This is a genomic window from Burkholderia sp. BCC0044, assembly GCF_902832955.1.
Taxonomy (GTDB): Bacteria; Pseudomonadota; Gammaproteobacteria; order Burkholderiales; family Burkholderiaceae; genus Burkholderia.
Map to the genome: position 1 here is coordinate 1535714 of NZ_CADFDO010000001.1, position 113686 is coordinate 1649399.

The 113686-nt window shown below is 66.2% G+C and carries 106 protein-coding genes, 1 tRNA gene and 1 riboswitch (2 of these 108 cut by a window edge); of the genes, 41 read left to right on the top strand and 66 right to left on the bottom strand.

Annotated elements, in window-relative coordinates; translation table 11 throughout:
- The 3 genes in view from HWX14_RS06940 to HWX14_RS06950 are tightly spaced (at most 27 nt apart) and all read left to right on the top strand, a layout consistent with a single transcriptional unit that may run on beyond the window.
- Positions 1-879: the 3' portion of a glycosyltransferase family 4 protein gene (locus tag HWX14_RS06940; RefSeq protein WP_175882069.1), read on the top strand. It extends 258 nt beyond the left edge of the window; 879 of the gene's 1137 nt are visible here — the last part of the coding sequence; its start codon lies beyond the left edge, outside the window; it ends in the stop codon at positions 877-879.
- Between the two features lie 15 nt (positions 880-894).
- The gene (gene galE / locus HWX14_RS06945; protein WP_006476712.1) at positions 895-1917 is read left to right on the top strand and encodes a UDP-glucose 4-epimerase GalE; all 1023 of its coding nucleotides are present in this window, start codon (positions 895-897) and stop codon (positions 1915-1917) included.
- Between the two features lie 27 nt (positions 1918-1944).
- Positions 1945-3051, top strand: a complete 1107-nt coding sequence (locus HWX14_RS06950) for a glycosyltransferase (protein ID WP_175882070.1) — start codon at positions 1945-1947, stop codon at positions 3049-3051.
- A gap of 82 nt (positions 3052-3133) precedes the next feature.
- On the opposite strand, the gene HWX14_RS06955 is transcribed toward HWX14_RS06950, so the two are convergent.
- The 4 genes from HWX14_RS06955 to HWX14_RS06970 are packed head-to-tail and all read right to left on the bottom strand — an operon-like array spanning position 3134 to position 7843.
- Positions 3134-5017: a nucleoside-diphosphate sugar epimerase/dehydratase gene (locus tag HWX14_RS06955; protein WP_175882071.1), complete on the bottom strand. Its 1884-nt coding sequence runs from the start codon at positions 5015-5017 to the stop codon at positions 3134-3136.
- Positions 5018-5029: 12 nt separating this feature from the next.
- Positions 5030-6046, bottom strand: a complete 1017-nt coding sequence (locus HWX14_RS06960; protein ID WP_175882072.1) for a glycosyltransferase family 4 protein — start codon at positions 6044-6046, stop codon at positions 5030-5032.
- A 7-nt stretch (positions 6047-6053) separates the two neighbouring features.
- Complete coding sequence (locus HWX14_RS06965; protein WP_175882073.1) at positions 6054-7019, bottom strand: SDR family oxidoreductase; 966 nt, start codon at positions 7017-7019, stop codon at positions 6054-6056.
- Complete coding sequence (locus HWX14_RS06970) at positions 7016-7843, bottom strand: glycosyltransferase family 2 protein (RefSeq protein WP_175882074.1); 828 nt, start codon at positions 7841-7843, stop codon at positions 7016-7018. The genes HWX14_RS06965 and HWX14_RS06970 overlap by 4 nt, the downstream gene beginning before the upstream one ends.
- A gap of 256 nt (positions 7844-8099) precedes the next feature.
- On the opposite strand from HWX14_RS06970, the gene HWX14_RS06975 reads away from it, so the two are divergent.
- Positions 8100-8915 (top strand): sulfotransferase, encoded by an 816-nt coding sequence (locus HWX14_RS06975; protein WP_175882075.1) that lies wholly within the window; start codon positions 8100-8102, stop codon positions 8913-8915.
- A gap of 94 nt (positions 8916-9009) precedes the next feature.
- Here HWX14_RS06975 and HWX14_RS06980 read toward each other — a convergent pair whose 3' ends face one another.
- The 5 genes from HWX14_RS06980 to HWX14_RS07000 all read right to left on the bottom strand — a co-directional run bounded on the left by HWX14_RS06980 (position 9010) and on the right by HWX14_RS07000 (position 16773).
- On the bottom strand, positions 9010-9987 hold the full coding sequence (locus HWX14_RS06980; RefSeq protein WP_175882076.1) for a glycosyltransferase: 978 nt from the start codon (positions 9985-9987) through the stop codon (positions 9010-9012).
- 48 nt (positions 9988-10035) lie between these two features.
- Entirely contained in the window at positions 10036-10614 is a 579-nt protein-coding gene (locus HWX14_RS06985) for an acyltransferase (protein ID WP_175882077.1), read from the bottom strand.
- A gap of 14 nt (positions 10615-10628) precedes the next feature.
- Positions 10629-11867 carry a glycosyltransferase family 4 protein gene (locus HWX14_RS06990; protein WP_175882078.1) on the bottom strand — a complete coding sequence of 413 codons (1239 nt, stop codon included), beginning with the start codon at positions 11865-11867 and terminating at the stop codon, positions 10629-10631.
- Between the two features lie 26 nt (positions 11868-11893).
- Positions 11894-15286 carry a methyltransferase domain-containing protein gene (locus tag HWX14_RS06995; protein WP_175882079.1) on the bottom strand — a complete coding sequence of 1131 codons (3393 nt, stop codon included), beginning with the start codon at positions 15284-15286 and terminating at the stop codon, positions 11894-11896.
- A gap of 116 nt (positions 15287-15402) precedes the next feature.
- Positions 15403-16773: an ABC transporter ATP-binding protein gene (locus tag HWX14_RS07000; RefSeq protein WP_175882080.1), complete on the bottom strand. Its 1371-nt coding sequence runs from the start codon at positions 16771-16773 to the stop codon at positions 15403-15405.
- Between the two features lie 497 nt (positions 16774-17270).
- Between HWX14_RS07000 and HWX14_RS07005 the strand changes: the two genes are divergently transcribed.
- The 3 genes from HWX14_RS07005 to HWX14_RS07015 all read left to right on the top strand — a co-directional run bounded on the left by HWX14_RS07005 (position 17271) and on the right by HWX14_RS07015 (position 21704).
- Positions 17271-18095 carry an ABC transporter permease gene (locus tag HWX14_RS07005; RefSeq protein ID WP_175882358.1) on the top strand — a complete coding sequence of 275 codons (825 nt, stop codon included), beginning with the start codon at positions 17271-17273 and terminating at the stop codon, positions 18093-18095.
- The gene (locus HWX14_RS07010; protein WP_175882081.1) at positions 18085-19485 is read left to right on the top strand and encodes an ABC transporter ATP-binding protein; all 1401 of its coding nucleotides are present in this window, start codon (positions 18085-18087) and stop codon (positions 19483-19485) included. Before HWX14_RS07005 ends, HWX14_RS07010 begins: the two co-directional genes overlap by 11 nt.
- 302 nt (positions 19486-19787) lie before the next feature.
- Complete coding sequence (locus HWX14_RS07015; protein WP_244130180.1) at positions 19788-21704, top strand: glycosyltransferase family 2 protein; 1917 nt, start codon at positions 19788-19790, stop codon at positions 21702-21704.
- Between the two features lie 178 nt (positions 21705-21882).
- Here HWX14_RS07015 and HWX14_RS07020 read toward each other — a convergent pair whose 3' ends face one another.
- From HWX14_RS07020 to rfbB, 7 genes are all read right to left on the bottom strand, one after another.
- Positions 21883-22698 carry a class I SAM-dependent methyltransferase gene (locus tag HWX14_RS07020; protein ID WP_175882083.1) on the bottom strand — a complete coding sequence of 272 codons (816 nt, stop codon included), beginning with the start codon at positions 22696-22698 and terminating at the stop codon, positions 21883-21885.
- 175 nt (positions 22699-22873) lie between these two features.
- Positions 22874-23785, bottom strand: coding sequence for a glycosyltransferase family 2 protein (locus HWX14_RS07025; RefSeq protein ID WP_175882084.1), 912 nt, complete (start codon positions 23783-23785; stop codon positions 22874-22876).
- Between the two features lie 153 nt (positions 23786-23938).
- Positions 23939-25357, bottom strand: a complete 1419-nt coding sequence (locus tag HWX14_RS07030) for a mannose-1-phosphate guanylyltransferase/mannose-6-phosphate isomerase (protein WP_175882359.1) — start codon at positions 25355-25357, stop codon at positions 23939-23941.
- Positions 25358-25488: 131 nt separating this feature from the next.
- Positions 25489-26403 carry a dTDP-4-dehydrorhamnose reductase gene (gene rfbD / locus HWX14_RS07035; protein ID WP_175882085.1) on the bottom strand — a complete coding sequence of 305 codons (915 nt, stop codon included), beginning with the start codon at positions 26401-26403 and terminating at the stop codon, positions 25489-25491.
- Positions 26396-26947: a dTDP-4-dehydrorhamnose 3,5-epimerase gene (gene rfbC, locus HWX14_RS07040; protein WP_011544743.1), complete on the bottom strand. Its 552-nt coding sequence runs from the start codon at positions 26945-26947 to the stop codon at positions 26396-26398. The genes rfbD and rfbC overlap by 8 nt, the downstream gene beginning before the upstream one ends.
- Positions 26932-27825, bottom strand: a complete 894-nt coding sequence (gene rfbA, locus HWX14_RS07045; protein ID WP_175882086.1) for a glucose-1-phosphate thymidylyltransferase RfbA — start codon at positions 27823-27825, stop codon at positions 26932-26934. The genes rfbC and rfbA overlap by 16 nt, the downstream gene beginning before the upstream one ends.
- A gap of 11 nt (positions 27826-27836) precedes the next feature.
- On the bottom strand, positions 27837-28898 hold the full coding sequence (gene rfbB, locus HWX14_RS07050; protein WP_012328028.1) for a dTDP-glucose 4,6-dehydratase: 1062 nt from the start codon (positions 28896-28898) through the stop codon (positions 27837-27839).
- A 344-nt stretch (positions 28899-29242) separates the two neighbouring features.
- On the opposite strand from rfbB, the gene HWX14_RS07055 reads away from it, so the two are divergent.
- Positions 29243-30082, top strand: coding sequence for a symmetrical bis(5'-nucleosyl)-tetraphosphatase (locus HWX14_RS07055; protein ID WP_175882087.1), 840 nt, complete (start codon positions 29243-29245; stop codon positions 30080-30082).
- A 32-nt stretch (positions 30083-30114) separates the two neighbouring features.
- On the opposite strand, the gene HWX14_RS07060 is transcribed toward HWX14_RS07055, so the two are convergent.
- The 8 genes from HWX14_RS07060 to HWX14_RS07095 form a co-directional block, all read right to left on the bottom strand.
- Positions 30115-30972 carry a lysophospholipid acyltransferase family protein gene (locus HWX14_RS07060; protein WP_175882088.1) on the bottom strand — a complete coding sequence of 286 codons (858 nt, stop codon included), beginning with the start codon at positions 30970-30972 and terminating at the stop codon, positions 30115-30117.
- A 19-nt stretch (positions 30973-30991) separates the two neighbouring features.
- Complete coding sequence (locus HWX14_RS07065) at positions 30992-32269, bottom strand: dihydroorotase (RefSeq protein WP_175882089.1); 1278 nt, start codon at positions 32267-32269, stop codon at positions 30992-30994.
- A 61-nt stretch (positions 32270-32330) separates the two neighbouring features.
- On the bottom strand, positions 32331-33362 hold the full coding sequence (locus HWX14_RS07070; RefSeq protein ID WP_006476735.1) for an aspartate carbamoyltransferase catalytic subunit: 1032 nt from the start codon (positions 33360-33362) through the stop codon (positions 32331-32333).
- 73 nt (positions 33363-33435) lie between these two features.
- Positions 33436-33948 (bottom strand): bifunctional pyr operon transcriptional regulator/uracil phosphoribosyltransferase PyrR, encoded by a 513-nt coding sequence (gene pyrR, locus HWX14_RS07075; RefSeq protein WP_175882090.1) that lies wholly within the window; start codon positions 33946-33948, stop codon positions 33436-33438.
- Entirely contained in the window at positions 33935-34384 is a 450-nt protein-coding gene (gene ruvX, locus HWX14_RS07080) for a Holliday junction resolvase RuvX (RefSeq protein WP_006476737.1), read from the bottom strand. Before ruvX ends, pyrR begins: the two co-directional genes overlap by 14 nt.
- A complete protein-coding gene (locus HWX14_RS07085) occupies positions 34381-34959 on the bottom strand; it encodes a YqgE/AlgH family protein (RefSeq protein ID WP_006491354.1) in 579 nt (192 codons plus the stop codon). The genes ruvX and HWX14_RS07085 overlap by 4 nt, the downstream gene beginning before the upstream one ends.
- Before the next feature lie 182 nt (positions 34960-35141).
- On the bottom strand, positions 35142-36443 hold the full coding sequence (locus HWX14_RS07090; RefSeq protein WP_175882091.1) for a hypothetical protein: 1302 nt from the start codon (positions 36441-36443) through the stop codon (positions 35142-35144).
- A gap of 104 nt (positions 36444-36547) precedes the next feature.
- A complete protein-coding gene (locus HWX14_RS07095) occupies positions 36548-36718 on the bottom strand; it encodes a rubredoxin (RefSeq protein ID WP_004186709.1) in 171 nt (56 codons plus the stop codon).
- A 255-nt stretch (positions 36719-36973) separates the two neighbouring features.
- Here HWX14_RS07095 and HWX14_RS07100 point away from each other — a divergent pair, with 255 nt between their 5' ends.
- Complete coding sequence (locus HWX14_RS07100) at positions 36974-37840, top strand: hydroxymethylpyrimidine/phosphomethylpyrimidine kinase (protein WP_175882092.1); 867 nt, start codon at positions 36974-36976, stop codon at positions 37838-37840.
- A gap of 186 nt (positions 37841-38026) precedes the next feature.
- Here the strand turns inward: HWX14_RS07100 and groL are convergent, their stop codons facing one another.
- From groL to HWX14_RS07155, 11 genes are all read right to left on the bottom strand, one after another.
- Positions 38027-39667, bottom strand: a complete 1641-nt coding sequence (gene groL / locus HWX14_RS07105; RefSeq protein WP_027783699.1) for a chaperonin GroEL — start codon at positions 39665-39667, stop codon at positions 38027-38029.
- Positions 39668-39713: 46 nt separating this feature from the next.
- A complete protein-coding gene (locus HWX14_RS07110) occupies positions 39714-40007 on the bottom strand; it encodes a co-chaperone GroES (protein ID WP_011544732.1) in 294 nt (97 codons plus the stop codon).
- A 392-nt stretch (positions 40008-40399) separates the two neighbouring features.
- Positions 40400-40912 (bottom strand): SRPBCC family protein, encoded by a 513-nt coding sequence (locus HWX14_RS07115; RefSeq protein WP_175882093.1) that lies wholly within the window; start codon positions 40910-40912, stop codon positions 40400-40402.
- A gap of 43 nt (positions 40913-40955) precedes the next feature.
- Positions 40956-41588, bottom strand: a complete 633-nt coding sequence (locus tag HWX14_RS07120) for a DUF1571 domain-containing protein (protein WP_175882094.1) — start codon at positions 41586-41588, stop codon at positions 40956-40958.
- On the bottom strand, positions 41585-42004 hold the full coding sequence (locus HWX14_RS07125) for a quinol oxidase (RefSeq protein ID WP_175882095.1): 420 nt from the start codon (positions 42002-42004) through the stop codon (positions 41585-41587). Before HWX14_RS07125 ends, HWX14_RS07120 begins: the two co-directional genes overlap by 4 nt.
- 26 nt (positions 42005-42030) lie before the next feature.
- Positions 42031-42813, bottom strand: coding sequence for an anti-sigma factor (locus HWX14_RS07130; protein WP_175882096.1), 783 nt, complete (start codon positions 42811-42813; stop codon positions 42031-42033).
- Positions 42810-43325 carry a sigma-70 family RNA polymerase sigma factor gene (locus HWX14_RS07135; protein WP_175882097.1) on the bottom strand — a complete coding sequence of 172 codons (516 nt, stop codon included), beginning with the start codon at positions 43323-43325 and terminating at the stop codon, positions 42810-42812. Before HWX14_RS07135 ends, HWX14_RS07130 begins: the two co-directional genes overlap by 4 nt.
- 27 nt (positions 43326-43352) lie before the next feature.
- Positions 43353-43712, bottom strand: a complete 360-nt coding sequence (locus HWX14_RS07140; protein ID WP_175882098.1) for a hypothetical protein — start codon at positions 43710-43712, stop codon at positions 43353-43355.
- 322 nt (positions 43713-44034) lie between these two features.
- Positions 44035-47070 carry a hypothetical protein gene (locus tag HWX14_RS07145; protein ID WP_175882099.1) on the bottom strand — a complete coding sequence of 1012 codons (3036 nt, stop codon included), beginning with the start codon at positions 47068-47070 and terminating at the stop codon, positions 44035-44037.
- A gap of 511 nt (positions 47071-47581) precedes the next feature.
- Positions 47582-48826 (bottom strand): FAD-binding oxidoreductase, encoded by a 1245-nt coding sequence (locus HWX14_RS07150; RefSeq protein WP_175882100.1) that lies wholly within the window; start codon positions 48824-48826, stop codon positions 47582-47584.
- Between the two features lie 67 nt (positions 48827-48893).
- Positions 48894-49673 carry an ABC transporter substrate-binding protein gene (locus HWX14_RS07155; RefSeq protein ID WP_175882101.1) on the bottom strand — a complete coding sequence of 260 codons (780 nt, stop codon included), beginning with the start codon at positions 49671-49673 and terminating at the stop codon, positions 48894-48896.
- A gap of 379 nt (positions 49674-50052) precedes the next feature.
- Between HWX14_RS07155 and HWX14_RS07160 the strand changes: the two genes are divergently transcribed.
- The 5 genes from HWX14_RS07160 (at position 50053) to HWX14_RS07180 (ending at position 55363) form a co-directional block, all read left to right on the top strand.
- Positions 50053-51027 (top strand): ornithine cyclodeaminase family protein, encoded by a 975-nt coding sequence (locus tag HWX14_RS07160; protein WP_175882102.1) that lies wholly within the window; start codon positions 50053-50055, stop codon positions 51025-51027.
- Positions 51024-51818, top strand: a complete 795-nt coding sequence (locus HWX14_RS07165; RefSeq protein ID WP_175882103.1) for a PAS domain-containing protein — start codon at positions 51024-51026, stop codon at positions 51816-51818. Before HWX14_RS07160 ends, HWX14_RS07165 begins: the two co-directional genes overlap by 4 nt.
- Before the next feature lie 117 nt (positions 51819-51935).
- Positions 51936-52667: a DsbA family oxidoreductase gene (locus HWX14_RS07170; protein WP_175882104.1), complete on the top strand. Its 732-nt coding sequence runs from the start codon at positions 51936-51938 to the stop codon at positions 52665-52667.
- A gap of 133 nt (positions 52668-52800) precedes the next feature.
- A complete protein-coding gene (locus HWX14_RS07175) occupies positions 52801-54240 on the top strand; it encodes a DHA2 family efflux MFS transporter permease subunit (protein ID WP_175882105.1) in 1440 nt (479 codons plus the stop codon).
- A 334-nt stretch (positions 54241-54574) separates the two neighbouring features.
- The gene (locus HWX14_RS07180) at positions 54575-55363 is read left to right on the top strand and encodes a sulfite exporter TauE/SafE family protein (protein ID WP_175882106.1); all 789 of its coding nucleotides are present in this window, start codon (positions 54575-54577) and stop codon (positions 55361-55363) included.
- Between the two features lie 298 nt (positions 55364-55661).
- Here the strand turns inward: HWX14_RS07180 and HWX14_RS07185 are convergent, their stop codons facing one another.
- The 3 genes from HWX14_RS07185 to HWX14_RS07195 all read right to left on the bottom strand — a co-directional run bounded on the left by HWX14_RS07185 (position 55662) and on the right by HWX14_RS07195 (position 60724).
- On the bottom strand, positions 55662-57500 hold the full coding sequence (locus HWX14_RS07185; RefSeq protein WP_175882107.1) for a peptidase S1: 1839 nt from the start codon (positions 57498-57500) through the stop codon (positions 55662-55664).
- 615 nt (positions 57501-58115) lie between these two features.
- Positions 58116-60206 carry a D-(-)-3-hydroxybutyrate oligomer hydrolase gene (locus HWX14_RS07190; protein ID WP_175882108.1) on the bottom strand — a complete coding sequence of 697 codons (2091 nt, stop codon included), beginning with the start codon at positions 60204-60206 and terminating at the stop codon, positions 58116-58118.
- Positions 60207-60358: 152 nt separating this feature from the next.
- A complete protein-coding gene (locus HWX14_RS07195) occupies positions 60359-60724 on the bottom strand; it encodes a BON domain-containing protein (RefSeq protein WP_006489437.1) in 366 nt (121 codons plus the stop codon).
- Positions 60725-61156: 432 nt separating this feature from the next.
- Here HWX14_RS07195 and HWX14_RS07200 point away from each other — a divergent pair, with 432 nt between their 5' ends.
- From HWX14_RS07200 to HWX14_RS07210, 3 genes are all read left to right on the top strand, one after another.
- Positions 61157-62599: a TAXI family TRAP transporter solute-binding subunit gene (locus tag HWX14_RS07200; protein WP_175882109.1), complete on the top strand. Its 1443-nt coding sequence runs from the start codon at positions 61157-61159 to the stop codon at positions 62597-62599.
- Between the two features lie 94 nt (positions 62600-62693).
- On the top strand, positions 62694-63332 hold the full coding sequence (locus HWX14_RS07205) for a 2-hydroxychromene-2-carboxylate isomerase (protein WP_175882110.1): 639 nt from the start codon (positions 62694-62696) through the stop codon (positions 63330-63332).
- 80 nt (positions 63333-63412) lie between these two features.
- Positions 63413-64360 (top strand): LysR family transcriptional regulator, encoded by a 948-nt coding sequence (locus HWX14_RS07210; RefSeq protein WP_012328006.1) that lies wholly within the window; start codon positions 63413-63415, stop codon positions 64358-64360.
- Positions 64361-64407: 47 nt separating this feature from the next.
- Here the strand turns inward: HWX14_RS07210 and HWX14_RS07215 are convergent, their stop codons facing one another.
- The 4 genes from HWX14_RS07215 to xdhA form a co-directional block, all read right to left on the bottom strand.
- A complete protein-coding gene (locus tag HWX14_RS07215; RefSeq protein WP_175882111.1) occupies positions 64408-64809 on the bottom strand; it encodes a nuclear transport factor 2 family protein in 402 nt (133 codons plus the stop codon).
- A 113-nt stretch (positions 64810-64922) separates the two neighbouring features.
- The gene (gene xdhC / locus HWX14_RS07220) at positions 64923-65591 is read right to left on the bottom strand and encodes a xanthine dehydrogenase accessory protein XdhC (protein WP_175882112.1); all 669 of its coding nucleotides are present in this window, start codon (positions 65589-65591) and stop codon (positions 64923-64925) included.
- Positions 65592-65675: 84 nt separating this feature from the next.
- Positions 65676-68039 carry a xanthine dehydrogenase molybdopterin binding subunit gene (gene xdhB / locus HWX14_RS07225; RefSeq protein ID WP_175882113.1) on the bottom strand — a complete coding sequence of 788 codons (2364 nt, stop codon included), beginning with the start codon at positions 68037-68039 and terminating at the stop codon, positions 65676-65678.
- A gap of 18 nt (positions 68040-68057) precedes the next feature.
- Complete coding sequence (xdhA, locus tag HWX14_RS07230; protein WP_175882114.1) at positions 68058-69659, bottom strand: xanthine dehydrogenase small subunit; 1602 nt, start codon at positions 69657-69659, stop codon at positions 68058-68060.
- Between the two features lie 333 nt (positions 69660-69992).
- On the opposite strand from xdhA, the gene HWX14_RS07235 reads away from it, so the two are divergent.
- A complete protein-coding gene (locus HWX14_RS07235; protein ID WP_175882115.1) occupies positions 69993-71207 on the top strand; it encodes an MFS transporter in 1215 nt (404 codons plus the stop codon).
- 24 nt (positions 71208-71231) lie between these two features.
- Here HWX14_RS07235 and HWX14_RS07240 read toward each other — a convergent pair whose 3' ends face one another.
- The 3 genes from HWX14_RS07240 to HWX14_RS07250 form a co-directional block, all read right to left on the bottom strand.
- Complete coding sequence (locus HWX14_RS07240; RefSeq protein WP_244130169.1) at positions 71232-71783, bottom strand: RES family NAD+ phosphorylase; 552 nt, start codon at positions 71781-71783, stop codon at positions 71232-71234.
- 51 nt (positions 71784-71834) lie between these two features.
- Positions 71835-72488 (bottom strand): hypothetical protein, encoded by a 654-nt coding sequence (locus tag HWX14_RS07245; protein WP_175882117.1) that lies wholly within the window; start codon positions 72486-72488, stop codon positions 71835-71837.
- A gap of 125 nt (positions 72489-72613) precedes the next feature.
- Entirely contained in the window at positions 72614-73504 is an 891-nt protein-coding gene (locus tag HWX14_RS07250; RefSeq protein ID WP_175882118.1) for an EamA family transporter, read from the bottom strand.
- A 143-nt stretch (positions 73505-73647) separates the two neighbouring features.
- Here HWX14_RS07250 and HWX14_RS07255 point away from each other — a divergent pair, with 143 nt between their 5' ends.
- Positions 73648-74583, top strand: coding sequence for an AraC family transcriptional regulator (locus HWX14_RS07255; RefSeq protein WP_175882119.1), 936 nt, complete (start codon positions 73648-73650; stop codon positions 74581-74583).
- Between the two features lie 27 nt (positions 74584-74610).
- Here HWX14_RS07255 and HWX14_RS07260 read toward each other — a convergent pair whose 3' ends face one another.
- Positions 74611-75822 (bottom strand): alanine--glyoxylate aminotransferase family protein, encoded by a 1212-nt coding sequence (locus HWX14_RS07260; protein WP_006476772.1) that lies wholly within the window; start codon positions 75820-75822, stop codon positions 74611-74613.
- A 763-nt stretch (positions 75823-76585) separates the two neighbouring features.
- Here HWX14_RS07260 and HWX14_RS07265 point away from each other — a divergent pair.
- The 5 genes from HWX14_RS07265 to HWX14_RS07285 all read left to right on the top strand — a co-directional run bounded on the left by HWX14_RS07265 (position 76586) and on the right by HWX14_RS07285 (position 82154).
- Complete coding sequence (locus HWX14_RS07265; protein WP_175882120.1) at positions 76586-77569, top strand: LysR family transcriptional regulator; 984 nt, start codon at positions 76586-76588, stop codon at positions 77567-77569.
- A gap of 30 nt (positions 77570-77599) precedes the next feature.
- A complete protein-coding gene (locus tag HWX14_RS07270; protein WP_175882121.1) occupies positions 77600-78598 on the top strand; it encodes a 2-hydroxyacid dehydrogenase in 999 nt (332 codons plus the stop codon).
- A gap of 171 nt (positions 78599-78769) precedes the next feature.
- The gene (gene bluB / locus HWX14_RS07275) at positions 78770-79507 is read left to right on the top strand and encodes a 5,6-dimethylbenzimidazole synthase (protein WP_175882122.1); all 738 of its coding nucleotides are present in this window, start codon (positions 78770-78772) and stop codon (positions 79505-79507) included.
- 222 nt (positions 79508-79729) lie between these two features.
- Positions 79730-80899, top strand: a complete 1170-nt coding sequence (locus tag HWX14_RS07280; RefSeq protein WP_175882123.1) for an MFS transporter — start codon at positions 79730-79732, stop codon at positions 80897-80899.
- A 94-nt stretch (positions 80900-80993) separates the two neighbouring features.
- Complete coding sequence (locus HWX14_RS07285; RefSeq protein WP_175882124.1) at positions 80994-82154, top strand: MFS transporter; 1161 nt, start codon at positions 80994-80996, stop codon at positions 82152-82154.
- Between the two features lie 166 nt (positions 82155-82320).
- On the opposite strand, the gene fahA is transcribed toward HWX14_RS07285, so the two are convergent.
- Genes fahA through HWX14_RS07310 form a run of 5 tightly spaced genes read right to left on the bottom strand, consistent with a single transcriptional unit; the run spans position 82321 to position 88248 of the window.
- A complete protein-coding gene (gene fahA, locus HWX14_RS07290) occupies positions 82321-83625 on the bottom strand; it encodes a fumarylacetoacetase (protein ID WP_175882125.1) in 1305 nt (434 codons plus the stop codon).
- A complete protein-coding gene (hmgA, locus tag HWX14_RS07295; RefSeq protein ID WP_175882126.1) occupies positions 83622-84956 on the bottom strand; it encodes a homogentisate 1,2-dioxygenase in 1335 nt (444 codons plus the stop codon). Before hmgA ends, fahA begins: the two co-directional genes overlap by 4 nt.
- A gap of 16 nt (positions 84957-84972) precedes the next feature.
- Positions 84973-86331, bottom strand: coding sequence for an MFS transporter (locus HWX14_RS07300; RefSeq protein ID WP_175882127.1), 1359 nt, complete (start codon positions 86329-86331; stop codon positions 84973-84975).
- A complete protein-coding gene (locus HWX14_RS07305; protein ID WP_175882128.1) occupies positions 86328-86558 on the bottom strand; it encodes a DUF2783 domain-containing protein in 231 nt (76 codons plus the stop codon). Before HWX14_RS07305 ends, HWX14_RS07300 begins: the two co-directional genes overlap by 4 nt.
- A 28-nt stretch (positions 86559-86586) precedes the next feature.
- Positions 86587-88248, bottom strand: coding sequence for an FAD-dependent oxidoreductase (locus HWX14_RS07310; RefSeq protein WP_175882129.1), 1662 nt, complete (start codon positions 88246-88248; stop codon positions 86587-86589).
- Between the two features lie 354 nt (positions 88249-88602).
- Between HWX14_RS07310 and HWX14_RS07315 the strand changes: the two genes are divergently transcribed.
- On the top strand, positions 88603-89406 hold the full coding sequence (locus tag HWX14_RS07315) for an EAL domain-containing protein (RefSeq protein WP_124699159.1): 804 nt from the start codon (positions 88603-88605) through the stop codon (positions 89404-89406).
- A gap of 203 nt (positions 89407-89609) precedes the next feature.
- Here HWX14_RS07315 and HWX14_RS07320 read toward each other — a convergent pair whose 3' ends face one another.
- Positions 89610-90020, bottom strand: coding sequence for a GFA family protein (locus HWX14_RS07320; RefSeq protein ID WP_175882130.1), 411 nt, complete (start codon positions 90018-90020; stop codon positions 89610-89612).
- 127 nt (positions 90021-90147) lie between these two features.
- Positions 90148-90939 carry an IclR family transcriptional regulator gene (locus HWX14_RS07325; protein ID WP_175882131.1) on the bottom strand — a complete coding sequence of 264 codons (792 nt, stop codon included), beginning with the start codon at positions 90937-90939 and terminating at the stop codon, positions 90148-90150.
- Between the two features lie 176 nt (positions 90940-91115).
- On the opposite strand from HWX14_RS07325, the gene HWX14_RS07330 reads away from it, so the two are divergent.
- Entirely contained in the window at positions 91116-92303 is a 1188-nt protein-coding gene (locus HWX14_RS07330) for an acyl-CoA dehydrogenase (protein ID WP_050011731.1), read from the top strand.
- A 124-nt stretch (positions 92304-92427) separates the two neighbouring features.
- Here the strand turns inward: HWX14_RS07330 and HWX14_RS07335 are convergent, their stop codons facing one another.
- Complete coding sequence (locus HWX14_RS07335; RefSeq protein ID WP_006476788.1) at positions 92428-93066, bottom strand: peroxiredoxin; 639 nt, start codon at positions 93064-93066, stop codon at positions 92428-92430.
- 317 nt (positions 93067-93383) lie between these two features.
- On the opposite strand from HWX14_RS07335, the gene HWX14_RS07340 reads away from it, so the two are divergent.
- The 3 genes from HWX14_RS07340 (at position 93384) to HWX14_RS07350 (ending at position 94682) form a co-directional block, all read left to right on the top strand.
- Positions 93384-93686 carry a YqjD family protein gene (locus HWX14_RS07340; protein ID WP_006494044.1) on the top strand — a complete coding sequence of 101 codons (303 nt, stop codon included), beginning with the start codon at positions 93384-93386 and terminating at the stop codon, positions 93684-93686.
- Positions 93687-93805: 119 nt separating this feature from the next.
- Positions 93806-94195 carry a phage holin family protein gene (locus HWX14_RS07345; protein WP_175882132.1) on the top strand — a complete coding sequence of 130 codons (390 nt, stop codon included), beginning with the start codon at positions 93806-93808 and terminating at the stop codon, positions 94193-94195.
- A gap of 43 nt (positions 94196-94238) precedes the next feature.
- Positions 94239-94682, top strand: coding sequence for a DUF3318 domain-containing protein (locus HWX14_RS07350; RefSeq protein WP_175882133.1), 444 nt, complete (start codon positions 94239-94241; stop codon positions 94680-94682).
- Between the two features lie 54 nt (positions 94683-94736).
- Here the strand turns inward: HWX14_RS07350 and HWX14_RS07355 are convergent, their stop codons facing one another.
- From HWX14_RS07355 to glyA, 7 genes are all read right to left on the bottom strand, one after another.
- Positions 94737-95183, bottom strand: coding sequence for a type IV pilin protein (locus HWX14_RS07355; RefSeq protein WP_175882134.1), 447 nt, complete (start codon positions 95181-95183; stop codon positions 94737-94739).
- Positions 95180-95707: a hypothetical protein gene (locus tag HWX14_RS07360; protein WP_175882360.1), complete on the bottom strand. Its 528-nt coding sequence runs from the start codon at positions 95705-95707 to the stop codon at positions 95180-95182. The genes HWX14_RS07355 and HWX14_RS07360 overlap by 4 nt, the downstream gene beginning before the upstream one ends.
- Before the next feature lie 143 nt (positions 95708-95850).
- Positions 95851-96684 (bottom strand): PilW family protein, encoded by an 834-nt coding sequence (locus HWX14_RS07365; protein WP_175882135.1) that lies wholly within the window; start codon positions 96682-96684, stop codon positions 95851-95853.
- Positions 96674-97078 carry a hypothetical protein gene (locus HWX14_RS07370; protein WP_175882136.1) on the bottom strand — a complete coding sequence of 135 codons (405 nt, stop codon included), beginning with the start codon at positions 97076-97078 and terminating at the stop codon, positions 96674-96676. Before HWX14_RS07370 ends, HWX14_RS07365 begins: the two co-directional genes overlap by 11 nt.
- A 5-nt stretch (positions 97079-97083) precedes the next feature.
- Entirely contained in the window at positions 97084-97647 is a 564-nt protein-coding gene (locus HWX14_RS07375) for a GspH/FimT family pseudopilin (protein ID WP_175882137.1), read from the bottom strand.
- Positions 97648-97800: 153 nt separating this feature from the next.
- Entirely contained in the window at positions 97801-98280 is a 480-nt protein-coding gene (gene nrdR / locus HWX14_RS07380) for a transcriptional regulator NrdR (RefSeq protein WP_006476792.1), read from the bottom strand.
- A gap of 6 nt (positions 98281-98286) precedes the next feature.
- Positions 98287-99534: a serine hydroxymethyltransferase gene (gene glyA / locus HWX14_RS07385; RefSeq protein ID WP_011544684.1), complete on the bottom strand. Its 1248-nt coding sequence runs from the start codon at positions 99532-99534 to the stop codon at positions 98287-98289.
- A 137-nt stretch (positions 99535-99671) separates the two neighbouring features.
- Positions 99672-99772: riboswitch (ZMP/ZTP riboswitch) on the bottom strand.
- Between the two features lie 180 nt (positions 99773-99952).
- Here glyA and HWX14_RS07390 point away from each other — a divergent pair.
- From HWX14_RS07390 to HWX14_RS07430, 9 genes are all read left to right on the top strand, one after another.
- Entirely contained in the window at positions 99953-100699 is a 747-nt protein-coding gene (locus HWX14_RS07390) for an SDR family NAD(P)-dependent oxidoreductase (RefSeq protein ID WP_175882138.1), read from the top strand.
- Positions 100700-100807: 108 nt separating this feature from the next.
- Positions 100808-101293, top strand: coding sequence for a tol-pal system-associated acyl-CoA thioesterase (gene ybgC, locus HWX14_RS07395; RefSeq protein WP_175882139.1), 486 nt, complete (start codon positions 100808-100810; stop codon positions 101291-101293).
- 144 nt (positions 101294-101437) lie between these two features.
- On the top strand, positions 101438-102115 hold the full coding sequence (gene tolQ, locus HWX14_RS07400) for a protein TolQ (protein WP_006476795.1): 678 nt from the start codon (positions 101438-101440) through the stop codon (positions 102113-102115).
- 10 nt (positions 102116-102125) lie between these two features.
- Positions 102126-102575 (top strand): protein TolR, encoded by a 450-nt coding sequence (gene tolR, locus HWX14_RS07405; protein WP_175882140.1) that lies wholly within the window; start codon positions 102126-102128, stop codon positions 102573-102575.
- Entirely contained in the window at positions 102572-103627 is a 1056-nt protein-coding gene (gene tolA, locus HWX14_RS07410; RefSeq protein ID WP_175882141.1) for a cell envelope integrity protein TolA, read from the top strand. Before tolR ends, tolA begins: the two co-directional genes overlap by 4 nt.
- Before the next feature lie 109 nt (positions 103628-103736).
- A complete protein-coding gene (gene tolB / locus HWX14_RS07415; RefSeq protein WP_175882142.1) occupies positions 103737-105032 on the top strand; it encodes a Tol-Pal system beta propeller repeat protein TolB in 1296 nt (431 codons plus the stop codon).
- A 17-nt stretch (positions 105033-105049) separates the two neighbouring features.
- Positions 105050-105562, top strand: a complete 513-nt coding sequence (gene pal, locus HWX14_RS07420) for a peptidoglycan-associated lipoprotein Pal (RefSeq protein WP_006484980.1) — start codon at positions 105050-105052, stop codon at positions 105560-105562.
- A gap of 19 nt (positions 105563-105581) precedes the next feature.
- A complete protein-coding gene (gene ybgF, locus HWX14_RS07425; protein WP_175882143.1) occupies positions 105582-106331 on the top strand; it encodes a tol-pal system protein YbgF in 750 nt (249 codons plus the stop codon).
- Between the two features lie 110 nt (positions 106332-106441).
- Positions 106442-106518 (top strand) — tRNA-Lys (locus HWX14_RS07430).
- Positions 106519-106868: 350 nt separating this feature from the next.
- Here HWX14_RS07430 and yiaA read toward each other — a convergent pair.
- Together yiaA and HWX14_RS07440 are read right to left on the bottom strand one after the other, a co-directional pair.
- Positions 106869-107312 (bottom strand): inner membrane protein YiaA, encoded by a 444-nt coding sequence (gene yiaA, locus HWX14_RS07435; RefSeq protein WP_175882144.1) that lies wholly within the window; start codon positions 107310-107312, stop codon positions 106869-106871.
- Between the two features lie 103 nt (positions 107313-107415).
- Entirely contained in the window at positions 107416-108363 is a 948-nt protein-coding gene (locus HWX14_RS07440; protein WP_175882145.1) for an AraC family transcriptional regulator, read from the bottom strand.
- A 129-nt stretch (positions 108364-108492) separates the two neighbouring features.
- Between HWX14_RS07440 and HWX14_RS07445 the strand changes: the two genes are divergently transcribed.
- From HWX14_RS07445 to cysC, 3 genes are all read left to right on the top strand, one after another.
- Positions 108493-108822 carry a carboxymuconolactone decarboxylase family protein gene (locus HWX14_RS07445; protein WP_006484989.1) on the top strand — a complete coding sequence of 110 codons (330 nt, stop codon included), beginning with the start codon at positions 108493-108495 and terminating at the stop codon, positions 108820-108822.
- Between the two features lie 201 nt (positions 108823-109023).
- A complete protein-coding gene (locus HWX14_RS07450; RefSeq protein WP_011544669.1) occupies positions 109024-109857 on the top strand; it encodes a class II glutamine amidotransferase in 834 nt (277 codons plus the stop codon).
- Between the two features lie 744 nt (positions 109858-110601).
- The gene (cysC, locus tag HWX14_RS07455) at positions 110602-111165 is read left to right on the top strand and encodes an adenylyl-sulfate kinase (protein WP_175882361.1); all 564 of its coding nucleotides are present in this window, start codon (positions 110602-110604) and stop codon (positions 111163-111165) included.
- A 101-nt stretch (positions 111166-111266) separates the two neighbouring features.
- Here the strand turns inward: cysC and HWX14_RS07460 are convergent, their stop codons facing one another.
- The 3 genes from HWX14_RS07460 to HWX14_RS07470 all read right to left on the bottom strand — a co-directional run.
- A complete protein-coding gene (locus HWX14_RS07460; RefSeq protein ID WP_175882146.1) occupies positions 111267-111947 on the bottom strand; it encodes a GNAT family N-acetyltransferase in 681 nt (226 codons plus the stop codon).
- A complete protein-coding gene (locus HWX14_RS07465) occupies positions 111944-113272 on the bottom strand; it encodes an aminotransferase class I/II-fold pyridoxal phosphate-dependent enzyme (RefSeq protein WP_175882147.1) in 1329 nt (442 codons plus the stop codon). Before HWX14_RS07465 ends, HWX14_RS07460 begins: the two co-directional genes overlap by 4 nt.
- A gap of 64 nt (positions 113273-113336) precedes the next feature.
- Positions 113337-113686 carry the 3' end of a UDP-3-O-acyl N-acetylglycosamine deacetylase gene (locus HWX14_RS07470; RefSeq protein ID WP_175882148.1) on the bottom strand. 568 nt of this gene lie beyond the right edge of the window, so the window shows 350 of its 918 coding nt (coding positions 569-918); the start codon falls outside the window, past its right edge; it ends in the stop codon at positions 113337-113339.

A 113686-nucleotide genomic window follows, 5' to 3' on the forward strand; every position in this document is an offset into this window, starting at 1 on the left:
CGGCCCGATCTCGTGTTCCATTACACGATCAAGCCGAACATCTACGGCTCGGTGGCCGCGTGGCTCGCGCGCGTGCCGTCGATCGCGGTGACGACGGGCCTCGGCTACGTGTTCATCCAGAAGAGCCGCGCGGCGAGCGTCGCGAAGCGCCTGTACCGGTTCGCGTTCCGCTTCCCGCGTGAAGTGTGGTTCCTGAACCGCGACGATCTCGCGACCTTCACCGACGAGCGCTTGCTCGCGCATCCCGACCGCGCGCGGCTGCTGCACGGCGAAGGCGTCGATCTCGAACAGTTCTCGCCGGTGCCGCTGCCGGCCGGCGACGCGCCCGTCTTCATCCTGATCGGCCGGCTGCTGTGGGACAAGGGCGTGCGCGAATACGTGGAGGCCGCGCGTCTCGTGCGCGAGCGCTTCCCGAACGCGCGCTTCCAGCTGCTCGGGCCGCTCGGCGTCGACAATCCGAGCGCGATCGGTCGCGCGGACGTCGACGCGTGGGTCGGCGAAGGCATCGTCGAGTATCTCGGCGAAGCGCACGACGTGCGCCCGCACATCGCGGCGGCCGATTGCGTCGTGCTGCCGTCGTACCGCGAAGGCGTGCCGCGCACGCTGATGGAGGCATCGGCGATGGGCCGCCCGATCGTCGCGACCGACGTGCCGGGCTGCCGCGACGTCGTCGCCGACGGCGAAACGGGGTTCCTGTGCCGCGCGCGGGACAGCGCGAGCCTCGCAGAACAATTGAATCGCATGATCGCGCTCGGGCCGCAAGGCCGGGCGGCGATGGGCGCACGCGGCCGGCACAAGGTCGCGGCAGAATTCGACGAACAGCAGGTCGTCGAACGCTACCGGGAGACCATCCATTCGTTGACGGGATTCACACTCTGAAGGAGCGCATCAGCAATGACCGCTAAAGGCACCATCCTCGTTACCGGCGGTGCGGGCTATATCGGCTCGCACACGGCCGTCGAGCTGCTCGACAACGGCTACGACGTCGTGATCGTCGACAACCTCGTGAACAGCAAGGCCGAGTCCGTGCGACGCATCGAGCGGATCACGGGCAAGACGCCCGCGTTCCACCAGGTCGACGTGTGCGACGAAGCCGCGCTCGCGAAGGTATTCGACGCGCACCCGATCACCGGCACGATTCACTTCGCGGCGCTCAAGGCCGTCGGCGAATCGGTCGCGAAGCCGCTCGAGTACTACCAGAACAACATCGGCGGCCTGCTCGCCGTGCTCAAGGTCATGCGCGAGCGCAACGTCAGGCAGTTCGTGTTCAGCTCGTCCGCGACCGTATACGGCGTGCCCGAGCGCTCGCCGATCGACGAATCGTTCCCGCTGTCCGCGACGAACCCGTACGGCCAGTCGAAGCTGATCGCCGAGCAGATCCTGCGCGATCTCGAAGTCTCGGACCCGTCGTGGCGCATCGCGACGCTGCGCTATTTCAACCCGGTCGGCGCGCACGCGAGCGGGCTGATCGGCGAGGATCCGGCCGGCATCCCGAACAACCTGATGCCGTACGTCGCGCAGGTCGCGGTCGGCAAGCTGGAAAAGCTGCGCGTGTTCGGCTCGGATTACCCGACGCCGGACGGCACCGGCGTGCGCGACTACATCCACGTCGTCGATCTCGCGAAGGGGCACATCGCCGCGCTCGACGCGCTGGCGAAGCGCGACGCGAGCTTCGTCGTGAACCTCGGCACCGGGCAGGGCTACAGCGTGCTGGAAGTCGTGCGTGCGTTCGAGAAGGCGTCGGGCCGCCCGGTGCCGTACGAACTCGTCGCGCGCCGCCCGGGCGACATCGCCGAGTGCTATGCGAACCCGCAGGCCGCGGCCGACATCATCGGCTGGCGTGCGACGCTCGGCATCGAGGACATGTGTGCCGACCACTGGCGATGGCAGGAGGGGAACCCGCGCGGTTTTGTATAATCCGCTGTCCATTTTTCGAGCGATCCCATGCTCAGCTTCGCGTCCGGCTTCATCGTCTCCTTGCTCGTCACGCTGTTCATCGTGCGCTACGCGCACCTTCACGAGAAATTCTCGATCGACAGCGACCTGGCCGGCGTGCAGAAATTCCACGTGCGGCCCGTGCCGCGCGTCGGGGGCATCGGGATCCTCGCCGGGGTCGTCGTGGCCGCGCTGGTGCTGTCCCGGCGCTATCCGACGATCTCCGGCAGCATCCTCGGGGTCGTTGCGTGCGGGCTGCCCGCTTTCCTGTCCGGCCTCGTCGAGGATCTGACCAAGCGCGTGTCGCCGCGCGCGCGGCTGCTGTGCACGATGGGCGCGGCCGCGCTGGCGTTCTGGCTGCTCGGCATCGCGGTCAAGCGCATCAGCGTGCCGCCGCTCGATTTCCTGCTCGGCTACGTGGCCATCTCGGCGTTCATCACCGTGCTCGCGGTCGCGGCGCTCGCGAACGCGATCAACATCATCGACGGGTTCAACGGGCTTGCCTCGATGGTCAGCTTCATGATGTTCGCGTCGCTCGCGTATGTCGCGTTCCATGTGAACGACCCGGTCGTGATGTCCGCGTCGATCATCATGATGGGCGCGGTGCTCGGCTTCTTCCTGTGGAATTTCCCGGCCGGGCTGATTTTTCTCGGCGACGGCGGCGCGTATTTCATCGGCTTCATGCTCGCGGAGCTCGCGATCATGCTCGTGATGCGCAATCGCGAGGTGTCCGCGTGGTATCCGGTGCTGTTGTTCATGTATCCGATCTTCGAGACCTGCTTCTCGATCTACCGGAAGAAGTTCATCCGCGGGATGTCGCCGGGGATTCCGGACGGCGTGCATCTGCACATGCTCGTGTACAAGCGGCTGATGCGGTGGGCCGTGGGGACGAAGCATGCGCACGATCTGACGCGGCGGAATTCGTTGACTTCACCTTATCTGTGGCTGCTGTGCCTCGTCGCGGTGATTCCGGCGACGCTGTTCTGGCGACATACCGTGCATCTGTTCGTTTTTGTGGTGCTGTTCGCGCTGACGTATGTTTGGCTTTATCTCAGCATCGTGCGGTTCAGGGCGCCGAGGTGGATGGTGGTGAGGAAGCACCGACAGAGCCGCTGAGCGATACGCCGGCTTCCGGACAAAAAAAGCGCCCTGCGGGGCGCTTTTTTTCTTGCCGCTCGGTTCGCGGCCTGGGGCTGCGTCACCCGTTCGATACGACGCGCACCGACGGCACGCTCTGCAACACGGGAGCAACGGCCGTCTGGTATTCCGGCACCCAGCGCCGCAGATCGCGCCGCACTTCGTCGTCGGACAACACGCGATGCTGCATCAGCCATGGCAACAGTTCGTCGAGCAAATTGTCCGGCACTTCGCGCGCACGCGCGATCCGCAGTTTCGGGTGCGGCGTGCGCGTCGTCGCCTCGTCGTCCGCGAGCAACTCCTCGTAGAGTTTCTCGCCCGGCCGCAACCCGGTGAACTCGATCCGGATCTGTTCTTCCGAGAAACCGTACAGGCGAATCAGGTCGCACGCGAGATCGACGATCTTCACCGGCTCGCCCATGTCGAGAATGAAGATCTCGCCGCCCTGCCCCATGCTCGACGCCTGCAGCACGAGCTGCGATGCTTCCGGAATCGTCATGAAGAACCGCGTGATCTCCGGATGCGTGACCGTCACCGGGCCGCCCTTCGCGATCTGCTGCTGGAACTTAGGAATCACGCTGCCCGCGCTGCCGAGCACGTTGCCGAAGCGCACCGTCTCGAACTGCGTGCGCCCGCTCGTCTGCTGCAATGCCTGGCACGCCATTTCGGCGAGACGCTTGCTCGCGCCCATCACGTTGGTCGGATTGACGGCCTTGTCGGTCGAGATCAGCACGAAGTGACGGACGTCGTGGCGAATGGCCGCGCGGGCTACGCGATAGGTGCCGAGCACGTTGTTGCGTAGCGCCTGCCACGCGTTGTGCTCTTCCATCAATGGCACGTGCTTGTAGGCGGCCGCATGGAACACGATGTACGGTGCGTGGCGCGACATCACCTGGTCGAGCAGCAACGAATCCTTTGCATCGCCGATGATCGGCACCACGGGCAGATCCGGAAAGCGCTCGCGCAATTCCTCGGTCAGCCGGTACATCGCGTATTCCGACAGGTCGAATGCAACCAGTTGCGCAGGCGCGAAGCGCAGGATCTGCCGGCACAGCTCGGAGCCAATCGAACCGCCCGCGCCCGTCACCATCACGACGCGGCCGCGCAGCAGCGCCTCGACGTGCGGCGTGTCGATCGTCACCGCGTCGCGGCCGAGCAGATCCTCGAGATCGATGCTCCGTACCTGCGACAGGAAGCCCTGCCCCGGCATCAGCGCGGTCAGCGACGGCAGCACCATCGCCTTCACGCCGGCCCGCACGCACAGTGTGGCGACGCGACGCTGCACCTCCACCGACGCCGACGGGATCGCGATGATCGCGTATTCGACCTTCATCGCATCGGTCCAGTGCTTGAGGTCGTTGAACGAGCCGAGCACCTTGTAGCCGTAGATTTCGCGGCCCTGCTTCGTGACGTCGTCGTCGAGCAGGCCGACGAGGCGCCATTCGCCGGAACGCGACAGCTCGCGCGCGAGGCTCGCGCCGGCCGTGCCGGCGCCGAGCACCAGCACCGGCTTGCCCTTGCCGACGAGCCCGCCGTACAGGTAGTACTCCTTCGTCGCGCGGTACAGCGCGCGCGCGCCGCCCATCGCCAGGAACAGCATCAGCGGCGACACGAGCAGCACCGAGCGCGGAATGATCGGCTGCGGCTGGAACATCACGGCGCCGATCATCACGATCACGCCGCCGCCGACCACCGCCTTCGCGATGCGCATCAGATCGGGCAGGCTCGCGAACACCCAAAGCCCGCGATACAGGCCGAACCCGTGGAACATCAGCGCGTAGACGGGCAGCGCCCATGTCAACGCCATCAGCGCGCCGCTCAGGAAATCATGCGGAATGCTGCCGTTGAATCGGACGAGATAAGCGAACAACCATGCGGCGACAACCGCCGTCAGGTCGAACAGGAAAGCACTCAGGGACAGCCAAGATGCTCTGGATCGCAACATCGGCGGGAAACCTCAAGAATTGTTTTCGGCGGCCGCTTGAAACCGGTGCCAGCGCATGTCGATCAACCATCCGAACCATGCCAGGACGCCATACCATGCGAGGAACGACAGCCATTGCTGCAGCTCGGGGCGGCCCTTTGCCCACACGGCGAGAATTATGCCTGCGAGCATGATGAGGTACCAATAAAGAGCGGTCCGACCGTGACTGATGCCCGACCGGACCATCCTTTGATAATAGTGCTCGCGGTGCGCCTGCCAGAACTTTTCTCCGCGTAACAGACGTCTCAAAAGTGTTACAGATGCATCCGCAATAAAGGGCGCGAACACCATCGCCGGAAACCAGATCGGCCAGACATCGGTACGCCAGCCCCAGTAGCCCAGCGCGCCGGCCAGGAAGCCCAGCGGAATCGAGCCGGCGTCGCCAAGGAACAGCCTGGCCGGGTGGAAATTAAGCAGAAGAAAGCCGAGCGCCGCGCCGACGACCGCTGCGCCCCCTACGGCGAGATCGGGCGACGTATGCGCGCCGACGAGCGCCGCGACCGCGTATCCGCCGAAGCCGAACAGCGCCATGCCGCCCGCCAGGCCGTCGGCACCGTCCATGAAGTTGTACAGGTTCGTCAGCCAGACCATCGCGAAACCCACGCCGGCGAGCAGCCACCACGGTGCGTCGGCCGGGAAGACCGCGATCAGCGCGACGACTGCTGCGAGGTGCGCCGAGAATCGCACGCGGGCCGGCAGCCCGCGCCGGTCGTCGATCTGCGACATCGCGGCGAGCCCCGCGGCGGCGATCGCGATCAGCCACAGTCGGGGTGTCAGTGCCAGCAGCGCAACGACGCAGACCGGCACGATGCCCCATCCGCCGACACGGGGTGTCGGCAGCGTATGGAGCGAACGGTCGTTCGGAATGTCGGTGGCCAGACGCCAGGCCCATCCGGTGACGAGCAGTACGCGGAGAATCGTCGTCGAGGCGAATGCGGCGGCCAGGGCCACCGCGGCCGTGGTGAGCCAGGTGGGATTCGCGAGAAGCATGTGGCTTTTATTTTCGTGTGTCGCGCGAACGATACCATGCGGCGGTCGCTTCGAGGCCCTGGCGGGTCGTATAGGGCGGCTGCCAATCGAGTACGCGCCTGATCCGGCCGGTATCGAGTTGCAGGCTGCCCGTCAGGCGGTCGATAGCCGCACTGCGACCGGTCAGCTTTCCGAGCACACGCAACAGCGCCGGCGGCACCGCGATCAGCCTCGCCGGCTTGCCGAGCGCGTCGCCGACGAGGCGCAGCAGGCCCGCGACCGTCGGCGCGTCGTCGTCGGCGACATGAAAGCATTCGCCGGCCGCGCGCGGATCGATCGCGCAACGCAGCAGCGCATCGGCGAGATTGTCGACGTAGACGATGCTGCGGCGCGCCGAAACCGCGCCGAGCGGCAACGGCATCCCGCGCGCGACCGCGTCCATCATTCGCAGGAAGTTGGCACGGACGGCCGGGCCATAGACGAGCGGCGGACGAACGACGACGACATCGAGCCCCGCCGACGTGCCGAACCGCGCGAGCTGCCGCTCCGCCCGGAGCTTCGAGCGGCCATATGCATCCTGAGGCTCGGGTTCGAACGCTTCCGACAGCGGCACCCCACCGTCGCCTTCCCCGACCGCCTTGATGCTGCTCGCGAACACGATGCGGCGCACGCCGTGATGGCGCGCGGCCTCGGCGAGACGCAGCGTGCCGGCTACGTTGGTGGCATCGAACGCCGCGTCGGGATCGGGCGACTCGTCGCGCATCACGTGTACGCGCGCGGCGAGATGGATCACGCAATCGGCGGTCAGGTCGGCCGGCCACGCTTCGTCCAGGGCATTGAAATCGGCGGTGTCGTGTACCCATTCGCGCACGCCGTCGATGCAGCCGCCCGGACGCCGCACCAAGGCGGTAACCGTGTGCCCGGCCTCCAGCGCGCGACGGCAGACTGCGCGGCCGACGAAGCCGTTCGCGCCGGTGATGACGAGGTGACTCACCAGAGCCTCCAGCCGAAACGATTGTAGAACTTGAAGGCCGATGCCGCGAACATGCGGATGTGCGCGAAACCCTTGCGGGACGCACCACCGCCGTGATGGACCACGCGCACCGACGGGACATACGCGACGCGGGCGATCTCGTGCGTGCGCAGGCTCAGGTCGTAGTCCTCGAAGTACAGGAAGTAGCGCGGATCGAAACCGCCGAGTTTCTTCAGGACTTCGGTGCGGAACAGCATGAAGCAGCCGCTGACGATGGGGGGATCCTCGACGATATCGTGATCGTTGATCACGTCGCGCATCTCATAGCGTGAGAGACGCTTCACGAACCGCGCCTTCCATCTCGCCGGAAAAAATCCGCGGACAAGCAGGTCGAATATTGTCGGCGAGCGCCTGCACAGATACTGAATGCCGCCTTTCTCATCTGAAATGTTCGGCGCCAAAAGACCGACGTCCGGACGACTACGCATAAAGTCCTGCGCATGCACGAGGGCATCCTCATCGAGATCGATATCCGGATTCAGAACCAGATGATGCTCGCTGTTGGCCGTCGCGATCGCTAGGTTATGTCCGCGGCCATAACCGACGTTCCCGTGCCCGCTCAACGACGCACACTCGAATCCGGCCACACGCGCTCCGACCACGTCCTCCCAGATATCGGGCGTCCCACCGTTGTCCACCACGCAGATTACGGCATGAAAGTCAGGATCGCGAAGACGCACCGCACCCACGGCGTCGCGCAAGCTGTGGAGTGTCTTGAAAAAGCGCTCGACGTCGGGCCGATAGACGACGATGGATACGGTCAGCGGTGATCTCGAAGTACTCATCTCAAGTCAAATATTATCGAAGCAAACAGGACGCGCAACGCTCGAATCGTAAGGTATTCGAAACATTACGACAGGGACCCTCTCCCGTCTACCCCTCGAATGGGCACGACACGCAACCTTGCCGCGAACGTTTTCGCGACCACGATGTCGTACGGGTTCGCTCATTCTCAGTTGGCGGTGGATGGATCGCGCAGTCCCGCATCCCCCATTCGGTGATGCAGCCAGGCCGTCGTCCATCACACCTCATTCCCACAGCATGTTCATTCTTTTCGGCTCGCCACGATCGGGAACAACCCTGTTCAAGGAGTCGCTCAATCTGCATAGCGACATCTTCATCCCGAACCAAACCACGCTCATCAGTCCGATCGCTCACGTCATGGGTTGCATCAGCGACTGGTCCGTTGCTCGTCCCCTGATCAGCACAATCGTCAAATCGACGGACGACTTCGCCGAGGTTCTGGAGCCCTATATCTCCGCCGCGGACATCGATGACGCGCTACGTGAAGCCGAACCGACTCTTGCAGGCGTGCTTACAGCGATCTATGGCCGCATCGCGTCCAATGCAGGGAAGCGGATGAGTGGCGACAAAACTCCCGACGATCTCCTTTCGATTCGGAAGCTGGAACAGGTCGGACTCCTGGACTCTGGCATCAGGTTTCTCCATATCGTCCGCGATGTGCGCGGTACGATGCTGTCCCTCAAAAACGTCGCGTGGGCCCCCTCGGGCATCGAGGAATATTTCCCTCGCTTGTGGAATTACACCAATCTCCACTTGCACCACGCCATGCGCGAGCGCGCGAACTACCTGCTCGTGCGCTACGAGGACCTCATCTCGAACCCACGGGTTGTCCTGGCGCGCTCTGCGACATTTCTCGGCCTGCCGTTTGAAGAATCCATGCTGGACAATTCGAAGCGGGCGCCGGTACTGCGTCATGATCCGAGTCACCTCAACTTGTCGCAACCGTTCCTGAACGACCGCGCAACGGCTTGGCAGACGAGCCTGCCACCGGACATCACCGCCCACTGTTGCGCAACCGCGGCTGAAGGGCTGAAAACGTTCGGATACATCTGAGCACGCGGCAGCCCGCGCAGACTCTGCCATGAGAACGGTCGCGCACTCATGCGTGCGCGACGTCGATCGTCCTGCTCTTTGGCGTCGCGGCAGGTCAGCCAGCCACGGCCGCGCGAAATGCATCGGCATTTCGTGCATCGACCGCATATTCATAGAATGCCGCACGAGTCGGAAATGCCGGAAGGACGGTCTGCAGAAAGCACAGCATCTCCGTCATCCCCTTGTTCTGCAGGAAGCGCCTGAATGCTTCAAGATCGCTTCCATCCAATCGCGCGGAAAACATTCTCGGTCCCGACATCGCAAGTGCCTGCGCGATGACGGCCGCGATCTCGACCCGAACCTTGCTCAAGTCTTCCTTGATCGTGTTCCTTTCGTGGACGCGATACACGATATGCTTCACGTCCCGGTCGATATACACGCTGTCGTAGGCGAACGCATACATCAGGAAATCGAGATCGTGGCAGTAGCGAAGCGGCTGGAATCCGCCCGCGGCTTGCCAGAGCGCCCGACTGAAGACCATGTTCGTCGTCGTCGCGACAAAATTCTCATTCAGCAAGGCCAGTTGCGGCAATCCGGTATCGCTTAGAAATCCATATGCACGCGCCAACCAATCGATAGCAACGCCGGCGCGCTGTTCGATACCGTCGTCGTCCATGATGCCGGCACGCCCCGCGATCAATCCCAGGCCGGGACGCTCCTGAATCAGTTCCCGGCAACGCGCAAGCTTCTCCGACGCAAACACGTCATCCGAATTCAGCACCGCGACATAGTCGCCGCGGGCGAGACCAATCGCACGATTGATCGTATTGTGGGCCCCCGCATTCTCCTGTCGATAAGCCCTCGCATACGGAACGTTTGCGAGAAGCCGCGATGCAACGTCAAACCCGTCGTCGGACGAACCGTCATCGATCAATATGATTTCATCGGCAGGAGAAGACTGCGACAACACGCTCTGCAACGTACCTTCGATATACCGTGCATGGTTATACAAAGGGATAACCACAGAAATGGTGACGTTGGCCCGTGCAACGGATGCAGGTGCAGACGGCTTGCGGAATTTAAAGATTGACATATTCAAGACCGGGCAATGATTTCATCCACAAAACACTCAAACACGAATTCACTGGATATCGGTATCAAAGAACGGGAAGTAGCGCGATCGATAGCGCAAATCTCGCGTCCGCTCCTTGATGAATCGTGCCGGGTTTCCGGCGACGATCGTGTACGGTTCGACATCACGTGTCACAACCGATCCCGCTCCCACAACAGCCCCTTCGCCGATACGGACACCGGGACTGATGATTGCGCGAGCACCGATCCAGACGTGATCTTCAATGACAACCGGTTTGCACAAGCATACAAAGTCCGGATTCTGCGGATCGTGTGTCAACGTCTGGATCAACGTATAGTGCGAAATATTGACGTTGTTCCCGATTGTCAACGGAACGCGGCCATCCAGATAGGAATATCGATTTACGACGGTATTATTGCCAATTGAAATGTGATATCCGGTAACAAAACATCCCATTGCGATACTTGAATCACGGCCGATCTTCACCTGACAAAACCTGCCAAGGAACCAATGTCTTATTCGATAAGGCATGTAATTCATGAACAAGTGATTGCCTAGGTAGAAGCAAACGGCGGGCTTGAAGCGCCATCTGAGGAAACGGTAAAACGACTTGAGTGAGCTCACCATATCCGCCCCTTCCGTTATCGGCTGTGCGCCCTGACCACATCTTCGATGATCGATTCGTAGCGCGTCACGATATCGGCAAAGTTGTAGCTCGCATAGATCTTGTCGCGCCCCCGCGCCCCTCTTTCACGCCACTGTGCAGCGTTCGATGCCATCTGGTCCATCGCATCCGCTAGCACGGGCGCAATTTTGTACTCCCTCGGCACGTAGGCAAGCTCGTCGAGCAACTTCGAATTCAGATTCGGCGTATCGCCATATTCGTTCGGGATCAAGATCCCGATATCGTTATCGTCGATGACTTCTGCGGATGCGCCGGTGTCGGTGAGAATCATCGGCTTGCGATAGAACATGGCCTCATTCATCGCAATGCTCCAACCCTCGATGAACGACGGAAGGATGAATGCGTCGGCAATACGATGTACGTCTTCGACATCCGCGAAATAACCCGGCATCAGAATATGCTGCTCGAGGCCATGCTCGACCAGATAGTGGCGAAGCGCATCGACGTGAGGCGGGTAGATCACGTTGCCGACACACAGAATCTTGACGTCGCGCCTGCGCCTCAGCAAATGACGCATCGCATCCGCCATCACGTAGTGCCCCTTGTGCAGATTGTACGAAGCGACATTCGCGAACACGTAGTCGGAATCTAACAGGCCAAGCTGGGTGCGCGTCAGCTTCGGCGGTTGCTTTTCCCTCGCCTCGTGTTCGGACAGGATAAGACCGTTCGGTACCGTCACGACCTTGCTGTCCGACACGCCGAGGTTGGTCACCGCAAAGCGAGTCGCGTTCTTCGAAACCGACACATAGCGATCGACATAACGGTCATTGTCGGCAAACGCTCGAGCCTGTTCGTCCGAAAAGAACGCATAAACGTTGTGGATGAACGTGATGTTCGGAATCCCGAGACGATCGAACAGCGGATAGCCGGTATTCGAGAAGTGAGACATCGAGATATCGACGTTCAACTTGGTCAGCAGCTTCTCGTAGGCAGCGAGCGTGTTCGCTGCGGGCAGTCCGACCACCCGCAGGCCGGCATTGCGTGCGACGGTACCAAGGTGCCCGACCTTGCCGGGCGTAACGATGGTGACGTCGAACCGGGCCCGATCGAACGCGATCGCGGAATCAAGCACGACCTTCTCGAGACCGCCCTTGTCGAACGACGACAATTCGATCAGGACGCCAAGCTTCCCGTCGGTACGGTGACGACGTTGTGGCGGAGCTTTACGAAACAATGAGAACAGGGAACGCAGCATGGCGAGATTCAATATAAGTGGAACAGTCAGCGAATGTCGAACACACCAGGGCGCAGATCGCGCTCGCCATCAACGACGTTGATCGATGCGAGGAGGGTAGACATCCTGGCTGCGACGGTTTCCACGGAGTACTCTGCAACCGCAGCCGCGAACCCAGCATCGGCGACGCGCTGCCATAACTGCCGGTCTTCGAGCAATTTGACGATCGCCGCGGCGATGTCTTCGGCACTGTCACCTTCAAGTACCTGCTCGCCAGCAACGAGGCCCATCCCTTCGCTCGCAATCTTGCTCAGCACGCTGGGTACGCCATGCAACAGACTTGAAACCACCTTGCCCTTGATACCGGCACCGAACCGAAGCGGCGCAACCGACACGCGAGCCACGTCAAGCACGTCGCCCAGATTCTCCACGAATCCGACGACCTTCACACCCGTTGCCGGATTGTCCAGCGAGCGGACGTAGTCGGTCACACTGCTGCCAACGATACGCAACTCCGCGGTGGGCTGGCTTCGCCTGACGATCGGCCAAATCTCCTCGACCAGGAATTGCACTGCGTCGATATTCGGTCGATGCGCGAATCCACCGACAAATACGACGCCGGATCGCTCGTCGAACGTACGCCCCGAACGTGTAGGCATCCGCGGGATCGGAATGCGATGGACGTTCGCTTGCGGCGCCAGTTCTTTCAACACATCGTACTCGAGACGACTCACCACGATGGTCGCATCGGCTTCGCGCACGGTCTGAATTTCAGTGCGACGCAGCATCAGCGCTTCCTCCAGTGCTTCGGGGGAGCGGTCGTGAATCGCCGCGCGCTCTTCACGGAGGTAATGAAGATCCACCGTGCCGAACACCAGCTTCACATGAGGCGCGCCGCGACGAAGCGGTTCGACCAGATGACGCGCGACGATGATGCGTTGCGCAACGACCACGCGTGCATCCGCGACTTCCTCCATGAACAACTGGTTGAGCGACGCGAGATCGCTCGCACACTGAACCCGCACACCCCAACGTCGCAGCGCGTCCATATAGGCGATGGGAGGCGACTGTTCGAATGCCGCAATGAAGCTCACGTCATAGCCAAACTCGCGGAAAATCCGCATGTACCAATAGACGTCGACCGATCCGGAATCCTGATCGGGTTTGGGCACGAATGCGTCGACGATCACGACCTTTGGTCGCTGTGGCGATGCAAGCACGTCGCCAAACGGGCGGTCGACACGGAACAAAGTGTCGTGGCGCTGCCGCAGGAGCCAACGCTGATACGCGTCATCCCAATTGTCGTCGTTCGTCGATCGGCTCGCTTGCGCCGCATTCGACACGACGAAACTGGCGAACGGCTGCAGGTAGGTTTTCTCTCCCCGTGCAAACAGATCGAGCGCCAGCGCAACGAACCCGGTTGTGAGGACCGGCATCTCCTCCGCGAAACGCGAAGCACGTCTCCAGGCATCGTTTCGAACCGCGATGAATCCTGGGCTCGCTGCCTTGATCTCGGTCACATTCTGGATCTTGGCGTCATCGCTATTGACGCCGGCATGCGCGGCAAGGAGATGCGCGCCAGCATCGATGATGCCGCCAGCGGCGTGCACCGTACCGTTTCTTTCCAGGATGACCGCAGAGACTGCAGTCGCATCGGCGAAGCGCTCGAACGCTTCATCGATCGCCGCCAGCCACCCCGGGCGCGCCAGCAACACATCCGACATCAGGACGACGAATTCGCTCCCGGACAAATCACCCACATGCTCGGCCAGCGCGGATATCGACCGGGCTGCGCGGGGATCGTCGATGACACGGACGCCGCTCTCCGCCGCCAACTTCGCATCGATCTCGCCAACCGCGAATATCCGATACGCAACGGAGGTCGTATGGTGGCTCAGTGCCGCGAGACATGCGCGAATCGTCGCTCCGCCTTGAGATTGAAGCACGACGATCGTCGCTCGCGGCGCTGGCGCCTGCTCGAACGGCTGAAGCGTCAACGACGACAATCCATCGACCTCGGCGATCGGCGTGGACTGCCCTGCCGCCGTCCCGGGACGCGAAGCGGGCGCCGTGCCGGCACCCTGGTTTGCGCGGATACGGCGTGCTGCATAGCGAAGCGGCTTCGTCACGCGCCAGGAAGTGGAGTTCGTGATCTGCTTCAACTGCCGCCGAAGGCTCTCGTTCTCCGTCAATAATGCGACCGTCGACGGATCGCTCTCACGCGCGCCATCGCTATCCTGCACTTGCGTGCCGAGCACGCCCTCCGCATGCTTCAATTGGTCGGTCAACTCGTCGACCCGAGCAGCGAGAACCGTCGACGTGTTGTTCTGCACATCGAGAGATTCAAGCACCTTGCGTGAGGTCGTCATCGCTTCGTCGCGACGTTCGGTCGCCTCGGAAAGCGTGGAAACGGCCCGGGTCAACCGATCGACTTCGGCATTCAGGCGGCCGATATCGGCATTGTTCGCAACGATGACGTCGTTCAAGCGCACGGTCTCGACTGTCAATTTGCCGATCTCTTCGTCGCGCCGGAGAACCTCGTCGGTCAGCCGCACGGCCTCGGCCGTCAAACGACCGATTTCGTCGCCGCGTGCCATGGTTTCCGTCGTCAGGCGGACAATTTCCGCCGCCTGCGCGCCGATATGCGCGTTGCGCGCCTGGTCGTAACGCGTAAACGACACACCGCCATCGAGCAGGTTGTCGTCCATTTCCGGTATCGGGCCGTCCGACGCAATCGCAATGAAGTACACGGGATCGAGGACGCCCACCGTCTCGCGATACTCGCCGATCTCGTGTTCGGACCAGCAGTTGATGCGGCGCTCACCGCTGCGCCCTTCCTTCTGGAGCAGCGATCCGGCAAGCGGCTTCTGTTCGTAAAGAACGAAATTCTGAAACCCGCTCTTGAGCCACTGGACGAACTCCTCGCGATCGAGTTCACGTACATGGTATTCGTTGGGAGGGGATCCGGGCGGCGAATAGATCGGACGGTTCGGCGTCGAAATGATCATGATGCCGCCCGGCTTCAGCACCCGACGCGCCTCGCGCATGAACGTCTCATGCTCGCGAAAATGCTCCAGCGTCTCGTAGGAGTTGAGGATGTCGACCGATGCGTCGGCAAGAGGAATCTGCGTGGCGCTACCCCACTCGAACCGGAGGTTCGGTACGTCACCATAGCGGCCCTTCGCATTTTCGACTGCTTGCGGGTCGACATCGACACCGATCACGGAGCGTGCCGCCTGCGCGAGCAAGGCAGAACCATAGCCCTCCCCCGAAGCGATATCGAGCACGTCCTTGCCTGCGCAGATCGCCGTCGAGAAAAGATACCGATGGTAATGCTCGTACTGAATCGGCCCCGCAACGCCCGGAAGATATCGTTCACCCGTAAACGAGTGGTCATCTTCCGACGCCTTGAATCGAAAAATTCGCTCTTGCTTGGTCATTTGAGAATCCTGCTCTGCAAACTTGCAAAAATCTTGTAAGTAATCTCGCCGAACACGTGATGACAACTTCACACCGCGAGATTGTGCTCATGCCTGCGGATCGAATCCGTTCTGCGCTACATTTCTTCGGACAGTGCGGCATGCACCATCGGAACGCCCACGAGCGCGTGACTCACGCGGGATGCGTGCACGCGCAGGGGTAACGCGTCGTGGATCCAGTGATGCTGAACGTGGTCGTATTGCGTACCTTCCGCAATCGCGACGTTGATCGAGAACGCACCTACCGGCAATATCGGCATGACGAAGGTGAACTCCGCGCAAAGCACGTCGCCCGCATCGCACGATACGGGCCGTTCGGCAAAAGTTGCGAACGTGTTGTCCCCCGTCAGTTCCTGGCCTCGTTCGTTCTTGAGATAGAAACCGATGATCGGGGAAACCAGCGGCTCGTCGATTTCAATTGTTACGCGCAACGTAATCGTTTCACCACCGACGATCCATTCGAGCCTGCGCTCCTGATCGTCGAAGAATGCAACGTCGACGATTCGCGCGCCTCCCTCGCCAAAAGCCTGAGACTCGTGATTGAACGCCAGTATCTGGATGTCGTTGCGAAACGAGGACGCGTTGAAGCGTTCGCGTCGGAAATCGACTGCGCTGCCGTGACGCTCCAGCTCCACGGGCGCCGCTGCGACCGATGCGCCGGCCGTGCTATAGCGTGCCTCCAGATAGGCTGCACAGACGTCCGCCGGCTTCCCCTGCGCAACAATCCGCCCGCTGTCGATCCAGATGACGCGTGAGCAAAGCTTTCTGATCGTCGACGTATCGTGACTGACGAACAGGATGGTTCCGTGTTGCTTGAATTCGTGCAGGAAACGAAAGCACTTCTGATTGAAAAATGCGTCGCCCACCGCCAACGCCTCGTCGATCACCAGAATGTCAGCATCGACATGCGCGATGACCGCGAACGCCAGACGAACAAACATGCCGCTCGAGTAGGTCTTGACAGGCTGATCGATAAACTCGCCGATGTCTGCGAAATCGACGATCGACTCGTAGCGATCGTCGATCTGCCGACGCGTTAGCCCGTACAGTTGCGCATTCAGATAGATATTTTCGCGGCCGGTGTACTCGACGTCGAAGCCGGAGCCAAGTTCGAGCAGCGCGGCAACCTTACCACGCACGGCGATATCGCCGTGGGTCGGAGCCAGCGTGCCGCAGACAATCTGGAGCAAGGTGCTCTTGCCCGACCCGTTACGCCCGACGATGCCGACGGTTTCTCCGGCCGCGACGGTGAAACTCACGTCATGAAGGGCCCAAAATACGTTCGATTGCGCTTCAGCTTGCCGCTGGGTCGCCTGTCGCGTCGCCGAGCCTTGCGCAAGTCGCGCAATGGCACCGAGCACTCCTCTCCTCAACCGGTCGCCGGGCCGCTCGTAGGACTCAAAACCCTTGCTGATGCCGTGAGATTCGATCGCGATATTGTCAGACATATGGATTCATTCTTCGCATCCCGTCCGGACACGATGCCAACCTATGGATAGCGATCGCATGGATCGATCCAGTAATGTGCCATCAGTCGCGGATGGTAAACGACGAATGCTACCACGGCGCATCGTTCCATAATGTGGGAAATGGGCATTCACACGAGGCCCAGGTGCTTGCCGGATCGGACGCTCCCTTCGAATTCGGCTCGCCGCCCGGCGATGCCAACAATCGTCACGGATTCGCCGCCTCCCATATGCCTTTTGGATTGCTTGCGACATTTACACTTCGACACACATCACGACTGAAGCGGCGTCGATCCGGCCGTGACCCACTATGCGATAATTCGCATGCACCAGAATGGCCCCAGGCCAAGCAACCCACGGGACCGCAGGCGCAGTGCAGGCCTGACGCCGCCTGCGATCGTCAAATCGCGGCAGCACGGATCCGCTTTCGCGCCGGCTCCACCTGCCGTGCCACATCCGCTGATCTTGTCGTCGAACTTATGCAAAGTTTTAGTCTTTCGCCGCGATCTCTCGCCGCTTCACTGGTGAAAAATCGTCGCCTGATGCTCGATCTCGCGCGCCGCGACGCCGTGGGACGTTACAAGGGGTCCTTTCTAGGCATCTTCTGGTCGCTGCTCACCCCGCTCATGATGCTGAGCGTCTATACCTTCGTCTTCAGCGAAGTGTTCAAGTCACGCTGGAACGACGCCTCGCACGCAGCATCGAAAGGCGAGTTCGCGGTGGTGCTGTTCGCCGGCATGATCGTCTTCAACCTGTTTTCCGAGTGCATAAACAGGGCACCGGGACAAATCCTGTCCCACTCCAATTTCGTCAAGAAGATCGTCTTCCCGCTCGAGATTCTTCCGTGCGTGACGCTGTTGTCGGCGCTGTTTCACCTTAGCGTGAGCGTCTGCATCCTGCTGGTGGCCGAATGGTTTATTGTCGGCAGCGTGCCGTTGACCGCTTTGCTGTTCCCTGTCGTTCTCGCGCCGCTTTGTGTATTCATCATGGGCGTGAGTTGGATACTGTCTGCCACCGGTGTCTATCTGCGCGACATCGGACAAACCGTGGGTATCGTCATCACCGCGATGATGTTCCTCTCACCCGTGTTCTTCCCGGTGTCTTCGCTGCCGGAACAGTTCCGCGGTTTCGTCTATCTGAATCCGATGACCTATCCGATCGAACAGGGTCGAGACGTGCTCATCTGGGGGCATATGATCGACTGGAGCCGGTGGTCCGTCTACTCACTCATGGCCGTCGCCGTCGCGTGGATCGGCTTCGCATGGTTTCAGAAGACGCGCCGGGGTTTCGCCGATGTCATCTGATGTTGTCATCCGCGCCGCGGCGCTCGCCAAAGGATTCGAGTCCTATCGCAAACCGGCCGACCGTCTGAAGCGCAGCGTGTTCAGCTTGCTCAGCGGGCTTGCGCCGGTCCCGATCTTGCGCGAATCGCTGCGTCACCGTGCGCAGGCTTGCGCCCGGATGTTCTGGGCACTCAAAAACGTCGATTTCGAGATTACGCGCGGGGAAACCGTTGGCATCATCGGCCGAAATGGGTCCGGCAAGAGTACATTGCTGCAAATCATTTGCGGCACACTTGCCCCCACGAGCGGCAAGGTGGAAACCCGGGGGCGCATTGCAGCGCTGCTCGAACTGGGTTCCGGGTTCGACGCCGAATACTCCGGCCGCGAAAACATCTACATCAACGGCCAATTGCACGGCTTGACCCGCGAGCAAATCGATTCGCGCGTCGACGAGATCATTGCATTCGCCGATATCGGTCACTTTATCGATCAGCCCGTCAAGACCTATTCGAGCGGCATGTTTGTCCGCCTCGCGTTCGCTGTCATCGCACACGTCGATGCCGACATCCTGGTCATCGACGAGGCGCTGGCTGTGGGTGACGCATTCTTTACACAAAAATGCATGCGCTTCCTGCGTCGCTTTCAACAGACCGGGACGGTTTTGTTCGTCAGCCATGATTCGTCCGCCATCCGCAGCCTGTGCGACCGGGTCATCTGGCTGGATCGAGGTGTAATGCGCGAGTCGGGAAGTGCAAAAACCGTTTGCATGAACTACTTCGAGGCGTTTTATCGGGAACGTGGCGAGGGCAGCGTATCCCGTGTTGAATCCGACACCAGGAAGTTCGACGTGACCGCCATCGGCAACGAGCCACGCGCAGATCAGCGCAGCGAATTCCCGCGCAACACGACCGATACACTGCCGGCGCTGCCGAGCGTCGATTTGGATCCGCACGAACTTCCGGCGCAACGTGAGTCGATGCTGATCGAATCCACGACCCTCACCAACACCAAAGGGGCTCCTGTTACCTGGGTCACGGGTGGCGAACGGGTTTCACTTCGAATTCGCATCCGCCGGACCGAATCCGGCACGCCGCACATTGCATTCTTCGTCAAAGACCGACTCGGGCAGCCGCTGTTTGGTGACGACAGCGTGTTCGCCCGGCAGGAGGCCCGTTCGCCGTCACCGGACGGAAGCCACATCGTTGCAGAATTTCATTTCGACATGCCGATCCTTCCACCCGGCGACTACGCGTTCACCGTGCTCGTCACGGCATCTTCCGACAATCGCATTCGCATACTCGACTGCGTGCACGACGCCATCATCGTAAAGTCGGAGTCCGCCCGTGTCGCGACCGGTCTCGTCGGCGTTCCCATGAATCGCATCGCGCTCTTTGTTCGCGAAACTGCGTAAAACGCATCAGTCCGTTTGAGGACCCGATCAACCCGCACCGACTGGGCCCCTGATTTACCCATATGACTTCCGGCCAACACCGCGCCCCACACGATTCGACAGACCACGACGCTCTTTCCCGTGGCGACGTCGAGGGCAACGCATTGGCGCAGCGCATTGTCGAACTGGAACGTGAACTCACGGGCCTGCGCAAAGAAAATATCCTGCGCGCAAATGCCGAAGCCGATCGAATCCGGCTTGAGGATGAACTGCGAAATATCCACGCGTCGCTATCATGGCGCCTGACTTCGCCCCTGCGACGCATGACCGCTGCCATCCGCATGGCCGGCATCGTCGCGGCAACGATCCGGCGTCAGGCAGTCGTCCGCGGCAACCTGCCGAGCGCGCTCGGGCACTACGCGACCATGCTCAAGCGGGAAGGTCTTCAGGGAATCCTCGCTCGATCCAGGCGCCTGCGTGAGGGCGGAGGATTCGCCGATGCTCCGCCGCCCGACGAGGTCTATCGTGACTGGATCGACAAGTTCGATCGGTTCGGCGACGCGGAACGTGCGACCGCCGAGCGCGCGCTGCAATCGCTCGAACGTCGGCCGCTGATTTCAATCGTCGTCCCGGCGTACAACAGCCATCCGTCGCATCTCGAAGCAATGATCCGCTCCGTGCAGGATCAGGTCTATCCATCCTGGGAGCTCTGTATCGCGGACGATGCATCGCCGGACGAGACTACGCGCGAAATCCTGACGCGCTATCAGGCGCAGGACTCTCGAATCCGGCTGGTGTTTCGTACCGAGAACGGCCATATCTCCGAAGCCAGCAATAGCGCACTTTCGCTGGCAACCGGTGAATTCGTCGCACTGCTGGATCACGACGACATCCTCCCGCCTCACGCACTGTTTGTTGTTGCGCGATACATCAATCGCCACCCTCACGCTCGCATGTTCTACAGCGACGAGGACAAGCTGAACGAGCGCGGGCAGCGGACGGCTCCATACTTCAAATGCGACTGGAATCCCTCGCTGTTCCGTACGCAGAATCTGTTCTCGCACCTTGGCGTCATCGAAACCACGCTGGTGAAGCAAGCGGGCGGCTTTCGGCTCGGGTTCGAAGGAAGCCAGGACTATGATCTCGCGCTTCGCTGCGCCGAGATTGCCGGCGATGACAACATCATTCACATTCCGCATGTGCTCTATCACTGGCGCATCACAGCCAGCAGCACCGCAGGAACGAGTCACGCCAAGCCGTATGCCTCAACGGCGGCGCAGCGCGCCATTGAGAGTCACCTAGCGCGCGCCGGCATCGCCGCAACCGTGGAACAGCCGTTCGGCGAGTTGCCGGTTTTCCGGGTAAGGTATGCGATACCCTCCCCTGCCCCCAAGGTGTCCATCATCATCCCGACGCGAGACGGCGTCGCGTTGCTCCGCCAGTGCGTCGAAAGCATCGTCCGACGCACGGTATACCCGAACTACGAAATCATCGTCGTCGACAACGGCAGTACCGACGAGGCCGCCCTCGCCTATTTCAGCGAGATATCGCTTCGCCCGAACGTCAGAATCATCAGGGACGACTCGCCGTTCAATTTTTCTGCACTGAACAATACCGCCGTCGCCGCAGCGACAGGCAGTTTCGTATGCCTGCTGAATAACGATACCGAGGTCATCTCGCCTGACTGGCTCGACGAAATGGTCGGCATCGCGTCGCAACCGGGCATCGGTGCAGTCGGTGCAGCCCTGTGGTACTCGGACAATTCGCTCCAGCATGGCGGCGTGCTGCTGGGACTGGGCGGTATCGCGGGCCATATGCACCACATGCTCAAGCGAGGGAATTTCGGCTACTTCAACCGCGCGGTATCGGTCCAGGACCTGTCTGCCGTCACGGCTGCCTGCCTGCTTGTCAGCAAGCGGATATATGACGAAGTACGCGGCCTGGACGAATCATTTGCCGTCGCCTTCAATGACGTGGACTTCTGCTTGCGGGTGCGAGACGCAGGTTACCGGAACGTATGGACGCCATTCGCCGAGCTGTATCACTACGAATCGGCAACACGCGGTTCCGACATGGCGGCGGACAAGTACCAGCGCTTCGTGGGTGAGGTGCATCGAATGGAAGAGCGATGGGGTGCCGCACTGAACCGTGACCCGGCATACAACCCGAATCTTTCCCTCGCAGTGGATGTATTGCCGTTCACGCTGGCCAACCCTCCGCGTATCGGAATGCTCGACTAAATCAAAGCCTGCTCGCGTGAAGTACTGGCGACACGACGGAGCAGGCTGCCGGCCCCTGTTCCGCCCGGGGCATCTCCAGCGGATCAAAAACACTATTGCGTGAACGACAATGCCGACGAGTGTCGCCGAATGCTGTCGGCTCAACCGTTTTCAACTTCGCACTCGAGTTTAGCCAACTTCACATCCATCGACTTACGAATCTTGTCCACGCAGATGCCGGCAGGGACGATACTCCTTGCCGCTGCGACAAGAAAACCCAATTGTTATAAATTGCGTATGCACGCTCCATGTCAAGATCGCCATGGGCCGCCAACATCTCCGATTTTCCGATGATGTTGCAGTATCGGTCGATAATATCTTGTCCGTAGTCAGTAAACGCCAATATTCCTTCGACCCTGGTCGGATCGAGATGAAATTCGGGTTCCTGCAAGTGAAGGACTCTCCCGTTCTCGATTATTGCTCGAGGCTGGCTTTTGGCAAGATGCCATTTAACCGGTATCGTCGAAACATGATAACCGCCCGGCTTCAAAATACGTCGAATCTCGGAAAATGCCATTTCAGGGCACGGAACGTGTTCCAGGACGTCTTCAGTGATGACTAGGTCAAATGAACTGTCATCGAACGATGTAGCTTGGATATCCTCGCATAGCACTCCGTTACAACGCTCCCCTGAAGCAGCGCCGTCGATGTATTCACTGGCGACGAGGCGCTCTCCAAGCGGGGCCAGAGATTCAGCAACGGCACCTGCCGTGCTCGCTATATAGACTGTCCCACGGAACTTTCTGGCGAATTTTCGAAGCGATGCACGGGAATCATCACTCAACCATAAATCGAGAATCGCCTTTGCAAGATGCCGATTTCTTGCAGATGATCCACAGTGCTCACAAAGGAAAGAATTGCGTTTGCAGGGAAAATCGACCGGCTCGTATGACTTGAAGATGGCTTGCGATCCGCAGACATGGCAATATCCGCGAGTGATTTGCGTCGGCTCCATACTCATCTCTCAGGTAGATGGTTAGGGTAGGCTTCTGTTGCCATAGCCGTGGCAAATATCGATATGTCGCCGACTGACGGCCAGCACCACGGTCTTACAGTAGATTACATATAATTATGATTTTGAAAGAAAGTGGGGTTAATACCAATCCCGGCCCGTCGCCTAATCCGCTTCGTCAAGCGTTATCGGAATAAGGTCCGAGGCGCCCACGCAAACCGTCTCGGATTCCGCGCCATACCATGGCAAGATGCTCGCCGCGCCGATCCGGGAAAAAACAATAGATCAGGACCCGAAATGGCAACTTGACGAGTTCCGTCGATTTCCATTTCAACGGCATCGATGCACGCCTCATCAGCGCGATTACATTTCGAAACTGATAATAGTGGCGAATCGGCCCATGCATGGGATAGCGACGGCCCAACACCTTAACAGGGTCGCCTCCGAGTTCGTGACTCATCCGCAACCAAGGAATCCCCCAGACCTGATAGCCGCGTTGTTTCGCGCGAATACACCATTCGAGATCGACGAAATCGATGAACAGCGATTCGTCCATTGCGCCGACGTCTTTCCAGCATTCAAGGTTGATGCAGGACCCGGATGAAATGAGGAAATCGACGTTGATGGGTACGTCGCCCACCGGCGGTATCCGCTGAAGCCTGCCCCATCCAAATCGAACAAACGGCGCAACACCACGCAGACGTCGATCCTCATAAGCCGGACCAATTAGCGCGACACGGCTCCCTGACTCCCTGGCCTGGACGATCAGTTTCGGCAGATCCGTCAGCAAGGACTGAGGCGGCTCGCTGTCCTGATCGAACAGCAACGCGACATCGCAACCTGCCTGAATCAGGGCGCCGACACCCTGATTGAACGCCATCGCGATTCCGGCATTCCACCCGTTGGGAATGTATTCGATCGAGTCGGTCAGCCCGAGAGTGCGGCGATCAAGCACTCCCGGCGTGTTGTCGACCACCACGCAATGCATCGACTCGGCCAGCCGATTGGCGCGCGCAATACACGCCGCGTCTGGATGAAAGAAAACGACGACCGCTCCGGTGTTCGGCGATCGATTTTGTGTATTGTTCATAGGATTGCCACGCCTGCGGTACCAGCATCGTGCGAAATGGCCATGTTCGCCATCCTGCGAATTCAATGCGTTTTCACACAACCATCCTGCAATCGGAGATACCGGACCGTTTCGACAACTCGAAAATCCGCCACGTCCCGACCTGCCATCGCGTCATGTTCGCCCGTAGTTGTCTTCGAAGCGGACGATATCGTCTTCACCCAAATACTCACCACTCTGAACCTCGATCATGACCAGATCGACCACCCCGGGGTTCTCCAGCCGGTGCTTGTGGCCCGCAGGAATATAAGTTGACTCGTTGGTCGACACGAAAAACGCGTCATCGCCGTTGACGACCTTGGCCATACCCGACACGACGATCCAGTGCTCGCTGCGATGATGATGCATTTGAAGGCTAAGGCTTGCGCCAGGCTTCACGACAATGCGCTTGATCTTGAATCGAGGCCCCTCTTCAAGCACCGTGTACGTTCCCCAAGGACGATGCACCGTTCGATGTATCTTGTACGCTGCGTGGCCGGTCGCCTTGAGCTCCGCATAAATCTGCTTCACATCCTGCGCGCGACTGCGCGTCGCAATCAGCAGCGCGTCGGGTGTATCGATCACGATCAGGTTCTCGACACCGACCGCGCCAATCAAACGCTCGGAACTCTGCAGATAACTGTTCCTGACATCAACAAGCAAGGCTTCACCTTCTACGCGATTGCCATGCTCATCCGGAGTCGCAAGATCACCCAGCGCCGTCCACGATCCCACGTCGCTCCAGCCGATCGAACACGGTACCACCGACCCCTGCCGGCACTTCTCCATCACCGCATAATCGACGGAAACATCGGGAACCGCACCGAAGCTGTTCGGCTCCAGACGAATCTGCGCCCCACCGCCGGCGCTCGTCGATGACGGTGACGCATCGATACAGGCTTTCACGGCATCGAGGATGTCGGGGCAATGCTCGGCAAGCTCTCGCAACATCGTTCCCGCCGTAAAACAAAACATCCCGGAATTCCACAGAAACCGTCCGGATTCGAGGTACTGCTGCGCATGGGCGAGATCGGGCTTCTCGACGAAACGCACGATGTCGGTTCCATCCGCCTCGATATATCCGTATGCGGTTTCCGGGCTGTCAGGCTGTATGCCGAACGTCACAACCCGCCCGCCCTTGGCCAGCACCGACGCCTTCTCCACCGCGTCGGCGAATGCGGATGTGTCGTTGATCAGGTGATCCGCCGCGAGCACGAGCATCGCGGCCTGTTCGCCCTGCGCCGCGGCGGCATACAAGGTGGCCGCGGCGATCGCGGCAGCGGTGTTTCTGCCAAAAGGTTCGAGAATGAACGAGGTCGCCAATCCGGTCGCATTGACTTCCCGATACTCATCCTCGGTCTTGAAGAAAAGGTCGCGATTGGTGACCGTGAGCACTTCATCCACGCCCGCCAGACCGGCCGCTCGCCGAAAGGCCTTTTGCAACAGGCTTTCGCCGTCGGCAAGCCGAATGAACGGTTTGGGATGCGATTCACGAGACACAGGCCAAAGTCTTGACCCGGCACCACCGCAAAGAATAATCGGCAACAAGCTCACATGTTCCTCGTATTGCATTGACGATCAACGCTCTTCGGTCGACGTACGACACTGCGGATATCAGCCGCATCCGCCCGCTTCGGTGCGAAACGCGCTACACGCGCATGCGCCCCCTCACACTACAAAAACGATCACGTCTTCTGCATACCAGCCAGGCAAAGCACGAGAGATTCACGCCAGTGCGGCAGAGCCACACCAAAGACCTGTGCCAACTTCGCATTGGACAGCCTCGAATTCGACGGCCGCTTTGCCGGCGTCGGATAGTCCGCAGCCGGAATCGGCAAGACGACCGGCCGCTTCGAAAGGTTCGCCAGCTCGAAAATCGCCGACGCGAATCCATGCCATGACGTGTCGCCGCCAGCTGTTAAATGGTAAGTACCGGAACGCGCGTCCCACCATTCCGTCGCGTCCGAGGCGCCGCGCACCTGAGCAATCACATGCGACGTCGCCGTCGCGATGGCGTGACTCCAGGTCGGTGCGCCCATTTGATCCGCAACGACTTTCAATTCGGGGCGTTCAGCGCCCAAACGAAGCATCGTCAGCAGAAAATTATGTCCACGCGCACCATATACCCAACTGGTGCGCAAAATGAGATGCCGGCATCCGGACGAGGCGATTGCTGCTTCGCCTTCGAGCTTGGTCATGCCGTAGATATTTTGCGGATCGGGGAGATCAGTCTCGCAATATTCATCCGACTTCGCACCGTCGAACACATAGTCGGTCGAGTAGTGAACCAGTGCCGCACCGCTACGCGCGGCCTCTTCGGCCAGCACCCGCGGGACTTCGGCATTCAGCCGACGCGCGGCGTCGACGTCCGTCTCGGCCTTGTCGACGGCCGTGTACGCCGCCGGATTCACGATGATCGACGGCTTCAGCTCGCGTACGACGCTGCGCACACGATCGAGGTCGGACAGGTCGAGCACCGAGCGGTCGCATGCCACCACGCGGCCGAGTCCTTGCAGCGAACGCAGCAGCTCGAACCCGACCTGCCCATTCACACCCGTCACGAGAATCGTCGGCTCAGGTTTCACGCCTACCTCACGCATAAACTTCAGCTTCGCTCAAACGCTTGCCGGCCGCATCCTTCGCCGCCAGCAGCGGTTCGAAATCGATCGGCCACTCGATCCCGATCTCCGGGTCGTTCCACACGATGCTGCGCTCGTGTTCCGGAAACCAGTAGTCGGTCGTCTTGTAAAGGAACTGCGCGGCCTCCGACAGCACGACGAACCCATGCGCGAAACCGGGCGGCACCCACAGCTGCCGGTGGTTGTCGTTCGACAGCACCACGCCCACCCACTTGCCGAAGTTCGGCGAATCCTTGCGAATGTCGACGGCGACGTCGAACACTTCGCCTTCCACCACGCGCACGAGCTTGCCCTGCGCATGCTGGATCTGATAATGCAACCCGCGCAGCACGCCCTTCGACGAGCGCGAATGGTTGTCCTGCACGAATTCGACGCCCGGTGCGACCTGCTCGGCAAATTCCTTCCCATTGAAGCTTTCGTAGAAGAACCCGCGCGCGTCGCCGAACACCTTCGGCTCGATGATCTTGACTTCGGGCAGCGCCGTTGCCGTTACTTGGATGGCCATGCGACTTGATCCGTGAGAATGTTCTTCAGGTACTGACCGTATGCGTTCTTCGCGAGCGGCTGTGCCAGCTTCAGCACTTGCTCGGCGTCGATCCAGTTGCGGCGATAGGCGATCTCTTCCGGGCATGCGACCACGAGACCTTGCCGCTTCTGCAGCGTCGCGATGAAGCTGGCCGCCTCGATCAGCGAGTCGTGCGTGCCGGTATCGAGCCACGCATAGCCACGCCCCATGATCTCGACGTTCAGCGCACCGCTGTCGAGATAGCGCGAGTTGACGTCGGTGATTTCGAGCTCGCCGCGCGGCGACGGCTTGATGTCGGCCGCGATGTCGCACACTTGGTTGTCGTAGAAGTACAGGCCCGTCACCGCGTAGTTCGAACGCGGCTTCGCGGGCTTCTCCTCGATCGACAGCGCGCGGAACGACTTGTCGAATTCGACGACGCCGTAACGCTCCGGATCGTGCACGTGATACGCGAACACGGTCGCACCCGTTTCCTGCGCATGCGCGCGCTCGAGCTGCTTCGCGAGGTCGTGACCGTAGAAGATGTTGTCGCCGAGGATCAGCGCCGACGGATCGTTACCGACGAACTCCTTGCCGATGATGAACGCCTGCGCGAGACCGTCGGGCGACGGCTGCACCGCGTACTGGATGTTCATCCCCCACTGGCTGCCGTCGCCGAGCATCGACTCGAAGCGCGGCGTGTCCTGCGGCGTCGAGATGATCAACACGTCGCTGATGCCCGCGATCATCAGCGTCGACAGCGGGTAGTAGATCATCGGTTTGTCGTACACCGGCAGCAGCTGCTTCGAGACGACGTGCGTGATCGGATACAGCCGGGTGCCGGAACCGCCGGCGAGAATGATGCCTTTACGTGCCATCGCTTCTCTCCTCAAGTGCGTTTCGCGTAGTTCGTTTCGACCCACTTGCGGTACTCGCCCGATGCGACCTCATCGGCCCAGACCTGGTTGTCGAGATACCAGTCGACCGTCTTTGCCAGGCCGGTCTCGAACGTTTCCGCAGGCTTCCAGCCGAGTTCGCGTTCGAGCTTGCGCGCATCGATCGCGTAGCGGCGATCGTGGCCGGGCCGGTCGGTCACATAGGTGATCTGGTCACGGTACGAACCTGCCGCCTTCGGGCGCGCCTTGTCGAGCAGGTCGCACAGCGTATGCACGACCTCGAGGTTCTTCTTCTCGTTCCAGCCGCCGACGTTGTACGTCTCGCCGGGCACGCCGCGCGCGAGCACTTCGCGGATCGCGCTGCAGTGGTCGCCGACGTACAGCCAGTCGCGCACGTTCTGGCCGTCGCCATACACCGGCAGCGGCTTGCCCGCGAGCGCGTTCGCGATCATCAGCGGGATCAGCTTTTCCGGGAACTGGTACGGGCCGTAGTTGTTCGAACAGTTCGTCGTCAGTACCGGCAGGCCATACGTATGGTGGTACGCGCGCACCAGGTGGTCGGAGCCCGCCTTTGTCGCGGAATACGGGCTGTTCGGCGCGTACGGCGTCGTCTCGGAGAATTGCGGGTCGGTGGCCGACAGCGAACCGAACACCTCGTCGGTCGACACGTGCAGGAAGCGGAACGCGGCCTTGTCGGCGTCGTTCAGGCCGTTCCAGTACTGGCGGGTAGCCTCGAGCAGCGTGAACGTGCCGACGACGTTGGTCTGCACGAAGTCCGCCGGACCGTGGATCGAGCGATCGACGTGGCTTTCCGCGGCGAAGTGCAGCACCGCGCGGGGCTTGTGCTCGGCCAGGAGTGCGTCGAGTGCGTCACGATCGCAAATATCGACGCGCGCAAACACGTGCTTTGGATTTCCGTCCAGCGACTGCAGCGTGCGCAGGTTCCCCGCGTACGTCAGCTTGTCGACGTTGAGCACGGCTTCGTCGGATGCGCGCAGCCAGTCGAGTACAAAATTGGCACCGATAAAACCCGCGCCGCCCGTAACCAGGATCATGAGGCTCCCTCAAGTAATTCGCGGCGAACGCCCTAAGGGCGTTCGCCGCATCAGATTCTCAAATGCCAGTAGCTGGTGACCGCTACGTCAGACCGGGAATTTTAACCGGTCGACATGGCCTCCAAAGTCATGAAATGCTAATTTTGTTGGGGAGGACGATAATTATAGAGAGCCGCCACGCGCAAAAGCCATGCCGCTAACAACTTGATACAGCGCTTCGAACCCTTTCCGGGTATGAAATTTCTTGCCAAATCAACCCACTGTTGCGGAACATAAATTGCGGAGCGCTGCATTGCCCGGATAATTTTTCCCGCATTCTCGATACTCGCGAAATCCGCCGCCCCATGACCTTACCCCCCATCGCCATCGGCGACATCCAAGGCTGTCATTCCGCTTTCCAGTCGCTGCTCGACAAGCTCTCGCCCTCCGCCGACACGCCCCTCTGGATCGCCGGCGACGTCGTCAACCGCGGCCCGGGCTCCCTCGCCGCGCTGCGTGCGGTCGTCGACCTCGGCCCGCGCGCGACCGTCGTGCTCGGCAATCACGACCTCCACCTGCTCGCGGTGTCCGCCGGGCTGCGCACCGAGCGCCCGGGCGACACGATCGGCGAGATCCTCGACGCGCCCGACGCCGACGCGCTGCTCGACTGGGTCCGCCACCGCCCGTTCGTGCATGTCGAAGACGGAAAGCTGCTCGTGCACGCCGGCGTGCTGCCGCAATGGGACACCACGCTCGCGCTCGAACTCGCGGACGAACTGCAGCGCGCGCTGCGCGCCCCTGACTGGCGCGACACGCTGCAAGGCCTGTACGGCAACGAGCCGAATCAATGGAGTCCGAACCTGAAAAAACGCGACCGCATGCGCGTCGCGTTCAACGCGTTCACGCGCCTGCGCTTCTGCACGCCCGACGGCGCGATGGAGTTCAAGGCGAACGGCGGCCCCGACAGCGCGCCGCCCGGCTATTTGCCGTGGTTCGACGTGCCGGGCCGCCGCACCGCGGACGTGACGGTGGTGTTCGGGCACTGGGCCGCACTCGGCCTGATGCTGCGCGAGAACGTCGTCGCGCTCGATTCGGGATGCGTATGGGGAAACCAGTTGTCAGCCGTACGGCTGACGGCCGATCCGGCCCAGCGCACGGTCACGCAGGTGCAGTGCGAAGCGTGCCGCTCGCCGGGCGGCGAGTGACGGCACGCTGATTCGCGGAGCCCGCCGGCGCGTCAGCCCTCGCGCCCCGGCACGGGCGCATCGGTCGTCGCGTCGCCCGCCGCGTCGGCGCCAAGCTCGGTCGCCGGAAACGCATGCTTCTGCAGCTCGGCGAGCGACTCGGCCGTCGGCTTGCCGACCTTCTCCTGCAGCGACGCGAGCGCGGCTGCGATCGCGTCGCGCGCCGCCGCGGACGTCGCCCGGCGGTCGCCGCCCGGTGCGATCGGTTCGCACACGTACAGATGCGCGACGAGCGGACCGCCGCGCAGCACCATGTCGAGCGACTTGCCGAGCGACAGATCGCCCGTATAGGCCGGCGCAACGGACTGCCGCCCGTGCGCGTCCTCGTACATCAGGCAGATCGGCTGCACCGCGCAGCCGGCCGATACCGCGGCCTGGAACAGGTTCGCATGGAACGGCAGCAGATCCTGACCGTCGGACGTCGTCCCCTCCGGAAACACGCACATCAGCCCGCCGGTGCGCAGGCGCTCGGCCATCTCGTGCATGATCCGCATCGCCTCGGTGCGCTTCTCGCGCTGCAGGAACACGGTGTCGAGCTTCTCGGCGAGCCAGCCGACCACCGGCCACTGCCGCACCTCGGCCTTCGACACGAACGGCGTCGGCCGCCACGCGTTGACCGCATAGATGTCGAGCCACGACACGTGGTTGCCCACGACGAGCGCGCTCGCGTCGAGCCGCGCGCCGTCGTTGTGGACGACGACGCGCATCCCGCAGATGCGCAGCATCTTGAGCGACCAGCGGCGTATCAGCTCGGCGCGGCGCGCGGGTGTGACGTGCGAAAAGCGCAGCGCGACGATCGCCATGCCGCGCAGCAGGTGAAAGACGAGACGCAGCTTGCGAAGAGCGGTCATGGCGAAGATCCGGCGTGGGTCAGTGGCGCTCGAACGCGACCTGCCCGGCCACGAGCGTCGCGCGCACGGTGGCCGGCAGTTCGTAGCCGAGGAACGGCGAGTTGTGGCCCTGGCTCTTCAGCGCACGCGGCTCGACGCGCCAGTGCGCGCGCGGATCGAACACGCACAGGTCGGCCGCGCCGCCTTCGGCGAGGCGGCCTGCCGGCAGTTGCAGCACGTCGGCCGGCGCGGACGTGATGCGGCGCAGCGCCTGCGCGAGCGGCGTGCGCGTCTCGTCCGCCCACTTCAGCGTCAGCGACAGCAGCAGTTCGAGCCCGGTCGCACCCGGCGTCGCTTCGCCGAACGGCAGCAGTTTCTCGTCGTCGTCGACCGGCGTGTGATCCGAGCAGATCGCATCGATCGTGCCGTCGGCGAGCGCCACGCGGATCGCCTCGCGGTCGCGCTCGCTGCGCAGCGGCGGATCGAGCCGGAACTGCGAATCGAAATAGCCGATGTCGACGTCGATCAGGTGGACGTGGTTCACGCCGACGTCGCAGGTCACGGGCAGCCCTTCGGCCTTTGCTTCACGCACGAGCGCGAGGCCGGCCGCGGACGACAGCCGCGCGAGGTGCACGCGCGCGCCCGTCACACGCATCAGTTCGAAAATCGTGTGCAGCGCGATCGTCTCGGCCGCGACCGGCACGCCGGACAGCCCGAGCCGCGACGCGAGCGCGCCGCTCGCGGCCACGCCGCCGCGGCCGATAAACGCGTCGAGCGGGCGCAGCCACGTCGTGTAGCCGTAGGTGCTCGCGTACTGCAGCGCGCGCAGCAGCACCTGCGTGTCGCGCACCGGCACGTTGGCGTGCGTGAAGCCGACGCAGCCGGATTCGGTCAGCGCGACCATCTCGGTGATCACCTCGCCCTTGAGGCCGACCGTCAGCGCGCCGAGAGGATGCACGTTCGCCTGCCGCAGGTTGCGCGCGCGGAACTTGAGCATCTCGACGAGGCCCGGCTCGTCGAGCACGGGATCGGTGTCCGGCGGGCACACGAGGGTCGTGACGCCGCCCGCGACGGCCGCGGCCATCTCGGACGCGAGCGTCGCCTTGTGTTCGTAGCCGGGCTCGCGCAGCCGCGCGCACAGGTCGACGAGGCCGGGCGCGACGACCAGGCCCGATGCGTCGATCGTCTTGTCCGCGTTGAAACCGGCGGGCGCGCTGCCCAGCGCGGCGATCTTGCCGTCCGCGACGAATACGTCGGCCTGCCGTTCGGTGCCGGCGACCGGGTCGATCAGCGTGCCGCCTTGGATATGAATCTTCATGCGCTGTCTGTGAATGCGTTGATTGCGTTGAATGCCTGAATGAGGACGCGCGAAAGCGGGCTCAGTCGCTGTTGCCGGCGACGATGCCCATCACCGCCATCCGCACGGCGATGCCGAACGTGACCTGGTTGAGGATCACCGACTGCGGACCGTCGGCGACCTGCGAATCGATCTCGACGCCGCGGTTCATCGGCCCGGGGTGCATCACGATCGCGTCGGGCGCGGCGAGCGCGAGGCGCTCGGGCGTCAGGCCCCAGGTCTTGAAGTACTCTTGCGCCGACGGCAGCAGCGCGCCGCTCATCCGTTCGTTCTGCAGACGCAGCATGATGATCACGTCGACGCCCTTCAGCCCTTCGTCGAGGTTGTGGAACACCTTCACGCCCATCTGCTCGAGGCCGCCCGGCAGCAGCGTGCGCGGGCCGATCGCGCGCACTTCCGGCACGCCGAGCGTGGTGAGCGCGTGGATGTCGGAGCGCGCGACGCGCGAATGCAGGATGTCGCCGACGATCGCCACGCGCAGCTTCGTGAAGTCGCGCTTGTAGTGCCGGATCGTGTACATGTCGAGCAGGCCCTGCGTCGGGTGCGCGTGGCGGCCGTCGCCGGCGTTGATCACGTGCACGTGCGGCGCGCAGTGCTCGGCGATCAGGTACGGCGCGCCGCTCGACGCGTGGCGCACGACGAACAGGTCGGCATGCATCGCCGACAGGTTGTTGATCGTGTCGAGCAGCGATTCGCCCTTGCTCGTCGACGACGCATTGATGTTCAGGTTCAGCACGTCGGCCGACAGGCGCGTCGCGGCGATCTCGAAGGTCGTGCGGGTGCGCGTCGAGTTCTCGAAGAACAGGTTGAACACGGACTTGCCGCGCAGCAGCGGCACCTTCTTCACTTCACGGTCCGTCACGCTGACGAACTGCTCGGCGGTATCGAGGATGTGATTGACGATCGAGCGCGGCAGGCCCTCGATCGACAGCAGGTGCTTCAGCTCGCCGTTTTTCGTGAGCTGCGGGTTGCCCTTCAGGAAGCCGTAGCGAAACCGGTCGGGGCTCGCGGCCGCCGCGGGATTGCCGGTGCGGCCAGTGGTGTCGGTGGTCATGGTGTGCGTGATTCCAACTATGCAAACGGGCCGCGGTGCAAACCGGCGGCCCGGGATACGGTTCGCGTGTCGTTCAGGCGCCGTGCGATTCGATGCGCAGCGTGAAGCGCGCATCGTCGCGCGCGAGCACGAGCGTCGCGTCGGCCGGCACGTCGAGCGCGCCGCCCGCGAAGCGCGCGGCGACCGGCAGCTCGCGGCCGCCGCGATCGGCCAGCACCGCGAGCTCGACCGCGGACGGACGGCCGTAGTCGAACAGCTCGTTGAGCGCCGCGCGGACGGTGCGCCCGGTGTACAGCACGTCGTCGACGAGCACGATGCGCGCGCCGTCGATCTCGAACGGCAGCGACGTCGGGCTGGCCTGGCTGTGCAGCCCCTTCTTCGCGTAATCGTCGCGGTGCAGCGCGACGTTGACGACGCCGAACGCCGGTGCGCCGAGATCGCGCGCGAGGCGCTCGGCGAGCCACGCGCCGCCGCTGTAAATGCCGGCGAGCCGCGGGCCGCCCGGTTCGGCGAACGCGGTGCCGTACGCGGCGCGGATCTGGTCGAGCAGGACGAGGTAAAGCGCCTCGGCGTCAATGGTGCTCATGGTCGGACAATTGATCGAGATACTGTTGAAGAATGACGCGCGCGGCTTCGGCATCGAGCATGTCGGTGCGGGCGCGGCCGCGCACGTTGCGCTCGCGCAGCCCGGCCTCCGCCTCGACCGACGAATAGCGCTCGTCGACCCACGTGACGGGCAGCCCGAAGCGGCCGTTCAGCTGGTTGCCGAAGCGCTTCGCCTGCTGCGTCATGTCGTGCGGCGTGCCGTCCGGATGCATCGGCAGGCCCACGACGAGCGCGTCCGGCCGCCATTCGGCCAGCAGGTCGCCGACCGCCTTGAAGCGGTGTTCACGGTTCAGGTTCTGGATCACGACGAGCGCACGGGCCGAGCGCGTCAGCGCGTTGCCGATCGCGACGCCGATCCGTTTTTCGCCGTAGTCGAACGCCAGGAGCGTCGCATCGCGCGCGCTCGCGCCGCTCATGCGTGCCCTGCCTCGCCGGACAGCATCGACGAGCTGACGCCGAGCAGGCCGAGCGCGGCTTCGAAGCGCTCTTCGGCCGGCGTGTCGAACACGATGCGCGGATCGGCGGCGACCGTCAGCCAGCCGTTGCGGGAAATTTCTTCCTCGAGCTGCCCGGCGCCCCAGCCCGCATGGCCGAGCGTCAGCAGGAAGCGTTTCGGGCCGGTGCCCGTCGCGACCGCCTCGAGCACGTCCTTCGACGTCGTCATCTCGAGCCCGCCGTCGACGGACATCGACGAGTTGTAGCTCGCGCCCTCGACCGGCTCGTGCAGCACGAAGCCGCGCTCGGTCTGGACCGGGCCGCCGAAGTACACGGGAATGTGCAGCAGCGGCTCGATGTCGAGCTTCAGGTCGATGCGGTTGAACAGCGATTCGAGGTCGATGTCGGTAGGACGATTGATGACGAGGCCGAGCGCACCGCGCTCGCTGTGATCGCAAAGATAGACCACCGTTCCCGAGAACGTCGGATCGGCCATGTTCGGCATGGCGATCAGGAACTGGTTGGTGAGATTGATGCGATCGGAAGGCTTTGACATGGTTTGAATTTTAGCAAAGACGCCGCGACCTGACCGGGCCGCGATCAACAAGCAACGCCGCGCCGCGCTGGCAACGGCGCGCGCGGATCACACGGCACTCTAACACGCGCGCGGGCGCTGTCGGCAGCGTGTTGCAGGCCCGCGCGGCAAGGGCCGCCGTCGCGTGTCCGTCCCCTTGTTCGTCAGGTCCGGCCGAGCGCGGTGCCGAGCGCGTCGGACGCGGCCGTGAGATCCGGCGGCGCGACGCCGGCCGCGATCTTCAGGAGCGCCGCGCGCAGCATGTCGGACGCATGACGGTGCGCATCGAGGCCGCCGTCGGCGAGCGGCACGCCGTGCGCCGCACGGCGCCACGCCAGGCCCAGCGTGTCGGCCAGCAGCGCGGCGTGGCCGAGCCCGAGCGCGCACGCGGCCGTGCCGACCCGGTAGGCGGCGGCGGACGCGTGCCACGCGGCGCCCGCGTCGGCGGCGGCCGGGTTGGCCGCGAGGTCGGCCATCGACGCATCGGCGGTCTGCAGGAAATCCTCATAGGCATGCGCGTTGACGGTCACGACGCCGAGCGCGCGAGTGGGCGCGACGGCGACCGCATCCCGCTCGGCCCGCGCGGCATCGGCCTCCCACAACGCTTCGGAGGCGGGCGTGCCGGCGACGTGCCAGTCGACCGTCAACCCGTAGTCGTGCAGCACGTCGACGAGCGCGACGTCCTCGGCCGCGGCGCCGAACAGCGCGAAATCGCGCCACAGCAGCGCCACCGTCTCGCGCACCAGTTCGGGCGGCGCGCTGCGCCGGCCCTGCGCGTGTTCGCCGAGCAGCAGGTTGGTCCGCGCGAGAAAGCGCTTCAGCTCGGGCGCGCCGCTTGCGCGCAGCGCGCGCACGCATGCGGCCGCGAGCCGCCAGAAATCGTACGGCCCGTCGTCGGTGAGCGCGGCCAGCATCGCGTCGAGTTCGTCGAGCGCCGCGCTTGGCGCGCCGTGTTCGGCCCGCAGCACGCCGAGCAGCGCCTGCTCGTAGCGGGCGCGAATCCGGGGCGCGACTGCGTCGGGCAGTGCGCGCAAGGTGGCGGGCGGCACCGCGCGGCCGACCAGCGCGAGTGCATCGAGCGGCGCGCTCGCGCGCAGGTCGGCGGCGCTTTGCGCACGCAACGCACGGAAATGCTCGAAGAGAACCGGCGAGCACGCAAGCTCGCGCAGGTTGTGACGGCCGACGGCTGCACGAAAATCGTGCAGCGCCGCCCGCCAGCCGGCCGAAGTCGGCTCGGTGGCGACGAGCGGCACGGCGGCCGCCAGTTGCCCGGCGAAACGCGCGGCCGGCAACCAGCCGGCTTCCGCGAGCACGGCCGCGGCCGCGGCAAGCGGCGCCGCGGCGTCGTCGCGCCGCTCGAATGCGTCGGCGGCGGCCGCCAGCCACGCGTCGGCCGCGCGTACGGCGCCGCCACGCGGGTTGGGCAATGCGTCAGGGTGGGGAACGTTCGCCGGATCGGACGTCATGGACACGCGCGCCTGTCATCGTCAAGTCGCTCGCGCGAACCGCGGCGCGCGAGCGCCGGGCCGGTGCGAGGCCTGAGCGGAGTGTCCGTGGGCCAGCGGTCCGATCAGATCTGGACCATCTCGAAGTCTTCCTTGCGGGCGCCGCATTCGGGGCACGTCCAGTTGATCGGGACGTCTTCCCAGCGCGTGCCCGGGGCAATGCCCTCTTCCGGCAGCCCGGCTTCTTCGTCGTAAATCCAGCCACAAATCAGGCACATCCAGCTCTTGTATTCCATCTTAAGCCGCGTCGGGGAAAAGTCGGTAAATTCGGGAGCCATGATGGTACCGTGTCGGGGCCGGACTGCCTAGCAATCGCGCTGGAGGACGGCAACTACGTTGCGCTGCGCTAAAAAATCCGTCGTACCGGCCGGATTCCACCGCATAATGGTTGAAAAGTGCGGCCTGCCGGGCAACACAGGGCCGAACAAGCCCATTCGCCTCGCCGTCCGCATCTCCGTCGCTTGTCCGTTTTTCTCTTGCCCCATTTTTACATGTCCAGCAACGCCCCTCCGATCGTCCTCACCTTCGGCCTGTCCGATCCCACCGGCGGCTCCGGCCTCCAAGCCGATCTGATGACCCTGGCGAGCATGGGCTGTCACGGCGTGTCCGTCCTGACCGGCTATACCGTGCGCGATTCGGCCGCCTGCGATGAAGTGACCGGCCTCGATCCCGATGTCGTCGCCGCGCAGGCGCGCATGCTGCTCGAAGACATGCCGGTTGCCGCGTTCAAGATCGGCGCGGCGACGCGCGCGGAAGTCGTGAGCGCGATCGCCGAGGTCGTCGCCGACTACGACGGCGTGCCGCTCGTGCTCGCACCGGACTTCACGCTCGACGACGAGCACGTGCTCGCCGCCGACGACCTGCGCGAATCGATCGCCGACCTGCTGGCGCCGCAAACCACGCTGCTGGTCGCCGACCACGCGACGCTGATCGCGCTGGCCCAGCCGGATGGCGACGCCGAAGCGCCGAATCTCGACGCGGCCGTGTCGCACCTGCTGTCGCAGGGTTGCGAATACATCCTGTCGTCGGAAACGGGCTCGCACCGGCTCGTCAACACGCTGTACGGCGAGGAAGGCCAGCTCCGCGAAGACATGTGGGATCGCTCGCCGCACCGGCTGATGGGCATCACCGACACGCTCGGCGCGGCCATCGCGGCGCTGCTCGCGAACGGCCAGGAGCCGCCCGAAGCCGTGCGCGAGGCGCAGGAATACCTGTACCAGGCCGTGCGCGACGCGTTCCGGCCCGGCATGGGCGCGTACCTGCCCGACCGGTTCTTCTGGGCGCGCAGCAACGACGAGTCGGACTCGCCGCCGGCCGTGAAGGCCGACGCGGTGCTGAGGACGTCGCACCGGCATTGAGTCGTCGGCGGCGGGCAGGTGCCGTCGCCGCACGTCGCGCCGTTTTGCGGCCGATGCATCCGGCCGAGCCGCGCACGCGTCAAAAACCCCTTGCACCAATAAAAAAAGACCCGCATCGCTGCGGGTCTTTTCTTTTGGCTGGAACGCGCATCGCTGCGCGCTCCGGACACCTTCGACCGAAGTCGATTACATGTCCATGCCCATGCCGCCCATGCCGCCCGGCATGCCGCCCGGCATCGGTGCGTCTTCCTTCGGCAGTTCTGCGACAGCTGCGTCCGTCGTCAGCAGCAGGCCTGCAACCGAAGCTGCGTTCTGCAGTGCGGTGCGCGTGACCTTGGTCGGGTCGACGACACCGGCTTCAACCATGTCGACGTACTCGCCCGTTGCTGCGTTGTAGCCGTAGTTGCCCGTGCCTGCAGCAACTGCCGCCACCACGACGCTGGCTTCTTCGCCGCCGTTCGTGACGATCTGGCGCAGCGGCTCTTCCATCGCGCGCAGCACGATCTTGATGCCGGCGTTCTGGTCGGCGTTCGCGCCGGTCAGGCCTGCGATCGCGGTGCGTGCGCGGATCAGCGCAACGCCGCCACCGGCCACGATGCCTTCTTCCACAGCTGCGCGCGTGGCGTGCAGTGCGTCTTCGACACGTGCCTTCTTTTCCTTCATTTCGACTTCGGTCGCAGCACCGACCTTGATCACTGCAACGCCGCCGGCCAGCTTAGCCACGCGCTCTTGCAGCTTTTCACGGTCGTAGTCCGACGTCGCTTCTTCGATTTGCGCGCGCACTTGCTTCACGCGTGCTTCGATGTTCACGGCTTCGCCTGCGCCGTCGATGATCGTCGTGTTTTCCTTGCCCACTTCGATGCGCTTCGCCTGGCCCAGCTCTGCCAGCGTTGCCTTCTCGAGCGTCAGGCCGGTTTCTTCCGCGACGACTTGACCGCCGGTCAGGATCGCGATGTCTTCCAGCATCGCCTTGCGACGATCGCCGAAGCCCGGCGCCTTGACCGCAACGGTCTTCAGGATGCCGCGGATGTTGTTGACGACCAGCGTGGCGAGCGCTTCGCCTTCGACGTCTTCAGCGATGATCAGCAGCGGACGGCCAGCCTTCGCGACTTGCTCGAGCACCGGCAGCAGATCACGGATGTTCGACACCTTCTTGTCGTGCAGCAGCACGAACGGGTTGTCGAGGACGGCGACTTGCTTGTCCGGGTTGTTGATGAAGTACGGCGACAGGTAGCCGCGGTCGAATTGCATGCCTTCGACGACGTCGAGCTCGTCGGCCAGCGACTTGCCGTCTTCGACGGTGATCACGCCTTCCTTGCCGACCTTGTCCATCGCTTCAGCGATGCGATCGCCGATCGACGAATCGCTGTTCGCCGAGATCGAGCCGACCTGTGCGATTTCCTTGTTCGTCGTGCACGGCTTGCTGATCTTCTTCAGCTCTTCGACAGCCGCTGCGACTGCCTTGTCGATGCCGCGCTTCAGGTCCATCGGGTTCATGCCCGATGCGACGTACTTCATGCCTTCGCGAACGATCGATTGCGCGAGGACGGTTGCCGTCGTCGTGCCGTCGCCTGCGTTGTCGCTGGTCTTGGAAGCAACTTCCTTGACCATTTGCGCGCCCATGTTCTGGAGCTTGTCCTTCAGCTCGATTTCCTTCGCGACCGACACACCGTCCTTGGTGACCGTCGGGCCGCCGAAGCTGCGCTCGAGCACGACGTTGCGGCCCTTCGGACCCAGCGTGACCTTGACTGCGTTGGCGAGAATGTTCACGCCTTCGACCATCTTCGAACGGGCGGAATCGCCGAATACGACGTCTTTAGCTGCCATCTTCTAACTCCTTGAATTCTTGGGAATATGTACCGTCGGAGGACGCTTACTTGGCGTTGACCACGGCCATGATGTCTTCTTCGCGCATGACCAGCAGTTCCTGGCCGTCGACCTTCACGGTCTGACCTGCGTACTTGCCGAACAGGACACGATCGCCGACCTTCACGTCGAGCGCGATCGGGGCGCCCTTGTCGTCGCGCTTGCCCGGGCCGACCGCGAGGATCTCGCCTTGATCCGGCTTCTCGGCAGCTGCTTCGGGGATCACGATGCCCGAGGCGGTCTTGGTTTCCTGATCCAGGCGCTTGACGATCACGCGATCGTGCAAAGGACGAAGGTTCATATTCACTCCTCTCTTGACTGAGATTGAAGAACGCTTAGGGAAGCTGCCCGGCTTATCGCCCGGCAGAGAATTGTTAGCACTCTCGTGCAGCGAGTGCTAATTATATGGACGGGTTTTGACAAATTCAAGAAGGGAAACCAGAGGAATTTTCGAGGCGGTGCCGCGGCGGGAAAACACACGAAAACAACAAAAAACCCTTTTAAAACAAAGCCATTTCGAACACGGGCGGCCCGAGATGCAGGCCCGGGCGGCCCGCGTATCCCATCCCGCCCCGTTTGGACACCGGGTAAGCCCGGAGTTCCTGAGGCCGGCGACATCGCATCAAAAAAACCGTGCGGGCACCGATTTCGTCTGCCGCGACGTGCGCGTTCGCCAGCGTCTCGGGGTCGATCTCACGCGTCGGCGCAGTCCGCGCCCGACAGCGGCCGGAAGGTCCGGCCGTCCGTCTCGACGGCCGCGCCCAGCCGCTGCGCGAGCCCCTTCGCGCCTTCGCGCATCACGACGTCGTGATTCCATCGGAACAGCGGCCGGGCGAGCGGCTCCAGCCAGTTCATCCAGCCGTGCGTGCGGATATGCCAGTCGTAGCGCACGACGGTGCGCGCGCCGTCGGCGGCGAACGACCAGCGTCCGTCGCCTTCGATCGCGCCGCTCGCGCGGCCTTCGAGCGCATGCGGCCGCTCGACGCGCCGCACGCGCATGTCGAAGGTCAGCCGGTACGGCAGCGCACCCTTCCAGGTATACCGGTGCAGCGCGCCGACGCCGCGCGCGTCGCCCGGCTCGAGCTCGACGGTGCGCACCGCGCCCTTCCACCAGTCGGGCCAGCGATCGACCTGGTAGATCGCATCCCAGACCGCCGCGAGCGGCGCATCCACCCGCCAGGTCGTCGAAAACCGGTACTCCGCCATGCAGCCTCCGGCATGCGCGTCAGGAACGCGAATCGGCGCGCCGTCACGGCGCGAAGAAGCGCTCGGGAAACGCGACGTCGATCTCCACGTCGTCGAGCGTCACGGTTTCGAGCGGCACGTCGTCATCGCCCGCGTAGCTGACGACCTTCAGCGGAAAACCGTCCGCGGCGTCGAGCCACAACCGGTAGCGGTGCACGCCGTCGACCGCGTGCGCGGGCGCGCCCGTGACCAGCACGCGCTGCGCGGTCCGGCCGCCGACGGCCTCCTCGCCTTCGGTCACCGTCGCGCCGCCCTGCTGCAGCGCATGAACGTTGCGCAGCAGTTCGCCGACGTCCGAGCGGTCGACCCGGTGGCCGGCGCGGTCGCGCACGAGCGGATTGGACGGCGACAGCGTCAGCGCGGGCGGCGCATGCGTGCCGAACGGACGCAGCCGCACCTTGCCGTCGCCGGGATCGTACGCGAGCACCGCGCCGCGATGCGGCGAGACGAAATCCATCCGGACGAAGCCCGGTTTCAGGTACGCGTAACGGATTTCGGTGCGCGCGCCGTCGCGCGCCGACGAGCGGATCGTCGCGCGGTACGAGCGGACGTGGTCGAAATGCGCCTGCGCGACGCTCACGGGATCGGCTGTCATGCTCGCTCCTATCAGGCTCGCGGCCAGCAACGCGGCGATCACGGCGCCGCCTCGACATCGAGCACGCCTTCCATCCCGCGCTCGCGATGGCTCCTGAAAAACAGCAGCCGGTGCGTGCAATAGTAGGCGAATCGACCGGGCTGCACCGGCGTGAAACGAAACGTCTTCGGCGTCGTGCCGAGCTCGGTACGTACCGCGATACCGGCCTGCGGCGCGTCGAGTTCGAAGCTGTGCGGCACCACGCCGGGCTCGGCCGACACGGTCAGCTCGACCGGCGCGTGCGCGCGGACGATCACGTGATTCGGCCGGAAGAAATAGCTGCCGCCGACGATCGTCACGCGCTGCACACCGTCCGCGTCGATCGGTACGCGCACGGGCGGGTCGCCCTCTGCGCGCGCAAGCGTCGTGCCCGCGACGAACATCGCCAGCACGAGTCCCTTCATCATCGCCGTCTTCATCGCCTGCTCCCTGCGGGTGCCGCGCGTCAGCCTTTCCACGCGTCGGTCGGCCCGCCCAGCGCACCGCATGCGTCGATCGCGAGCTCGCGCAGACGCCGTTCGTCGCCGCGACCGGATAACGCATAACCCATGCCGCGATCCGACCAGAAATACGTGTAGCGGCCATCGGCCGACATCGCCTGCGGCGCGAGACGCCGCGCATCGTACGCGGTCATGTACAGCGTCACGCGAGCGCCGTCCGCGCGCTGGTACATCAGCTGCGCGGCCGGCCCCGCGTCGCCGGGCAGCAACCGGCCGCCCAGCAGCACGTAACCGTATTCGTCGAGCGACGGTGCATGCACCGGCCGGCCGACGCGCGCCGACAGCCATGCGGCGAGGCGCGCCGGATCGGCCGCACCGACTTCCACCGGATGCTCGCGTTCGGCCGCGTACACGGCGTAGGCGACATCGGCGCGCGCGGCGAACGCCGGTTCGCGGCCGAACGCCGCCCAGCCCGCATGCAGCGCGACACCGATCAGCAGCCCGGCCGCCAGCCCCGCGAACGCATGCGCGACGGCGCGCCAGCGCGGCGCGCGGCGCTGCACGAACAACGCGGGTGCCGCGCCCGGCAGCGGGAACAGCGCCTTCAGCGCGTCGCGCTGCGCACGGTAGTGCGCGAATCGTTCGGCTTCCTGCGGATCGGACTGCAGGCGCTCGAGCACCTCGCGCCGCTCGTGCCCGGACAGTTCGCCGTCCAGCAACGCGGACAGCAGTTGCGCCGACGCATCGTCGTCCTGCTGGTTCGAAGGCTTGCGCGGATCGTCCATCATGGCTTCCCGATCACCCGTAACGTGGCCGTACCGTGCGCCGGCGGGGCGTCCGACAGCAACGCGCGCATCTGCGCGCGCGCCCGCGCGAGCCGCGACATCACCGTGCCCACCGGCACGCCGAGCACCTGCGCGGCATCGCGATAGCTCAACTCCTCGAGCGCGACCAGCAGCAGCACCTCGCGCTGTTCGACCGGCAGCCGGTACAGCGCGCGCTGCACGTCGCGCAACTCCAGGCCGCCCACCTCGCCGGCCGGCGCGGCCATCGTCTGCCAGGGCGCCGTCGCGTCGTCGACCGCGATCTCGTGCCGCGCGCGCAACTGGTCGATGAAGCGGTGCCGCAACAGCGTCAGCAGCCATGCACGCAGGTTGCCGCCGTCACGCGGCGGCCGGTTCAGCGCCCGTTCGAGCGTGTCCTGCACGAGATCGTCGGCCCACGCGCGCTCGCCCGTCAGCGCACGCGCATAGCGCGTGAGATGCGGAAGCCACACCAGCAGGTCCGATTCATAGCTCATCGGGGTGCCTCGCGCGTCGCCGCGCGGTCACGGCCGCGCAACGTGCCACATGCCGCCGATGCCGTCGCCGCTCGCGTCGCCGGCCTTGTGGTCCATCTTCCAGCGATACAGCGGGCGGCCGCGGTACGCCCATTGCTTTTTGCCATCGTCGCGGGCGACGAGGCTCAGCGCGCCCGACGCCTTGTCGTACGCGTCGGCGAACGCGGGCGGCCAGTTGGCTGCGCACGCGCTGTCGCACATGCTCTTGCCCGGCGCATCGCGATCGAACACGTACAGCGTCATGTGCGCTTCGTCGACCAGTTTCCCGTCGCCGACCTGGGGCGGTTCCGCGGCCGCCGGCCGCACGATCGCCGCCGTCAGCGCGGCAGCGAAAAGCATCCGTTTCATTCCCGTTCTCCTTGACGTCGTGTCGCGACACGGTGCCGCCGGACGGGACGATCGGCTGCGTCGCGATCATTATCCCGCCGGCCGGCCGCGCCGGAACTCGGTATGTAAACGGACGGTGGCGGGCGGTTATTCCATCCGGCGGCGCGACGAGCGGCGACGATCGTTCATGCGGCGAAAGAAAGCGGGAACCCGGAAACGACAACGCGGCATGACATCGCTGTCATGCCGCGTTGCGCGACACGTATTGCAACCCGTATTGCACGTCCGTTTCGCACGACGGCCGATGCGGCGCCGTCGTGCGGGTTCGGCCGGTTTCGGCCGCTTACCTCGGCAGTGCGCCGGTCAGCGACTGGAGCAGCGTCGTCACCGGGGCGAGCGGGTTGTTCGGCGAGCCGTTGCCGGAATGCGGCGTCACCGACAGGCCCGGCGCGGAACCGAGCACCGTGCCCACCGACGTGCCGGCCGCATTGACGACCGTCGCCGTCGAGTTGGCCCCCGTCGTCAGCAGCGAACCGACCACGCCGGCCGTGCTGCCTGCCGCGTTCGCGCCCGAGCCGAGCAGGCTGCCGCCTGCCGCCGCCGTCGAACCGGCCGCACCCGACAGCGCGCCGGCTGCCTGGCCGAGCGCCGCCGGGCCGTTCCCGAGTGCGCCCGTCACCGAACCGAGCGCACCGGTCAGTGCGCCGGCCGGGTTGCCGCCGCCCGTCAGGCCGCTCACGAGGTTCGTGATCGGCGCGATCGGGCTGTTGCCGGCGGCGCCGGACAGCGTACCGACCACCTGGTTCACGACGCCTTGCACCGGCGCGAGCGGGTTCGACCCGCCGAGGTTGCCGAGGGCACCCGTCACCGAGTTCAGCGCGCCCGTCAATGCACCGGCCGGATTGCCGCTGCCGAGCGTACCGACGACCTGGTTCACGACGCCCTGCACCGGCGCCAGCGGGCTCGTGCCGCCCAATGCGCCGAGCGCGCCCGCCACCGAGCCGACCGCGTTGCCGAGGGCACCGGTGGCGGTCCCGACCGCGTTGCTCAGCGTGCCGGCCGGGTTGCTGCCGCCGAGCGTGCCGACGACCTGGTTCACGACGCCTTGCACCGGCGCCAGCGGATTCGTGCCGCCGAGGTTGCCGAGCGCACCCGTCACGGAGCCGAGGGCGCCGGTCAGCGCGCCGGCCGGATTGCCGCCCGGCAGCGCGTTCTGCAGACCGTTGACGAGGTTCGTGATCGGCGCAATCGGGCTGCCGCCGCCTGCACCCGACAGCGTGCCGACGACCTGGTTTACGACGCCCTGCACCGGCGCCAGCGGATTCGCGCCGCTGAGCGCACCCGTCACCGAGTTCAGCGCGTTCGTCAGCGCGCCGGCAGGGTCGCCGTTGCCGAGCGTGCCGGCGAGTTGCGTGACGACGCCTTGCACCGGCGCGAGCGGGCTGCCTGCGCCGCCGACGTTGCCGAGCGTGCCCGTGATCGTGTTGACCGCGTTGCTCAGTGCGCCGGCCGGGTTACCGCTGCCGAGCGTGCCGGTGACCTGGTTCACGACGTTCTGGATCGGGGTGATCGGGTTCGCGCCGCCGCCGAGGTTGCCCAGGGCGCCGGTTACTGTGCCGAGTGCACCGGTCAAGGCGCCGGCCGGGTTGCCGCCGCCGATGCCGCCCAACGCGCCGGTCACCGTTCCGAGAGCGCCCGTCAAGGCGCCGGCCGGGTTGCCGCCGCCAACGCCACCCAACGCGCCCGTCACCGTGCCGAGGGCGCCGGTCAAGGCGCCGGCCGGGTTGTTGCCGCCGATGCCACCCAACGCGCCGGTCACCGTTCCGAGGGCGCCAGTCAATGCGCCCGCCGGGTTGCCGCCGCCAACGCCGCCCAACGCGCCCGTCACCGTTCCGAGGGCGCCAGTCAATGCGCCCGCCGGGTTGCCGCCGCCAACGCCACCCAGGGCACCGGTCACCGTACCGAGCGCGCCGGTCAATGCGCCCGCCGGACTGCCGCCGAGCGCGCCCGTGACGCCGTTCACCACGCCCTGCACCGGCGCGAGTGGGTTCGAGCCGCTGCCGAGGTTACCCAGCGCTCCCGTGACCGTGCCAACGACACCGGTCAGTGCACCTGCCGGATCGCCGCCGCCGATCGTGCCCGTAAGCCCGTTCACGACACCCTGAACCGCTGCCAGCGGATTCGAACCTCCGCCGAGATTGCCCAGTGCGCCGGTCACCGTGCCGACTGCGCCGGTCAGCGCACCCGCCGGGTTACCGCCACCGAGCGCACCCGTTACCTGATTCACGACGCCTTGCACCGGCGCCAGCGGATTCGAACCTCCGCCGATACCACCCAGCGCGCCGGTCACCGTGCCGACTGCGCCGGTCAGCGCACCCGCCGGGTTACCGCCACCGAGCGCACCCGTTACCTGATTCACGACGCCTTGCACCGGCGCCAGCGGATTCGAACCACCGCCGATACCACTCAGGGCGCCCGTTGCCGTGCCGAGCGCGCTGCTCAGCGTGCCGGTTGCCGTATTCAATGCGCCCGTCAGTGCACCGGCCGGATTGCCGCCGCTCAACGCGCCCGTTACTTGATTCACTACACCTTGAACCGGCGCGAGCGGATTCGAGCCACCGCCGACTCCGCCCAATGCACCCGTTGCCGTGCCGAGCGCGTTGCTCAGCGTGCCCGTCGCCGTGTTCAGCGCGCCGGTCAGTGCGCCGGCCGGATTGCCGCCGCTCAACGCGCCCGTTACTTGATTCACTACACCTTGAACCGGCGCCAGCGGATTCGAGCCACCGCCGACTCCGCCCAATGCACCCGTCACCGTGCCGAGTGCCCCCGTCAACGCACCAGCGGGATTGCCGCCGCCCAGCGCGCCCGTCACCTGATTCACCACGCCTTGCACCGGCGCCAGCGGATTCGCGCCGCCGCCGACATTACCCAATGCACCCGTCACCGTGCCAACCGCATTACTCAGCGTCCCCGTCGCCGTATTCAGTGCCCCCGTCAGCGCACCAGCGGGATTACCGCCGCCCAGCGCGCCCGTCACCTGATTCACCACACCCTGCACCGCCCCCAGCGGCTGCACCGTGCCGCCGCCACCACCGAGTGCGCCCGTCACCGCCCCCACGGCTCCCGACAACACTTGCCCCGGCTCGCCGAGCGACGTCTGGATCGCACCCGACCCGCCCGCCGTCACGGTGACCGAGCCCAGCGGCGACGTGCCCGTCGCGACCAGCCCGACCGACACGCTGTTGGTCGGCGGATTGACGATCACTTGCGGAATCGGCAGCGAATCGAGGGCCCCCGCCATCGCGGAACCCGAAGCCAGCACCCCGAACACCGTCGCGACCGACAGCGCCACACCCGTCAATTTAAAATTCTGTCCCATCGTTATTTTCCCCATCTCGGTTGGCACTACGTTGACAAAGCATGGGGACGGATTGCACGAAGCGTGCCAATTCCGGAAATCGGATGATTCGTCTTCCTATTGACGGGCAATAATGCTTTTTTAATCGATTCAGCGGGAATTCACGGCTTGCAGCGCCCGAATCGTCTGACGAAAAAGGTCATCGGAACACGGATGTAACGTAACGTTTGCGAGCCCCGCAGTAACGTGTTCCGGTACATTCCGCGTAACGCCGGAACGCGGGGCCGCGATGCCGCCCCATGCCGTCATGGGTCAGCTGCCCATTACGCATTTCAGCAATATGAAAATGCATTGATAAATCGCGAATTTCCTGATTTTCTTTTATCGCGCGATTTTCTTTCTTATCGATTACGCAGATCATTTCCGATTGCGCGGATCTCGATAACGCGGACAGCAGAATGAAAAACTGTCAAACACGCGCATTGCCGCCGGCGCGCGCCGGCGGCCAAAACCGCATGTGCGCGCCGCCGGTTCAGCCGAAACGTGCGGGCCGGTACGGACGCGGATCGATATAGGTCGGCGCGCCCGTCATCATTTCGGCGAGCAGGCGGCCGGTCGCCGGCCCAAGCGTGAGCCCGTGATGGCAATGGCCGAACGCGAACCACAAATGACGGTGCCGTGGCGCGGGTCCGATCACAGGACGCATGTCGGGCGTGCACGGCCGCATCCCGAGCCACGGTTCCGGATCGAGCCGCTCGCCGATGCCGAACGCGTCGCGCGCCAGCGGTTCGGCGCGCGCGAGTTGCACGCCGGTCGGCGGCGCGTCGCGCGGCGCGATCTCGACGCCGGTCGTGAGCCGCAGGCGGCCGCCCTCCATCGGCGCGACGACGAAGCCTGCCTCGGTGTCGCACACGGGCACGTTCAGCGGCGTGCGCGTCGGCCGGTAATGCATGTGATACCCGCGCTTCGCGCGCAGCGGAATCCGGTAGCCGAGCGGCGCGAACACCTGATCGGACCACGGCCCGAGCGCGACCACGGCCGAGCGCGCGGAGATCGGCCCGTGTGCGGACCGCACCTGCCAGCCGTCATCGACCTGCACGAGCGTCGTCGCATCGCCGCGCACGAACGTGCCGCCGTCGCGCTCGAACAGTCGCGCATACGCCTTGGTCAGCCCGCCCGGACTCGACACGGTCTTCGGGTCCTGCCAGTGGAAAGCGCCGCAGAATGCGTCGCCGATACCGGGCTCGCGCGCGCGCAGCGCATGCGCGTCGAGCACGGTCATCCGCAGCCCGTGCGCGGCGGCGACCTGCTGCTGCGCGCGCGCTTCCGCGTCGAACAGCGCGGGCGAACGGAACGCCTCGATCCATCCGCCGTCGTGCACGAGCGGCTGGGCGTCGGTGCGCGCGAGCAGCGCATCGTGCTCGACGACGCTCGCCGCGACGAGCGGCAGCAGGTCGCGCGCGGCGGCGGCGAGCCGCTGCGGCGACGATTCGCGCCAGAAGCGCGCGAGCCAGCCCGCATACGCAGGCAGCGCGCGGTAGTCCCAATAGAGATCGACCGAGCGGTTGCGCGCATAGCGCAGCAGCGTGCCGAGCCGGCGCGGAAACGCATACGGCACGACCGACGAGCGCTCGATCAACCCGGCATTGCCGTGGCTGGTTTCCTCGCCGGGCGCGCGCCGGTCGACGAGCGCGACACGCAGCCCGCGATCCTGCAGATGCAGCGCCGACGACACGCCGACGATGCCGGCCCCCAGAACGATGACGTCGAAATCCATGCTTCCCCGCACTGTGTCGAGATGGGATGCGCCGTGCGCCGGCCCCGCGGCCCGCACGCGGCGGCGCTTACTTCGCGATGATGTCGCGCTTGAAGTACTTCTGCGACAGCGCGCTCAGCGTGCCGTCCTTCTTCAGCGCGTCGAGCGCGCCGACGATCTTCGCCTGCAGCGCCTTGTCGTTCTTGCGCAGCCCGAAGCCGGTGCCTTCGCCGAGCGTCGCCGGATCCTTCAGCGGCTCGCCGACGATCTGGTAGTCGCGGCCGGCCGGCTTGTCGAGGAACCCGTCCTGCGCGGTCTGCGCTTCCTGCACGGCCGCGTCGAGACGCCCCGCGACGAGATCGGCGTAGATCTGGTCCTGATCCGCATACGACACGACGGCCACGCCCGCATTGGCCCAGTGCGCCTTCAGGAAATCCTCCTGCGACGAGCCCTGCAGCACGCCGACGTGCTTGCCGCGCAGGCTCGCGACGTCGGGCTTCAGCGGCGAGCCGTGCTTCGCGACCATCACGATCGGCACCACGTAGATCGCCGGCGTGAAGTCGATGCTTTGCTTGCGCTTCGCGGTGATGTTCATCGCCGAATTGATCGCGTCGAACTTGCGCGCCTGCAGCGCCGGGATCAGCCCGTCGAACGCATTCTCGACCCACGCGCACTTCATGTTCAGCTTCGCGCACACCGCGTTGCCGACGTCGACGTCGAAACCCTGCAGTTGACCGGCCGGCGTCTTGCTCTCGAACGGCGGATAGGCGGCTTCGATCCCGAAGCGCAACGTGGTCTGTTCCGCATGGGCCGGGACGGCCGCGCACGCGAGCGCCGCGGCGGCGCAGAGGGAAAGTTTCCAGTTCATGACGGTCCTTCTGTTCTGGAGTGAGGCGATGAAAATCGGTCGCGCGACGCCGTCGGTCGGGCGCCGGGTCGGCATTCGACGCAGGCGGCCGCCGCTGGGCGACGTGTCGGGTTCTGCTCGCGAAATATAGACTGAAAGTCTACTATAGACTATAGGGGATACGAGGAGGCTCCCCTGTCGCCGGACGTCGAAATTTCGTCGCTCGCTCGGAATACCGCTGATTCCATGGCATTTTTCGTGAATCCGGTAACGACACATCGTCTCGAAAAGAAAAATCCTCCCGATTTAGTTTGTCTATATTAGACTTTTCGTCCATATAAAACCCGACCGGACACCGTCTTTCGAGACTTTCTGTCCAGCCCGCACCGGAGATGTCCCGATGACGCAAACCGTTCCTACCCTGCCGCTGACCGTCGACGAAGCCGCGGTGCGCGCGGCGCTGCCGTCGCTCGACGTGCTCGGCACGCTGCGCCGCATGTTCGCGTCGCTCGCCGCGGTGCGCGCGGTGCAGCCGCCGCAGACGCTCACGCTGTTTCCCGACCAGGCCGGCGACTTCATCACGTATCTCGGCGCGCTCGCCGACGAGCAGGTGTTCGGCGCGAAGCTGTCGCCGTACATCGTGGCGGGCGGCAAGCCCGACGGGAAACCGCTCGTCACCGCGTGGACGGCGCTGATGTCGATGCAAACCGGCCAGCCGCTGATGTGGTGCGACGCCGGGCTGCTGACCGTCGAACGCACGGCCGGCACGACGGCGCTCGCGGTCGACTGCCTCGCGCCGCGTGACGCGCGCCATCTGGCGATCGTCGGCGCGGGCGCGGTCGGCCTCGCGCACCTGCGGCACACCGCGGCGCTGCGCGACTGGGACACGATCCGCGTGTACTCGCCCGCGCTGGTCGGCAACGCGGCGCTGCAGGCGCGCCTCGCCGCACTCGACCCGCGCGCACGCGCGGCGGCGAGCGTCGCGGCCTGCGTGCGCGACGCGGACGTGGTGATGCTGTGCACGTCGTCGGGCACACCCGTGCTCGGCGACGGAATGCTCACGCGCCCCGCGCTCGTCACGTCGATCAGCACGAACGTCGCGCGCGCGCACGAAATCCCGCCCGCATGGCTGCCGGACATGGACGTCTACTGCGACCACCGGCACACGACGCCCGCGAGCGCCGGCGAGATGCAGATCGCGGCGGCCGAGCACGGCTGGGATGCCGGCCGGATCGTCGGCGACCTGCCCGCGCTCGTCGCCGGCACCTGCGCGGCGCCGTCGCACACGCGTCACACGTTGTTCCGCTCGATCGGCCTCGGGCTCGAGGACATCGCGATCGCGCATGCGCTGTACACGCATCTGACGCGCGGATGAGCGGCACGCGCACGCGGGGCCGATACAATGGCGCAATCGCCGCGGCGGCCGCGCGCGGGCGCACGGGCATGCCGGCCGACGGTGCGCCGGCCCGTCGGCCCGACACGCTGCCCGGCTCCCGCCCACTCGAGATCGCGACACCGATGCGCAAGAAGAAATCGCCCGTCAAAGACCTGCTGCTCACCCGCTATGCGCCGATCGCCGACGGTATCGCCGCGCTGTTCTTCCCGTACGCGGAAGTCGTGATCCACGACCTGCACGACCAGACCGTGCTGTATCTCGCGAACAACCTGTCGAAGCGCGAGATCGGCGACGATTCCGCGCTCGAGGAAATCGATCATTCGGCGCGCGAGCGCGTGATCGGCCCGTACGAGAAGCTGAACTGGGACGGCCGGCGGATGCGCTGCGTCAGCAACGTGCTGTTCGACGACGAAGGGCGGCCGGCCGGGATGATGTGCATCAACTTCAACATCGCGGTGTTCGACGAGGTGCGCGCGACGCTCGACCTGTTCATCAAGGGCGCAGGCGTCGTCGCGCAGCCCGACGAGCTGTTCCGCGACGACTGGCAGGAACGCATCAACACGTTCCTGCACGGCTGGCTGCGCGAACGGCAGATCGGGCTGAACGGGCTCACGCGCGAGCATCGGCGCGAACTCGTCGAGGCGCTGCACGCGGAAGGCGCGTTTCGCGGCAAGAGCGCGGCGAACTACGTCGCGAACGTGCTGGGGATGGGGCGCGCGACGGTCTACAAGCATCTGAAGCAACTGAAGGGAACGCAGGGCGAGGCTTGAGCGCGGCGCGCGCCCGTTCCGTACGGCACCACGGCTCCACGGCTCCGCGGACGACGAAGCGTCGCAACACGAAGTGATATAGTCTCGGTTACATTTTTTGCCGCCCCCGGACCGCCCATGACGACCGCTCCCGCCCCGACCACCCGCCCGACCCTGACCGTCGAAATCTGGTCCGACCTGATCTGCCCGTGGTGCTGGATCGGCAAGCGCCGCTTCGACGAGGCGCTGGCCGCGTTCGCGCACGCTGAGCGCGTCGACGTCGCGCTGCGCGCGTACCGGCTGATGCCCGGCCAGCCCGTCGAGCCGGTCGAGGCGATGCTCGCGGGCAAATACCGGATGGCGCCCGCGCAGGTCGACCAGATGCTGCGCCAGGTGACCGAGGCAGCCGCGAGCGTCGGGCTGCGCTACGACCTGCCCGGCACGCTGGTCGGCGACACGCTCGACGGCCACCGGCTCGTGAAGCTCGCGGAGGCGACGGGCCGCGCGCACGCGCTGACCGAGCGCCTGTATCGCGCGTATTTCTGCGAACACGGCTCGCTGTTCGATCATGCCGAGCTGACCGAATTCGCGGTCGAAGCCGGGCTCGAGCGCGCGGCCGTCGAAGCCGTGCTGCGCAGCGACGCGTACCGCGACGAAGTCGAAGCCGACATCGCGCGCGCCGCGCAGATCGGCGGGCGCGGCGTGCCGCTGTTCGTGTTCGGCAGCCGCTACGCGGTGTCGGGCGCGCAGCCGGCCGACGCGTTCGCGCAGGCGCTCGACCAGGCGTGGCGCGACGGCATCGTCGAACTCGACGGCGGCGACGCGGCCGCCTGCGGCCCCGACGGCTGCGAATTGCCGGCGCGCTCGTAACGCGCATCCCGCCGCACGCGCGCCGGGGCCGGGTGCGCCACTACGCGACGCTCCTGCCACAAACCGGCAGGAAGCCCGCGCCGCCGACATCTACAATGCACCCTTCGAATAACGATCGGAAGGCTGCAAGCCCATGACCCACGGGATACACGGCGAGAAGCGCTGGTACGCGCTGATCGTGCTCTGCCTCGGCGTGCTGATGATCGTGCTCGACAGCACGATCGTGAACGTCGCGCTGCCGTCGATCAGCACCGACCTCCACTTCACCGAAACGGCCCTCGTGTGGGTCGTCAATGCATACCTGCTGACGTTCGGCGGCTGCCTGCTGCTCGGCGGCCGGCTCGGCGACCTGTACGGCCAGCGGCGCATGTTCCTCGCGGGCCTCGTCGTGTTCACGCTCGCGTCGCTCGCCTGCGGGCTCGCGCAATCGCAGGCGATGCTGATCGCCGCGCGCGCGGTGCAGGGGCTCGGCGGCGCGGTCGTGTCGGCCGTATCGCTGTCGCTGATCATGAATCTCTTCACCGAGCCCGGCGAACGCGCCCGCGCGATGGGCGTCTACGGCTTCGTGTGCGCGGGCGGCGGCAGCATCGGCGTGCTGCTCGGCGGGCTGCTGACGAGTTCGCTGTCGTGGCACTGGATCTTCCTCGTCAACCTGCCGATCGGCGTCGCGGTCTACGCGATGTGCGCCGCGCTGCTGCCGCGCGTGCGTGCGCCGGCCGGCACCGCGCGGCTCGACGTGGCCGGCGCGATCACGGTGACGGCATCGCTGATGCTGGCCGTCTACGGGATCGTCGGCGGCAACGAGGCCGGCTGGCTGTCGACGCAGACCGTCGCGCTGATCGGCACGGCCGTCGTGCTGCTCGCGCTGTTCATCGCAATCGAGTCGCGCGCCGCGCATCCGCTGATGCCGCTCACGCTGTTCGCCGCGCGCAACGTCGCGCTCGCGAACGCGATCGCCGTGCTGTGGGCGGCCGCGATGTTCGCGTGGTTCTTCCTGTCCGCGCTGTACATGCAGCGCGTGCTCGGCTACGGGCCGCTGCAGGTCGGCCTCGCGTTCCTGCCGGCGAACCTGATCATGGCCGCGTTCTCGCTCGGGCTGTCGGCACGCATCGTGATGCGCTTCGGGATCCGCGGCCCGATCGCGGCCGGCCTGCTGCTCGCGGCGTGCGGCCTCGCGCTGTTCTCGCGCGCGCCGGTCGACGGCGGTTTCGTATGGCACGTGCTGCCCGGCATGGCGCTGCTCGGCATCGGCGCGGGCGTCGCGTTCAACCCGGTGCTGCTCGCCGCGATGAACGACGTCGACCCGGCCGATTCCGGGCTCGCATCGGGCATCGTCAATACCGCGTTCATGATGGGCGGCGCGCTCGGGCTCGCGGTGCTCGCGAGTCTCGCCGGCGCCCGCACCGACGCGCTCGCGGCGGCGCAGGCCGCGCCGCTCGACGCACTGAACGGCGGCTACCATGCGGCCTTCACGTTCGGCGCGGCGTTTGCCGCCGTGGCCGCGCTGACCGGTCTGGCGCTGCGCATCCGGCCGCCACGCGCGGTCGAAGGCGCCGGCCCCGCGATGCACTGACCGTCGACGGGCGAGCCGGGAGCCGAGAGCCGGGAGCCGAGAACCGAGAACCGGCATCGGATCAGGGCACGCGTTGTCGCGCCTCTTTTTTTGCGCGTCGGACGCGCGCCGCTTAAGTCCGGTTCGTCATCGCTTCCGGGCCGATCACCACCGTCGGCCGCGTCCCTGCTCAAACGCCCGTTTCACGTCCCGCCGGCCGCCGCCGTGCGCGCCTCCCCGGCCGATTTTTAACGCAGTCGTACGTTGACGCGTCACTTTTGCGACAATGGCGGACTTTGATGCGCGCGCCGCGGCCGCGCGCCGCCGCCGAACGCCGCATAACCGCCTGCTCCCGATGTCGCTTCCCCATATCGATCTGCTGTACTCGCTGTCCGGCCTGTTCGTCGGCATTCTCGTCGGCCTGACGGGTGTCGGCGGCGGTTCGTTGATGACGCCGATTCTCGTGCTGCTGTTCGGCGTCCACCCCGCGACGGCAGTCGGCACCGACCTGCTGTACGCAGCCGCGACCAAGGCCACCGGTACGCTCGTCCACGGCCTGAAAGGTTCGATCGACTGGCGCATCACGGGGCGGCTCGCCGCGGGCAGCGTGCCGGCCGCGGCGCTCACGCTGTGGTGGCTGCATACGCACGGGATGAACACGCCGGGCACCGCGCGGATGATCCAGCTCGTACTGGGCGTTGCGCTGCTGCTCACGTCGCTCGCGCTGATCTTCCGCCCTCAATTGACCGCGTTCGCCGCCCGCAACCCGCTCGCGCCGAGCCCCGCGCGCACGCTGTGGTCGACCGTGCTGACGGGCGCCGTGCTCGGCGTGCTCGTATCGATGACGTCGGTCGGCGCCGGCGCGATCGGCGTCACCGTGCTCCTGCTGCTGTATCCGCTGCTCGCGACGGCCCGCATCGTCGGTTCCGACATCGCGCATGCGGTGCCGCTCACGCTGGTCGCCGGCATGGGCCACTGGCTGCTCGGCTCGGTCGACTGGTCGATGCTGCTGTCGCTGCTGCTCGGTTCGCTGCCGGGCATCGTGATCGGCAGCCTGCTGTCGGCGCGCGCGCCCGAGCGGCTGCTGCGCAACCTGCTCGCGTCGACCCTGGTCGCGGTCGGCGTGCGGCTCGTGCTGGCGTAAGCAACGCCCCGCTTCCAGTGACAAACGCCGCCGCCGGCGCACGCATCCGCTTATCCTCAATAGAGGGCCGTTCATCCCTTTTTTAGGGATGAAGGGCCACGGTCACCCATGACGTCCGCGGCGACGCGCGCGCTGCTCCGACACAAAAATCGATGCCCCGGGAGTTCACGACTCCCGGGGCATCCGGAACAACAGCGACGTCACCAGCGCACGCGACCCGAAGCACGGGCCCGCATTGCGCGCGTGCACTTTTTCGTCGCGTCGCGTCGCGGCGGGCGGCGCCCGCCGCCCTCGCCGCTTACTGCCCCTGCTGCTGCAGTTTCTGCTGCTTCAACTGCTGCGTGCGCGCCTGCAGTTTCAGCACACGCTGCAGCGCGGTGCGGTTCGCGAGGATGTCGTCGTAGAAGCTGGCGAGATCGCCCTTCAGCGCGGTCCGCGACGCGTCGTTCAGGTAGATCATGTGGCCCGACGGGTAGTTCTTGATCGTCAGGTTCTGCGCCTTGAGCGTCGGATCGAGCGGCATCTGCGCGAGCGTCAGCTCCGTCTGGTGGAACGGCGTGACGGCGTCGAAATAGCCGTTCGCCGACAGCACCTTCAGGTCCGGGTTCACGCTCATCGTCGACGCCAGGTCGCCGGCCGTGTACAGCGTATTGCCGCCGCCCTTGTTCGCGCCGGTCGGATCCGTGTGGCTGAAGTCCCAGTTGTTGAAGACCTGGTCGTTCAGGTCCACGAACGACGACGTCGACGTGTACTTGAGGTCGGTGTTGATGTAGCTGTTCCACAGCACCGTGTACGCGCCGCCGACGTTCGTGATCGACGGATCGTTGCTGCCCGAGTTCGGCAGGATGTACGGCGCGATGCCCTTGCCCGTGAAGTTCGCGCGCCCGTCGTACTGGCCGATCTGCGTGCCCGGCACGAGCGTCAGGAAGAACGTGTACGGCGGGTTGTCGTCCGACGACGGCACGTTGCCGAGCGCGGCCGGGTTGCCGAAGGTCTGGATCAGCGACGTCGGGTCCGTGCCGATGTACGCACCCATCTGCTGCGCGGTCTGCAGCTTCAGGTTCAGCCGCACGTTCACGAAGCCGCCGTCCTGCGGGTTCGGCTTCTGCGCGAGCGGCGCGAGCGTGTTGTCCGCGTAGTTGCGGGCCTGGACCATGTACGCGTCGAGATCGGTCGGCGCCGGGTTGAGCGTCGTCTTCTTCCAGTAGAACGCGTCGGCCGCGAGCGTCGGGAACGTACCCGGCGCGGACAGCGCGTTCGCGTAGTCGAGGATCGACGACTGCAGCGTGATCCCGTTCAGGTCGATGCCGTCCTCGTGCAGCACCCACGACACGACCGCGCTGCGCGCGGTGCCGTACGACTCGCCGTACAGGAACTTCGGCGAATTCCAGCGCGAGTACTTGGTCAGGTAGCGCTGGATGAAGCGGTCGATCGAGCGCGCATCCTGGTCGGTGCCCCAGAAGTCCTTGTTCTTCGCCGGCGCGATCGCCGTCGAGTAGCCGGTGCCGACCGGGTTGATGAACACGAGGTCGGTGCGGTCGAGCAGGCTGTCCGGGTTGTCGAGCAGCTTGTACGGCGCGGGCGGCGTGAAGTTCGGGAACGACGACTGCAGGCGCTTCGGCCCGTACGAGCCGAGCAGCAGGTAGACCGACGACGAACCGGGGCCGCCGTTATAGAAGAACGTGACCGGGCGCGGCTTCGACGGGTCCGGATTGTCCTGCGTGTACGCGACGTAGAACATCTTCGCGTTCGGCGCCGACGTGATCGGGTCGATCGTCGTCAGGTGGCCCGTGGTGGCCGTGTACTTGATCGTCTTGCCGCCGATCGCGACCTGGCGGTGCACGACCGCCGCGCCTTCCGTCGAATCGGTGACCGCGTCGTTCGGCCCGGTGCCGTACACGTCGGGGTCGACGTACGGCTGGTCGGCCGCGGCGGCGGCCGTTGCGTCGGTGGTGGCCGACGTGCTGCCGCTGGACGTCGTCGCGGCCGCGGTGGCGGCCGACGCGGTCGGGCTCGGCCCGTCGTCGCCGCCGCATCCCGTGACGAGCAGCGCCGCGGCCGCTGCCGCGGCGAGCGGTACGCTCAAGGTCGTTCCGAATAGCGCGAAACCGTCTTTCAAGGACTTCCGTGTCGTCATTATTGCCTCTCGAACAGAACGATAAATACCGCCGGCCGCAAAGGATCATTTGCGCCGGCGCTCCGCACCGGGAATGCATTCGTTATGCGACGCACTCCGAGTTTTTTACCGGATCGGCGAATACCGATCGGCACGATTTACCCCACCCATTTTTTTGCAACCGCACAATGGAATCAATTCCATTGCCAACGACAATTCAATGATTCGCTGCAATACCGATTCATTCCGCGGATTTGCAGGCGTAACAAAAGCGATGGGCCAAAAGATGCCCTGCAGAGCCCGCCCCATAAGGCAGCTTCGCTTCGAACGGACGAACGATCCCCGTCGGCGAGATACCGATTAATCGCGAAACGGCGATCAATCTCGATTGGAGCCGATTGAATAAAATCGAAAGGATCAGTTAATTAAAAGGAAAGAAATATTCTCGTATATGTAATTTATTAAATTAAGTGAAAATACCGGCGCATAATAGGTTCCGGACTTACGGCCGTAAAGTAATAATTTGTTACAGCGCTCGCCAATCGGATAAAGGGCAGCGCGGGACCGATTCCAGGCGACGCACATAAAAAAGCCGGACGGCTGTCCGGCTTGTTGGAGGCGGCGTGGTGGCCGTCGTCAGAGCGGCACGTCGATCGTGCCTGCGCCGACGGAAATCGCGTTCGCGCCCGGCGCGGTCGAGATCGCCGGCAGGTTGGCGCTCGTCAGCGCGGGCGCGGCGCCCGGCGTGCCGCCGCGCGGCACCGTGCGGATCACCTGCGACGGCGGCAGCGGCGCGCCGTTCTTCAGGTGCTTCCACATCAGGTTCAGCGCCTGCACGTTGTAGTAGTGAACCGGCACGAAGCGCGTGTCGAAGCCCGGCACCGACAGGAACGCGTCGAAGTGCTGGCCGTTCGTCACTTCGTAGAACGCCAGCTGGCTGCGCCCGGCTTCGCTGATCCCGTTCTGCGCGACGTACGCGCGCGACGCATGGTTCACGGGCACGAGCGCGTCGCTGCGGCCCTGCACGATGATCGCCGGCTTGCCGTGCAGGTTCGCGTTCACGCGCACCGCGTCGACGTTCGCGGGCATGCCCAGCATCCCGTTCGTCCACAGCTGGCGCAGGCACAGCGCGCCCGCGAAGCTTGCATCGGGCGTCGCGAGCCGGTGATCGGTGCCCGCGCCGTCGTTGAACACCAGATTGATGCCGGCCGTCGGCGGCACGCCGTTGCCGACGCCGAACACGGCCGGCATCGGCGATGCGGCGGGCGCCGCGACCACGCCCGTCGCCGGGTTCGTCGTCGCGAAGCTGAAGTTGCACAGGTTGTCGGTGACGCGCGAGCGCGTGTATGCGTTCGCATAGGTGACCGCGATCGCGGGAATCGCCTGCGAATCCCACATCGGTGCCTGCAGCAGGTCGGAATCGGCCAGATAGCCGGCCGCGTGAAGCTGCGCGAGCGCGTCGGCCGCCTGGCTCTGCGTGTCGGCGCCCGCCACCAGCCCGGCCGCGGCGAGCGTCGCGCAGCGCTGCGTGCGGATCGACTGCGTGGTCGCGGCGGGCAGCGCGCTCAGGTACGGCGCGCCGGCGAGCGACGCCGACGCGGCCGCGCACGGTTCCAGCAGGTTCGCGAGCGTCGCGTAATCGGCCAGCGGCCGGCCGAACGACGGCACCGGCTGGCCGCCCGCGCGGACCACCGCATTCGGCGCCATCTGTACGTTGATCTGCGGCTCGCCGACCACGACCGCGGTAATCCAGCCGCGGTTGTCCTGCTCGGCCGCCGCGAGCGACGCGCCGCCGCCGTTGCTGACCGACGCGGCGATCGTCGTGATGTCGCCCGCGCGATAGCGCACGCCGTGACGCGAGCCGTCGATCAGCGGTCCGAACTGCTCGTTGAGCGCCCAGTACGCGAATTCGACCGCCTGCAGCGTCACGCGCCCCCAGTCCTGCTCCGGATTCTGCTGCGAGTGCGCGTGCTTGAACGCATAGCGGTTCGGGAAGCGGCTGTTGAACGCGGCGAGATCGCCGCTCGTCACGTTCGCGGTGAACAGGCTGGCGGTGCCGGCCAGCACCGCGTTGGCGAGCGTGCCGTCGATCAGCGTGACGGTGTCGGAGCCGAGCTCGTGCGCGCCGTTGCCGCCGCCCTTGTCGTTGTAGGCCACCGCGCAGCCGCGCTTGAGCGCCCACTCGCCGGCCGCGGAAATCGCGCCGTACACGCCGCGCGAGCCGGACGACGTCGCGGTGACGATGCAGGGCTGCGCAGGGTTGAAGCTCGCAGGCACCTGCACGAGCAGCGTCACGTTCTTGCTGCCGCTGCCGTCATTGGCGTACGCGAGATATTCGGTGCCGGGGATCTTGCCTTCGCCGAGCGTATCGTTGCCGTCGAGGTCGACGTTCGGCCCCCAGAAGCGGCCGTAGCCGCCGTTCGCGCTCATGTCGACGAGCGCGCGGTAGTTCGACCAGATCGCGAGGCGGCGCAATTCGGCGCTGGTCGGCCGCGACGGATTCGCGAAGCCGGGCGCGGTCGCCGCCGCGAGCCCCGTCTTGCCGAGGCCGGCCGTCAGCAGGTCGTCGCTCGCGCCGTCGTAGGCCGTCGTGCGCACGCTGCCGGACACGAAGCCGGGCAACCGGTTGCGCTCGGCCGACTCGTCGCCGTTGCAGGCGCCGAGCATCGCGACCGCGGCCAGCGCCGCCCCCCACACCATCCGCCTGCCCCACCCGAGCTTCGTCATCGCCGCCCCCTCGATATCGTTATCGGTCCGCCGCCGCGCGGTGCGCGGCTGTCGGTGCGCGGCTTTCGGCCGCTGAAGCGCAAACGGGCCCCGGCATGCCGGGGCCCGCCTGAAAACGGGCGCACGCGGCGCTCGCGCGCCGCCGCCCGGCGTTACTGCTGCTGAACCGTCAGCTTGTTCGAGACCGACGTCACGCCCTTCACGCTCTTCGCCGCCTCTTCCGCCTTGTCGATCTGTGCCTGGTCGGGCACCGTGCCCTCCAGCGAGATCGCGCCGCCCTTCGAACGCACGACGATGTTCGCCACGTCGATGCCGCCTGCCTTCGTAATGGCCTTGCGCACCGCGTAGCCGAGCTTGCGGTTCGCCTTCTTCGCGGTTTTCGCGGCGGCCTTCGGCGCGCTCGTCGCGGCCGCCGGCGCTTCCGTTGCCGCTGCGTCGCTCGACTGCGCATATACGCTGCCCGACAGACAGGCCGCCACGGCGGCGACACCCAACGCTCTCAACACGATCGACTTCATGCTATCTCCTTATCACTCCGGAACGGCCGTGCACAGTACGGCCGGATACCCCCAAAAACAGCCGGCCCGCGCGCGAACGGGCGGGACAGCCGGTGTTTTCCACGGCGATACGAGAGAGGCGTCACGGGCCGGCGGCCGGCGCACGCGAAAGCGGGCCGGCCGGGCCGGACAGCCGCCGGCCGGACGCGCCCGGTCTGATGACGTGCCGGGTCGCGCGCGAATCGGGCGCGGCTGCGTCGCACAATGTAATCCAGCGCCCGCCGAAGCGCAAAGCTTTTGACGCGACGGCGTCCGCCGCCGTCCCGGTGCCGCGGTGCAATACCGCGCCGACTCGCGCAGGCGCGGGGAAACCGGGTACCATCGCCGCGAGCATCCGCGTCGTCCCGCGACGACCACCCCCGATGCGTCACGCCAGCGTCATCCGCCGATCCCATGAAGCCTGCCCGCCCTCGCCCGCCGCGCCGCATCCTCGCCCGCTTCGTCGCCGTCTCGTGGCGGGACCTCGCGCTGTCGATCGGCCCGACCGTGCTGCTCGCCGGCGCGGCCGTCTGGCTCGCGGTCAGGCTGATCCAGCCGGCGCCGCCGTCCACGCTCGTGATCTCGGCCGGGCCGCCCGGCAGCACGTACTGGAACGCCGCGCAGAAATACAAGACGATCCTCGCGAAAAACGGCGTCACGCTCGACGTTCAATCGTCAGAAGGTTCCGCGCAGAATCTCGCGCGGCTGTCGAACCCGAACGCGCCGGTCGACGTCGGCTTCGTGCAGAGCGGCATCGGCCCGAAGGAGCGCGACGAGCATCTGGTGTCGCTCGGCAGCATCGGCTACGTGCCGCTCGCGATCATGTACCGCGGCCCGGTCGTCGCGCGCCTGTCCGACTTCAAGGGCAAGCGGCTCGCGCTCGGCGCGGAAGGCAGCGGCGCGCGCGAGCTGAGCCTCGCGCTGCTGAAGATGAACGGCATCGTGCCGGGCGGCGCGACCGAGCTCCTGCCGACCGCCGGCGAGGATGCCGCGACCGCGCTGCTCGACGGCAAGATCGACGCCGCCTTCCTGTCTGGCGACTCGACGCAGATCCCGGTGATGGCGAAACTGTTCCGCGCGCCGGGCGTGCACGTGTACTCGTTCACGCAGGCCGAGGCGTACGCGCGGCGCTTTCCGTACCTGACCGCGATCACGCTGCCGATGGGCGTCTACGATCTCGGCCGCAACCTGCCGCCCGCCGACATCCACACGGTCGCGCCGACGATCGAGCTCGTCGCGCGCGACTCGCTGCACCCGGCGCTGTCCGACCTGCTGATCGAGGCCGCGCGCGAAGTGCACGGCCACGCGACGATCCTGCAGCACGCGGGCGAATTCCCGTCGTCCGTCACGCGCGGCTTCCCGCTGTCCGACGACGCCGCGCGCTACTACAAGTCGGGCAAGACCTTCCTGTACCGGCGCCTGCCGTTCTGGGTCGCGAGCCTCGTCGACCGGCTGCTGGTGGTGGTCGTGCCGCTGATCGTCGTGCTGATTCCGGGGCTGCGGCTCGTGCCGTCGCTGTACGGCTGGCGCGTGCGCTCGCGCATCTACCGCTGGTACGGCGCGCTGATCGCGCTCGAGCGCAGCGCGCTCGGCGAGCATACGGCCGAGGAGCGCGTGCAGCTGCTCGACCAGCTCGACGACATCGAGGAAGCCGTGAACCGGATGAAGATGCCGCTCGCGTACGCCGGGCAGTTCTACGTGCTGCGCGAGCACATCGGCTTCGTGCGCGAACGGCTCACCGCGCACGACCAGGATGCGCCGGCGGGCCCGCCCGGGGCCGGCACCCCGCCGGCTCGCGCGGAAGCCGCGCCGCCGCCGGCCGGCGACGCCCCCCGGGCGACTCCCGGTTCCGCGTGAGCGAACGATCCGCGATCATTGCTGCATGCGCGCGCCGCCGCGTAACATGGAGGCCGCCGCCAGGCGCCGCACGCCCCACCTTCTGGAGAACGACATGACAACCGGCCTCGATACCGCCCAACCCGCCTGGTTCTTCGACTTCGTGTCGCCGTTCTCGTATCTGCTGCTGGAGCAGCACGACAAATGGCCGGACGTGCCGTTCGTCCCCGTGCCCGCGTCGCTAAGCGACCTGCAGCGCCACTGGGGCCAGCGCCCGACCGCCGACGTGCCGGCCAAGCGCGTGTTCACGTACCGTCACGCGCTGTTTCGCGCGGAGCAGCTCGGCATCCGCTTCAAGATGCCGCCCGCGCATCCGTTCGATTCCGACAAGGTGCTGCGCCTCGCGATCGCGCTGCGCGCCGATATCGTGACGGTGCTGGAAATGTTCCGCTTCATCTGGCGCGAAGGCAACGATCCGTCGACGCCGGAAGGCTTCGCCGCGCTGTGCGAACGCGTCGGCGTGAGTCACGGCGACGAGCTGATCGAATTCGAGGAAACCGCTGCACAACTGGCGCGCAACACGGCCGACGCGATCGCGCTCGGCGTGTTCGGCGTGCCGACGTTCTGGATGAACCAGCAGCTGTTCTGGGGCGAGGATGCGCTGCCGATGGTGCTGTACTGCGCACGCACGCCGAACTGGCTCGAATCGCGCGAGGTCAAGCGGATCAGCACGCTGCCGAAGGGCCGCGCGTGATGGCGTGCGTGATGGCCGGTATCACGCACGGCAACGCGCGGCTGCGGTAAGGTTACGCGTCACTGGAATCCCCCCCATCGATGGAAGACGACGACCGTACCGCCTCGCTCGACATCTGGCTCGTGCGCGTGTTGCGCACGCTGCTGCTCGAGCGCAGCGTCACGCAGGCCGCGCTGCGGCTGAACCAGACCCAGCCCGCGATCAGCACCGCGCTGCGCAAGCTGCGCGAGACGCTGAACGACCCGATCCTCGTGCGCGGCAAATCGGGCATGGTGCCGACCGAATACGGCGCGTCGCTGCTCGAAGCCGCGTCGCGCGCGCTGCGCGAGGTCGATTTCATCGCGACGCCGCACGGCGACTTCGATCCGTCGTCCGCGCGGCGCACGTTCCGCGTCGCCGCGCCCGACTACCTGAACGATTTCTTCATGCCGACGCTGATCGAGCGCTTTCGCGACGCGGCGCCGCATGCCCATCTGGAAATCGATTCGCTGAATCCCGCGCTCGATCACGCGGGCGCGCTCGAATCGGGCGCGCTCGATCTCGTGATCGGCAACTGGCCGAAGCCCGACCCGCAGTTCGCGCGTCAGGACCTGTTCTCCGACACGATCGTGTGCCTGATGCGCGATGCGCATCCGCTCGCCCGCGCGCCGCTCACGCGCGAAGCGTATGCGTCGGCCGCGCACGTCGCGCCGACGCCGTACACCGGCGACAAGCGCAACGCGATCGAGATCGGCCTCGCACGCGCGCGCCTCACGCGGCGCATCGTGACGACGCTGCCGTACTTCGGGATCGTGCCGCAGGTGCTGCTGCAGTCGGACCTGATCTTCACGACGACGCGCCGCTTCGCGACGCACTATGCGCAACTGCTGCCGCTCGTCGTCGTCACGCCGCCGGTGCCGTTCCCGCGCATCAAGAGCTACCTGCTCACGCACCCGCAACCCGATCGGCCGACCGACATCGCATGGCTGTGCGCGCTGATGCAGAGCGTGTCCGACGAGCTGACGGTCGCCCGCACGCGCAAGCGCTGACGCGCGGCCGGCGCGTCGTCGCGCCGCCGTTCAGGCAACGCGGCCGCTCAGGCCGTGCAGAAGGTTTCCTGCAGATGGGTCCAGCGCACGACGCCCGCCGCGTCGCGCGCGAACACGGCGGTCGCGCGGCGCGCGGGCAGCTCGCCCGCTGCCGCGTGCTGTGCTTCGAGATAGGCGATCACCGCATGCGCTGCGTCGGCCGCGAGCACGCGGATCTCCGACAGCGTGATGCGCAGCCCCGGCTTCGCGCCGGCCAGCTTCGCGAACAACGCGCGCATGCCGTCGTGGTCGACCACGCGACCGTCGGTCAGGATCATCGTGAAGTCGGCGGAAAACGCGACGAGCAGCGCATCGAGCGCCGCCGGCGCGGTATCGACGCCGGACAGCCAGCGCTCGATGGCGACGAGGCTCGCATCGAGCGCGTCGAGATAGACGGAGTGATCGGACATGGGCGCGTGCACGGTGAGAGGAAGCGCGGCCCGCTGCCGCGCATTGCCGTGCAGTGTATGCAAAAACGCGCGGCCGTGCGCCGGCCGCGCGGCATGACCGCCCTACCGCGGTTTTACCGCGAGCAGGACACGTCGTCGCGTGCGCGCCCGGCCGCAGCCGCCTTCGCATCGGCCACCGGCATCCCCGAACGCACCTGCAGCAGCTCCGCGCAGACGGCCACCGCGATCGCGCCCGGCGCCTTGTCGACGATGCCGGCGACCCCGATCGGGCATACCATCTCGACGAGCCGCGCCGGATCGACGCCGCGCGCGGCGAGCCGGCGCTCGAACTTCACGCGCTTGGTGCGCGAGCCGATCATCCCGAAGTACGCGTAGTCGCGCCGCCGCATGATCTGCGCGGCGAGCGAGAAGTCGAGCGCGTGGTTGTGCGTCATCACGAGGAAGTACGCGCCGGGCGGCGCCGCATCGACGACGGCCTCCGGCGTGTCGGTCGGCTCCGGCTGCACGTTCGGCGGACATTCGTCGGGGAACAGCTCGTCACGCGTGTCGACCCACTGCACGACGCACGGCAGCGCGCCGAGCAGCGTGACGAGCGCATGGCCGACGTGCCCCGCGCCGAACAGCACGATGTGCATCGGCGGCGGTGCTGCGCTCACGCGGTTGCGCTGGCCGGTGCCCGGCGCGAACGGCTGCAACTGCGACGGCGCGCTGCCGCACGCGCCGTCGCATCCCGCGGCAGGCGCCTGCGACGCGGCACGCGGCGAACGGGCGGGGCCGTTCATGCCGGCCTCCGCCGGGCCGTCTCGACGAGGCTGACCGCCCCGTCGGGGCCGGCGCACGAAGCGAGCGTGAAGAGGCGGTTCATCTCAGCCTGCCCGCGCGGTGCTCGCCGCCCGCACCGCGCCGATCGCGCGCAGGATCGACTCGCCGGTGGCCGGCCCGTCGAGCGGCGGGTTCACGCGATAGTCGCCGACCGCGGCAATCGCATCGCGCACCGCGAAGAATACCGAGAACGGTAGCAGCAGCGGCGGCTCGCCGACGGCCTTCGAACGATGGATGCTGTCCTCGACGTTGCGGTTCTGGAACAGCCGCACGTTGAACTCGGGCGGCGTGTCGTTCACCGTCGGGATCTTGTACGTGGACGGCGCATGCGTCATCAGCTTGCCGCCCGGGTTCCACCACAGCTCCTCGGTGGTCAGCCAGCCCATCCCCTGGATGAACGCGCCTTCGACCTGGCCGATGTCGAGCGCCGGGTTCAGCGACGCGCCCACGTCGTGCAGCGCATCGACGCGCAGCGTGCGCATCTCGCCCGTCAGCGTGTCGATCACGACTTCCGACACGGCCGCGCCGTACGAGTAGTAGTAGAACGGCCGGCCCTGCAGCTTCGATTGATCCCAGTGCAGCTTCGGCGTCGCATAGAACCCGTCGGACCACAGCTGCACGCGCGCGAGATACGCCTTCGCGATCACGTCGCCGAACGGCACGCCATGGCCGCCGACCCACACGACGTCGTTGCCGAACTTCACGTCGGCCGCGTCGACCTTGCCGTCGCCGAACTGCTTCGCCGCGAACACCGCGAGCCGCTCGCGCAACTGGCGCGCCGCGTCCTGCGCGGCCTTGCCGTTCAGGTCGGAGCCGGTCGACGCGGCGGTCGCGGACGTGTTCGCGACCTTGCTCGTGTCGGTCGCGGTCACGCGGATCCGGCCGAAGCGGATGCCGAGTTCATGCGCGACGACCTGCGCGACCTTGGTGTTGAGCCCCTGCCCCATCTCCGTGCCGCCGTGGTTCACGAGCACCGAGCCGTCGGTGTAGATGTGCACCAGCGCGCCGGCCTGATTGAAGTGCGTGACGTTGAACGCGATCCCGAACTTCACCGGCGTGAGCGCGATGCCCTTCTTCAGCACCGTGTTGCGTGCGTTGAATGCGCGCACGCCGGCGCGCCGCGCGCGGTAGTCGCTCGTCGTCTCGAGTTCGCCGAGCAGCTCCTGCAGCACGTTGTCCTCGACCGTCTGCCCGTACGGCGTCACATTGCGTTCGGTCTTGCCGTACAGGTTCGCGTAGCGCACGTCGAGCGGATCACGGCCGAGCGAACGCGCGATGTCGTCGAGGATGTATTCGATCGCGAACGCGCCCTGCGGGCCGCCGAAGCCGCGGAACGCGGTGTTCGACTGCGTGTTGGTCTTGCCGCAGTAGCCGACGATGTCGACGTCGCCGAGCCAGTACGCGTTGTCGAAGTGGCACACCGCGCGCGTCATCACCGGGCCCGACAGGTCGGCCGAGAAGCCGCAGCGCGACGTCATGTCGAGCGCGACGCCGTCGATGCGGCCGTCGTCGTCGTAGCCGACGTCGAAGCGGTAATGGAAGTCGTGCCGCTTGCCGGTGATCATCATGTCGTCGTCGCGGTCCGGACGCAGCTTCACCGGGCACAGCAGCTTCCATGCGGCGAGCGCCGCGCAGCACGCAAACAGCCCCGACTGCGATTCCTTGCCGCCGAAGCCGCCGCCCATCCGGCGGCATTCGACCAGCACGTTGTGCGACGCGACGCCGAGCACGTGCGCGACGAGGTGCTGCATCTCGCTCGGGTGCTGCGTCGAGCAGTACACGTGCATCCCATCGTCGTCCTTCGGCACCGCGTACGCGATCTGCCCTTCCAGGTAGAACTGCTCCTGGCCGCCGAGCAGCATCTCGCCCGACTCGCGGTGCGGCGCGGCGGCGAGCCGCGCGGCCGCATCGCCGCGCGCGAGTTTCAGCGGCGGGATCACGTAGGTTTCGGCCTTGCGCGCTTCCTGCGCGGTCAGGATCGCGGGCAGCTCTTCATACTCGACCTGCGCGCGGCGCGCGGCGAGCCGCGCGGTTTCGTGCGACGTGGCGACGACGATGAACATCGGCTGGCCGACGAACTGCACGATGCCTTTGGCCAGGACCGGATCGTCGTGGATGATCGGGCCGCAATCGTTGACGCCGGGAATATCGTCGGCCGTGAACACGGCGACCACGCCAGGCGTCGCACGCACCGCGTCGAAGTTCATCGATACGATCTTCGCGTGCGGCTTCGCCGACAACCCGAGCGCCGCGTGCAGCGTGCCGGCGACGAGCGGGATGTCGTCGGTGTAGGTCGCACGCCCGCTCACATGCAGATGGGCGGATTCGTGCGCGCGCGATACGTGCACCTGCGCGGCGTCGGCCTGCGGGTCGAGGGTGCTCAGGAACGGTTCTGCTTGCTGGTTCATGTTCGGTGTTCTCCGTCGTCAGACGCGCGCCGCGTCGTTGGCAACTTCGGCGCCTGCTTCGGCGGCCACTTCGCGCACGTTCAGCGCCTGCGGCGGCAGCGGGTCGTGCGCACGCGTCTCCAGCCAGAAGCGATACATCAGGTTCTTCGCGGTCTCGAGGCGATACGCGCTCGTCGCGCGCATGTCGGACAGCGGCTGGTAGTCGCGCTCGAGCGCCTGCATCGCGGCCTGCGCGGTCGCTTCGTGCCACTGCGCGCCGTCGAGCACGGCTTCCGTGTGGGCCGCGCGCTTCGGCGTCGCGGCCATCCCGCCGAACGCGATGCGCGGCTCGCGGATCGTGTCGCCGTCCGCGATGAACGCGAACGCCGCGCACACGGCCGAGATGTCGGAGTCGAAGCGCTTCGACAGCTTGTACGTGCGGAACTGCAGCTTGTCGCGCGCACCGGTGCGGGTCGGCACCTTCACGCCGACGACGAATTCGTGCGCCGCCATGTCCTTCTGCTGATAACCCGTGTACAGCGCCTCGAGCGGCAGCTCGCGCACCGTGTCGCCGCCGCGCAGCACGACGCGCGCGCCGAGCGCGATCAGGCCCGGCATCGAATCGCCGATCGGCGAGCCGTTCGCGACGTTGCCGCCGAGCGTGCCCGCGTTGCGGATCGGCAGCGACGCGAAGCGCTTCCACATCTCGGTCAGTTCCGGGTAGGTGCCGGCCAGCGCCGCATAGGCCTTTTCGACCGTCACGCCCGCGCCGATCTCGATCCAGTCGTCGCCGTGCGCGACCTGCTGCAGTTCGGCGATCTGGCCGACGTAGATCAGGTCGTCGAGGCGGCGCATCTGCTTGGTGACCCACAGGCCGATGTCGGTGCTGCCGGCGAGAATGCGTGCGTCGGGACGCTCGGCCTTCAGCGCGGCCAGCGCGTCGAGCGTGCGCGGCGCCGCGAAGCGCGCGCCGTTGATCGTCGTGTAGTCGAACGTGTCGTCGCGCTTGAGCGATACGAGCGTGCGGGCAAGCGCGGCCGCGTCGACCGGCGCGACCGGTGCCGGCGCGCCTTCGCCGGTCGCGCCTTCGCCGGCCGCGCCTTCGCCGGTCGCGTCGAACATCCGCACCGCCGCATCGACGATCGGGCGATAGCCGGTGCAGCGGCACAGGTTGCCGGTCAGCGCATCGGCAATCTCGGTGCGCGTCGGCACGTCCTTCGCCTTCGCGCACGCACTGCCGCAGCCTTCGTGGCCGTGCTTCTCGTACAGCGCCCACATCGACATCACGAACCCGGGCGTGCAGAACCCGCACTGCGAACCGTGGCAATCGACCATCGCCTGCTGCACGGGATGCAGCGAACCGTCCGGCTGGCGCAGGTCCTCGACCGTGAGCAGCGCCTTGCCGTCGAGCGTCGGCAGGAACTGGATGCATGCGTTGACGGCCTTGAACTCGACCGCGCCGGCGTCGGTCAGCTCGCCGACGACGACCGTGCACGCGCCGCAGTCGCCTTCCGCGCAGCCTTCCTTGGTGCCGGTGCAATGCGCGTCCTCGCGCAGGTATTGCAGCACGGTGCGGGTCACGTCCGCGCCGCTGACTTCGCGGATCGCGTGACGATGGTAGAAGCGGATCGGCTCACTCATGTCTCAGTGTTTCTTCAAATGGGGGCAAGGCGGCCTGCGCGGAGCGCCTGACCGACGTTTTTCTGACAGTTTGCACGCTATCACCGTCAAATTCCGCAACCCATAGCCCATTACGCATGCGGCTCATATAACTGCCGCGATATGCGCGCCCAGCCGGCCGACGCCCTTGCCGCACGGGGCGCGCCGGCCGTTCCCGGCCCCCCCGATCGTCGGTCGTCTTCATGGACGGCGCCCGGTTAACTAAACGGTACCTGCGTGAAAACCGGTTCCATGGGAAAATCCGGATTCCCTTTTCCGCCGTTTTCCGTACGTTCCGCCATTCGTTCCGACCCCATGTCCTCCGATTCCGCCACACCGCCGCGCAGCGGGTTCGCGGTCACGCTGCAAATCGTGTCCGTCGTCTGCTTCACGTTCATCTGCTACCTGACCATCGGCCTGCCGCTCGCGGTGCTGCCGGGCTTCGTCCACGACGACCTCGGCTTTTCCGCGATCGTCGCGGGCGGCGCGATCAGCGTCCAGTATTTCGCGACGCTCGCGTCGCGGCCGCTCGCCGGGCGCCTTGCCGATACGCTCGGGCCGAAGCAGACGGTGCTGCGCGGGCTGGTCGGCTGCGGGGTGTCGGGCGTGCTGCTGCTCGTCGCGCTGCTGCTCGCGCACTGGCCGGTCGCGAGCCTCGTGCTGCTGCTCGCGAGCCGGCTCGTGCTCGGCGTCGGCGAAAGCCTGTGCGGCACCGGCGCGATCCTGTGGGGCATCGGCCGGGTCGGCGTCGCGCACAACGCGAAGGTGATCTCGTGGAACGGCATCGCGACCTACGGCGCGCTCGCGCTCGGCGCGCCGGTCGGCGTCGCGATCGCGCATACGCTGAATCCGGCGCTGATCGGCGTGATCGTGATCGCGCTGGCCGCGCTCGGCTTCTACCTCGCCCGCCCGATCGCGCCGGTGCCGCTCGTGCACGGCGAACGGATGTCGTATGCGAGCGTGTTCACGCGCGTGCTGCCGCACGGCCTCGGCCTCGCGCTCGGTTCGGCCGGCTTCGGCTCGATCGCCACGTTCGTCACGCTGTACTACGCGGCGCGCCACTGGCCGAACGCCGCGCTGTCGCTGACCGTGTTCGGCACGCTGTTCATCGGCGCGCGCCTGCTGTTCGCGAACACGATCAAGACCTACGGCGGCTTCCGGGTCGCGATCGTGTCGTTCGCGTTCGAATGCTCGGGCCTGCTGCTGCTGTGGCTCGCGCCGGTGCCGCACGTCGCGCTCGTCGGCGCGGCGCTGACGGGCTTCGGCTTCGCGCTGATCTTCCCGGCGCTCGGCGTCGAGGCCGTCGCGCTCGTGCCGCCCGCGAGCCGCGGCGCGGCGCTGTCCGCGTATTCGGTGTTCCTCGACCTGTCGCTCGGCATCACCGGCCCGCTCGCCGGCTATGTGGCCGGTGCGTTCGGCTATCCGCAGGTATTCCTGTTCGCGGCGGTGGCCGCCGCCGCGGGCGTCGCGCTGTCGATGGTGCTGTACCAGCGGCAAGCGCGCGTGGCGGGGAGCGGTGCGGCGGCGTGAGAGGCGTGAGAGGCATGACGCGCGTCAACGCAGCAGCACGTTGAAGTCCCGCAATACGCGGGCCGCATCGGGATGACGCCTGAACGGAACGGCGTTCCCGAGCGAGAGTTTCGGCTCGGCACGATCGAACAGCACGAGCGCTTCCGACGTGTTGAGATGGCGCGACATGTATAAAAACCCGTCGACGCGACGGGGATGCCGGTGGACGGCAAGCGACCACTGTTGCGGAACGTCGTACGGTGCGATGGTCGACAACGCACCGTCGCCTCCGAGGTTTTTCAGCGGCAAGCCGTGCAGGACGGCGACGATCAGCGGCGCGCCGCCAAACGAAAGGACGTAGCGATCGAGCTCGGTCGTCACGAGCGGAAAACCGCCCAGCACCAGATCGGCGACTTCGTCGTGCAGCACCGTCTCGGCGAATGCGCAATGCAGATCGAAGCCGAAATAACTGGTGCCGTACCGCCGCCGCTTGCGCGGATCGTCGAAGCGGTTGCCGCCCGACTTGCCGAAGTACGGCTCGCCCGTCGCGAATCGCGAGATGCGCACCAGCGCCGTCGGCGCAACTTCGCGAGTCACCAGCGTCGCGCTCGCGAAATGTGCTTCTGGCGCCGTCAGCAAACGGGCCGCCTAGCGCTCGGCGAACGCCCTGGCGGCGCGCTCGACGTCATCCACCTTCCCGCGCGACAGCGCGACGAGCGGCGTAACGTTGCCCAGCGACGCCTTCGGCGTCGTGAAGAACTGCCATTTGCTCCATCCCGGCAAACCGCCCAGAGATTGAGTCACCCTGCCCAGCGTCTTGCGATCGATATCTCCCGCCAGATAGAAGGCCGGATAGTACTGGGCGGCGCCGACATCGACCGTGAAGATCCGACCGGACGCCACGGCCTTGCTGAGCGCCTGCCGCGTCATGCCGAGGCCGGCCCATGTCTGCGCGGCGGGCAGCAGCTTGCCGTCGGCGACCAGCATGCGCCGTTCCGCCTGCACCTGCCGCTCCGGATCGGCGACGGCGACTCCCGCCGCTCGCGTCTTCCCGCCGGCCGGCTTCCTGTCGCGCGTCGCGGCAGCGGCGATGCCGAACGTGATCGTGCCGGCCAGATCGATGACCTGCGCGATGCCGACCTTGAACAGGTGCCCCAATTGCTCGTCGGACAGGCTGAGCAGCGCCCGCGCGCGATCGGGGCCGAGCATGGTCGCCGCGCCGACAGCACTGCGCAGCGCCTCCTCCGTCTCGACATCGAGAACGACGGCCGTCTGTTCCAGCGTATGAGCTCGCGCAATCATCATCACCTCCCGTCACTACCGGAATGATCGAGCGTAGCCGCGAATCGAAACCAAGTCAACCATGTCAACCTAATCGACCGGTCGCCGGTTTCGTCGATCGTGCGTTCGCGCAACCGCGAACTTCGTCAGGCCGTCCGCAGAAACAACCGCCGCGTGACGTCGAACGCGACGAGATTGCCGGCAACCACGAGCAGCAGCCCGATCACCGCGAGCGGCGACCACTGGTAACCCTCGAACACCGTCGACACGGCCAGCGCGACGATCGGGAACAGCACCGTGCAGTACGCGGCGCGCTCCGGCCCGATCCGGCCGACGAGCGTCAGGTACGCGGTGAAGCCGATCACCGAGCCCGGCACGGCCAGGTACACGAGCGCGCCGAGATAGCGCGGGCTCGTGTCGAGCGTAAACGGCATCCCGGCCACCGCGCTGCCGACGGTCAGGATCGCCGCACCGATCAGCATCGCCCAGCCGTTGGTCGCGAGCGGATGCAGCCCCATCGACTGCATCCGGCTCGACAGCAGGTTGCCCGCCGAGAAGCACATCGTGCCGGCGAACGCGATCGCGAGCCCCGTCCACGTCGCGTGGTCGTCGAGATGGCCGGCCATCTGCTGCCAGAACAGGCACGCGATGCCGGTCAGGCCGAGCAGCGCGCCGGCGATCGCCGACGGCCGCAGCGGGCGGCCCATGAACAGCCGGCCGTTGATCGAGTTCAGCAGCGGCGCGGTCGAGAAGATCACCGCGACGAGCCCGCTCGGCACGACCTGCTCCGCGTAGTAGAAGCACAGGAAGTTCAGGCAGAACAGCGCGAAGCCCTGCGCGACGAGAAAGCGCCACGCCTCGCGCGGTGGGCGCACCGGGCGGCGCATCACGCGCAGCAGCGCGAACAGCACGGCGGCCGCGAACCAGAAGCGCCACGCGATCGACACGGGCGGCGGCACCGAGCCGAGCTGCCACTTGATCGCGATCCAGGTGGTGCCCCAGATCAGCACGGTGACGAAATAAAGCGACAGGTTCATGGCGGCATTCCGGAAAATCGGGGAAATCGGGGAAATCGGGATCCCGACTATGCCGTCGCACCGCGCGCGCCGATTGTCCGGAATTGCGGTCTTTTTCGGGACGCCGCACGCGGCGCCGCGCGCCCGCTTATACTCGGCGCATCATGAGTCTCTCCCTCAGCGCCCCGCCCGTCGACCGCGCCGCCGCCCTGGCCGGCGGCGAGCTGCCGTTCGGCCTGCAGTCGGTCTGCCGCACGCTCGCCGACGCGAACGCGACGCTCGAGCGCTTCGCGTGGCTCGGCGACCATCTCGCGATCGCCGAATGGACGCGGATCACCGACGAAAGCGAGACGGTCTACGAGCAGCCCGGCCACCACACGCTGTCGTGCTACCTCGACGGCGGCTACCGGACCGAGCGCCAGCGCGTGCCGCGCTACGGCGCGCCGAGCCTGCTGTGCGCATTGCCGGGCGATCATGAATCGCGCTGGTGGGTGCGCGGCGAAATGCATTTCGTCCACCTGTATTTCCTGCCCGAACACTTCACGCAGCGCGCGATCCGCGAACTCGACCGCGAGCCGCGCGAGCTGAAGCTCGCCGATCGCACCTATTTCGAGGATGCGCGCGTCGCCGCGCTACTGCGCTCGCTCGCGCTCGACGGTTGGGACGATCCCGACGACCGGCTGCGCGCGAACGAGACCGCACACGACGTGCTGAGCCTGCTGCTGCGCGGGCAGAGCACGACGCGCACCGACACGTCGTTCCGCGGCGGCCTCGCGCCGGCCGTGCGCCGCCGCGTGCGCGACTACATCGACACGTATCTCACGCAGCCGCTGACGCTCGGCGAACTCGCCGAGGTCGCCGCGCTGTCCGAATACCATTTCTCGCGGATGTTCCGGCTGTCGTTCGGCCGCGCGCCGCACGCATGGGTGGCCGAGCAACGGCTCGCCCGGGCCCGCGAACTGCTGCGCACGACGGCGCTGCCGCTCGCGCAGATCGCGGCCGACTGCGGCTACGCGAACGCCGGCCACTTCAGCCATCGCTTTCGCGACGCGCACGGTACGACGCCGAATACGTACCGGCGCGCGATGCAGGGCCGCTGAGCACGGCCCGTTGCCGCTTTTGCGCGCTTACGCGCCGCGCCGCGACAGTTCCTGTTCGAGCGCCGCGACGCCGGCCGGCAGGTCGACCGGCACCTTCAGGTCGACCATCGTGCGGCCGAACGCATGCAGCGTGCGGAACAGGTTGTGTTCGCGGCACTGCTCGCCCATCTGCCCGATCCGCACGATCGGCAAGCCGAACGAGCCGGAAATCTCGACCTGGTACTGCTTCGAGATATGGCCGCAGACCATCCCGGGCGTGAGCCCCTCCGGCGTCTCGATCCCGACCACCGAATTGAGCCGGCAGTCCTTCGGCGCATAGAGCTTGAGCCCCATCGATTCGACGCCCGCCTGCAGCGCCAGCGAGCAGCGCAGGTGGCGCGCGAAGCGGCTTTCGAGCGTCTCCGCGCAGACGAGCCGCAGCGCCTCGTGCAGCGCGAGCACGCCCGACACGGGCGCCGTGTAGTGATAGCCCGCGTTGTGCCAGAAGTTCTCGGCCAGCGCCATGTCGAGGCACCAGTGCGCGTTCGGCTCGGGGCGCGTCTTCATGCGCTCCCACGCGGCATCGGAGAACGCGATCAGCGACACGCCCGGGATCGACGACAGCCCCTTCTGGCCGCCGGTGATCACCGCGTCGATGCCCCACGCATCCATCTCGAGCGGCATCGTCGACAGCGTGCACACCGCGTCGACGACCACCAGCGCGCCGGCCGCCTTCGCGAGCGCCGCGATGTCGCGCAGGTCGCGGTTCCAGACGGTATTGGACGTTTCGCCCTGCACGATCGTGACGATCTCGGGCCGCTCGCGCGCGATCGCGTCGGCGATCTCGTCGAGGCTCGCGACCGCGCGGTCGGCCACTTCGAGCGTCGCGACGTCGGCGCCGACGCGCGTGGCCATCTCGGCCATCCGGGCGCTGAAGAAGCCGTTGCGGATCGACAGCACGCGCGTGCCGCGCCAGGCGAGATTCGAGATCGCCATTTCCATCGCGGCCGAGCCGGGGCCCGCGACGCCGAGCACCCACTTCGTGCGGGTCTGGAACACGTAGCGCGCCATCTCCTTCACCTGCTCGATGATCTTCGCCATCGTCGCGCCGAGGTGGTTGATCACGATCGTGTTCGCCTTGGCCACCGCGGCCGGGATCGGAACCGGGCCGGCCCCCATCATCAGCAGCGGTTCTTCGGGCAGGATCGCGTCGAGCGGCACGACGACGGGACAGGGAATCGGCGAGTAATCGATGGACATGGCTGGGAAAAGTTGAAGAAAGAAAGTGCTCGGACGCCCGTGGTACGGCGCCCGTGGCACGGCGCGGCGAACTGATCGATCATTCCGCGTTCCGCCGCCTCGCGCAAGAGGCACGCACGTCCGGACAGCGCGACGGTGGCCCGGTCGCCGGACCGGGCCAGCCGCCCGCGCACCGCTCGCGCGACGACCTGCCGGATTGAAAAGGGATTGCCCGCCGGTTCCGAAACGGTTCCATACGGGTTCCGCCCGCGCGATTTTCTCCGCCAATATCGAGACGATTCGTCGAAAAAGGGCCGTTCAGCCTCATTCGCCGATCGAACCAAATGGAGCGGCGACCTGATACAAATCGCGGAGCGAATTCGATACACCAAATCCGAACGTGGAAAAAACATCCACTATTGCGGCATGTATTGGGGAACGACTCCGAAATTGCCGTGCCCAGGTTTGCGCGAATTTCTCACAACCAATTGATTTAAATACATAATATCCGCCGCATCCGGACCTGCCCCAATACCGCATCGGTTTTGCCAAGCGCGCCCTTGCTGCATTGCAGCGTTAAACCGTTACTCGCGATTTCGATTTTACGCAAGCCGCCCGTTTTCTCAGGTTGACGGATATCCGTTCTGTATTTAACAATCATCAGCGGAATCGAAAATTTGATTTTCGATACGAGGGAGAGCTGGGGCCGCGCGATGCGCTTTCGAGGTTGCGCGGCGATAAATCACAACCAAAATCAATCAACCGGGCCAGAAATACGCAAGCCATGAACCAGATTCAGACCATGCGTGTATTCGTCTGCGTCGCCGAGCAGCAAAGCTTCCGGCGCGCGGCGCACCATCTCGGCGTGTCCAATGCGCTCGTCACGCGTTCCATCGCGATGCTCGAGGGCCACCTGAACACCCGGCTGATCCATCGCACCACGCGCAACCTGTCGCTCACCGAGGCCGGCGTGCGCTACCTCGATGGTTGCCGTGCGCTGCTCGAGGAATTCGACCACCTCGAATCGTCCGTCGCGCATGCGGTGCGCGAACCGGCCGGCACGCTGCGCGTCGTCGCGTCGGGGCTGCTGTCGCCGCTCGCGCTGACGCCGCTCGTCAGCAGCTTCCGGCACCGCTACCCGGAGCTGCGCGTGCAGCTGACCGTCGCCGAAGGGCCGCTCGACGTGCTCGATTCGGGCTACGACGTCGGCATCGTCACGGGCACCCGGCTCGACGGCAACCCGTCGCTGATCGGCCATGCGCTCGCGCCGAACCCGTTCGTCGCGTGCGCGGCGCCGGCGTATCTCGACCGCCGCGGCGAGCCGCGCGTGCCCGACGACCTGCCGGGCCACGACTGGGTCACGCTCGCGCCGCACCAGCACGCGCCGACGTGGCAACTGGTCGGCCACGACGGCGTTGCCCATTCGGTCACGGTGCGTCCGGCCTGCACGGTCAACCAGCTTGCGCTCGTGCAGGCGGCGGCCGTGGCCGGCGCCGGCATCGCGGTGCTGCCCGAGCCGTGCGTGGCCGATGCGCTCAACCACGGCACGCTCGTGCGGCTGATGGCCGGCTACCGGATCGACGATCCCGACGCGCAACTGTCGCTCGTCTATCCGAACCGCCAGTACGTGCCGGCCCGCACGCGCAGCTTCGTCGAACACGCGCTCGAGCACTTCAGCGCGCCGTCCGCCCGCGAGCAGACCGACTACGGCTTCCTGCGGCCGGTGCGCGGCCCCGAACGCTCCGACATCGTCACGGGCCTGCAGTAAACTGCGCGCGTCAGCCATCGGAGGTGCAGCGTGCGCGTGATCCTGTTCAGCAGCCGGCAGTACGACGACGATTCGTTCACCGCCGCCAACCGGCAGTTCGGCTATCGGCTGCACTTCCAGCCGTCGCACCTCGACGCGGAAACCGCGATCCTCGCGCACGGCTATGACGTCGTCTGCCCGTTCGTCAACGACACCGTCGACGCGGCCGTGCTCGAACGGCTCGCCGACGGCGGCACACGGCTGATCGCGCTGCGCTCGGCGGGCTTCAACCACGTCGACCTCGCCGCCGCCGAACGGCTCGGCATCACGGTCGTGCGCGTGCCCGCGTATTCGCCGCATGCGGTCGCCGAGCACGCGGTCGCGCTGATCCTCGCGCTCAATCGCCGCCTGCCGCGCGCGGTCGCCCGCACCCGCGAAGGCGATTTCTCGCTGAACGGCCTGCTCGGCTTCGACCTGCACGGCAAGACCGTCGGCGTGATCGGCACCGGCCTCATCGGCAGCGTGTTCGCGAAGATCATGATGGGCTTCGGGATGCACGTGCTCGCGCACTCGGTGCCGCCGTACGACGACGAGCTGATCGCGTTCGGCGCGCGCTACGTCGAGCTCGACGAACTGCTGCATCACGCCGACATCGTCAGCCTGCATTGCCCGCTGCTGCCGTCGACGCACCACCTGATCAACGAACGCACGCTCGCGCGGATGAAGCACGGCGCGATGCTGATCAATACGGGCCGCGGCGGCCTCGTCGATGCGCAGGCGCTGGTCGACGCACTCAAGAGCGGTCAGCTCGGCCATCTCGGGCTCGACGTGTATGAGGAAGAAAGCGGCCTCTTCTTCGAGGATCACTCCGACCTGCCGCTGCAGGACGACGTGCTCGCGCGCCTGCTGACGTTCCCGAACGTGATCGTCACGTCGCACCAGGCGTTCTTCACGCGCGAGGCGCTGGCCGAGATCGCGCACACGACGCTCCTGAACATCGAGGCGTGGCATGCGCGGACGCCGCGGAACGTCGTGATGGCAAATCGCTGAAAAACTGCCCATTTAAGGTCCGCAGCGCATCCGCAATCGTTTGCTCGTGCGTGTTGCCGCGCACCGCACTCGCCCTCGTCAACAATTCAGCGCATTGTTTCGGTTGAAGTAACGCTTCGCGCGCGCCGTCTGCTATCGTTGCGCCGACGTCCTTCCCTGCCTTTGCCGCTCATGCGTTTCGACGATTCCGACATCGCCGCCGTCTACCGTGCCATCTTCGAACGGCGCGACATGCGCCACTTCACGCCGGCGCCCGTCGATCCGGCCGTGCTCGCGCGCCTGCTGCGCGCGGCGCACCACGCGCCGAGCGTCGGCTTCATGCAGCCGTGGCGCTTCATCCGCATCACCGATCCCGCGTTGCGCACCGCGATTCACGCGCTGGTCGAGGCCGAGCGCCGCGCGACCGCCGACGCGCTCGGCGAGCGCCAGGACGAATTCATGCGGCTGAAGGTCGAAGGCGTGCGCGAATGCGGCGAGTTGCTGATCGTGGCGCTCGCCGACGGCCGCGAACGCCACGTGTTCGGCCGCCGCACGCTGCCGGAGATGGATCTGGCCTCCGCCGCGTGCGCGATCCAGAACATGTGGCTCGCGGCCCGCGCGGAAGGGCTCGGGATGGGCTGGGTGTCGTTGTTCGACGTCGAGGCGCTGCGCACGCTGCTGCGGATGCCCGACGGCGCGAAGCCGATCGCCGTGCTGTGCGTCGGCCACGTCGATGCGTTCTATGCGAAGCCGATGCTCGAGGAAGAGCGCTGGGCCGCGCGGATGCCGATCGAGGCGTGCCTGTTCGAGAACGGTTGGGATGGCGCGGCGGCGAGCGACGGGGCCGGATCGGCTGCGTCGCCAGTCGAGACTGAAATGAAAGAAACGTCGGATGTGATGCCTGACGGCGCGCCTGAACGGATCGGCTGATCCACGGTTCGGCAGCGACGGTCGTTCCGCCGCTGAATCGCCGAAGATCCCACAGTGTGAGCTTCCGCCCACCGCCCCGTCGCACGCCGACAACAACCATTTTGGCCCCAAGCGTAAGGGTTTTCACTGAAGTAGAATCGCGGCTGACGTTCGCCTCACCGACCGCCCGTCCCGCGCCTCCTGCGCCTGGCTCGAGCGGCATCCTTTCCCGAGCCTACCGCGATGCCCCTGCCTCTTTTCGCCCTTGCCGTCGCCGCATTTGGAATCGGTACCACCGAATTCGTGATCATGGGGCTGCTGCCCAATGTCGCGCGCGACCTCGGCGTGTCGATCCCGGCCGCCGGGATGCTCGTGTCGGGCTACGCGCTCGGCGTGACGATCGGCGCGCCGATCCTCGCGGTCGTCACCGCGAAGATGCCGCGCAAGCGTGCACTGATGGGCCTGATCGGGCTGTTCATCGCCGGCAACCTGTTCTGCGCGATCGCGCCCGGCTACGCGGTGCTGATGGCCGCGCGCGTCGTCACCGCGTTCTGCCACGGTGCGTTCTTCGGCATCGGTTCGGTCGTCGCGAGCAACCTCGTCGCGCCGAACCGCCGCGCGCAGGCGATCGCGCTGATGTTCACCGGCCTCACGCTCGCGAACGTGCTCGGCGTGCCGCTCGGCACCGCGCTCGGCCAGGCGTTCGGCTGGCGCGCGACGTTCTGGGCCGTCACCGGCATCGGCCTCGTCGCGGCTGCCGCGCTCGCGGTATGCCTGCCCAAAAACCTCGCGATGCCCGACACCAGCATCACGCGCGAATTCAGCGTGCTGAAGCACCCGCAGGTGCTGATGGTGCTCGGCATCAGCGTGCTCGCGTCCGCGAGCCTGTTCAGCGTGTTCACCTACATCACGCCGATCCTCGAGGACGTGACGGGCTTCTCGCCGCATCAGGTCACCTACGTGCTGCTGCTGTTCGGCCTCGGCCTGACCGTCGGCGGCACGCTCGGCGGCAAGCTCGCCGACTGGCGCCGGATGCCGTCGCTGATCGCGACGCTTGCGCTGATCGGCATCGTCCTCGCGCTGTTCGCGGGCACGATGCATCTGCCGTTCGCCACGCTCGCGACGATTTTCGTGTGGGGCATCCTCGCGTTCGCGATCGTGCCGCCGCTGCAGATCATGATCGTCGATCGCGCGAGCGACGCGCCGAACCTCGCGTCGACGCTGAACCAGGGCGCGTTCAACCTCGGCAACGCGACCGGCGCGTGGCTCGGCGGGATGGCGATCGGCTCGGGCGTGTCGCTCGTGAGCCTGCCGTGGGTCGGCGTCGCGATGGCGGTCGCCGCGCTCGCGCTCACGCTGTGGTCGGCGTCGCTCGAACGCCGGCCGGTGGTCGTGCCGACCGAGTACGTCTGACGCAAACCCTGCCGCGATCGTTGCGGACACAACTCCATCCGATCCTGATGGCCTTCATGGACCTTTCACCGGTCGCGGTGTAGCATCGCGGCCGATGAAAGCCATTCTCAATCGCGATTTCCTCGCGCTGATCCTGAGCGTCGCGGTCGTCGGCCTCGGCACCGGCGCCACGCTGCCGCTCACCGCACTCGCACTGACCGAAGCCGGACACGGCACCAACGTCGTCGGCATGCTGACCGCCGCGCAGGCGCTCGGCGGTCTCGCGATCGTCCCGTTCGTCACCGCGCTCGCGCGGCACATCGGCGCGCGCCGCGCGATCGTCGTGTCGGTCGTGCTGCTCGCGGCCGCCACCGCGCTGATGCAGTTCACGTCGAACCTGATCCTGTGGGGCGTGCTGCGCGTGCTGTGCGGCGCCGCGCTGATGCTGCTGTTCACGATCGGCGAAGCATGGGTCAACCAGCTCGCCGACGATTCGACGCGCGGCCGCGTCGTCGCGATCTACGCGACCAATTTCACGCTGTTCCAGATGGCCGGCCCCGTGCTCGTCAGCCAGATCGCCGACGCGACGAGCATTCGCTTCGCGTTGTGCGGCGCGCTGTTCCTGCTCGCGCTGCCGACGCTCGCGACGATCCGCCGTGCGCCGCTCGCCGGCGACGACGCGCATCACGAAGCGCACGGCCGCTGGCTCGACGTGCTGCCGCGGATGCCCGCGCTGATCATCGGCACCGGCTTCTTCGCGCTGTTCGACACGCTCGCGCTGTCGCTGCTGCCGCTCTACGCGATGGATCACGGCGTCGCGAGCGCGACCGCCGTGCTGCTCGCGTCGATCATGCTGTTCGGCGATACCGCGATGCAGTTCCCGATCGGCTGGCTCGCGGACAAGCTCGGCCGCGAACGCGTGCACCTCGGCGCGGGCTGGATCGTGCTCGCGGGCCTGCCGCTGCTGCCGTTCGTGATCGCGAATCCGTGGCTGTGCTGGCCGCTGCTGTTCGTGCTCGGCGCGGCGGCCGGCAGCATCTATACGCTGTCGCTCGTCGCATGCGGCGAGCGTTTCCGCGGCGCCGCGCTCGTCACCGCGAGCTCGCTCGTGTCGGCGTCGTGGAGCGCGGCGAGCTTCGGCGGGCCCCTGGTGGCGGGCGCGTTGATGGAGCAACTGGGCAGCAATGCGCTGGTCGGCGTGCTGGTCGTCTGTGTCGCCGCATTCGTCGCGGCCGCGCTGTGGGAGCGTCGCGCGGCTGTGCAGCGCGCGGTCTGACGCAGATCGGCGTTGGCGTTGGCGTTGGCGCGCAGCATCATGCACCGGTACGCATCGGCCCGCTCGCGCTCATTCCCCGGTAAACGAAAACGGCCCGCGCAATGCGGGCCGCCCTGTCCTTCCGGACTCCACCTGACCTACGCGTAACGTTTCGCGCCGTGATCCGTCATGCGCTGCGCGCCGGCAAGATCTTGCCCGCACACGTGCCGAAGCCGACGCGATAGCCATCGCCCTGACACCAGCCGGCGAGCGTCAGCTCGTCGCCGTCCTCGATGAACGTGCGGCTGCCGCCACCGTTCAGCGCGAGCGGCTCCTTGCCGTTCCATGTCAGTTCGAGCAGGCTGCCGAACGAATCCTTGGTCGGCCCGCTGATCGTGCCCGAACCCATCAGGTCGCCCACGCGCGTGTTGCAGCCGCCTACCGTGTGATGCGCGAGCTGCTGCGCCATCGTCCAGTACATGTGCCTGAAGTTCGTGCGGCAGATCGACGTCGCCTCGGCCGCACCTTCCGCACGCAGCGTCACTTCCAGCGCGATATCGAACGCATGCTTGCCCGCATGCCGCAGATACGCGAGCGGCTGCGGCGACTGCTCCGGCTGCGCGACGCGGAACGGTTCGAGCGCATCGAGCGTGACGATCCACGGCGAGATCGTCGTCGCGAAGCCCTTCGAGTTGAACGGGCCGAGCGGCACGTATTCCCACTGCTGGATGTCGCGCGCGCTCCAGTCGTTCAGCAGCACCATCCCGAAGATATGCGCTTCCGCGTCCTCGCATGCGATCGGCTCGCCGAGCGCGTTGCCCTTGCCGACGATGAAGCCCGTCTCCAGTTCGATGTCGAGCTTGCGGCACGCGCCGAACACCGGACGCTCCTGGTCGGGCAGCTTCAGTTGCCCGTTCGGCCGCCGCACCGGCGTGCCGCTCACGACCACCGACGACGCGCGGCCGTTGTAGCCGATCGGCATCTCCGACCAGTTCGGCAGCAGCGCATTCTTCGGATCACGGAACATCGAGCCGACGTTGGTCGCGTGCTCCTTCGACGAATAGAAATCGGTGTAGCCGGGAATCTCGACCGGCAGATGCAGCGTCGCGTCGCGCTGCGCAACGAGCACCTGCGCGCGCAGCGCCGCATCGTCGCGTAGCTCCGCGTTATCGCGCGAGAACAGGTTCGACAGTTGCACACGCACGCTGCGCCATGCATCGCGACCGAGCGCGATGAACACGTTGAGCGTCGGCGCGGCGAACGCATCGGCGCCGGCCGGCAGCGTCACGAGGCCCGCACGCGCGAGCGCCGCGAGATCGACGATCTGGTCGCCCAGTGCGACGCCGGCACGGCGCACGCCCTGCTTCGCATCGCTGAAGATCCCGAACGGCAGGTTCTGGATCGGGAAATCGCAGGCGGGATCGTTCGCCGTGTCGATCCAGCTCTTGCGAGCCGGATCGAGCGTCGCGCGCCAGTCTTGGGTGTCGCTCATCGTTGCTCCGGATTGAAGTGTTTCTTGATGCCTTGCCAGCATTCGAAGTAATCGGCCTGCAACTGCGCGGTGTCGAGCGCGTAGCGCGTCGGCCGGATCAGCGTGCGGGTTTCGAACATGAACGCCATCGTCGCGTCGACCTTGTGCGGCTTCGACGTGTCGCTCGCCGACGCCTTCTCGAACGTGTCCGCATCGGGCCCGTGGCCCGACATGCAGTTGTGCAGGCTCGCGCCGCCCGGCACGAAGCCTTCGGCCTTCGCGTCGTACGCGCCGTGCACGAGCCCCATGAACTCGCTCGCGACGTTACGGTGGAACCATGGCGGGCGGAACGTATCCTCGGCCGCGAGCCAGCGCGGCGGGAAGATCACGAAGTCGATCGTGTCGACGCCCGGCGTGTCGCTCTGCGCCTGCAGCACAAGGAAGATCGACGGATCGGGATGGTCGAAGCTGATCGAGCCGATCGTGTTGAACAGGCGCAGGTCGTATTTATACGGCGCGTAGTTGCCGTGCCACGCGACGACGTCGAGCGGCGAATGGCCGATGTCCGCGCGCCAGAGCCGGCCGTTCAGCTTCGCGATCAGCTCGAATGCGCCTTCGCGGTCTTCGTACGCGGCCTGCGGCGTCAGGAAGTCGCGCGGGTTCGCGAGCCCGTTCGAGCCGATCGGGCCGAGATCCGGCAGGCGCAGCAGCGCACCGAAGTTCTCGCAGATATAGCCGCGCGCGTCGCCGTCCGGCAGCGTGACGGCAAAACGCACGCCGCGCGGGATCACCGCGATCTCGAACGGCTCGACGTCGAGCCGGCCGAACTCGGTCGCGACGAACAGGCGCCCCTGCTGCGGCACGATCAGCAGTTCGCCGTCCGCGCTGTAGAAGAAGCGGTCCTGCATCGAGCGGTTCGCCGCGTACAGGTGGATCGCGCAGCCGTTCATCGCGGCGGCCGAACCGTTGCCGGCCATCGTCACGAGGCCGTCGACGAAATCGGTCGGCTCGACCGGCATCGGCAGCGGATCCCAGCGCAGCTGGTTCGGCGGCGTCGGCGGCACGTCGGCCGAATCGCCGAATTCCGACACGAGCCGCTGCGCGCCCGCATACGGCTCGAACGGCCGGTGCACGGCGGCCGGGCGAATCCGGTACAGCCACGAGCGGCGGTTGTGGCCGCGCGGCGCGGTAAACGCGGTGCCCGACAACTGCTCCGCATACAGCCCGTACGGCGCGCGCTGCGGCGAATTGCGGCCGTGCGGCAGCGCGCCGGGCAGCGCCTCGGTCGCGAATTCGTTCGCGAAACCGCTCAGGTAGCCGGCGGTCGCCGGTTTCGACAGGTCAAGCGTCATCGTTTTCCTTTCTCCATCAATTCAGGGCGGCGTTCGGCGCCTGCGCAGCGCTGCGCCGCGTGACGCCCGCAAGGCCGAGCACGAACAGCGCCGAGCACAGCACGGGCACCGCGGCCGCGTGGAACAGCGCGCCGTTCGACCAGTTCAGCGCAATCAGTTGCCCGCCGACGAGCGGCCCGAGCACCGAGCCGATCCGGCCGATGCCGAGACTCCAGCCGATGCCCGTCGAGCGCAGCGACGTCGGGTAATACTGGCCCGCGAGCGCATTCACGGCCGGCTGACCGCCGACCACGCAGAACCCGCCCGCGAACACGACGACCAGCAGCCACGGCAGCGCATGCGCGACCGAGCCGATCAGCCCCACCGACACGGCCGCGCACGCGAAGCACGCGAACAGCACGCGCACGAAGCCGTAACGTTCGATGAACCAGCCGAGCGACAGCGTGCCGATCACGCCGCCCGTCTGCAGCACCGTGCCGACGATCACCGCCGTGCCCGGCGAATAGCCGGCTTCGCGCATCACGGTCGGCAGCCAGTTCGACAGGAAGTACAGATCGATCAGGTTCATGAAGCTGATCGCCCACAGCAGCAGCGTGACCGGCAGGCGGCCATGGCGGAACAGCTCGGCGACCGGCGCGCCGCTTGCCGCACGCTCGCGCACGACGAGCCGCGTATTCGCATCGATGCCGGCTTCCGGTGCGAACCGTGCGAGCCAGTCGCGCGCCTGGGCGACACGCCCTTTCAGCACCAGGAACTGCAGCGACTCCGGCAGCCGCGCGACCATCGCGATCGTCAGCACGAGCGGCACCGCGCCGCCGACGAAGAACACCGAGCGCCAGCCGAGCGCCGGAATCAGCGCCGCGCTGATGAAGCCGCCGATCGCCGCGCCGAGCGTGAAGCCGCACGACACGATCATCATCCGCTTCACGCGATGCGCGGCCGGGCTGAACTCGCCGACCAGCGCCATCGCGTTCGGCATGATGCAGCCGAGGCCGAGACCCGTGACGAAGCGCAGCGCCATCAGCACCGGGATCGAATTCGCGAACGGCGTCGCGAGCATCGTCACCGCGAAGAACAGCGTCGAGCCGATCAGCACCGGGCGCCGCCCGATCCGGTCGGCCAGCACCGACAGCCCGAGCGCGCCGAGCAGCATCCCGAACAGGCTCGCGCTGAACACGGGCCCGAGCGCCTGCTTCGGCACACCCCATTCGGCGATCACGCTCGGCGCGACGTAGCCCATCGCCTGCGCATCGAAACCGTCGATCACGAGGCACAGCCCGCATAGCATCAGCAGCATCCAGTGAAAACCCGGGCGATGGGTCTCGTCGATCACGCGCTCGACTTCGAGCACGCGCGTATCGGCCGCCGCGCTCATCGCGCCACCTCGGCGGCCGGATGCACGGGCGGCGTCACGCCCTGGCGCGCGAGCGCCATCGCTTCGCGCAGCACGTCGACGTCGCCGATCTGGTTCGCGAGCAACAGGATCAGCTTCGCGTTGACGAGCTGGCTGTCGGCGTCGGACAGGTCGCGATGCATGTCGATCAGCGCTTCGTAGAACGCATCGGGGTCGGCCAGGCGCGGGCGGGTATCGAGTGGGGGCATGACGGTGTCTCCGGTGTCTTTATCGTATTCAGCGTGCGCAGGTCGCGCGCGCCAGTGCGTCGGCGATCGCCTGACGGTCGAGCGTGCGCGTGCGTGCGCAGACGTGCTGGTCGGGACGCAGCAGGTAGAACGTGCCGGGCTGCGCGTCGTAGCGCTGCGCGGCGAGCCCGTCGACGTCCTCCACGACGTCGACGCCTGCCACCGGCTGCGCGTGCCCGGCCGGCACGACGAGCACCGGCCGCACCGTCGGCGCGAGACCGTCGACGGCCTGCGCGAGCGCGGCCGCATCGCCCGGCAATCCGAACAGCACGCCGGTGAAGCCGCCGCGCAGATGCTGCAGCAGCCAGCTCGACACGCCCTGCGCGCGCACCGGCGCATCGGCCGCCGCCGCGCCCGGCCGCATCGCGCACGCGAATGCGTCGCCGCCGCGGTCCGGCGTGTTCAGCGGCGAATCGGCCAGCACGGCCGGCACCGACAGGCGCCCGCTGTTCACCAGCTTGCGCGCGAACTCGCAGTCGCGCGCGAGCTTCAGCGTCGCGTCGCGGAACACGCGCGACACCGCGCTCTTCGGCGTGATGAAGTCGGTCGAACGTGTCGAGTTGCGGATGTTCTCGTCGGCCGCGAACTCGCGCTCGCTCGCATAGGTGTCGAGCAGGCGATCGTGTGCACGCCCGTCGAGCACCAGCTTCAGCTTCCACGCGAGGTTGTCCGCGTCCTGCACGCCGCTGTTCGCGCCGCGCGCGCCGAACGGCGACACGCCGTGCGCCGAATCGCCCGCGAACAGCACGCGGCCATGGCGGAACGTGTCCATCCGCTGGCAGCGGAACGTATAGACGCTCACCCATTCGAGCTCGAACTCGACGTCCGGCCCGAGCAGCGCGCGCACGCGCGGGATCACGCGCTCCGGCTGCTTCTCGGCGACGGGATCGGCATCCCAGCCGAGCTGGAAGTCGATGCGCCACACGTTGTCCGGCTGGCGGTGCAGCAGCACCGACTGGTTGCGGTGAAACGGCGGATCGAACCAGAACCAGCGCTCGGTCGGAAACTCCGCCTTCATCTTCACGTCGGCGATCAGGAAACGATCCTTGAACGTGCGGCCGCGGCTCTCCAGGCCCATCGCCGCGCGCATCGGGCTGCGCGAGCCGTCGGCCGCGATCACGTATTGCGCGCGCAGCGTCGCGACGCCGTCCGGCGTCTCGATCGTCAGCACCGCGTGTTCGGCCGACTGGTCGATGCCCGTCACCTTGTGCTTCCAGCGGATGTCGATGTTCGGCAGCTCGAACGCGCGATCGGCCAGATAGCCTTCGACGTAGTACTGCTGCAGGTTGATGAACGCGGGGCGCGCATGCCCTTCCTCGGGCAGCAGGTCGAACGCGTAAAGCTGCTCGTCCTGCAGGAACACCTTGCCGACGTGCCAGCTCACGCCCTTGTCGACGAAGCGCTCGCCGCAGCCGAGCCGATCGAATATCTCCAGCGTGCGCTTCGCGAAGCAGATCGCGCGCGAGCCGGTCGACAGCGTGTCGTCGTCGTCGAGCAGCACGACGGGCACGCCCTGCTGCGCGAGGTCGATCGCGGCGGCGAGGCCCACCGGGCCCGCGCCGACAACGATCACCGGGTGGACGGCCGCGTCGTGCGCACGGGCGCGGTACTCGAACTTCAGCGTCTGGTAATCGATGCTCATGGTCGCCATCCGCTCGTCAACCGCGCCGTGCGCGCACCGCCGCGCCCGTCGTCCCGTCCGTCTCCTGCCGGCGCGCGTGCCCGCCTGTCCTGTCAACCGCCACGTCTCGCTCCTTGCTTCCTGTTGATTCTTGAACGGCGCCGTTTCGCGGCACCCGCCTGCCGCATTTCTTGATCGGCGACACATCGTTGGATTTACGAATAGTAAAACCAATTACGAATAGTGAAATCAACGTAAACCCTAGGCGTTCGCTCGGGGACGGGATAACCATATGAATGAAACGCCGAGCCGAGCGCGGCGCGCGCTGCTAATATCAAGTCAACGAGGCGGCCCTTTCGGCCGCCATTTTTCCTTTTCACGCCGATGATTCCGCCTACCATCCCCGAGCTGGTCGCCCGTGCCGGGCAACTGCCGTATCTGCGGGAACACCTCGCGCTTGCCGAAGGCGGCACCGCGTGCGCGAATCTGCCCGAGCGCACGCTCGCCAGCGCGTACGAGCCGATCTACGACGTGACGATGCCCGGCGCGCCGCAATCGACGTCGTTCGCCGACGCGATCGAGCGCTACGGCGACGAGCTCGGCTTCCAGGCCGTCACGCTCGTGACGGGCGCGCAGCACGATCCGGTCGACGCGGCCGTCGACGACCAGACGCTGGTCGCGATCGACCGTCTGTCGCGCGCGCTGCACTCGATCAATTTCTTCGGCGCGCAGCGCCACGGGCTGCTGTTCCTGCGCGTGCACGAGCGGCTGCTCAAGAGCGTGAAGTACGACCACGGCAAGCATTTCTCGTCGGTGCTGCAGCGCTTCGGGCTGCCGCCCGAGCGGATCGTGATCGAGCTGCCGGCGGTCGCGGTCGCCCACAAGACGTTCCTCGGCTACCTGACGCGCAGCTACCAGCATCACGGCTTCAAGGTCGCGGACAAGCTGCCCGACCCGGGCCGCATCCTCGCGGTCGAATCGGACATGGCGCGCCCCGACTACATCAAGATGGATGCGGGCATCGCGTTGCGCGACGGGATGGTCAAGGCGCTCGTCGCCTACGCGCAGCGCGTGCGGATTCCGCTGATCTTCGACGGTGTGGTCGACGAGACGCAGTGCGAGCTGCTGCGCCAGCACGACGTGCGGTTCATGCAGGGGCCGGTGTTTGCGAAGGTCGTGACGGCCTGAGCGGAGGGGCAGCCGCGCGCGGGGCGTGGTGCGCCGGAAGACGGATGCCGGCGCGGTGTTGCTTCGGGAATCGGATCTCGGCACGCAGCGTCGCTCGACGCCGGCCGGTTCCTTGTTCGTTCATTCGGAAAGAAAGGTCGAACGCGCTTGCGCGCGAGCCCGACACCGACACACCGGCGCATCGCCCCCGATGTGCCGCTTACTTATTCTCTGCCACCGTCGTCGTACTTCGGTAGTTCGTCGCCGATCTCGATGCCCGGGAAACGATCGCCGTACCAGACATGCCACGCCGGGCGCAGCCGCGACGGCTCGTCGAGCGTCGCGTAGTTGATCTCGACCGTTTGCGGCGCGTCGGTGCGCCGGTATTCGAGCTGCGCGCCGCAACGGCCGCAGAAGCGCCGCTCGCCCCACGCGCTCGACGCGTAGACCATCGGTTCACCCTGCAGGTATTCGAACGCATCGATCGGCACCGAGGCCGATGCGACGACCGCCGCGCCGGTCGTGCGCTGGCAGAGCCGACAGTGGCAGAAGCCGGCATCGGCCGGAATGCCGGCGATCCGGTAGCGAATCGCACCGCACGCGCAGCCGCCTTCCATCGTTTCCAGATGTGACATCGTGCACCTCATGAGCGTCGGGAAGCTGGCGAACGATGATGAGCGCGGTTCGTGCGCGCTGCAACCGGCGGCGCCGCCCTTTCCCGTTCCGACGAATCCGGCGACGCGCGCTCGCGCGGCTTCCGCCTCAGACCGTCTGCCCGAGCCGCTGCGCGAGCGCCTTCAGTTGCGGCCCGACCTGCGTGCGAAACACGTCCTCGCCCATCGACGACGCGGGGCCGCTGCAGCTGAGGATCAGCCAGCGCCCTTCGCGCGGCTCGCGAAACGGCACGGCCGCCGCGTTCACGTCCATGTGCCACGCGCGGAACGAATAGCAGCAACCGCCTTCGGAGAACTCGGCCACCGCCTGCTGCGCGGCGGCGACGAGCGCATCGGCGTCGGCCGCGCCGCCGGCCGCCCGGTGCAGCTCGGCATAGAGCGCGCGGCGCACGTCCTCCGGCTGCACGGCCAGGTACGCGCGCCCCATCGAGCTCGTCAGCATCGACAGCCGCGAACCGGGCGCGAGCCCGAGCGTCAGCGCGGTCTCGCTGCGGATCGTCTCCAGATAGATCATGTCGAGCCCGTCGCGGCAGCCGAGCGACACGGCCGCGCCGATCTCGCGCGCGAGCGCCTGCATGTGCGGCCGCGCGAGATCGATCGTCCCCGAGCCCGACAGCAGCGCGTAACCGAGCGACAGCACGCCGGCGTCCAGCGCATACTTTCCGAGCGTCTCGTCGTAGCGCAGATAGCCGAGCACGGTCAGCGTATAGGCGAGCCGGTTCACCGTCGCCTTCGGCAGGCCCGTGCGTTCCGCGAAATCGCGATTGCCCAGCATCGTCTCGCCGGGCCGGAAGGCGCGCAGCAGGTCGAGCCCGCGCGCGAGCGCGACGACGAACTTGCGCTCGTCGATCGTGGTGTCGTCGATGGTTGAAAGTGTCATCCGGTGCTACACTGAGGTCGATTTGCAAAACATTGTTCCGCACAGCGGAACGCAAGTCAAGCGAACTTCAGGCATCAGCCCGGAGCGAGCGCTGAAGCGCTAACTCGAGGCCGACCGCAAAGCATGGGGCCGAGTAAGCGCTGAGGCGCTAACTCGGGCCGACAGGAGATGAGACGATGAGTGCTGCAACTTTTCATTGGGACGATCCGCTGCTGCTCGACCAGCAACTGACCGAAGAAGAGCGGATGGTCCGCGATGCCGCGCAGGCGTACGCACAGGACAAGCTCGCGCCGCGCGTCACCGAGGCGTTCCGCCACGAACGCACCGACGCGGCCATCTTTCGCGAGATGGGCGAGGTCGGCTTGCTCGGGCCGACGATTCCCGAGGAATACGGCGGCCCCGGCCTCAACTACGTGAGCTACGGGCTGATCGCGCGCGAAGTCGAGCGCGTCGACTCCGGCTACCGTTCGATGATGTCCGTGCAGTCGTCGCTCGTGATGGTGCCGATCTTCGAATTCGGCTCCGACGCGCAGAAGCAGAAGTACCTGCCGAAGCTCGCGACCGGCGAATGGATCGGCTGCTTCGGGCTGACCGAGCCGAACCACGGCTCCGATCCGGGCAGCATGGTCACGCGCGCGAAGAAGGTGCCGGGCGGCTATTCGCTGTCCGGCGCGAAGATGTGGATCACCAACTCGCCGATCGCCGACGTGTTCGTCGTGTGGGCGAAGCTGGAAGAGAACGGCAAGGACGCGATCCGCGGCTTCATCCTGGAGAAGGGCTGGAAGGGCCTGTCGGCGCCGGCGATCCACGGCAAGGTCGGGCTGCGTGCGTCGATCACCGGCGAGATCGTCCTCGACGAAGTGTTCGTGCCCGAAGAGAACCTGATGCCGAACGTGAGCGGCCTGCGCGGCCCGTTCACCTGCCTGAACTCGGCGCGCTACGGGATCGCGTGGGGCGCGCTCGGCGCCGCCGAGTCCTGCTGGCACACCGCGCGCCAGTACGTGCTCGACCGCCAGCAGTTCGGCCGGCCGCTCGCCGCGAACCAGTTGATCCAGAAGAAGCTCGCCGACATGCAGACCGAAATCACGCTCGGCCTGCAAGGCGTGCTGCGCCTCGGCCGGATGAAGGACGAAGGCACGGCCGCCGTCGAGATCACGTCGATCATGAAGCGCAATTCGTGCGGCAAGGCGCTCGACATCGCCCGCCTCGCGCGCGACATGCTCGGCGGCAACGGCATCTCCGACGAATTCGGCGTCGCGCGCCACCTCGTGAACCTCGAAGTGGTCAATACGTACGAAGGCACGCACGACATCCACGCGCTGATCCTCGGCCGCGCGCAGACGGGCATCCAGGCATTCTTCTGACGATCCGGCCGTGACGCACGCGGCAGCGATGCCGCGCACGCGCCGCCGCCCAAGCAAAAGCCCGCTCGGCATGACTGCCGAGCGGGCTTTTTTTATCGGAGCCGCGGCTCCGGGCCGCCGATGCTTACTTGTTCGGCTGCGGCGTCAGGCGCAGATACGGACGCACCGCGTTGAAGCCCTTCGGGAAGCGTTTCTTCAGCTCTTCCGGGTCCTGCAGCGACGGCACGATCACGACGTCGTCGCCGTCCTTCCAGTTGCCGGGCGTCGCGACCTTGTAATTGTCGGTCAGTTGCAGCGAGTCGATCACGCGCAGCACTTCGTCGAAGTTGCGCCCCGTGCTGGCCGGATAGGTGATCGTGAGCCGCACCTTCTTGTTCGGGTCGATCACGAACAGCGAACGCACCGTCAGCGTTTCGTTCGCGTTCGGGTGAATCATGTCGTACAGCTGGGACACCTTGCGGTCCGCGTCGGCGATGATCGGGAAGCCCACGACCGTCGACTGCGTTTCGTTGATGTCGTTGATCCAGCCCTTGTGCGATTCGACGCCGTCGACCGACAGCGCGATCACCTTCACGTTGCGTTTCTCGAATTCGCCCTTCAGCTTCGAGGTCAGCCCGAGTTCGGTCGTGCACACCGGCGTGTAGTCGGCCGGATGGGAGAACAGGACGCCCCAGCTGTTGCCGAGCCACTCGTGAAACTTGATCGTGCCCAGGCTCGATTCCTGCTCGAAATCCGGTGCGATGTCGCCAAGACGCAGACTCATGATGTTCCCTCCTCGAACGATGCTGGTTGAAACCGCGCGCCGGACAGCGCGGGGCAGTCCATCAGCTTACGGGAAGCAATGGGCCGTGCGAACGAATATTCCGTTTGATATTCATACTTTTTTGTCATTTTTACCCGGCGTCGTGGCAGGACGGAGGGGCTGCAAGGGAAACTTTTCAATCCTTTGTCGCTCTGTTCATGATTACAAGTCGTTTACCATGCAGCTTGCGCTGCCGCCGTGTGTCTTCCCGGCTCGCCAGCAGGCAGGGGTTTCGCTACGATGTGAACCTGCAGCATGACAGCACGAAGGGAGTTGCAATGTCGGAAATCAACAAGGAGAAACTGATGTCGGATATCAAAACCGTTCTCTCGGACGCCGAAGACCTGCTCAAGCAAGCGGCGAGCAGCACGGGCGACCGTGCGGCCGAGCTGCGCGAGAAGGCCATGTCTCGCCTGAAGCAGGCCAAGGAAAAGGCAGCCGACGTCCAGGTCGTCGTGGTCGAGAAAGGCAAGAAGGCCGCGCGCGCGACCGACGACTACGTGCACGAGCATCCGTGGACGTCGATCGGCGTGGCTGCCGGCGTCGGCGTGCTGATCGGCCTGCTGATCAACCGCAAGTAACGCGCTCTGCGCCGTTTCGTCCCGCGGGCCGCGTCGCGCGGCCTGCGGGCGTCGAAGCCGCCGGCCCGCGCCGGCCGGCTTTGTCCTAGCTGCTCACTGCACGCGCAAGCCTCTGATCCATGACGACAGACACCCACTCGCAGCCGTCCGGTCAAGGACCGCTGCGCCGCCTCGTCGGCTCCGCCATCGGCCTTCTGCAGACGCGCCTCGAACTGGTGGGCATCGAGCTTGCCGAGGAAAAGGAGCGCCTGATGGGCGTGCTGTTCCTCGGCCTCGCCGCGATGATGCTCGCGACGATGGCGCTCATCAGCCTGACCGTGCTGATCGCGATCGCGTTCTGGGATACCTACCGCTGGCAGGCACTCGCCGCGATCACCGCGCTGTATGCCGTTGGCGGCATCGCCTGCGCGCTGAAGGCGCGCTCGGGCCTGCGCGACGCGCCGACCGTGTTCGAGGCGACGCTCGCCGAACTCGAGAAGGACCGCGACCTGTTCCGCGGCAAGCCGTGAACGCCCTCGCGCTCATCCCTCCCACCTACTTCGCCGACGCGCCATGAGCCAGAACATCACGGGCAATCCTTCCCGCTCCCCTTCGTCGCGATCGAACTGGAGCGCGTCGCAGCACCGCGCGCTCCGCAAGGAATTGCTGATCCTGCGATCCGAAGTCGAGCGGCTCGAATTTGCGGAGGCCGCCGCCGAAATGCGCCACGCCGTCACGCGCTTCAGCTGGCTCAAGGTGTTCATCCCCGGGCTGTCGACCAGCAGGTTCGGCCAGTCGGCCAAGAACCTGAACGCAAGCCTCGGCCAGCTCGTCAACCAGTATCCGATGCTGAGCTCGCTCGCGTCGCTCGTGCTGGCGAAACCCGTTCGCTCGCTGCTGCGCGCGAGTGCGGGCCCCGCGTTGAAGTGGGGCACGCTCGGCTTCGCCGCATGGGAGGTCTACCGGATCTGGAAGCAATCCCGCGACGAGCGCGGGCTCGACGCACAGAACGACTGACCGTCGGCATCCCGCGCGCACGGCCCTGCGCCGCTGCGCGCCCTCCTTGCGCACTCAGCGCACGCTCCAGCAGACAGCGTCCGGTTCGTCGACGCCATCGCTTCCCGCATTGCCTTTCGTCCCGTCCGAGCGCAGCGTGAACGTGCCGCATGCATCGTCGCGCATCGGGCCGGAGTCGAGCGGCGTCGCTAACAGTTCATAGCTCACCGGCGAATCGGGGCCGTCCGGCCGCCCGAGCGTCAATCGATACACGGCGCGCCCGTCCGGCGGCGCCTGCGCGAGCGCGTCCGGCAACGTCGCAGGCGGCGCACCGTCCAGCGTTTCAAGATATTGGGCCGCACGGTACAGCGCAGCCACCGCCGACGCGCGGTGAACCCGCACGACATGCTCGCGATACGACGGGATACCCCACCCGGCCAGCACCGCGACGATCGCGAGCACGATCATCAGCTCGATCAGCGTGAATCCGGCCGCTCGGCACATGGACAGGCGGCCGTTCATCGAATCACCGCCGCGACACGACGCCAGCGCAGCACGACGACGTGGCCGTCGCGTATCGCGACCTGATGTTGCAGCCACACGGCGCTCGACGCGTGCGCGCCGACGCCACGCGCGGTGACCAGGTAGGCGCGGTCGCCGCGCTGCGCTGCCGGGCGCCGCCACGCCTCGATCAGGCATCGCGGCGGCTGCGCGGCCATCGGCCAGCCGGCGAATGGCGCGAACGCCTCGGCCGCCGCCAGCGGCGGCATGCGCCGCCAGGCGTCGGGCTCCGCGTGCGATTCGCTTTCGCTCACATACGGCGCCGAGCCGCGCAGCAATCGCAGCGTGCACGCGGCAAGCGCGGCATCGGCCGCGTGAAATGCAATCAACCGATCCGATAACGCGCGGGTGCGGCGCGACTCCGTCAACGCGGCGTCGAACCATGTCCCGGTCAATGCCGCGACTGCTGCGCCGACCGCGATCACCGCAGGTAATGCAAGGCCTGCATCGCGACGCCAGGCGCGGCGGGCGGGCCGGAAACGCATATGGGACTCGCGCGGGCTCATCGCCTGAACGCCGGCGTATGCGATCTGCTGCAGGTCGCCGCCGCTCGCGACGGTGCGCTCGTGCGCGTGGTCTCCCTCGACGCATCGCGAGATGTCGTCCCGCGCGCACTGCGCTGCTCCGCTCATCGTGCCACCTCACTTGCTCGAGCTGCATCATGCAGCGCAGCGTCAGATGCGAGCGCGACGTTCCGCAACGCGACGATGCGATCGAGCGTCAAACGGGCGCGGCCGTCCGGTGCCACGGCGACGCGACCGTCGCAGTCGACATGCCGCGTCGGTTCGCGCATCGGCTCGCCGCGCGCCCGCACGCAGACATGCACGGCCACGACCTCGCGCCAGTCGTCGGCACGCACCGCATCGGCGTCGACGAACTGCACGGCACCGCGACGCAAATAGCGCATGCGCAACTGATCGATTCCCGCCACGACGGGCTGCGGCGTGCCCGGGCGGCCACTTCCTTCGCAATACAGTTCGGGCTCGCCCGTCGACGGGCTGACGTGCACATCGAAGCGATTCTCCACCGGCGCAGCTTCGCCCGGCTCGCCGACACCCTGGCCGAGGCAATCCGACGCCTGGCCGCTCACCGTCGTCCACGTCGACACGGCATCGCCGACATACCGGACCAGCAACGCGTCCGACGACAGGCGCGCGGGCTCGCAACGTACCTGTGCGCCGCTACCCCGCACGCGCGCCGTCGAACACCCGAACACCGGCGGCAACGACGATGGCGCTTGTGCATCGAGCGGCCGGAATCCTGCCATCCGGATCTGCTGACCGATCAGCATCAGCGCGGTCGCGGCCGCGTCGCGCATCCTGAACCCGTCTTCGGCGCGACGCTGCGCAATGCGCTGCGCGTGGTACAGCGCACCGGCCGCCGCGAGCACGAGGAGCCCGACGGTCATCGCGATCAGCACTTCGAGCAGCGTATGGCCATGCGCACGGCGATCAGCGTTCATCGCCTGCCCTCTCCTGAAATGGAATGCGGACACACGACGGCGGCTGCGTCGACACTCCCGCGGCGTCACAGCGCGGCGACGCGATTCCATTGGCGCCACGCCAGCCGACAACCACATAGCGGACACCGCCCGGCTCGCCATCGAGCGTCATCGCGCCACCCGGTAACGATGCAGCCGCAAGCGCCGCGAGGCCGTCGTCGACCGCTGCCGCCGTGGCATGCAGACGCTCGATACGCGCATCGGCCAGCCACAGCGCGCGTTCGCGCCAGATCGTTGCGCGCTGCGCACGCGCCATCGCGAGCTGACTGCCGGCCACTGCCAGCATCACGGTGGCGAGCAGCGCGATGGCCAGCGTCGCCTCGATCAACGACGTACCGCGCATGGCATTGCGCATGGCGATCACGCCGCGTCGCAACGGCCGGCGACCATCCGCGCGCGGCCGCCTGCCGCAATCCGCACGCAACGCGATGCGCGCGCGTCGTCCGCGTCGGACGCGCTGCGCCTCGGACGCACCTCGAAACGCCGGATTCCGCCGATCGACTGACCGACCGGCGGCGCAAACGCGAGCTCATGCGCGGCGCCCGAGACGGCCACGTCGGCATCGCGCGGATAGCGTCGCAGCACACGCGACTGCCCGTCGACCTGCCCGCTGACGATCCAGTCGCACGACCATTCGGCCGAATCGCACCGCTCACCGGTACGCAGACAGGCGCCGTCGCGTCCGGCGCGGCACAGCGTGACGCGCGCGCCGAGACGCGTTGCTTCGGCACGCGCAAACGACAGCGCACCGAGCAGCGCGCGCGAGCGGGCATCCACGCGTTCGCGCATGCGCCACTGGTCGAACGTGGGCAGCGCATAGAGCGCGAGCCCCGCCGCCAGCGACATGGCGACCATCAGCTCGACGAGCGTGAATCCGCTCGGCCGTTGCACCACGTTCTTCAAGGGTTGAGCGCCCCGTTCCATCGCAATCGTCCTCCGCCACGGTGTTGCGACGACTGTAGCGGCGCGTGCGGATGCGCGCCATTGGCCGAACGGCCGACTGGCGACATGCGATCGCAACCGACACAATCGGCGCGAATCGAACCAACGGAGCAGACGATGAACGAACGCAGCGCGTCAGCGCTTACGTGGGGTCTTGGCGGGAGAGGCGCGACGGAACTCTTCGATCACGTCGGCAAATTCGGAAACGTCCTCGAACCGGCGATACACCGATGCGAAGCGGACATAGGCGATCGTATCGAGGCCGCGCAACTCGTTCATCACGAGTTCGCCCAGCTTCTCGCTACGCACTTCACGCTCGCCAGTCGCGAGCAGTTGATACTCGATGCGGGCGACCGCCGCGTCGATCGCGTCGGCGGCAACCGGCCGCTTGCGCAGCGCGAGTTGCATGCTGGCGACGATCTTGCGACGGTCGAATTCCGTGCGGCTGCCGTCCTTCTTCACGACGAACGGCAGGGACAACTCGACCCGCTCGTACGTCGTGAAGCGCTTGTCGCAGGCCGAGCAGCGACGGCGCCGCCGAATCGCGGCGCCATCTTCGGACACGCGCGAGTCAACGACCTGCGTGTCGTCATGCCGGCAGAACGGGCAGCGCATCGGCTATTAGCGGTAGACCGGGAAACGCTTGGTCAGCTCGGCGACCTGCGCGCGCACGCGTTCGATCGTCGCTGCGTCTTCCGGGTTCTCCAGCACGTCGGCGATCAGGTTGCCCACCTGCTCGGCTTCCGCCGGCCCGAAACCACGCGTCGTCATCGCCGGCGAACCCAGGCGCACGCCGCTCGTCACGAACGGCTTTTCCGGGTCGTTCGGGATCGCGTTCTTGTTCACGGTGATGTGCGCCGCGCCGAGCGCCGCTTCCGCTGCCTTGCCCGTGATGTTCTTCGCGCGCAGGTCGACCAGCATCACGTGGCTTTCCGTGCGGCCCGACACGATCCGCAGCCCGCGCTTCACCAGCGTTTCGGCCAGCACGCGTGCGTTCTCGACCACCTTCTGCTGATATTCCTTGAACTCCGGCGACAGCGCTTCCTTGAACGCCACGGCCTTCGCCGCGATCACGTGCATCAGCGGGCCGCCCTGGATCCCCGGGAAGATCGCCGAATTGATCGGCTTCTCGTACTCGGCCTTCATCAGGATCACGCCACCGCGCGGGCCGCGCAGGCTCTTGTGCGTCGTCGTCGTCACGAAATCCGCGTGCGGCACCGGGTTCGGGTACACGCCTGCTGCGATCAGACCGGCGTAGTGCGCCATGTCGACCATCAGGTACGCGCCCACCGACTTCGCGATCTTCGCCAGACGCTCGAAGTCGATCTTCAGCGCAAACGCCGACGCGCCCGCGACGATCAGCTTCGGCTTGTGTTCTTGTGCCAGCTTCTCGGCCGCTTCGTAGTCGATGTCTTCGTTTTCGTTCAGGCCGTAGCTCACCACGTTGAACCACTTGCCCGACATGTTCACCGGCGAGCCGTGCGTCAGGTGGCCGCCGTGCGCGAGGCTCATGCCCATGATCGTGTCGCCGGGCTTGAGCATCGCGAAGAACACGCCCTGGTTCGCCTGCGAACCCGAGTTCGGCTGCACGTTCGCGGCTTCCGCGCCGAACAGCTGCTTCACGCGGTCGATCGCCAGCTGCTCGACCACGTCGACGTACTCGCAGCCGCCGTAGTAGCGCTTGCCCGGATACCCTTCGGCGTACTTGTTCGTGAGCTGCGAGCCCTGTGCGGCCATCACGGCCGGGCTCGTGTAGTTTTCCGACGCGATCAGCTCGATGTGATCTTCCTGGCGGCGGTTTTCCTGCTCGATCGCTGCAAAGATTTCGGGATCGACGTTCGCGATGGTGCTTTGGGCTCTGTCAAACATACGGTTTCCGTTAAGTGTGTACAGGTGGACCGGAGCGGCCGAGTACGGAGCGCTGCTGGCGAGACCAGCTCGACGTGGCGGAAGAATCCGTATGACGCGAGGCAGGACAGCCACCGGCGATGCACGCGACGGCGCACAACGGCTGCCCAGGCGAACGGCAAAAACGGCGCCCCGCGCTTCACGGTGGGATGCTCCACCTTGACCCCGAAGGGTTCTATCGCCAGTCACGCAGGGGTGATGAGCGCATTAGTGTATTGGATGCGTCATGAATAGGCAACCGCACGGCAGTGGCCTCCAAACAATAAGGGCCAGACTCTACGCGCCCGTGCCGACACGCTTGGCCGTCTTGCCGCGGTGCGGCATTCTCAGTAGGCTTGCGGGATTCCACCCGCTATTCCGTTACCGACCAGGAGCAGCAATGATCGTGTTCGTCACAGGTGCGTCCGCCGGCTTCGGCGCCGCCATCTCCCGTGCTTTCGTCAAGGGCGGCCATCGCGTCGTCGCGACCGCACGCCGCAAGGATCGTCTCGACGCACTCGCCGCCGAACTCGGCGACGCGCTGCTGCCGTTCGAACTCGACGTGCGCGACCGGGCGGCCGTCGAAGCCGTGCCCGCCGCCCTTCCCGCCGAATTCGCCGCGCTCGACGTGCTTGTCAACAACGCCGGCCTCGCGCTCGGCGTCGAGCCGGCCCAGAAGGCGAGCCTCGACGAGTGGCAGACCATGATCGACACGAACTGCTCGGGCCTCGTGACCGTCACGCACGCATTGCTGCCTGGCATGATCGCGCGCGGTCGCGGCCATATCTTCAACCTGGGCTCGGTGGCTGGCACCTATCCGTATCCGGGCGGGAACGTCTACGGCGCGACCAAGGCTTTCGTCAGACAATTCAGCCTGAACCTGCGCACCGACCTGATCGGCACGCCGTTGCGCGTCACCGACATCGAACCGGGCCTGTGCGGCGGCACGGAATTCTCGAACGTCCGCTTCCGCGGCGACGATGCAAAGGCGGCGAACGTCTACCAGAACGTCGAGCCGCTCACGGCCGAGGATATCGCCGATACGATCTACTGGATCGCCACGCGCCCCGCGCACGTCAACATCAATACGATCGAAATGATGCCGGTCGCGCAAGCCCCGGCCGGCCTCACGATCCATCGAGGCTGACTCGTCGCCCGCAACCGCGGGCCCGCCTCCGGCCGGCCCGCGGTGTGCTACGACACACTACATTCCGTTACGAATCGGTTACGAATCCGGTCTTTGCCTTCCGGTAGAATGCGCGCCATGACTCAGCCTACCCGCTCCCCGGAAGCGCCGTCCGGCTTTACCTGGCCGGTGCGCGTGTACTACGAGGATACCGATGCAGGCGGCATCGTCTTCTATGCCAACTACCTGAAGTTCTTCGAACGCGCCCGCACCGAGTGGCTTCGCGCATGCGGCGTCGACCAGCGTCGGCTCGCCGACGATACCGATGCGATCTTCATCGTGCGCAGCACGTCGCTCGACTACCGCGCGCCGGCGCGACTCGACGACACGCTGACGATCGCGAGCCGGCCCGGACGCATCGGCCGCGCGTCGGTGGAATTCACGCAGGAAGCCTGGTGTGGCGACACGCTGCTCGTGGCCGGGCACATCCGCCTCGGCTGCGTCGACCGTCACGGCATCCGGCCCGCGGCCATCCCGCCGGCCGTGCTCGACGCGCTGCACCGCGGGCCCGTCATCGACGCCGGGCAGACTGGTTTGTCAACGAAGCTCGCATGAGCGCCGTTTAGACACAGCCTATGAACTTGCCGTTCTGATTCGATACTAAGCAAGGTTCGGCGTCAGGCATGGCCGGCGCGCCGCGCCGCACGCACACCGGACGCCCTTGCCGGGCACCCGTGAAGGCACGTTACTCAAACCTCTATGAATACTGTTCAAGACCTGTCGATCATTTCCCTCGTGCTCAATGCGAGCGTGCTGGCCCAGGCCGTGATGGGACTGCTGCTGCTGCTGTCGCTGATGTCGTGGACCTTCATCTTCCGCAAGTGGTTCGCGATCCGTCGCGCACGCGCGCAGACCGAACGCTTCGAGAAGGATTTCTGGTCGGGCGGCGACCTGCAGGCGCTGTATCAAAGCGCGGCCAACAACCGCCACACGATCGGCGCGCTCGAGCGGATCTTCGAATCGGGGATGCGCGAATTCCTGAAGGCGAAGGAAAAGCGCCTCAGCGATCCGGGCCTCGTGCTCGACGGTGCGCGCCGCGCGATGCGCGCGTCGTTCCAGCGTGAAATGGACGTGCTCGAAGCCAACCTCGCGTTCCTCGCGTCGGTCGGCTCGGTGAGCCCGTACATCGGTCTGTTCGGCACGGTCTGGGGGATCATGAACTCGTTCCGCGGCCTCGCGAACGTGCAGCAGGCCACGCTCGCGAACGTCGCGCCGGGCATCGCCGAGGCGCTCGTCGCCACCGCGATCGGCCTGTTCGCCGCGATTCCGGCGGTGGTCGCGTACAACCGCTACGCGCACGACATCGACCGCCTCGCGATCCGCTTCGAGACCTTCATCGAAGAGTTCTCGAACATCCTGCAGCGTCAGGCCCAGTAAGGAGCGCGCCATGGCAGGAAGCCCCATCCGATCCAGCATGCGCGGCGGCCGTTCGCGCCGCGCAATGGCCGACATCAACGTCGTGCCGTACATCGACGTGATGCTGGTGCTGCTCGTGATCTTCATGGTCACCGCACCGCTCGTCGCCCCGTCGATCATCAACCTGCCGACCGTCGGCAATGCCGCGCCGCAGGAGCAGACGCCGCCCGTCGTCGTCAACATCAAGGCCGACCGCACGATGAGCGTCAAGTACAAGGGCGACTCGGGCGCGACCCAGGAAGACACGATGACGAAGGCCGAGCTCGACAACTTCATCTCGACCCGGCAGGCCGATCACCCTGACCAGCCGGTCGTGATCGCAGCCGACAAGACCGTGCAGTACGATGCCGTCATGACCGTGATGTCCGATCTGAAGGCGCGTGGCGTCAAGCGCGTCGGCCTCCTCGTCAAATCGCAATGAACCGGCAGCAATCCACGCGCAGATCCGCCTACCCGCTCCAGCCTCCCCGCGAGCGCGGGACGTGGCGCGCGTTCGCGCTCGCCGCGCTGATGCACGTGTTGCTCGCGCTGTTCCTCTATCACGGCGTGCAATGGCAGAACAGCACGCCGGCCGGCGCCGAGGCCGAGCTGTGGACCGAAGTGCCCGACGTCCCCGCGCCGCGGCCCGTCGTCACGCCCACGCCGCCCGCGAAGGTCGCGCCGCCCCCTGCCCCGGTGCGCGACGAGCAGGCCGACATCGCGCTGCAGCAGAAGAAGCGGCAACAGGAAGCGGCCGCGCGCGAAGCGCAGCTCGAGCAGCAGCGCCGCGCGCAGCAACTGAAAGCCCAGCAGGAAGAGGAAGCCCGGCGCGCGCAGCTCGCCGCGCAACAGGCCGCCGCGCTCGCCGCCCAGAAGGCCGCGGAACGCGACAAGCAGAAGCAGGCCGACAAGCTCAGGCAACAGCAGCTCGCCGAGCAGCAAAAGCTCGAACAGCAGAAACTCCAGCAGCAAAAGCAGGCGCAGCTCGAAGCGCAGCAGGCGGCGAAGGCGAAGGCCGACGCGGCTGCGAAGGCCAAGGCGGAAGCCCAGGCCAAGGCGAAGGCCGAAGCCGCGGCGCGCGCGAAGGCCAGCGCGGCGGCGAATGCGAAGCTCGACCGCGAGCGCAGTGCGCGCCTCGCGCAGATGCAGGGGCTGTCCGGCGCCGGTGAAGGCGGCGGCGAAGGCCTCGCGAAAAGCGGCACGGGCACGGGCTCCGGCGGCAATGCCGCCACGCCCGGCTATGCCGACAAGGTGCGCCGCCGCGTCAAGCCGAACATCGTTTGGGGCGGCGAGCGGGCAGGCCTGACCACCGTCGTCAAGATTCGGTGCACGCCGTCCGGTGACGTATTGAGCGCATCGGTGTCCCGCTCGAGCGGGAATTCGGGGTGGGATCAAGCCGTGGTCAATGCGATCCACGCATCGGTCCCGTTGCCGCCCGATTCTAACGGTCGTACCCCGTCCGACATTACGATTACCTTCAAGGCAGCGGAGTGAAACGAAATGCGCTTACACTCCGGGCGTCGCTGTCGGACGGGAACGAATCGGGTATTTTTACTGTCTCTGCCGTTGCGCAGCGATCCAAGCCATACGGGAAGCAAGAAGCATGAGTTTGATGACAAAGCTAGGTTTCAGGGCACTCGTGGCCTCGTGTCTGATCACGGCGGGCAGCGCCGCTAACGCCCAGGTCAACGTGGTGATCACCGGTGTCGGGTCGACCCAGTTCCCCATTGCCACCGCGAACTTCACGAACGAGGCGAGCCTGCCGCAACAGGTCACGTCGATCGTGCGCGCCGACCTCGCCCGCAGCGGCAAATTCACCAACATCGACGCAGGCAGCACGCCCGTACCCGAGACCGCCTCGGTCGATCTCGGCGCATGGAAGGCCAAGGGCGCGAATGCGTTCGTCGCCGGTAGCGTGAACCGCGACGCGAACGGCCAGTACAAGGTCAACTTCATCCTGTACGACACCGTGAAGCAGCAAAGCCTCGGCGGCCTGTCGCTGACGGCGACCGACACCACGCTGCGCACGGCCGGCCACAAGATCGCCGACTACATCTACCAGAAGCTGCTCGGCGTGCGCGGCGTGTTCGCCACGCGCCTGTCGTACGTGATCAAGACCGGCAACCGTTACCAGCTGCAGATTTCCGATTCGGATGGCCAGAACGCGCGCATCGCGCTGTCGAGCACCGAACCGATCATCTCGCCGGCGTGGTCGCCGAGCGGCACGAAGGTCGCGTACGTGTCGTTCGAGCGCAAGAAGCCGATCGTCTACATCCATGACCTGCCGACCGGCCGCCGCTACATGGTCTCCGACCAGAAGGGCAACAACAGCGCACCGGCGTGGTCGCCGGACAGCAACACGCTCGCCGTCGCGCTGTCGCTCACCGGCAATACGCAAATCTATACGGTCAACGCGAACGGCGGCGGCCTGCGCCGTCTCACGCAGAGCAGCTCGATCGACACCGAACCGTTCTACTCGCCGGACGGCCGCTGGATCTACTTCACGAGCGACCGCGGCGGCGCGCCGCAAATCTACCGGATGCCCGCACAGGGTGAAAGCGCCGGTGCCGCGCAGCGCGTGACCTTCACCGGCAGCTACAACACGAGCCCGCGCGTGAGCCCGGACGGCAAGCTGCTCGCTTACATCTCCCGCACGGGTGGGGGCTTCAAGCTGTACGTTCAGGATCTGCAATCAGGCGCGGCGAACGCCATCACGAATACCAATCGCGACGAATCGCCGAGCTTCGCGGCAAACGGCCAGTACCTTCTGTACGCTACCCAGTCGGGTGGTCGTAACGTTCTGGCTGCTGTGCCCTCCGACGGCAGTGCGCCGCCGCAGATCCTGTCCGTCCAGGGCGGCTCCGTTCGCGAGCCGTCGTGGGGGCCCTTCATGCAATGACCACAAGGAGAGTAACCATGATGTCGAATAAAGCTCGTCTGGCCCTGGCCGTGATGATGATCAGCGCGCTCGCAGCGTGCAAGTCGGGCGTGAAGCTCGACGACAAGGCAAACAACGCGGGCGCAGTCAGCACGCAGCCGAGCGCCGACAACGTCGCGCAAGTGAACGTCGATCCGCTGAACGACCCGAACAGCCCGCTCGCGAAGCGCAGCATCTACTTCGACTTCGACAGCTATTCGGTCAAGGACGAGTACCAGCCGCTGATGCAGCAGCACGCGCAGTACCTGAAGAGCCATCCGCAGCGCCACGTGCTGATCCAGGGCAACACCGACGAACGCGGCACGAGCGAGTACAACCTCGCGCTGGGCCAGAAGCGTGCGGAAGCCGTCCGCCGTGCGATGGCCCTGCTCGGCGTGAACGATTCGCAAATGGAAGCCGTGAGCCTCGGCAAGGAAAAGCCGCAGGCAACGGGTCACGACGAAGCATCGTGGGCGCAGAACCGTCGCGCCGACCTCGTCTACCAACAGTAAGTAACGGAAGAATCGCCGTATGACGCACCGTTTAACCTGGCTGCGCGTTGCCGCAGCGTTCTGCGTCGCGGGCGCGGCGTGGTCGGCCGCGCCGGCGCACGCCGGCGTGTTCGACGACAACGAGGCGCGCCGCGCCGTACTCGACCTGCGCAGCAAGACCGACAATCTGGCGAGCCAGTTGTCGGCTGCCCAGCGGACGATCCTCGATCAATCCGGCCGTCTCGACCAGCTGAACCAGCAGGTCGCGACGCTGCGCGGCGAGAACGAGGATCTGACGAACCGGCTGACGACGCTCGAGCGGCAGCAGAAGGAGTACTACCAGGATCTCGACACGCGGCTCAAGAAGTTCGAGCCGCAGCAGGCGACGATCGATGGTGTCGAAGGCACCGTGCAGCCGGGTGAAACGGATGCGCTCAGCGCGGCGCAGCAGCAGTTCCGCAACGGCAACTTCAAGGCGGCGGCGGCTTCGTTCCGCGCGTTCATCGCGAAGTATCCGCAGAGTCCCTATCAGCCGACCGCGCAATACTGGTACGGCAACGCGCAATACGCGCTGCGCGACTACCGCGGTTCGACCGCGACGTGGCAAGGGATCGTCAGCAAGTTCCCGCAACATCCGCGCGCGGCCGACGCCCTCGTGGCAATCGGCACGAACCAGCTCGAACAAGGCCAGAAGGCGGCCGCGAAGAAGACGTTCGAGCAGGTCGTATCGCAGTACGCCGGGTCGAACGCGGCGCAGACGGCGCAGGGCAAGCTCGAAACGATCAAATAATTATCGTGACGGGTTATTGACACCCCTGCAGCCTGTCGCTATAATCTTTTGCTCTTTGGGTCGTTGCCCAAGTTGTTGAAGCAACAAACCAAAACAAGTTTCAAGAACGTGGGGTGGTAACTCAGTTGGTTAGAGTATCTGACTTTTAATCAGAGAGTCGAGGGTTCGAGTCCCTCCCACCCTACCAACTATCTTCGATAGTGCAAAAAGCCTCCCTCGTGGAGGCTTTTTTGCGTCTGTGGCTCTGCCGAATCAGAAGCTCGGTCCTTGACACCACCGGCGCGTGCATCGATGAAAGCGCGCCCGGTGCGCGGAGCCGAACGCTTCCTTCGTCGCCGACTTCGACGAGCAGATCTCCGTTCGTGCGCGTCCACGCTGCACTTTCAGTGACGTTCGGTATCCCGAATATCTCCATCGTCATGCGCAACGGCATGGATGAAACGAAAGGACTATAGGCCCGCGGCACGCCGATGAATGCGAGGGCCGCAGACTTCATCACGCAACGGGGCCCTCAGCAGGCGCCCGCCTCGCGTGCCCTCACTCCTGGATCGACGGCGCGGAATCGACGTCGGTATAGCGCGGCTTCGCGTTCTGCAAGTCGCGCGTGTTCTTCTGCACGGCCACCGCCCCGAACAGCGCCAGCACGAACGACATCGCGTAAAAGCCCTTCTCGCTCAATTGCAGCGTCGCGTTGAAGAGGCCGACGATCAGCAGCGCGATCGACAGCAGCAGCGCGACCCAACTGAGGCCGTAGTAGATGCCGGTGACGGGAATGCCTTCCGCGCGGTCGCGCACGCTCTTCTGCAGCGAGATCGCCGCATAGAGGCCGAACACCAGCACGGTGAAGTAGTAGCCCTTCTCGTTGAGCTGCATGCCGGCGTTCCAGAGCCCGATCAGGAATGCCGCGAAACCGGCGAGCAGCGCGGCCCACGAGGCGGCCACGAACGCGAACGACGGTTGCTGGATGGTGGTCTGGTTCATTGCTTTGCCCTCTCTTTCTTGTTGTTCGAAATCGTTTTCGTTGAACTGCGTTTCGCGCATGGTAGCAGCTTTGGCACGCACCACGACCGACGCGCCTGCATGCTCAGGTTTCGCGCCGCGCGCGCCGCCAGCGCCCCGGCGTCGTGCCGAGCACCGCGCGAAACGCCTTGCCGAACGCGGCCTCGGACTGGTAACCGACCGCCTGCCCGATTTCCGCCTGCCCGCGCTGCGTGTCCTGCAGCAGCGCGCACGCATGCATCATCCGGATCTGCGCGACGAATGCGCCGACGCTCATGCCGGCCTTCTCGCGGAAATGCCGCGCGTAGGTCGCGCGCGACATCGCCGCCGCGGCGCCGAGCGATTCGACCGTCCACGGTTGCGCCGGCGCCTGCAGCACGGCCTGGACCGACGGGCCCAGCCGCGCATCGGCTGCGAGCGCGAGCCAGCCGGACGGCACGCGCGCACCGCGGCCGTAGGCCCGCAGTGCATACGCGAGCAGCGCCTGGCCAAGTGCGTTCACGATCGCGCCGGCGCCCGGCTGCACGTTCGACGCCTCGGTACGCAGCACGCTCGTCAGCAGTTGCAGCGGCGCGGCCCCCGACGCGTCGCGCAACCCGACATGCAGCATCTGCGGCAGCGTGCGCATCAGCAGTTCGCCCGCGCCGCGCGCATAGACGAACCGTCCGCAGAGCAGATCCACGCTCGCGCTGCCCGGTTCGGCCGGATCGAGATTCGACTTGACCGGCAGCACCGCACCGTCGCCGGCGCTCGAATCGCGCAGCGGCACGCGCGGCTTCGACTGGCCGCCCGCTGCGTCGAGCAGGTCGTGCGCGCCGCCTGCTGGCAGCAGCACGAAATCGCCGGCGGCGAGTTGCAGCATGCGTCCGTCGGCGGCACGCAGCCGGCAGGTGCCGGCCAGCACCAGATGGAACGCCGCCTCGCCGGGCGGCAGCGGGTCGTGCGGCATCGCGAACGGGCCGTCGAGCAGGCAGCGCACGTCGAGCTCGACATGGCTGCGACCCAGCGACAGCAGTTGACTCAATGCATCCATCAGACGATTGCGCTAAAAATTGACACTCTAGCGTATCGAAACCCTCAGTGCGAGCGATCAGAATAGCCTTGCATCGCCCGAGATCGCGGCACCTGCCGCCCTCCTCACTCTTCTCGACAAGGACGCATCATGCTGAACTGGAACGAATACCGGAAGGAACTCTCGACGCGTATCGGCGACATCGCCAAGCTGTCGCCCGATACGCTGGCCGGCTACAAGGCGCTGTCCGGTGCGGGCGCCAAGACCGGCCATCTCGACGCGAAGACGCGCGAACTGATCGCGCTCGCGGTAGCCGTCACGACGCGCTGCGACGGCTGTATCGCCGTGCACACGGCCGAAGCGGCCAAGCATGGCGCGACCAAGGAGGAAGTGGCGGAAGCGCTCGGCGTCGCGATCGCGTTGAATGCGGGCGCAGCGCTCGTCTATTCGGCGCGCGTGATGGACGCGCTCGGCGACTGAGCCGGCGGTGCGGTGCGGCCCGATCGTCGGGCCGCGCCGCACCGAACTGCCGCGTTGCGTGATGCCCGACCGCATAGCCTGGCGGTCGCGCATCGCGCGTACGGGCCGCCATGTATGACGATTGTGGGTGACTCGCCTGGACGCGGAAGCGTCGCGGAGTCGGCTACCATGCGCGAACGATACATCGTGAAGGAGCGCTCCATGTGCCGCTGGCTCGCCTATACGGGTAATCCGATTCATCTGGAAACCGTGCTGTTCCGCGCGAAGCATTCGCTGATCGACCAGAGCCTGCATTCGGAGCTGGGCGCCACGACCACCAACGGCGACGGCTTCGGCATTGGCTGGTACGGGCATCCCGACGAACTCCCGTTCCGCTATCGCTCCGTGCATCCCGCCTGGAACGACCGCAACCTGCGCGAAGCCGCGCGTGCGATCCGCTCGCGGATGTTCATCGCACACATCCGCGCGGCGACCGACACGCCCGTGCAGGAAACCAACTGCCATCCGTTCCGCCACGGCCGCTGGCTGTTCGCGCACAACGGGCTGATCCGCGACTTCCACAAGCTGCGCCGCGACCTGACGATGAAGGTCGATCCCGCGCTGTTCCCGACGCTCGAAGGCTCGACCGACTCCGAACTGATGTTCCGCCTCGCGCTGACGTACGGTCTTGAGCAGGCGCCGCTGCCGGCGCTCGAACGGATGGTCGGCGTGGTGGAGGAAACCGCCGCGCGGCATCGCGTCGCGGATCCGCTCAACATGACGATCTGCGCGACCGACGGCGAACGGATCGTCGCGGTGCGCTATTCGAGCGAACGGCAATCGCGCTCGCTGTTCCACAGTACGTCGTTCAAGCACCTGCATGAGCTGTATCCGCATAACCCGCGTATCGCCGAAGCCGGCGACGACGCGTTCATGGTCGTGTCGGAGCCGCTCGTCGACCTGCGCGGCGCGTGGGAGGAAGTGCCGGAGGGAATGGCGATCGTCGCGCACGGCGCCGATGTGCAGCAGCGGCCATTCGGGCCGCGGCACAAGTGACACGCTGCAGTCCTGACGAAATCGAGCATATTCGGCGGACCGAATACTTCAGCGCGATAAGACAATTGTGGCGATCCGGCTTTTAAGGGCCGGCGCTCGGGGCTGCCGAAGCAATCGGAAAGGGTACCAATCGTCGCCTGACAAAGATAATCGACCACTACGCGTCGGATAACCCCCGATTCGATAATGAGCGACAGAGTCGCATCACGAAAGCGGACCCCATTCGCGTTATTCTCCGGCTTTCGACGAATAGAAAATTAATCCTCTTGCGATTTCATGTCGACCAGGAACCCGGTGAAATAATCGACACGCAGGCGAGAACATCCGTGCGAGGAAGCCTGCGGCACGTCGGTGAGCAATCGTCACCATTCTTCTAACGAATCCGGCTCAAATCGTTCGAACCTCGCCTCCCTCATGGCAGCGGGCCCTATTGGGGCGTACCACAAATTGAGTGGGCGATGAAATGGGGCGAGAATTTTACGCGTCTTCTACCCTGTCGGCGATCCGCGATTATTTCCAATTATTACGAAGAATCGGCAATCATTACCGGACAGACAGCGTTCGTACACCCTCGTGCCGCGCGAAGGCCACCGCTTATTCCTGATTAAAATATTCAAGTTACAAATTTAGAAAAGGCACGTTACAATTCGCCGACGGATGAATCCGCATCACAAAAAAGTACGACGCAGTTACCGGCACATCGAATCCGAGATGACTCAAGATCTCCAAAATTCCCCCCCTGTCATGCTGACGGGTAATCAATCCGTGCTTTCCAGCATGAAGCAGGACCATGCCTTCGTGGTATGGCTCACCGGTGTCTCCGGTGCCGGTAAATCGACGCTGTCGAATCTGCTGAAGGAACAACTCGATGCGCGCGGGCTCCGGACTTTTCTGCTGGACGGCGACCAGCTTCGCGAAGGATTGAATCAGGACCTGGGATTCAGCGACGCAGACCGCCACGAGAATATTCGTCGCACTGCCGAGGTCGCGCGCCTGATGGTGGAGGCCGGGCTCGTCGTCATCGTTGCGCTGATCTCGCCGTTTCAGGAGGCGCGCGCCAAAGCGCGCGCGCGTTTTCCACAGGGCAGGTTTTTCGAAGTCTTTGTCGACGTTGCGCTGGATGTGGCGGAAGCGCGCGACCCCAAGGGGCTGTATGCGCTGGCAAGGCAAGGGACCATTCGGCAATTCACCGGCATCGAATCGACCTATGAGAAACCGGTGTTTCCCGACGTGCATGTGCGCACGGGCGAAGCAAGTCCGCTGGAATGCGCGCACGCGATCATGCGGAAATTGCCGTTGCACGACTGATACCGGCACGCCTCCTCGCTCGTCCGCGCCTCTTCTATTTCGACGCGCCATTGTGGCGTGCGACAGTTGAACTGTCTGCCTTACGCCACACCGGCCCACTGTCAGGGTTGGCCGCGTCGATCGAACCGCATCCGGATCGAATCAAGCTCAACCGGCAGCCGGCGCGAACGCGCGCGCGGCCGCGGCAGCGCGACGAACCCCAGGCGTTCGTACAGCGAGCGGGCGCGCACGTTTCGCGTCAACACGTCGAGCACGACATCGCGACTGCCATCGGCCGGCAACGCGCCGGTATCCAGCGCATCGCGAAACAGCGCGCTGAAGATGCCCGTACCGCGCTGGCGTTCATCCGTCGCGCAATGCGCGACGAGGATCTGCGAACGCTTCGGCGCCGGGAGTTCCGTTTCGAGAATCAGCCCGCGCAGCAACTGCCTGACCGTGCGCCGCACGCCGAAGAACCGCGCAAGCGCCCACACGATGTGCACGTCGTCGAACGTCGTCCGCTGCCCGTCATGAATCGCCATCACCGCGAGCACCGTGCCATCGTCGGCGACTGCGACGCGATGCCGACGCCACGAGAAGCGTCCGTGGCGCGACCGGAACGCCTGCTGCAAAAAAGCGATGCAGCGCGCGTTGCTTTCGCCGAGAAAGAAGCCGAATTCGGCCACGCCGGACGCAAACACGAGCGGCGCGCATGCTGCCGCATCATCCGCACTGGCCGCGCGAAACCGCGCCGGTTCGCCGGCGCGCGGAACCGCTTGCGCGACCGCAGCGGCCTGCGTCACGCGCTACGCCCCGCGAGGCGCGACAACACGCCGACCGCCCGGCTGATCTGCGCCGGCTCATGCGTCGAACAGATGAAAAAGCGCAACCGCGCCGCCTTTTCCTCGACAGCCGGATAAAAGATCGGTTGCACGTTGATCCCTTCGTCGAACATCGCGTTCGCCCACTGCGCGGCCTTCAGCGAGCTGCCCGTGATCACCGGCACAACCGCATACCCGGCGCTCGTGCCCGTATTCAGCCCGGCGGCACGCGCCTCGGTCAGGAACTGCCGCCCGCGCGCCTGCAGTTGCGCGACGCGTTCCGGCTCGGCCTGCAGGCGTTCGAGCGCGGCCAGCGACGCCGCGGCGAGCGTCGGCGCGAGCCCGACGCTGTACAGGAAGCCCGGCGCCAGATGGCGCAGCATGTCGACGAGCGGCTGACACCCGGCGATGAAACCGCCGCAGCCGGCCAGCGTCTTGCTCATCGTGCCCATCCACATGTCGACTTGGTCGGGCGCGACGCCGCCATGCTCGCGGATGCCCTTGCCGGTCGCGCCGAGCACGCCGAGCGAATGGGCCTCGTCGACCAGCAGAAACGCCCCGTGGCGCGTCTTCACGTCGACGAAGCGCTGCAGGTCGGGGAAATCGCCGTCCATGCTGTACAGCCCTTCGATCGCGATCAGCACGTGCCGGTATTCGCGGCGCACGCGCGACAGCAACTCGTCGAGCGCCTGCCAGTCGTTGTGCGCGAAGCTCAGGCGCTTCGCGCCGCTCAACTGCGCGCCCTGCACGATGCTGTTGTGCGCGAGCGCGTCGTGGACCACCAGATCGCCGGGGCCGAACAGCGCGCCGATCACGGTCACGTTCGTCGCATGGCCGCTCACGAACGCGACGCAGTCGTCGGTCTCGTAGAACGCGGCCAGCGCACGTTCGAGCTCGCGCTGCACCGGGCGCTCGCCCGCGACCATCCGGCTGGCCGAGGCCGACGTGCCGTAGCGGTCGATCGCGGCTTTCGCGCGTTCGGACACCGCCGGATCGCCGGCCAGCCCCAGATAGTTGTAGTTTGCGAAGTTCAGGTATTCGCGGCCGCCGATCTGCGTGGTCGCCCCGGCGACGCCGTCGTGCACACGGAAAAACGGCGAGTCGACCCGCAGCTTCTCGCCCATCTCGCGCATGATCCGGACCTGCTGATACTGCGGCATCGATTCGAAGCGGCTGCGCGCCGACGCGGTCTGCGCAACCGGCGTGCCGGGCACGCCGGGCGCCGCGGCCGCATCGGTCGCGCGTTCCAGCTGCCGTTTCAAGGCTTTCGCCGCCAGTTGCTGGCGAAGATGCTCTCCCAGTGCCATTGCTTCCTTCGCTGTATCTCGAAAAGGCGCTATGTTACGCCGCGTATTTTTAAAAGGCGTGGTGTCACTCGTCGGAAAACTCGGCCCACTGCCATGCGTCCGGCGCAGCCAGCAACGCATCGACCAGCCGGAAATTCATCTCGTGGCTCGGCCGCAGCGCGCTCACGCGCGCGAGCAGTGGCGCGCCGGCCAGCGCGAGATCGCCGACCAGGTCGAGCACGCGATGCCGGACGAACTCCTCCGGCAGCCGCATCCCGCCCAGCACGCGATTGCCGACGATCGACGCGGTGCACGACGGCCGCGCGCCGCGCAGGATCGGCACGCCGCGCAGATAGCCGGCGACGATCGCCGGCACGGCCCACTTCACGCGCCCGTACGAGCGCGACGGCGCGATGTCGGTCGCAAAGGCAGCCG

Coding starts and splice junctions, on each gene's coding strand:
- HWX14_RS07315 (WP_124699159.1), top strand. CDS start 88,603: ATGATTCCGCCTACCATCCCCGAGCTGGTCGCCCGTGCCGGGCAACTG.
- HWX14_RS07375 (WP_175882137.1), bottom strand. CDS start 97,647: ATGGAACGGGGCGCTCAACCCTTGAAGAACGTGGTGCAACGGCCGAGC.
- HWX14_RS06985 (WP_175882077.1), bottom strand. CDS start 10,614: ATGGTGAGCTCACTCAAGTCGTTTTACCGTTTCCTCAGATGGCGCTTC.
- HWX14_RS07090 (WP_175882091.1), bottom strand. CDS start 36,443: ATGACGTCCGATCCGGCGAACGTTCCCCACCCTGACGCATTGCCCAAC.
- xdhB (WP_175882113.1), bottom strand. CDS start 68,039: ATGAACCAGCAAGCAGAACCGTTCCTGAGCACCCTCGACCCGCAGGCC.
- HWX14_RS07310 (WP_175882129.1), bottom strand. CDS start 88,248: ATGGCGACCATGAGCATCGATTACCAGACGCTGAAGTTCGAGTACCGC.
- tolQ (WP_006476795.1), top strand. CDS start 101,438: ATGAATACTGTTCAAGACCTGTCGATCATTTCCCTCGTGCTCAATGCG.
- groL (WP_027783699.1), bottom strand. CDS start 39,667: ATGGCAGCTAAAGACGTCGTATTCGGCGATTCCGCCCGTTCGAAGATG.
- HWX14_RS07170 (WP_175882104.1), top strand. CDS start 51,936: ATGACGACCGCTCCCGCCCCGACCACCCGCCCGACCCTGACCGTCGAA.
- HWX14_RS07345 (WP_175882132.1), top strand. CDS start 93,806: ATGACGACAGACACCCACTCGCAGCCGTCCGGTCAAGGACCGCTGCGC.
- HWX14_RS07060 (WP_175882088.1), bottom strand. CDS start 30,972: ATGACCGCTCTTCGCAAGCTGCGTCTCGTCTTTCACCTGCTGCGCGGC.
- HWX14_RS06955 (WP_175882071.1), bottom strand. CDS start 5,017: ATGTTGCGATCCAGAGCATCTTGGCTGTCCCTGAGTGCTTTCCTGTTC.
- HWX14_RS07175 (WP_175882105.1), top strand. CDS start 52,801: ATGACCCACGGGATACACGGCGAGAAGCGCTGGTACGCGCTGATCGTG.
- HWX14_RS07355 (WP_175882134.1), bottom strand. CDS start 95,183: ATGAACGGCCGCCTGTCCATGTGCCGAGCGGCCGGATTCACGCTGATC.
- HWX14_RS07100 (WP_175882092.1), top strand. CDS start 36,974: ATGTCCAGCAACGCCCCTCCGATCGTCCTCACCTTCGGCCTGTCCGAT.
- HWX14_RS07465 (WP_175882147.1), bottom strand. CDS start 113,272: ATGGCACTGGGAGAGCATCTTCGCCAGCAACTGGCGGCGAAAGCCTTG.
- HWX14_RS07245 (WP_175882117.1), bottom strand. CDS start 72,488: ATGATTGCGCGAGCTCATACGCTGGAACAGACGGCCGTCGTTCTCGAT.
- HWX14_RS07140 (WP_175882098.1), bottom strand. CDS start 43,712: ATGAAACGGATGCTTTTCGCTGCCGCGCTGACGGCGGCGATCGTGCGG.
- HWX14_RS07065 (WP_175882089.1), bottom strand. CDS start 32,269: ATGAAGATTCATATCCAAGGCGGCACGCTGATCGACCCGGTCGCCGGC.
- cysC (WP_175882361.1), top strand. CDS start 110,602: ATGCTGACGGGTAATCAATCCGTGCTTTCCAGCATGAAGCAGGACCAT.
- tolA (WP_175882141.1), top strand. CDS start 102,572: ATGAACCGGCAGCAATCCACGCGCAGATCCGCCTACCCGCTCCAGCCT.
- galE (WP_006476712.1), top strand. CDS start 895: ATGACCGCTAAAGGCACCATCCTCGTTACCGGCGGTGCGGGCTATATC.
- HWX14_RS07125 (WP_175882095.1), bottom strand. CDS start 42,004: ATGAAGACGGCGATGATGAAGGGACTCGTGCTGGCGATGTTCGTCGCG.
- HWX14_RS06960 (WP_175882072.1), bottom strand. CDS start 6,046: ATGCTTCTCGCGAATCCCACCTGGCTCACCACGGCCGCGGTGGCCCTG.
- rfbB (WP_012328028.1), bottom strand. CDS start 28,898: ATGATCCTGGTTACGGGCGGCGCGGGTTTTATCGGTGCCAATTTTGTA.
- tolB (WP_175882142.1), top strand. CDS start 103,737: ATGAGTTTGATGACAAAGCTAGGTTTCAGGGCACTCGTGGCCTCGTGT.
- HWX14_RS07235 (WP_175882115.1), top strand. CDS start 69,993: ATGTCCTCCGATTCCGCCACACCGCCGCGCAGCGGGTTCGCGGTCACG.
- HWX14_RS06975 (WP_175882075.1), top strand. CDS start 8,100: ATGTTCATTCTTTTCGGCTCGCCACGATCGGGAACAACCCTGTTCAAG.
- HWX14_RS07000 (WP_175882080.1), bottom strand. CDS start 16,773: ATGTCTGACAATATCGCGATCGAATCTCACGGCATCAGCAAGGGTTTT.
- HWX14_RS07390 (WP_175882138.1), top strand. CDS start 99,953: ATGATCGTGTTCGTCACAGGTGCGTCCGCCGGCTTCGGCGCCGCCATC.
- HWX14_RS07365 (WP_175882135.1), bottom strand. CDS start 96,684: ATGAACGCTGATCGCCGTGCGCATGGCCATACGCTGCTCGAAGTGCTG.
- ybgF (WP_175882143.1), top strand. CDS start 105,582: ATGACGCACCGTTTAACCTGGCTGCGCGTTGCCGCAGCGTTCTGCGTC.
- HWX14_RS07095 (WP_004186709.1), bottom strand. CDS start 36,718: ATGGAATACAAGAGCTGGATGTGCCTGATTTGTGGCTGGATTTACGAC.
- HWX14_RS07440 (WP_175882145.1), bottom strand. CDS start 108,363: ATGGATGCATTGAGTCAACTGCTGTCGCTGGGTCGCAGCCATGTCGAG.
- pyrR (WP_175882090.1), bottom strand. CDS start 33,948: ATGAGCACCATTGACGCCGAGGCGCTTTACCTCGTCCTGCTCGACCAG.
- bluB (WP_175882122.1), top strand. CDS start 78,770: ATGCGTTTCGACGATTCCGACATCGCCGCCGTCTACCGTGCCATCTTC.
- HWX14_RS07150 (WP_175882100.1), bottom strand. CDS start 48,826: ATGGATTTCGACGTCATCGTTCTGGGGGCCGGCATCGTCGGCGTGTCG.
- HWX14_RS07015 (WP_244130180.1), top strand. CDS start 19,788: ATGACCGCTGCCATCCGCATGGCCGGCATCGTCGCGGCAACGATCCGG.
- HWX14_RS06980 (WP_175882076.1), bottom strand. CDS start 9,987: ATGTCAATCTTTAAATTCCGCAAGCCGTCTGCACCTGCATCCGTTGCA.
- xdhC (WP_175882112.1), bottom strand. CDS start 65,591: ATGAACGGCCCCGCCCGTTCGCCGCGTGCCGCGTCGCAGGCGCCTGCC.
- HWX14_RS07010 (WP_175882081.1), top strand. CDS start 18,085: ATGTCATCTGATGTTGTCATCCGCGCCGCGGCGCTCGCCAAAGGATTC.
- HWX14_RS06970 (WP_175882074.1), bottom strand. CDS start 7,843: ATGAGTACTTCGAGATCACCGCTGACCGTATCCATCGTCGTCTATCGG.
- HWX14_RS07330 (WP_050011731.1), top strand. CDS start 91,116: ATGAGTGCTGCAACTTTTCATTGGGACGATCCGCTGCTGCTCGACCAG.
- HWX14_RS07305 (WP_175882128.1), bottom strand. CDS start 86,558: ATGCCCCCACTCGATACCCGCCCGCGCCTGGCCGACCCCGATGCGTTC.
- HWX14_RS07260 (WP_006476772.1), bottom strand. CDS start 75,822: ATGTCCATCGATTACTCGCCGATTCCCTGTCCCGTCGTCGTGCCGCTC.
- HWX14_RS07055 (WP_175882087.1), top strand. CDS start 29,243: ATGACCTTACCCCCCATCGCCATCGGCGACATCCAAGGCTGTCATTCC.
- HWX14_RS07180 (WP_175882106.1), top strand. CDS start 54,575: ATGTCGCTTCCCCATATCGATCTGCTGTACTCGCTGTCCGGCCTGTTC.
- rfbD (WP_175882085.1), bottom strand. CDS start 26,403: ATGCGTGAGGTAGGCGTGAAACCTGAGCCGACGATTCTCGTGACGGGT.
- HWX14_RS07285 (WP_175882124.1), top strand. CDS start 80,994: ATGAAAGCCATTCTCAATCGCGATTTCCTCGCGCTGATCCTGAGCGTC.
- pal (WP_006484980.1), top strand. CDS start 105,050: ATGATGTCGAATAAAGCTCGTCTGGCCCTGGCCGTGATGATGATCAGC.
- HWX14_RS07195 (WP_006489437.1), bottom strand. CDS start 60,724: ATGAAGTCGATCGTGTTGAGAGCGTTGGGTGTCGCCGCCGTGGCGGCC.
- HWX14_RS07165 (WP_175882103.1), top strand. CDS start 51,024: ATGAGCGGCACGCGCACGCGGGGCCGATACAATGGCGCAATCGCCGCG.
- fahA (WP_175882125.1), bottom strand. CDS start 83,625: ATGAGCGACACCCAAGACTGGCGCGCGACGCTCGATCCGGCTCGCAAG.
- rfbA (WP_175882086.1), bottom strand. CDS start 27,825: ATGGCACGTAAAGGCATCATTCTCGCCGGCGGTTCCGGCACCCGGCTG.
- HWX14_RS07300 (WP_175882127.1), bottom strand. CDS start 86,331: ATGAGCGCGGCGGCCGATACGCGCGTGCTCGAAGTCGAGCGCGTGATC.
- HWX14_RS07445 (WP_006484989.1), top strand. CDS start 108,493: ATGCTGAACTGGAACGAATACCGGAAGGAACTCTCGACGCGTATCGGC.
- HWX14_RS07280 (WP_175882123.1), top strand. CDS start 79,730: ATGCCCCTGCCTCTTTTCGCCCTTGCCGTCGCCGCATTTGGAATCGGT.
- HWX14_RS07450 (WP_011544669.1), top strand. CDS start 109,024: ATGTGCCGCTGGCTCGCCTATACGGGTAATCCGATTCATCTGGAAACC.
- xdhA (WP_175882114.1), bottom strand. CDS start 69,659: ATGAGTGAGCCGATCCGCTTCTACCATCGTCACGCGATCCGCGAAGTC.
- HWX14_RS07210 (WP_012328006.1), top strand. CDS start 63,413: ATGGAAGACGACGACCGTACCGCCTCGCTCGACATCTGGCTCGTGCGC.
- HWX14_RS07115 (WP_175882093.1), bottom strand. CDS start 40,912: ATGGCGGAGTACCGGTTTTCGACGACCTGGCGGGTGGATGCGCCGCTC.
- HWX14_RS07020 (WP_175882083.1), bottom strand. CDS start 22,698: ATGGAGCCGACGCAAATCACTCGCGGATATTGCCATGTCTGCGGATCG.
- HWX14_RS07160 (WP_175882102.1), top strand. CDS start 50,053: ATGACGCAAACCGTTCCTACCCTGCCGCTGACCGTCGACGAAGCCGCG.
- HWX14_RS07070 (WP_006476735.1), bottom strand. CDS start 33,362: ATGACCACCGACACCACTGGCCGCACCGGCAATCCCGCGGCGGCCGCG.
- HWX14_RS07025 (WP_175882084.1), bottom strand. CDS start 23,785: ATGAACAATACACAAAATCGATCGCCGAACACCGGAGCGGTCGTCGTT.
- HWX14_RS07215 (WP_175882111.1), bottom strand. CDS start 64,809: ATGTCCGATCACTCCGTCTATCTCGACGCGCTCGATGCGAGCCTCGTC.
- nrdR (WP_006476792.1), bottom strand. CDS start 98,280: ATGCGCTGCCCGTTCTGCCGGCATGACGACACGCAGGTCGTTGACTCG.
- HWX14_RS07265 (WP_175882120.1), top strand. CDS start 76,586: ATGAACCAGATTCAGACCATGCGTGTATTCGTCTGCGTCGCCGAGCAG.
- ruvX (WP_006476737.1), bottom strand. CDS start 34,384: ATGAGCGGCGCGAGCGCGCGCGATGCGACGCTCCTGGCGTTCGACTAC.
- HWX14_RS06990 (WP_175882078.1), bottom strand. CDS start 11,867: ATGCTGCGTTCCCTGTTCTCATTGTTTCGTAAAGCTCCGCCACAACGT.
- HWX14_RS07350 (WP_175882133.1), top strand. CDS start 94,239: ATGAGCCAGAACATCACGGGCAATCCTTCCCGCTCCCCTTCGTCGCGA.
- HWX14_RS07340 (WP_006494044.1), top strand. CDS start 93,384: ATGTCGGAAATCAACAAGGAGAAACTGATGTCGGATATCAAAACCGTT.
- HWX14_RS07005 (WP_175882358.1), top strand. CDS start 17,271: ATGCAAAGTTTTAGTCTTTCGCCGCGATCTCTCGCCGCTTCACTGGTG.
- HWX14_RS07085 (WP_006491354.1), bottom strand. CDS start 34,959: ATGTCAAAGCCTTCCGATCGCATCAATCTCACCAACCAGTTCCTGATC.
- HWX14_RS07205 (WP_175882110.1), top strand. CDS start 62,694: ATGACAACCGGCCTCGATACCGCCCAACCCGCCTGGTTCTTCGACTTC.
- HWX14_RS06995 (WP_175882079.1), bottom strand. CDS start 15,286: ATGACCAAGCAAGAGCGAATTTTTCGATTCAAGGCGTCGGAAGATGAC.
- HWX14_RS07185 (WP_175882107.1), bottom strand. CDS start 57,500: ATGACGACACGGAAGTCCTTGAAAGACGGTTTCGCGCTATTCGGAACG.
- HWX14_RS07325 (WP_175882131.1), bottom strand. CDS start 90,939: ATGACACTTTCAACCATCGACGACACCACGATCGACGAGCGCAAGTTC.
- HWX14_RS07250 (WP_175882118.1), bottom strand. CDS start 73,504: ATGAACCTGTCGCTTTATTTCGTCACCGTGCTGATCTGGGGCACCACC.
- HWX14_RS07320 (WP_175882130.1), bottom strand. CDS start 90,020: ATGTCACATCTGGAAACGATGGAAGGCGGCTGCGCGTGCGGTGCGATT.
- HWX14_RS07130 (WP_175882096.1), bottom strand. CDS start 42,813: ATGATGGACGATCCGCGCAAGCCTTCGAACCAGCAGGACGACGATGCG.
- HWX14_RS06950 (WP_175882070.1), top strand. CDS start 1,945: ATGCTCAGCTTCGCGTCCGGCTTCATCGTCTCCTTGCTCGTCACGCTG.
- HWX14_RS07200 (WP_175882109.1), top strand. CDS start 61,157: ATGAAGCCTGCCCGCCCTCGCCCGCCGCGCCGCATCCTCGCCCGCTTC.
- rfbC (WP_011544743.1), bottom strand. CDS start 26,947: ATGGCCATCCAAGTAACGGCAACGGCGCTGCCCGAAGTCAAGATCATC.
- HWX14_RS07360 (WP_175882360.1), bottom strand. CDS start 95,707: ATGCGTTTCCGGCCCGCCCGCCGCGCCTGGCGTCGCGATGCAGGCCTT.
- HWX14_RS07110 (WP_011544732.1), bottom strand. CDS start 40,007: ATGAACCTTCGTCCTTTGCACGATCGCGTGATCGTCAAGCGCCTGGAT.
- ybgC (WP_175882139.1), top strand. CDS start 100,808: ATGCGCGCCATGACTCAGCCTACCCGCTCCCCGGAAGCGCCGTCCGGC.
- glyA (WP_011544684.1), bottom strand. CDS start 99,534: ATGTTTGACAGAGCCCAAAGCACCATCGCGAACGTCGATCCCGAAATC.
- hmgA (WP_175882126.1), bottom strand. CDS start 84,956: ATGACGCTTGACCTGTCGAAACCGGCGACCGCCGGCTACCTGAGCGGT.
- HWX14_RS07255 (WP_175882119.1), top strand. CDS start 73,648: ATGAGTCTCTCCCTCAGCGCCCCGCCCGTCGACCGCGCCGCCGCCCTG.
- HWX14_RS07145 (WP_175882099.1), bottom strand. CDS start 47,070: ATGGGACAGAATTTTAAATTGACGGGTGTGGCGCTGTCGGTCGCGACG.
- yiaA (WP_175882144.1), bottom strand. CDS start 107,312: ATGAACCAGACCACCATCCAGCAACCGTCGTTCGCGTTCGTGGCCGCC.
- tolR (WP_175882140.1), top strand. CDS start 102,126: ATGGCAGGAAGCCCCATCCGATCCAGCATGCGCGGCGGCCGTTCGCGC.
- HWX14_RS07135 (WP_175882097.1), bottom strand. CDS start 43,325: ATGAGCTATGAATCGGACCTGCTGGTGTGGCTTCCGCATCTCACGCGC.
- HWX14_RS07155 (WP_175882101.1), bottom strand. CDS start 49,673: ATGAACTGGAAACTTTCCCTCTGCGCCGCCGCGGCGCTCGCGTGCGCG.
- HWX14_RS07370 (WP_175882136.1), bottom strand. CDS start 97,078: ATGCGCAATGCCATGCGCGGTACGTCGTTGATCGAGGCGACGCTGGCC.
- HWX14_RS07190 (WP_175882108.1), bottom strand. CDS start 60,206: ATGACGAAGCTCGGGTGGGGCAGGCGGATGGTGTGGGGGGCGGCGCTG.
- HWX14_RS07335 (WP_006476788.1), bottom strand. CDS start 93,066: ATGAGTCTGCGTCTTGGCGACATCGCACCGGATTTCGAGCAGGAATCG.